The 109,137-nt window shown below is 59.2% G+C and carries 101 protein-coding genes, 1 other RNA gene and 1 pseudogene (1 of these 103 running past the window's edge); 37 read left to right on the top strand and 66 right to left on the bottom strand.

Annotated features, from left to right (window positions below; all coding sequences use genetic code 11):
- The 4 genes from ACPF7Z_RS02380 to ACPF7Z_RS02365 form a co-directional block, all read right to left on the bottom strand.
- A partial coding sequence (locus ACPF7Z_RS02380) for a retention module-containing protein (RefSeq protein ID WP_425191551.1) occupies window positions 1-2,585 on the bottom strand: 2,585 nt, incomplete at its 3' end.
- Between the two features lie 85 nt (window positions 2,586-2,670).
- Window positions 2,671-4,128, bottom strand: coding sequence for an HlyD family type I secretion periplasmic adaptor subunit (locus ACPF7Z_RS02375; RefSeq protein WP_425191550.1), 1,458 nt, complete (start codon window positions 4,126-4,128; stop codon window positions 2,671-2,673).
- Entirely contained in the window at window positions 4,125-6,284 is a 2,160-nt protein-coding gene (locus ACPF7Z_RS02370; protein ID WP_425191549.1) for a type I secretion system permease/ATPase, read from the bottom strand. The genes ACPF7Z_RS02375 and ACPF7Z_RS02370 overlap by 4 nt, the downstream gene beginning before the upstream one ends.
- A gap of 69 nt (window positions 6,285-6,353) precedes the next feature.
- Window positions 6,354-7,784, bottom strand: a complete 1,431-nt coding sequence (locus tag ACPF7Z_RS02365; RefSeq protein WP_425191548.1) for a TolC family outer membrane protein — start codon at window positions 7,782-7,784, stop codon at window positions 6,354-6,356.
- Between the two features lie 462 nt (window positions 7,785-8,246).
- On the opposite strand from ACPF7Z_RS02365, the gene ACPF7Z_RS02360 reads away from it, so the two are divergent.
- A complete protein-coding gene (locus tag ACPF7Z_RS02360) occupies window positions 8,247-8,546 on the top strand; it encodes a hypothetical protein (protein WP_425191547.1) in 300 nt (99 codons plus the stop codon).
- A 38-nt stretch (window positions 8,547-8,584) separates the two neighbouring features.
- Here ACPF7Z_RS02360 and ACPF7Z_RS02355 read toward each other — a convergent pair whose 3' ends face one another.
- From ACPF7Z_RS02355 to ACPF7Z_RS02340, 4 genes are all read right to left on the bottom strand, one after another.
- Window positions 8,585-9,913, bottom strand: a complete 1,329-nt coding sequence (locus ACPF7Z_RS02355) for a type II toxin-antitoxin system HipA family toxin (protein ID WP_425191546.1) — start codon at window positions 9,911-9,913, stop codon at window positions 8,585-8,587.
- Window positions 9,914-9,916: 3 nt separating this feature from the next.
- Complete coding sequence (locus ACPF7Z_RS02350; RefSeq protein WP_425191545.1) at window positions 9,917-10,165, bottom strand: helix-turn-helix domain-containing protein; 249 nt, start codon at window positions 10,163-10,165, stop codon at window positions 9,917-9,919.
- A gap of 215 nt (window positions 10,166-10,380) precedes the next feature.
- On the bottom strand, window positions 10,381-10,650 hold the full coding sequence (locus ACPF7Z_RS02345) for a hypothetical protein (protein ID WP_425191544.1): 270 nt from the start codon (window positions 10,648-10,650) through the stop codon (window positions 10,381-10,383).
- Between the two features lie 193 nt (window positions 10,651-10,843).
- On the bottom strand, window positions 10,844-11,320 hold the full coding sequence (locus tag ACPF7Z_RS02340; protein WP_425191543.1) for a pilin: 477 nt from the start codon (window positions 11,318-11,320) through the stop codon (window positions 10,844-10,846).
- Between the two features lie 514 nt (window positions 11,321-11,834).
- On the opposite strand from ACPF7Z_RS02340, the gene pilB reads away from it, so the two are divergent.
- The 7 genes and pseudogenes from pilB (at window position 11,835) to yacG (ending at window position 17,350) form a co-directional block, all read left to right on the top strand.
- Window positions 11,835-13,541 carry a type IV-A pilus assembly ATPase PilB gene (gene pilB, locus ACPF7Z_RS02335; protein ID WP_425191559.1) on the top strand — a complete coding sequence of 569 codons (1,707 nt, stop codon included), beginning with the start codon at window positions 11,835-11,837 and terminating at the stop codon, window positions 13,539-13,541.
- A gap of 84 nt (window positions 13,542-13,625) precedes the next feature.
- Window positions 13,626-14,873 (top strand): type II secretion system F family protein, encoded by a 1,248-nt coding sequence (locus ACPF7Z_RS02330; RefSeq protein ID WP_425191542.1) that lies wholly within the window; start codon window positions 13,626-13,628, stop codon window positions 14,871-14,873.
- A gap of 9 nt (window positions 14,874-14,882) precedes the next feature.
- On the top strand, window positions 14,883-15,749 hold the full coding sequence (locus ACPF7Z_RS02325; protein WP_425191541.1) for a prepilin peptidase: 867 nt from the start codon (window positions 14,883-14,885) through the stop codon (window positions 15,747-15,749).
- Window positions 15,750-15,792: 43 nt separating this feature from the next.
- The gene (locus ACPF7Z_RS02320) at window positions 15,793-16,083 is read left to right on the top strand and encodes a nucleotidyltransferase family protein (RefSeq protein WP_425191540.1); all 291 of its coding nucleotides are present in this window, start codon (window positions 15,793-15,795) and stop codon (window positions 16,081-16,083) included.
- A pseudogene (locus ACPF7Z_RS02315) lies at window positions 16,080-16,474 on the top strand (DUF86 domain-containing protein). The gene ACPF7Z_RS02320 and the pseudogene ACPF7Z_RS02315 overlap by 4 nt, the downstream one beginning before the upstream one ends.
- On the top strand, window positions 16,461-17,108 hold the full coding sequence (coaE, locus tag ACPF7Z_RS02310; protein ID WP_425191539.1) for a dephospho-CoA kinase: 648 nt from the start codon (window positions 16,461-16,463) through the stop codon (window positions 17,106-17,108). The pseudogene ACPF7Z_RS02315 and the gene coaE overlap by 14 nt, the downstream one beginning before the upstream one ends.
- Window positions 17,105-17,350 carry a DNA gyrase inhibitor YacG gene (yacG, locus tag ACPF7Z_RS02305; RefSeq protein WP_425191538.1) on the top strand — a complete coding sequence of 82 codons (246 nt, stop codon included), beginning with the start codon at window positions 17,105-17,107 and terminating at the stop codon, window positions 17,348-17,350. Before coaE ends, yacG begins: the two co-directional genes overlap by 4 nt.
- Before the next feature lie 70 nt (window positions 17,351-17,420).
- On the opposite strand, the gene ACPF7Z_RS02300 is transcribed toward yacG, so the two are convergent.
- The 4 genes from ACPF7Z_RS02300 to ACPF7Z_RS02285 form a co-directional block, all read right to left on the bottom strand.
- The gene (locus ACPF7Z_RS02300; protein ID WP_425191537.1) at window positions 17,421-18,368 is read right to left on the bottom strand and encodes a Nudix family hydrolase; all 948 of its coding nucleotides are present in this window, start codon (window positions 18,366-18,368) and stop codon (window positions 17,421-17,423) included.
- A gap of 28 nt (window positions 18,369-18,396) precedes the next feature.
- Complete coding sequence (gene argJ / locus ACPF7Z_RS02295) at window positions 18,397-19,611, bottom strand: bifunctional glutamate N-acetyltransferase/amino-acid acetyltransferase ArgJ (protein WP_425191536.1); 1,215 nt, start codon at window positions 19,609-19,611, stop codon at window positions 18,397-18,399.
- 27 nt (window positions 19,612-19,638) lie between these two features.
- Window positions 19,639-22,377: a preprotein translocase subunit SecA gene (gene secA, locus ACPF7Z_RS02290; RefSeq protein WP_425191535.1), complete on the bottom strand. Its 2,739-nt coding sequence runs from the start codon at window positions 22,375-22,377 to the stop codon at window positions 19,639-19,641.
- A gap of 126 nt (window positions 22,378-22,503) precedes the next feature.
- Window positions 22,504-22,914 carry a hypothetical protein gene (locus ACPF7Z_RS02285; protein WP_425191534.1) on the bottom strand — a complete coding sequence of 137 codons (411 nt, stop codon included), beginning with the start codon at window positions 22,912-22,914 and terminating at the stop codon, window positions 22,504-22,506.
- Here ACPF7Z_RS02285 and ACPF7Z_RS02280 point away from each other — a divergent pair.
- Window positions 22,913-23,407 carry a DUF721 domain-containing protein gene (locus ACPF7Z_RS02280; RefSeq protein WP_425191533.1) on the top strand — a complete coding sequence of 165 codons (495 nt, stop codon included), beginning with the start codon at window positions 22,913-22,915 and terminating at the stop codon, window positions 23,405-23,407. The genes ACPF7Z_RS02285 and ACPF7Z_RS02280 overlap by 2 nt on opposite strands.
- A gap of 115 nt (window positions 23,408-23,522) precedes the next feature.
- Here the strand turns inward: ACPF7Z_RS02280 and lpxC are convergent, their stop codons facing one another.
- The 17 genes from lpxC to rsmI all read right to left on the bottom strand — a co-directional run bounded on the left by lpxC (window position 23,523) and on the right by rsmI (window position 42,505).
- Window positions 23,523-24,437: a UDP-3-O-acyl-N-acetylglucosamine deacetylase gene (lpxC, locus tag ACPF7Z_RS02275; protein WP_425191532.1), complete on the bottom strand. Its 915-nt coding sequence runs from the start codon at window positions 24,435-24,437 to the stop codon at window positions 23,523-23,525.
- A gap of 114 nt (window positions 24,438-24,551) precedes the next feature.
- Window positions 24,552-25,718 carry a cell division protein FtsZ gene (ftsZ, locus tag ACPF7Z_RS02270; protein WP_425191531.1) on the bottom strand — a complete coding sequence of 389 codons (1,167 nt, stop codon included), beginning with the start codon at window positions 25,716-25,718 and terminating at the stop codon, window positions 24,552-24,554.
- Window positions 25,719-25,754: 36 nt separating this feature from the next.
- Window positions 25,755-27,029 carry a cell division protein FtsA gene (gene ftsA / locus ACPF7Z_RS02265; protein WP_425191530.1) on the bottom strand — a complete coding sequence of 425 codons (1,275 nt, stop codon included), beginning with the start codon at window positions 27,027-27,029 and terminating at the stop codon, window positions 25,755-25,757.
- 204 nt (window positions 27,030-27,233) lie between these two features.
- Window positions 27,234-27,956 (bottom strand): cell division protein FtsQ/DivIB, encoded by a 723-nt coding sequence (locus tag ACPF7Z_RS02260; RefSeq protein ID WP_425191529.1) that lies wholly within the window; start codon window positions 27,954-27,956, stop codon window positions 27,234-27,236.
- 5 nt (window positions 27,957-27,961) lie between these two features.
- The gene (locus tag ACPF7Z_RS02255; protein ID WP_425191528.1) at window positions 27,962-28,903 is read right to left on the bottom strand and encodes a D-alanine--D-alanine ligase; all 942 of its coding nucleotides are present in this window, start codon (window positions 28,901-28,903) and stop codon (window positions 27,962-27,964) included.
- Entirely contained in the window at window positions 28,900-30,354 is a 1,455-nt protein-coding gene (murC, locus tag ACPF7Z_RS02250; protein WP_425191558.1) for a UDP-N-acetylmuramate--L-alanine ligase, read from the bottom strand. The genes ACPF7Z_RS02255 and murC overlap by 4 nt, the downstream gene beginning before the upstream one ends.
- A 61-nt stretch (window positions 30,355-30,415) precedes the next feature.
- On the bottom strand, window positions 30,416-31,513 hold the full coding sequence (murG, locus tag ACPF7Z_RS02245; protein ID WP_425191557.1) for an undecaprenyldiphospho-muramoylpentapeptide beta-N-acetylglucosaminyltransferase: 1,098 nt from the start codon (window positions 31,511-31,513) through the stop codon (window positions 30,416-30,418).
- A 59-nt stretch (window positions 31,514-31,572) separates the two neighbouring features.
- The gene (gene ftsW, locus ACPF7Z_RS02240; protein WP_425191527.1) at window positions 31,573-32,748 is read right to left on the bottom strand and encodes a putative lipid II flippase FtsW; all 1,176 of its coding nucleotides are present in this window, start codon (window positions 32,746-32,748) and stop codon (window positions 31,573-31,575) included.
- Entirely contained in the window at window positions 32,745-34,178 is a 1,434-nt protein-coding gene (gene murD, locus ACPF7Z_RS02235; RefSeq protein ID WP_425191526.1) for a UDP-N-acetylmuramoyl-L-alanine--D-glutamate ligase, read from the bottom strand. The genes ftsW and murD overlap by 4 nt, the downstream gene beginning before the upstream one ends.
- 40 nt (window positions 34,179-34,218) lie before the next feature.
- Window positions 34,219-35,301, bottom strand: coding sequence for a phospho-N-acetylmuramoyl-pentapeptide-transferase (gene mraY / locus ACPF7Z_RS02230; RefSeq protein WP_425191525.1), 1,083 nt, complete (start codon window positions 35,299-35,301; stop codon window positions 34,219-34,221).
- Between the two features lie 9 nt (window positions 35,302-35,310).
- A complete protein-coding gene (locus ACPF7Z_RS02225; protein WP_425191524.1) occupies window positions 35,311-36,678 on the bottom strand; it encodes a UDP-N-acetylmuramoyl-tripeptide--D-alanyl-D-alanine ligase in 1,368 nt (455 codons plus the stop codon).
- The gene (locus ACPF7Z_RS02220) at window positions 36,675-38,234 is read right to left on the bottom strand and encodes a UDP-N-acetylmuramoyl-L-alanyl-D-glutamate--2,6-diaminopimelate ligase (protein WP_425191523.1); all 1,560 of its coding nucleotides are present in this window, start codon (window positions 38,232-38,234) and stop codon (window positions 36,675-36,677) included. Before ACPF7Z_RS02220 ends, ACPF7Z_RS02225 begins: the two co-directional genes overlap by 4 nt.
- Window positions 38,234-39,940, bottom strand: coding sequence for a peptidoglycan D,D-transpeptidase FtsI family protein (locus ACPF7Z_RS02215; RefSeq protein WP_425191522.1), 1,707 nt, complete (start codon window positions 39,938-39,940; stop codon window positions 38,234-38,236). The genes ACPF7Z_RS02220 and ACPF7Z_RS02215 overlap by 1 nt, the downstream gene beginning before the upstream one ends.
- The gene (ftsL, locus tag ACPF7Z_RS02210) at window positions 39,937-40,221 is read right to left on the bottom strand and encodes a cell division protein FtsL (RefSeq protein ID WP_425191521.1); all 285 of its coding nucleotides are present in this window, start codon (window positions 40,219-40,221) and stop codon (window positions 39,937-39,939) included. The genes ACPF7Z_RS02215 and ftsL overlap by 4 nt, the downstream gene beginning before the upstream one ends.
- A 38-nt stretch (window positions 40,222-40,259) precedes the next feature.
- Window positions 40,260-41,219, bottom strand: coding sequence for a 16S rRNA (cytosine(1402)-N(4))-methyltransferase RsmH (gene rsmH, locus ACPF7Z_RS02205; RefSeq protein WP_425191520.1), 960 nt, complete (start codon window positions 41,217-41,219; stop codon window positions 40,260-40,262).
- A gap of 30 nt (window positions 41,220-41,249) precedes the next feature.
- Window positions 41,250-41,601: RNase P RNA component class A (gene rnpB, locus ACPF7Z_RS02200), an RNA gene on the bottom strand.
- Window positions 41,602-41,650: 49 nt separating this feature from the next.
- On the bottom strand, window positions 41,651-42,505 hold the full coding sequence (gene rsmI / locus ACPF7Z_RS02195; protein WP_425191519.1) for a 16S rRNA (cytidine(1402)-2'-O)-methyltransferase: 855 nt from the start codon (window positions 42,503-42,505) through the stop codon (window positions 41,651-41,653).
- 114 nt (window positions 42,506-42,619) lie between these two features.
- On the opposite strand from rsmI, the gene ACPF7Z_RS02190 reads away from it, so the two are divergent.
- From ACPF7Z_RS02190 to ACPF7Z_RS02175, 4 genes are read left to right on the top strand one after another with little or no spacing between them, the layout of a single operon-like run.
- Entirely contained in the window at window positions 42,620-44,410 is a 1,791-nt protein-coding gene (locus tag ACPF7Z_RS02190; protein ID WP_425191518.1) for a penicillin-binding protein activator, read from the top strand.
- Window positions 44,397-44,765: a YraN family protein gene (locus tag ACPF7Z_RS02185; protein WP_425191517.1), complete on the top strand. Its 369-nt coding sequence runs from the start codon at window positions 44,397-44,399 to the stop codon at window positions 44,763-44,765. Before ACPF7Z_RS02190 ends, ACPF7Z_RS02185 begins: the two co-directional genes overlap by 14 nt.
- Window positions 44,766-44,788: 23 nt before the next feature.
- Window positions 44,789-45,382 (top strand): phosphoheptose isomerase, encoded by a 594-nt coding sequence (locus tag ACPF7Z_RS02180; protein ID WP_425191516.1) that lies wholly within the window; start codon window positions 44,789-44,791, stop codon window positions 45,380-45,382.
- Between the two features lie 5 nt (window positions 45,383-45,387).
- A complete protein-coding gene (locus tag ACPF7Z_RS02175; protein WP_425191515.1) occupies window positions 45,388-45,963 on the top strand; it encodes a BON domain-containing protein in 576 nt (191 codons plus the stop codon).
- Between the two features lie 103 nt (window positions 45,964-46,066).
- Here ACPF7Z_RS02175 and ACPF7Z_RS02170 read toward each other — a convergent pair whose 3' ends face one another.
- From ACPF7Z_RS02170 to zapE, 8 genes are all read right to left on the bottom strand, one after another.
- The gene (locus ACPF7Z_RS02170; RefSeq protein ID WP_425191514.1) at window positions 46,067-46,582 is read right to left on the bottom strand and encodes a ClpXP protease specificity-enhancing factor; all 516 of its coding nucleotides are present in this window, start codon (window positions 46,580-46,582) and stop codon (window positions 46,067-46,069) included.
- 65 nt (window positions 46,583-46,647) lie between these two features.
- Window positions 46,648-47,274 carry a stringent starvation protein SspA gene (gene sspA, locus ACPF7Z_RS02165; protein ID WP_425191513.1) on the bottom strand — a complete coding sequence of 209 codons (627 nt, stop codon included), beginning with the start codon at window positions 47,272-47,274 and terminating at the stop codon, window positions 46,648-46,650.
- Window positions 47,275-47,455: 181 nt separating this feature from the next.
- Window positions 47,456-48,229, bottom strand: a complete 774-nt coding sequence (locus ACPF7Z_RS02160) for a cytochrome c1 (protein WP_425191512.1) — start codon at window positions 48,227-48,229, stop codon at window positions 47,456-47,458.
- Entirely contained in the window at window positions 48,229-49,488 is a 1,260-nt protein-coding gene (locus tag ACPF7Z_RS02155; protein WP_425191511.1) for a cytochrome b, read from the bottom strand. The genes ACPF7Z_RS02160 and ACPF7Z_RS02155 overlap by 1 nt, the downstream gene beginning before the upstream one ends.
- Entirely contained in the window at window positions 49,488-50,084 is a 597-nt protein-coding gene (petA, locus tag ACPF7Z_RS02150) for a ubiquinol-cytochrome c reductase iron-sulfur subunit (RefSeq protein WP_425191510.1), read from the bottom strand. Before petA ends, ACPF7Z_RS02155 begins: the two co-directional genes overlap by 1 nt.
- A 219-nt stretch (window positions 50,085-50,303) precedes the next feature.
- Window positions 50,304-50,693 carry a 30S ribosomal protein S9 gene (rpsI, locus tag ACPF7Z_RS02145; RefSeq protein ID WP_425191509.1) on the bottom strand — a complete coding sequence of 130 codons (390 nt, stop codon included), beginning with the start codon at window positions 50,691-50,693 and terminating at the stop codon, window positions 50,304-50,306.
- A 13-nt stretch (window positions 50,694-50,706) separates the two neighbouring features.
- Window positions 50,707-51,135 carry a 50S ribosomal protein L13 gene (rplM, locus tag ACPF7Z_RS02140; protein ID WP_425191556.1) on the bottom strand — a complete coding sequence of 143 codons (429 nt, stop codon included), beginning with the start codon at window positions 51,133-51,135 and terminating at the stop codon, window positions 50,707-50,709.
- A gap of 164 nt (window positions 51,136-51,299) precedes the next feature.
- Window positions 51,300-52,478 (bottom strand): cell division protein ZapE, encoded by a 1,179-nt coding sequence (zapE, locus tag ACPF7Z_RS02135; RefSeq protein WP_425191508.1) that lies wholly within the window; start codon window positions 52,476-52,478, stop codon window positions 51,300-51,302.
- Between the two features lie 347 nt (window positions 52,479-52,825).
- Here zapE and ACPF7Z_RS02130 point away from each other — a divergent pair, with 347 nt between their 5' ends.
- Window positions 52,826-53,293 carry a YhcB family protein gene (locus tag ACPF7Z_RS02130; protein WP_425191507.1) on the top strand — a complete coding sequence of 156 codons (468 nt, stop codon included), beginning with the start codon at window positions 52,826-52,828 and terminating at the stop codon, window positions 53,291-53,293.
- A gap of 51 nt (window positions 53,294-53,344) precedes the next feature.
- Here the strand turns inward: ACPF7Z_RS02130 and ACPF7Z_RS02125 are convergent, their stop codons facing one another.
- Window positions 53,345-54,121 carry a Nif3-like dinuclear metal center hexameric protein gene (locus ACPF7Z_RS02125; RefSeq protein ID WP_425191506.1) on the bottom strand — a complete coding sequence of 259 codons (777 nt, stop codon included), beginning with the start codon at window positions 54,119-54,121 and terminating at the stop codon, window positions 53,345-53,347.
- A 117-nt stretch (window positions 54,122-54,238) separates the two neighbouring features.
- On the opposite strand from ACPF7Z_RS02125, the gene ACPF7Z_RS02120 reads away from it, so the two are divergent.
- Window positions 54,239-55,492 carry a Do family serine endopeptidase gene (locus ACPF7Z_RS02120; protein WP_425191505.1) on the top strand — a complete coding sequence of 418 codons (1,254 nt, stop codon included), beginning with the start codon at window positions 54,239-54,241 and terminating at the stop codon, window positions 55,490-55,492.
- A 33-nt stretch (window positions 55,493-55,525) separates the two neighbouring features.
- Here ACPF7Z_RS02120 and hisD read toward each other — a convergent pair whose 3' ends face one another.
- The 9 genes from hisD to ACPF7Z_RS02075 all read right to left on the bottom strand — a co-directional run bounded on the left by hisD (window position 55,526) and on the right by ACPF7Z_RS02075 (window position 62,302).
- Window positions 55,526-56,848: a histidinol dehydrogenase gene (gene hisD, locus ACPF7Z_RS02115; protein WP_425191504.1), complete on the bottom strand. Its 1,323-nt coding sequence runs from the start codon at window positions 56,846-56,848 to the stop codon at window positions 55,526-55,528.
- Window positions 56,849-56,915: 67 nt separating this feature from the next.
- Window positions 56,916-57,560 carry an ATP phosphoribosyltransferase gene (hisG, locus tag ACPF7Z_RS02110; RefSeq protein WP_425191503.1) on the bottom strand — a complete coding sequence of 215 codons (645 nt, stop codon included), beginning with the start codon at window positions 57,558-57,560 and terminating at the stop codon, window positions 56,916-56,918.
- 20 nt (window positions 57,561-57,580) lie between these two features.
- A complete protein-coding gene (gene murA, locus ACPF7Z_RS02105) occupies window positions 57,581-58,843 on the bottom strand; it encodes a UDP-N-acetylglucosamine 1-carboxyvinyltransferase (protein WP_425191502.1) in 1,263 nt (420 codons plus the stop codon).
- A gap of 14 nt (window positions 58,844-58,857) precedes the next feature.
- Window positions 58,858-59,112 (bottom strand): BolA family protein, encoded by a 255-nt coding sequence (locus tag ACPF7Z_RS02100; protein ID WP_425191501.1) that lies wholly within the window; start codon window positions 59,110-59,112, stop codon window positions 58,858-58,860.
- Window positions 59,113-59,214: 102 nt separating this feature from the next.
- The gene (locus ACPF7Z_RS02095; protein ID WP_425191500.1) at window positions 59,215-59,553 is read right to left on the bottom strand and encodes an STAS domain-containing protein; all 339 of its coding nucleotides are present in this window, start codon (window positions 59,551-59,553) and stop codon (window positions 59,215-59,217) included.
- Window positions 59,550-60,197, bottom strand: a complete 648-nt coding sequence (locus ACPF7Z_RS02090) for an MlaC/ttg2D family ABC transporter substrate-binding protein (protein WP_425191499.1) — start codon at window positions 60,195-60,197, stop codon at window positions 59,550-59,552. Before ACPF7Z_RS02090 ends, ACPF7Z_RS02095 begins: the two co-directional genes overlap by 4 nt.
- A gap of 31 nt (window positions 60,198-60,228) precedes the next feature.
- Window positions 60,229-60,693: an outer membrane lipid asymmetry maintenance protein MlaD gene (gene mlaD / locus ACPF7Z_RS02085; protein ID WP_425191498.1), complete on the bottom strand. Its 465-nt coding sequence runs from the start codon at window positions 60,691-60,693 to the stop codon at window positions 60,229-60,231.
- Window positions 60,693-61,475, bottom strand: a complete 783-nt coding sequence (mlaE, locus tag ACPF7Z_RS02080; RefSeq protein WP_425191497.1) for a lipid asymmetry maintenance ABC transporter permease subunit MlaE — start codon at window positions 61,473-61,475, stop codon at window positions 60,693-60,695. The genes mlaD and mlaE overlap by 1 nt, the downstream gene beginning before the upstream one ends.
- On the bottom strand, window positions 61,472-62,302 hold the full coding sequence (locus tag ACPF7Z_RS02075; protein ID WP_425191496.1) for an ABC transporter ATP-binding protein: 831 nt from the start codon (window positions 62,300-62,302) through the stop codon (window positions 61,472-61,474). The genes mlaE and ACPF7Z_RS02075 overlap by 4 nt, the downstream gene beginning before the upstream one ends.
- Window positions 62,303-62,454: 152 nt before the next feature.
- Here ACPF7Z_RS02075 and ACPF7Z_RS02070 point away from each other — a divergent pair, with 152 nt between their 5' ends.
- From ACPF7Z_RS02070 to mgtE, 11 genes are all read left to right on the top strand, one after another.
- Window positions 62,455-63,435, top strand: a complete 981-nt coding sequence (locus ACPF7Z_RS02070; protein ID WP_425191495.1) for a KpsF/GutQ family sugar-phosphate isomerase — start codon at window positions 62,455-62,457, stop codon at window positions 63,433-63,435.
- A gap of 11 nt (window positions 63,436-63,446) precedes the next feature.
- A complete protein-coding gene (locus ACPF7Z_RS02065; protein ID WP_425191494.1) occupies window positions 63,447-64,004 on the top strand; it encodes a KdsC family phosphatase in 558 nt (185 codons plus the stop codon).
- 2 nt (window positions 64,005-64,006) lie between these two features.
- The gene (lptC, locus tag ACPF7Z_RS02060; protein WP_425191493.1) at window positions 64,007-64,594 is read left to right on the top strand and encodes an LPS export ABC transporter periplasmic protein LptC; all 588 of its coding nucleotides are present in this window, start codon (window positions 64,007-64,009) and stop codon (window positions 64,592-64,594) included.
- Entirely contained in the window at window positions 64,591-65,136 is a 546-nt protein-coding gene (gene lptA / locus ACPF7Z_RS02055) for a lipopolysaccharide transport periplasmic protein LptA (protein ID WP_425191492.1), read from the top strand. Before lptC ends, lptA begins: the two co-directional genes overlap by 4 nt.
- Before the next feature lie 25 nt (window positions 65,137-65,161).
- Window positions 65,162-65,887, top strand: a complete 726-nt coding sequence (gene lptB / locus ACPF7Z_RS02050) for an LPS export ABC transporter ATP-binding protein (protein WP_425191491.1) — start codon at window positions 65,162-65,164, stop codon at window positions 65,885-65,887.
- A 173-nt stretch (window positions 65,888-66,060) separates the two neighbouring features.
- A complete protein-coding gene (locus ACPF7Z_RS02045) occupies window positions 66,061-67,482 on the top strand; it encodes an RNA polymerase factor sigma-54 (protein ID WP_425191490.1) in 1,422 nt (473 codons plus the stop codon).
- A 134-nt stretch (window positions 67,483-67,616) separates the two neighbouring features.
- Complete coding sequence (gene hpf, locus ACPF7Z_RS02040; RefSeq protein ID WP_425191489.1) at window positions 67,617-67,925, top strand: ribosome hibernation-promoting factor, HPF/YfiA family; 309 nt, start codon at window positions 67,617-67,619, stop codon at window positions 67,923-67,925.
- Between the two features lie 9 nt (window positions 67,926-67,934).
- The gene (locus tag ACPF7Z_RS02035; protein ID WP_425191488.1) at window positions 67,935-68,399 is read left to right on the top strand and encodes a PTS sugar transporter subunit IIA; all 465 of its coding nucleotides are present in this window, start codon (window positions 67,935-67,937) and stop codon (window positions 68,397-68,399) included.
- Window positions 68,400-68,494: 95 nt separating this feature from the next.
- Complete coding sequence (rapZ, locus tag ACPF7Z_RS02030) at window positions 68,495-69,388, top strand: RNase adapter RapZ (protein WP_425191487.1); 894 nt, start codon at window positions 68,495-68,497, stop codon at window positions 69,386-69,388.
- A complete protein-coding gene (locus ACPF7Z_RS02025) occupies window positions 69,375-69,644 on the top strand; it encodes an HPr family phosphocarrier protein (RefSeq protein ID WP_425191486.1) in 270 nt (89 codons plus the stop codon). Before rapZ ends, ACPF7Z_RS02025 begins: the two co-directional genes overlap by 14 nt.
- A 131-nt stretch (window positions 69,645-69,775) precedes the next feature.
- Window positions 69,776-71,131, top strand: coding sequence for a magnesium transporter (gene mgtE, locus ACPF7Z_RS02020; RefSeq protein WP_425191485.1), 1,356 nt, complete (start codon window positions 69,776-69,778; stop codon window positions 71,129-71,131).
- Between the two features lie 68 nt (window positions 71,132-71,199).
- On the opposite strand, the gene pmbA is transcribed toward mgtE, so the two are convergent.
- On the bottom strand, window positions 71,200-72,540 hold the full coding sequence (pmbA, locus tag ACPF7Z_RS02015; RefSeq protein WP_425191484.1) for a metalloprotease PmbA: 1,341 nt from the start codon (window positions 72,538-72,540) through the stop codon (window positions 71,200-71,202).
- Between the two features lie 66 nt (window positions 72,541-72,606).
- Here pmbA and yjgA point away from each other — a divergent pair, with 66 nt between their 5' ends.
- On the top strand, window positions 72,607-73,116 hold the full coding sequence (gene yjgA / locus ACPF7Z_RS02010; protein ID WP_425191483.1) for a ribosome biogenesis factor YjgA: 510 nt from the start codon (window positions 72,607-72,609) through the stop codon (window positions 73,114-73,116).
- 227 nt (window positions 73,117-73,343) lie between these two features.
- Here yjgA and tldD read toward each other — a convergent pair whose 3' ends face one another.
- From tldD to ACPF7Z_RS01975, 7 genes are all read right to left on the bottom strand, one after another.
- Window positions 73,344-74,798, bottom strand: a complete 1,455-nt coding sequence (gene tldD, locus ACPF7Z_RS02005) for a metalloprotease TldD (protein ID WP_425191482.1) — start codon at window positions 74,796-74,798, stop codon at window positions 73,344-73,346.
- Window positions 74,795-78,658 carry a YhdP family protein gene (locus tag ACPF7Z_RS02000; protein WP_425191481.1) on the bottom strand — a complete coding sequence of 1,288 codons (3,864 nt, stop codon included), beginning with the start codon at window positions 78,656-78,658 and terminating at the stop codon, window positions 74,795-74,797. The genes tldD and ACPF7Z_RS02000 overlap by 4 nt, the downstream gene beginning before the upstream one ends.
- A gap of 4 nt (window positions 78,659-78,662) precedes the next feature.
- Window positions 78,663-80,126, bottom strand: coding sequence for a ribonuclease G (rng, locus tag ACPF7Z_RS01995; RefSeq protein ID WP_425191480.1), 1,464 nt, complete (start codon window positions 80,124-80,126; stop codon window positions 78,663-78,665).
- Window positions 80,127-80,208: 82 nt separating this feature from the next.
- Complete coding sequence (locus ACPF7Z_RS01990) at window positions 80,209-80,793, bottom strand: Maf family protein (RefSeq protein WP_425191479.1); 585 nt, start codon at window positions 80,791-80,793, stop codon at window positions 80,209-80,211.
- On the bottom strand, window positions 80,793-81,281 hold the full coding sequence (mreD, locus tag ACPF7Z_RS01985) for a rod shape-determining protein MreD (RefSeq protein ID WP_425191478.1): 489 nt from the start codon (window positions 81,279-81,281) through the stop codon (window positions 80,793-80,795). The genes ACPF7Z_RS01990 and mreD overlap by 1 nt, the downstream gene beginning before the upstream one ends.
- Window positions 81,278-82,189 carry a rod shape-determining protein MreC gene (mreC, locus tag ACPF7Z_RS01980; RefSeq protein WP_425191555.1) on the bottom strand — a complete coding sequence of 304 codons (912 nt, stop codon included), beginning with the start codon at window positions 82,187-82,189 and terminating at the stop codon, window positions 81,278-81,280. The genes mreD and mreC overlap by 4 nt, the downstream gene beginning before the upstream one ends.
- Before the next feature lie 58 nt (window positions 82,190-82,247).
- Window positions 82,248-83,285, bottom strand: coding sequence for a rod shape-determining protein (locus ACPF7Z_RS01975; protein ID WP_425191477.1), 1,038 nt, complete (start codon window positions 83,283-83,285; stop codon window positions 82,248-82,250).
- Between the two features lie 166 nt (window positions 83,286-83,451).
- On the opposite strand from ACPF7Z_RS01975, the gene gatC reads away from it, so the two are divergent.
- The 7 genes from gatC (at window position 83,452) to ACPF7Z_RS01940 (ending at window position 90,848) form a co-directional block, all read left to right on the top strand.
- Entirely contained in the window at window positions 83,452-83,739 is a 288-nt protein-coding gene (gene gatC / locus ACPF7Z_RS01970; protein ID WP_425191476.1) for an Asp-tRNA(Asn)/Glu-tRNA(Gln) amidotransferase subunit GatC, read from the top strand.
- A 75-nt stretch (window positions 83,740-83,814) separates the two neighbouring features.
- A complete protein-coding gene (gene gatA, locus ACPF7Z_RS01965; protein WP_425191475.1) occupies window positions 83,815-85,275 on the top strand; it encodes an Asp-tRNA(Asn)/Glu-tRNA(Gln) amidotransferase subunit GatA in 1,461 nt (486 codons plus the stop codon).
- Entirely contained in the window at window positions 85,275-86,726 is a 1,452-nt protein-coding gene (gatB, locus tag ACPF7Z_RS01960) for an Asp-tRNA(Asn)/Glu-tRNA(Gln) amidotransferase subunit GatB (protein ID WP_425191474.1), read from the top strand. Before gatA ends, gatB begins: the two co-directional genes overlap by 1 nt.
- Window positions 86,727-86,747: 21 nt before the next feature.
- On the top strand, window positions 86,748-87,299 hold the full coding sequence (locus tag ACPF7Z_RS01955) for a cupin domain-containing protein (RefSeq protein WP_425191473.1): 552 nt from the start codon (window positions 86,748-86,750) through the stop codon (window positions 87,297-87,299).
- A gap of 148 nt (window positions 87,300-87,447) precedes the next feature.
- A complete protein-coding gene (locus ACPF7Z_RS01950) occupies window positions 87,448-88,902 on the top strand; it encodes a Na+/H+ antiporter NhaC family protein (RefSeq protein WP_425191472.1) in 1,455 nt (484 codons plus the stop codon).
- Between the two features lie 10 nt (window positions 88,903-88,912).
- On the top strand, window positions 88,913-90,016 hold the full coding sequence (locus tag ACPF7Z_RS01945) for a class II histone deacetylase (RefSeq protein WP_425191471.1): 1,104 nt from the start codon (window positions 88,913-88,915) through the stop codon (window positions 90,014-90,016).
- Between the two features lie 40 nt (window positions 90,017-90,056).
- Window positions 90,057-90,848, top strand: coding sequence for a helix-turn-helix transcriptional regulator (locus tag ACPF7Z_RS01940; protein ID WP_425191470.1), 792 nt, complete (start codon window positions 90,057-90,059; stop codon window positions 90,846-90,848).
- Between the two features lie 57 nt (window positions 90,849-90,905).
- Here the strand turns inward: ACPF7Z_RS01940 and ACPF7Z_RS01935 are convergent, their stop codons facing one another.
- The 3 genes from ACPF7Z_RS01935 to ACPF7Z_RS01925 form a co-directional block, all read right to left on the bottom strand.
- Window positions 90,906-92,627: an endo-1,4-beta-xylanase gene (locus tag ACPF7Z_RS01935; protein WP_425191469.1), complete on the bottom strand. Its 1,722-nt coding sequence runs from the start codon at window positions 92,625-92,627 to the stop codon at window positions 90,906-90,908.
- Between the two features lie 224 nt (window positions 92,628-92,851).
- Window positions 92,852-94,351 (bottom strand): aldehyde dehydrogenase, encoded by a 1,500-nt coding sequence (locus ACPF7Z_RS01930; RefSeq protein WP_425191468.1) that lies wholly within the window; start codon window positions 94,349-94,351, stop codon window positions 92,852-92,854.
- Window positions 94,348-95,736: an aspartate aminotransferase family protein gene (locus ACPF7Z_RS01925; protein WP_425191467.1), complete on the bottom strand. Its 1,389-nt coding sequence runs from the start codon at window positions 95,734-95,736 to the stop codon at window positions 94,348-94,350. The genes ACPF7Z_RS01930 and ACPF7Z_RS01925 overlap by 4 nt, the downstream gene beginning before the upstream one ends.
- A gap of 282 nt (window positions 95,737-96,018) precedes the next feature.
- On the opposite strand from ACPF7Z_RS01925, the gene ACPF7Z_RS01920 reads away from it, so the two are divergent.
- Window positions 96,019-97,971, top strand: coding sequence for a Na+/H+ antiporter NhaC family protein (locus tag ACPF7Z_RS01920; protein WP_425191466.1), 1,953 nt, complete (start codon window positions 96,019-96,021; stop codon window positions 97,969-97,971).
- Window positions 97,972-98,055: 84 nt separating this feature from the next.
- Here ACPF7Z_RS01920 and ACPF7Z_RS01915 read toward each other — a convergent pair whose 3' ends face one another.
- Entirely contained in the window at window positions 98,056-98,781 is a 726-nt protein-coding gene (locus tag ACPF7Z_RS01915; protein WP_425191465.1) for a gamma-glutamyl-gamma-aminobutyrate hydrolase family protein, read from the bottom strand.
- A 256-nt stretch (window positions 98,782-99,037) separates the two neighbouring features.
- Here ACPF7Z_RS01915 and ACPF7Z_RS01910 point away from each other — a divergent pair, with 256 nt between their 5' ends.
- Complete coding sequence (locus tag ACPF7Z_RS01910) at window positions 99,038-100,417, top strand: glutamine synthetase family protein (RefSeq protein WP_425191464.1); 1,380 nt, start codon at window positions 99,038-99,040, stop codon at window positions 100,415-100,417.
- A gap of 221 nt (window positions 100,418-100,638) precedes the next feature.
- Window positions 100,639-102,120 (top strand): Na+/H+ antiporter NhaC family protein, encoded by a 1,482-nt coding sequence (locus tag ACPF7Z_RS01905; protein ID WP_425191463.1) that lies wholly within the window; start codon window positions 100,639-100,641, stop codon window positions 102,118-102,120.
- Window positions 102,121-102,195: 75 nt separating this feature from the next.
- Here ACPF7Z_RS01905 and ACPF7Z_RS01900 read toward each other — a convergent pair whose 3' ends face one another.
- The 7 genes from ACPF7Z_RS01900 to ACPF7Z_RS01870 form a co-directional block, all read right to left on the bottom strand.
- Window positions 102,196-102,759 carry a glycine zipper 2TM domain-containing protein gene (locus ACPF7Z_RS01900; RefSeq protein ID WP_425191462.1) on the bottom strand — a complete coding sequence of 188 codons (564 nt, stop codon included), beginning with the start codon at window positions 102,757-102,759 and terminating at the stop codon, window positions 102,196-102,198.
- A gap of 135 nt (window positions 102,760-102,894) precedes the next feature.
- Window positions 102,895-104,184 carry an NAD(P)/FAD-dependent oxidoreductase gene (locus tag ACPF7Z_RS01895; protein ID WP_425191461.1) on the bottom strand — a complete coding sequence of 430 codons (1,290 nt, stop codon included), beginning with the start codon at window positions 104,182-104,184 and terminating at the stop codon, window positions 102,895-102,897.
- Between the two features lie 176 nt (window positions 104,185-104,360).
- On the bottom strand, window positions 104,361-105,425 hold the full coding sequence (locus ACPF7Z_RS01890) for a polyamine ABC transporter substrate-binding protein (RefSeq protein WP_425191460.1): 1,065 nt from the start codon (window positions 105,423-105,425) through the stop codon (window positions 104,361-104,363).
- A gap of 230 nt (window positions 105,426-105,655) precedes the next feature.
- Window positions 105,656-107,020, bottom strand: coding sequence for a glutamine synthetase family protein (locus tag ACPF7Z_RS01885; RefSeq protein WP_425191459.1), 1,365 nt, complete (start codon window positions 107,018-107,020; stop codon window positions 105,656-105,658).
- A 128-nt stretch (window positions 107,021-107,148) separates the two neighbouring features.
- Window positions 107,149-108,210, bottom strand: a complete 1,062-nt coding sequence (locus ACPF7Z_RS01880) for an ABC transporter substrate-binding protein (RefSeq protein ID WP_425191458.1) — start codon at window positions 108,208-108,210, stop codon at window positions 107,149-107,151.
- 42 nt (window positions 108,211-108,252) lie between these two features.
- On the bottom strand, window positions 108,253-109,050 hold the full coding sequence (locus ACPF7Z_RS01875) for an ABC transporter permease (protein ID WP_425191457.1): 798 nt from the start codon (window positions 109,048-109,050) through the stop codon (window positions 108,253-108,255).
- On the bottom strand, window positions 109,047-109,137 hold the 3' end of the coding sequence (locus tag ACPF7Z_RS01870) for an ABC transporter permease (protein ID WP_425191456.1). 830 nt of this gene lie beyond the right edge of the window; only the last 91 of its 921 coding nucleotides appear in the window; the start codon falls outside the window, past its right edge — the gene reads right to left on this strand; it ends in the stop codon at window positions 109,047-109,049. Before ACPF7Z_RS01870 ends, ACPF7Z_RS01875 begins: the two co-directional genes overlap by 4 nt.

The following is a 109,137-nucleotide window of genomic DNA, read 5'->3' as shown; positions in this document are numbered from 1 at the left end:
ACGTCATTGTCGTTGGCCAGTACGTTGCCGGTGAGTTGGGTATCTTCTGATCCAGTCGCAGCGTCATCCTCGGCCACCGGCGCATCGTTGACCGCTAACACGGCCAGATTGAGCTTGGCGGTATCCGTCAGTTCGCCGTCGGTCACGGTATAACTCACCGCTGGGACCTGGCCATTCCAATTCTCGATCGGCGTGAAGGTATAGCTACCGTCGCTGGCGATGCTGAGCGAGCCGACACCATCGAGCTGGGCGATTTCGCCTGACTGATACGTCGCGCCATTGACGGTGAAGCCGCTGATGGACAGATTGCTATCAGCGTCGACGTCATTGTCGTTGGCCAGTACGTTGCCGGTGAGTTGGGTATCTTCTGATCCAGTCGCAGCGTCATCCTCGGCCACCGGCGCATCGTTGACCGCTAACACGGCCAGATTGAGCTTGGCAGTATCCGTCAGTTCGCCGTCGGTCACGGTATAGCTGACCGGCGGGACCTGGCCATTCCAATTCTCGATCGGCGTGAAAGTGTAGCTACCGTTGCTGCCAATGCTGAGCGAGCCGATACCGTCGAGCTGGGCGGTCTCGCCGGCTTGGTAGGCGGTGCTGTCGACGGTGAACTCGTTAACCGACAAATTGCTATCAGCGTCAACATCGCGATCGTTGGCCAGCACGTTGCCAGTGACCACAGTGTCTTCGTCACCAGTAACGCTATCGCCTTCGGCGATTGGCGCGTCATTCACCGCGGATACGGCCAGATTGAGCTCTGCGGTATCTGTCAGTTCACCATCGGTGACGGTGTAACTCACCGCCGGCACCTGGTCATTCCAATTCTCGACCGGCGTGAAAGTGTAGCTACCGTTGCTGCCAATGCTGAGCGAGCCGATACCGTCGAGCTGGGCGGTCTCGCCGGCTTGGTAGGCGGTGCCGTCGACGATGAACTCGTTAACCGACAGATTGCTATCAGCATCGACGTCATTGTCGTTGGCCAGTACGTTGCCGGTGAGTTGGGTATCTTCTGATCCAGTCGCAGCGTCATCCTCGGCCACCGGCGCATCGTTGACCGCTAACACGGCCAGATTGAGCTTGGCAGTATCCGTCAGCTCACCGTCGGTGACGGTATAGCTCACCGGCGGGACCTGGCCATTCCAATTCTCGATCGGCGTGAAGGTGTAGCTGCCATCGCTACCAACGGTTAGCGATCCGATGCCGTTAAGCTCGGCGGTCTCGCCGGCTTGGTAGATTGTGTCATCGATAGTGAAACTGCTGACCGCGAGTGTATCGCCTTCGATGTCACTGTCGTTGGCCAGCACATTGCCAGTCAGCGCAGCATCTTCTGATCCAGTCGCAGCGTCATCCTCGGCCACCGGCGCATCATTCACTGCTGATACGGTCAGCTGTAATTCAGCAGTATCCGTCAGTTCCCCATCGGTGACGGTGTAGCTCACCGCCGGGACCTGACCGTTCCAGTTTGCATCGGGCGTGAAGGTGTAGCTGCCGTCGCTGGCGATGCTGAACGAGCCGATACCGTCGAGCTGGGCGGTCTGACCGGCTTCATAGTTATTGCCATTGATCTGGAAGTTGCTGACGTTGAGCGACTCATTATCCAAGTCGCTGTCGTTAGTCAACACATTGCCAGTGATAGTGGTGTCTTCATCCCCGGTAGCGCTATCGACTTGAGCGATGGGGGCGTCATTGGTTGGAACGACCGTCAAATCGAGCGTTGCGCTGTCAGACAGCTCCCCATCGGTCACGGTGTAGCTCACCTCCGGCACCTGGCCGTTCCAGTTCTCGAGCGGCGTGAAGGTGTAGCTGCCATCGCCAGCGATACTGAGCGAGCCGATGCCGTCGAGTTCAGCAGTGTCGCCGGCTTGGTAGGCGGTGCCGTCGACGATGAACTCGTTAACCGACAGATTGCTATCAGCATCGACGTCGCTATCGTTGGTCAGCACATTACCGGTGAGCCGGGAGTCCTCTTGACCGATCATTGCGTCACTTACCGCGCGCGGCGCACTATTGCCGGCAACCGTCCCGCCGGAAGAATCACTGCCCTCTGAATCATTAACGCCGACTTGCGTGTCGTTGGCCAGGGCAAGATCATCAGCGATCGTTTGATCGTCGAAACCGTTGCCTGCACGCCCGCGGGGCGGTTCAAGCGGCTCCAACTGCGCAGCTGACGTATCGAGGCTCAACGACTCTAGATCCTGGTTGATGCGCTCAAGACGAACGAATGAGTGGCCACTTCGTATGCCACCTGGCCCAAAACCGGCGGTCGGGGCCGGCAACACCTCGAGCAGGTCTTCCTCGCCTTGCTCCAGCGCCGATAGTAGCGCTTCGATGTTGTCATTCGATTCGATGGCTTCTCTCGCCCCATCGGTACTCATGTCCGCCAGCATGAAGGCGCTGTCATTAGGACCGACCATGATCGGTTTCGCGTTGGCGAGTTCGAGTTGGGCCCTTCCATTATCGGAGGTCAGTACCTCTTCACCTTCAAGCAATACTTCACCGGGCTTCAGGACACGCAGATTACCCTGAGTATCCCGGGCCCAGGCCTGGCCGGTTATAGCGAGTACGGTTGCGATAGAAGTAGCCATGAATCAGCTCCCTGCGAGCGGATTGAATCGTTATGCCAGTGATGTCGAATCAGCCACTGGCGTTTTTATATAAGTCTCGGCTGCGTCACCGTTCGGTCAACGCGTTGCCCTTGATGCGTAAAATAGGTTTGAGCAGGTAATCGAGTATCGTGCGCTTGCCAGTACGAATATCTACCTGCGCGGTCATTCCCGGGATAATCGTCAAGTCTTCGCCCAACGCCGTGTCCTCGGTGCGCACCCGCACCAGATAAAAGGTATTACCCTCGTCGTCGGTGATGGTGTCGGCGCTGATGTGTTCAAGGGTTGCCTGCATGCCGCCATAGATTGCGAAGTCATAGGCGGTAAACTTGACGAAAGCCGGCTGTCCGGGGCGTAGAAAGGCGATGTCCTGTGGCGCAATGCGTGCCTCGACCAACAATTGATCGTCGCTGGGTACGATTTCCACCACGTCCTGACCAGGTTGCACGACACCACCCAGGGTTGTGACATTCAAGCGCTGCACGGTACCCGCCACCGGGGAGCGAATCTCGGCCATGGAGACCTTGTTCTCCAGGCCAACGTTGCTCTCATCCAGCGCCGCCAGTTGCCCCAGCGTTTCGGAAAGCTCGGCACGCCACTTGTTCTGCATTTCCAGCGTCACCTCGCGTACCTTGCCCTGGGCCTCCTCGATTGCCGCCTTGAGTCTGGCCACTTGAGCACTGGCTTGGTTACGTTCGCCACGGGCGTTGGATACCTCCCGCTCCAGACGCAATACCTCCACCTCGGACACCGCCCCGGACTTGAGCAGTGGTCGCGTCAGGCTCAGCTCTCGCGAAGCCAGATTCAGCGCCCGAGAAGCCTGGTTGAAGCGCGCTTCCGCTTCCTTGAGTTCCTCACGGCGCTGATTCAGCTGTTCTCGGGCGATCGATTGAGCTTCCTGTAGCGCCTGCAGGCTGGTCTCGTACAGCCTGCGTTCCTGAGCGGCCAGGGTCGGTGCTTGTTCAAGCAACTCCGGCGTCGGCACGAAGGGCTGATCGTTGGAAAGCGCCCGCAACCGCTCCGCCTTGGCTTGCAACGCCAGGGACTTGGCTATGCCTTCACGAAACGAGGACACGAAGCGAGTGGGATCGATTCGCATCAGCAGTTGACCTTTTTCGACCATCTGCCCTTCCTCGACGGCCAGTTCCTCGACCACGCCACCATCGAAGGACTGAATGACCTTGAGCTTCGAGGAGGGAATCACCCGTCCGGTCCCCTTGGTCACTTCGTCCACCTCCGCAAGGGCGGCCCAGGCGATCAGCCCCGCCAGGGCGATCACCACCAGATAGAGCAACCCCCGGGCACGCATCGGATCCTGCTGCATGCGCGCCCAGTCCGCATCGCTGGCCCAGTCGCGCTCGAGATGTGCCGACGACACCCAGCGCGCGAATAGCCGGTCGATCAATGGACGAAACGCCTTGCCGCCGCTTTGGGATACACGACCCAAGGATTCGAAACCGCGCTGTTCGGCGCTCTTCTTCTCGTCGGTGGATTTTTTGCTATCGGGAACCAGGGAGACGCTCATTGACTGGCCCTCCCGATCTTGCCACTGCGTAGCGCTTCGATGATCTCATCCCTGGGCCCGTCGGCGACGACTCTGCCGCCATCCATCACCACGATGCGATCCATCAGTGTCAACAAGGCGCTACGATGGGTCATGACGATCAATGTCTTGGATTTTGCGTAAACCGCCAACTTGCGCTTGAAGGCTTCTTCGCCGGCATGATCCATGGCACTGGTGGGCTCATCGAGCAGCAGGATTTGCGGGTCGTTCACCAACGCCCGGGCAATCGCTACGCTCTGGCGTTGCCCGCCGGAGAGTAATTCGCCGCGCTCACCCACGGGCAACTCAACCCCTTGTGGATGAGCGCTGACCATGGACTCGATGCCCCCGATACGTATGGCACGTAGCAGGGCGTCGTCATCGATACCGTCGCTACCGCCGGCAGCCACGATGTTGTCGCGTAGCGAGCCATAGAACAGGCTGACATCCTGAGGCACGTAGCCGATATGCCGGCGCAGCTCGATGGGATCGAGCTGGCGAATATCGACACCATCGACCATCACCGCCCCCGCAGTGGGTTGATAAAGCCCTTGCAGCAGCTTGTTGAGTGTCGATTTGCCGGACCCCATGCGGCCCAGTACTGCCACCTTCTCGCCGGCGCGAATCTTCAGCGACACATCACGCAGTGCGTCCCGTTCCTCGTTCGGATAACGCAGCGTCACCCCGCGCAACTCGAGATGACCACTCACTTGTGCGCGGCTGACGTATTGACGCCCTTCCGTGCGCTCCTCCGGTTTCTTCATCACCTCATTGAGCGAGGACAACGCCGTGGACGCATTGTGATACTGGGCCATCAAGGCCGCCGCCTGACTGACCGGCGCCATGGCGCGGGAAGACAGCAGGTAAGCAGCGATCAACCCGCCCTGGCTCAGATCGCCTTCAATGATCAGGTAAACACCGATGACGATGATGGCCACCGCCACGGTCTGCTGAGTCCACTGGGCGACGCTCCCCACCGAGGTACCGAGCAGCCGCATCTGCGCCGAGGTGCGCGACAGAAATGCCGTAGTCTTTTCCCACACGCCCTGAATCCGGCCTTCGCCCCGCAGCGTCTTGACGGCTTCTAGATTGGCGAGGCTCTCGACCAGGGTTGCGTTGCGTTGCGCCCCGACCCGCCAGGTGGTTTCGGAAAGCTCGTGCATCTTGCTCTGAGCCGCCAGAGCGTAGAGCAAGACGACAACGATGCCGACCACGATCGGAATCACGAGATATGGCGAGATGATCGCGATGATCGCGGCGAACAGCAGCACAAAGGGTAAATCCACCAGACTCACCACCGTCGCCGAGCCAATGAACCCGCGCACCGACTCGAAGGACTGCAGGGTGGAAGCGAAAGAACCGGTAGACGCGGGCCGTGCCTCCATACGCATGCCCAGCACGCGCTGCATCAAACGTGAGGAGAGTTTGACATCGGCGCGGCTGGCGGCCAGATCGACGAACGCATTGCGGGTCAGGCGCAGTGCCAGATCGAAACACAGCACCAGGAAGATACCTATCGAGAGTGCCCATAGCGTTTCCGTGGCCTGGTTCGGCACCACCCGGTCATAGACGTTCATCACGAACAGCGGCATGGCGATGGCGAACAGATTGATCACGATCGAGGCGATCAGCACGTCACGGTAGAGTCGACGGTTCTCGAGAATGACGCCCCAGAACCAGTGGCGCTGTCTCGGCTGTGCGATTTCCGGGCTCCGCGCATCATAACGAAAGCGCGGGCGTGCATAGATGGCGCGACCGCTGTAGCGCGACTGCAATTCATCCAGGGGCAGCTCGACCGCCGCCTCGCCAAGCTCCGGATAGGCGACCCGCGCCTGGCCTTGCGCCACATCGAGACTAAGCAGCACGCAGGCACGCCCGGGCTCTAATAACAGAATGACGGGGAACAGCTGCGGATTGAGCCGCGCGAGAGAGCAACGAGTCTGACGCGCCGTCAGCCCCGCGCGTGCAGCGGCACGTGGGAATATGCTCGGTGTCAGCTCACCTTTTTCCAGCGGCAAACCGGCCAGCGCCGCCTCCCGTGTCATTTCTCGATCATGAACTCTCGCGATCACCCGCAGGCATTCGAGCAAGTCGCCACCCTGTACCGGGCTGGCGTCCAGTGTGAACTGGCTAGTCATATGCCGCCCCTATCCAATAAGACCCTATCTACCAAACCTCTGGTTACCAGGAGTCCTTCCACCAACCCTCTAGTCACCAACGCGTTGGTCGCTGACACCAGAGGGCCATTTGGAGGCTGGCCGAGGTTTATTCGAGGTTCTCAGGTCCGAGGTCAACGCTTCCAGGCTGTAGCTCGAAGGCGCCTGCATCGGACAGATCGACTCGGCGTCGATTGCGACGCCATCGCTACCCAGCTCGGCAAGGGAGGGAACGCCGCGACGCGAAACGTCCAATGTCGGCAACAACTCCCCCATGGCCGCCAGGGTACGAGCACGGGCCAATTCCAGATCGTAGCCGGCATTGATGTAGGCACGGCTGGCCTGAAAATATTCGTTCTCGGAATCGAGCACATCGAGCAGGCTGCGCTGGCCAATATCGAACTGTTGTTGATAGGCGCCCCGCACCCGATCGATCGACAAGCGATGCTGGTTGAGATAGTTGAGCTGCTCGGTGATACGCCGGGCATCGTTATAGGCGATGGTGGTGGTCTGGCGCAGATCGACGCATTCCTTGTCGCGCAGATCCTTGGCACGATTGACCAGGTCGCCAGCGCGTCGATAGGAAGCCAGATCGGAACCACCACGATAGAGATTCATGCTCGCGACGATCTCGACCGCACCTTCGTCGTAGCGCCCATTGATCCCGTCTTCGTTGTTGGTGCCGGTGCGGGCGCGGAAATCGATCTGCGGATGAAACCCGGAGCGGGTGCCCCGAGCCTCGGCGCGGGAGGCCTCGATATTTTCGATTGCCGCATGAAAGCCAGGATTCCCTTCGAAGGCAGCCTGCACCGCCGCACTTACCGACGGCGGCAGGCGCTCATCGAGATCCGGCATCGGCGCCAGCGCATCCGGCGGGAGCGTGCCCACCAGGCGCTGAAAGCGCGCACTGACGTCATGAAGATTGGAGGCCTCGGTCAAGAGGTTCGATTCCGCCAGTGCCAGGCGGCCACTGATCTGCTCGAGATCGACGCGACGTCCAGCGCCGGAGGTGACTCGCTGCTCGATCTGATCGTATACCCTGAGGTGCTTGGCATAGTTGTCCTTGGCCAGGCGCACCAGTTCGCGATAGCGCCGCACATCCTGATAAGCCCGCGCAACGTTCAGCGCGACCTCGTTACTGGTGCGCATCAGCTCGTAGTAGCTGGCCAGCTTGGCGCGATCGAGCCGCTTGACCTCGCTGGCGGTATCGAAACCATCCCATAGCATCTGGGTCAGGGTGATCTCGCTGAAATTCGAGCTATAGCTGCCGCGACCGTCGTTGTCGCGATATTCACGCCCGACACCGGCGCTGATATCGACGCTGGGATAATACCCGCCCCGGGCCACGTCCACTTGGTCCATGGCCGCTTGGAAATCGTTCCAGCTGGCGCGTACCTCCGGGTTTTCCGTGACCGCCCGTTGCACGGCACCCTTAAGGGTATCCACACCCGAGTGAGCTTGGGCCTGGGCATGCGCTTGCATGATAAATGGAGACACGATGACAAGAGAGAAGACGAATCTAGACAGAAATGGCTTGGGACGTGCGATATCGCACCAGGGACGGCTTGTAGAGAAAGGAAACACCCGCATCAATTCAGTTCCTCGTTTGCGCCGGGCCGGCCAGCGCGGGCAACGTCTGAGGCGTTGCTTGAGTTGTCAGGTAAGGGAGCATGCAAAGCATTAGCGTTTTCTGCTTTAACTAGGCAGATCACTATTTTTATGGAGTAAAAAGTATTATCAAATTCTACGCGACATGAGAGGCGAAACAAGAATGCTTTTTCGCACTATTTGTGTCATTGAAGTGAACTGAAAGCAGTAGTTTTTTGATTTCGGGCGCATCGATACCCTGCTGCGTCAGATTGTCGCAGTAGAACGGCGACTGACGACCAAGACCCTGGCATGCTATCGTCATGACAGATCATCCAGCCGCGGGAGAGACCCACCATGGCCAGTTCCGAAATGCAGAAAGTGCGTGTGATCAACGAACTGCGGCACTTCATCAAGAAGCTGCTGCAGGACCCACAGATTCTCGAACAGTCGCTTGAGATCGCACGACGTGCCTACCGCGAGCGGGGCGAGAACGGCTATGTCAGTGAGCAGGAGTTGTTGGCAAGGATCGCCAATGAGATTTCAGATACCACCAGCACGCACATCCCGGAAGACCCGAGCGAGCACTCCGAGGCGGACAAGTTGTATCTGGATGTTTTGAAGGAAGTGGTGACCGAGGAGCAGGCGCTTTATTGAGAGGCGCTATGGGGGTGGGTTGGATAGCGCTAATATCCTCAAGGCGTTGAGCCACAAGCAACACTCTCCATCCACCCCCCCAACCTCTTCAGCTGTTGGTCCACCCCATCAATAATCGAACCGCTGACAGCTTCCGGGAAACTAGCTGGTAGGCGAGATTCCACCTGGCGCATTGCCGTGTCGGCTTGGTCGAGTATTTCTTGGATGATGGCGATCGCTCGCTGTCGAGAAAACCCGATGTCCTGAGCCGTGCTGATGAAGTGACGGGGCTGGATACGGGACCAACGATAGTGGCGATTCTTCCCCTTGAGCGACATCGCCATCTTGGCTCTTGCCGAGGGCAGGCTCCCCTTGGCCATGAGGGGGTAGGCCGAGATGATGTCATAGAGCGGAGTCATCCTATAAGCCGACCCAGGCTCAATGAATAGGCTGAAATTCTTGGCATGCCCATCAATAGCCGCCAGTAACCAGAACATGACCTGCGCCTTGAAGAAGGCATCTCGGTCCTGCAGCGCCTGCTGAGATCCGACCAGCAGGTTCATGCCCGCCTTGATACCTGGCCCACCATCGCTTTCATACTTTAGCGCTGGCGCAATTCCTAGCGCCTGGCAGAAATCTTCCTGAGGGAGGCGCATCAGCCAGCTACCATCTCGAGACCAGCGCCGGTCGAATCTTTTCACCACCAACACTGTCTGTTTCCCAAACCAGGCTAACTCTGCTTGCGCAACCGGAAGACCAAACGCCTGGAGTATCTTCAGGCACAGCCATTCGTTTTCACCGCTTTCGCGAAGATCGATGTTGCTGTGGCTTAGAAAGCCGATCGGCAGCTTGAAAATATGGCTGGTTGGCGTGGCTGATAGAGGTCGATGCCAGCCTTCCCGATACCAAAGCAAGGCCATCTTTTCCTGGGCACCCGCCAAGGAGATTCTGAAATCACTGTCTCGGCTCATACCAAGTGGCAAATCCTGGTAACCCCTTAGCAGCCTCTCGATGGCATCGTCATCCATCGGTTTTGCGGTTACCCGATTCACATCGGGTATCGTCCCTCCTTCCGGGTATAGCTGTATGGCGCCAACACAATCACGGCCGATGGCGGCCAGAAGGTCAAAGGGGTGACGAGTTGCTACCTGAAACTTCGCCTGCATCCTGGCGCGAACCGCCTCCGAATCAGGCAAGAGGTTGTCGAAGAAGTTGTAGACGACCTCCCCTCGATAATTTGATGTCGTAAGCGGCAACGACAGCGAGATTGCCCGCGCGCCGGGGCGATTCACCCACTCGGGAAGATAGCGGAACATTATGGCGCCGGAAGGCTCAAGGCTAAGTCCTCCAACCTCGATGCCATTGAGCGCCACCTTCAAGCTAGCCATCGGCTACCACTCCTGATCCCAGCCCTGGTCGTGATGGGCCTGATCTCGCTCGACCACATACAGTTCTAGGTCGAGGGCAGCCAATAGCTTGAAGAGCGTCTCGATACGGCTTTTCTCTGGATAATTCTCGAACCCAGAGACCGTCGCCTGCTTGATCCCCGCCTGTTCGGCGGCAACCTGCTGGGTCAGCCCGCAGTGCTTGCGGGCTTCTTTCAACGACTGCGCCAACGTGTCCGGCGATGTAATCTTCATTTCTACCCTCTATAGCGGATTAGAATGATTTTATACCCTATAGAGGATCATGCCAAATTATCCGCATTAAAGGATTACAGTAAGTAACTGCTACCTCTCGATGGCGTAACGGCTATCGTGGCCTAGGCGATCGGCGACAAAGGTGACCAGATCACGGCAATGGACCAGATCAGATCGCTCGCTGAAGCGAGCCCCCACAAGGTCGCTTTCAATGATCAAGCATACTGCTTGGCGCGCTGATCCAGCCACTGGCCGCACTGTGTTCCTGCCCCCGCCCAGTCGTCACTGACGCGATTGACGAACAGCGCATCACCACCCGCTAGGTACGGCATCAGCGCGTCGCGTATTTCACCTGCTTCTGCGTCAGCCTCGATCAGCCAGCAGGAATCCATCGCGTGAATATGCGGATAGGCCTCCAGGGCATCGTAGAATTCCGCGTACTCCTTAGGGAGACGAAGGTCGTAGTTGATGGAAAAAATGGCCATGTGCGTACCTCTACGTTTAATTCATTTTCTTTATACGTGCTCGATGTCAAGCATCATATTCACGGTAGCTGATAGATAAAGATGGGGGCAAGGTGAATAGAGGGTGGTTTAAGGTGCTGTTTGGTTTTTTAAAAGAAAAGCCCAGGCTGGCCTTGCCAGCCTGGGAAGAATTAAAGTTATCTATTCAATTCTTTTATGAGCCTGCACCACCTGCACCACCTGCACCACCTGCACCACCACCTGCTGCTGCACAACCAGTAGGCCTGAACTTAGAATCAACATCCGTGGTACATGACCAAGAACCATCTGTAGAGCGCGTCCAAGTTAACTGATTACTCGCAATAGCGGCGGATGCATTAGTACCAAAATTTCCTACTATTGTTGCTTGTGCTGTTAAAGGAAAAGTGATTGCCACTGCATTACCATCTAGCAGGTTTGATGCGGTCGCCCCGGTATCACAATCGGTTGCCGCAAGTCTGCCTTCCAGAATACAGGTTTCAACTGAGGTACGAAGCTGCCCAGTCTCAGACATAACTCGGCTAACTTGCGACTTAGCAACATAATTCTGATACTGCGGAATGGCGATCGCCGCCAGCACGCCAATGATCGCGACCACGATCATCAGTTCGATCAGCGTAAAGCCGCCTTGCTTGTTCATTGTCTTGCTCATATTCATTCCCCGTGTCGACACTTGAGGAAAACGCCGAACAAACGTCTGCGCTTCCCCTTGCTTTTATTGCTGGCGTACCAGCGCTCTTCGATTGATCGAACCCAGCGGGTTCACACTCCTGTTATCGGCGACGCTTTTCTAAGCTTTAAGATTTTTTCACGGCCCTTTTCATAGCACGTGCCTCCCGCCATCTCTCCCACCTCTTCACTTGTTACATTCCTTGACAAAACAGTCGTTTCAAAACGCTAAGGTCATGACACCGGAATGCCGATAGACCCTAGTACTGACAAAACGCCGCGTTCGTCTATTCGCCTTCATCAAACCGGTGCGCAGCGCACCGAACTTTCGACGTCACTATCGCTGCATTGCTATTACCGGTCACGAACACATGCATCACCAACAAGAGCCCTGTGCCATGTCCGCTTTTCCACCCTCGCCTCATTCACCCGCTACCGATCGCCACCCCTCTTCGGCGTCCAACCTGCCTGCTGCTTCAAATGCACCCGCGGCGCAAATGGAAACAGGACTGCAGGGGTTGTCGCGGCGGCTGGTGATGGAAGGGCTGCTCGACGAGGAGGCTGCCCAGAAAGCGGAGCAGGAATCCGCGGAACATGATGCATGCCTGCTCGAATACCTCATTGAGCATGCGAAACTCGATCCACGCAGCGCGACCACGGCCGCCGCCTGGGAATATGGGCTGCCGTTGATCGATCTAGCAGCGTTGAGCCGGGACACGCTGCCCCCGGCCAAGGAGATGCCGGAAAAGATCTTGCGCCAGCATCGCATCATGCCGTTGCGGCTTACCCAGCACCGGCTGACCGTGGCGGTGCCCTTCCCTTCAACGCTTGCACAGCTGGACGAATTGCAGTTCGCGATCGGGTTGAATGTCGAGGCAGTGCTGGCTTGTGTCGATCAACTCGTCCCCACTCTGGAACACTACCTGGCGCAAAACGATGCCGGCACAGTGCTGGACGCCTTGGCCGGAGACGAGGCCATCGATGACCTGGATTACGACGACGGCGCTGACCAGGACGATACGGCCATTACGGCCTCGGAAGACGATGCGCCGGTGGTCAAGTTCGTCAATCGCATCCTGCTCGATGCGATCAAGCGGGGGGCCTCGGATATCCATGTCGAGTCCTATGAAAGTAGTTTCCGCGTACGCTTTCGCATCGACGGTGTGCTGCATGAGGTGGTCCGCCCTCCTTTCACCATGCGCACTCGTATTGCGGCACGACTCAAGGTCATGGCGCGCCTGGATATTTCCGAACGGCGTTTGCCTCAGGATGGTGCCATCAAGCTCAAACTGGCCAAGAACCGTTCGATCGATTTCCGCGTCAACACGCTACCCACGGTCTATGGCGAGAAGATCGTGCTGCGTATTCTCGACCCCGCCTCAGCCCGACTGGGCATCGATGCGCTCGGCTTCACCCCGGAGCAGAAGGCGATGTACGAACGTGCCTTGGCCCAACCGCAAGGCATGATCCTGGTCACCGGCCCCACCGGTAGCGGCAAGACCGTAAGCCTATATACCGGCTTGAACATTCTGAATACCGAGGAACGCAATATTTCCACCGCCGAAGATCCGGTCGAGATCAAGGTGGCCGGGGTCAATCAGGTCAACGTGCTGCCCAAGATCGGGCTGGATTTCGCCAGCGCCCTGCGTGCCTTTCTGCGTCAGGATCCGGATGTGGTCATGGTGGGCGAGATCCGGGATCTGGAAACCGCGGAAATTGCGGTCAAGGCGTCCCAGACCGGTCACCTGGTGCTTTCGACCCTGCACACCAACTCCGCCGCCGAGACCCTGACGCGATTGCAGAACATGGGGGTGGCGCCGTTCAACATCGCCAGCTCCGTGTCGCTGATCATCGCCCAGCGATTGGCGCGCAAGCTTTGCCCTGAATGCAAGACGCCGGCGTCCATACCCGCCGAGGTACTGATCAAGGAAGGATGCACCCAGGAAGAAATCGACCAGGGAACCATTTATCAGGCCGTCGGGTGCGATAAATGTACGCTAGGCTATAAAGGGCGTGTAGGTATCTACGAAGTCGTGCCGATCAGTGAGGCGATGAGCCAATTGATCATGCAACAAGGCAATTCATTGCAGCTCGACGCCAAGGCCCGGGCGGAAGGCCATCCAGATCTGCGACGAAGCGGTCTACTCAAGGTGTTGGACGGCGCGACCAGTCTGGAGGAGATAAACCGCGTCACGAAAGATTAAGCAGTAATGAAAGAAATGTATGTTCGGGCGATTTTACACGACCCAGAACGACACAAAAAAATACGCATACACAGGGAAATCATCATGGCTACTACCGTACGCGCGCCACGGCGCTACAAACCACACGAACAACCCAAGCTTCATCGCTGGCAATGGACCGGCAAGAACAATCAAGGCAAATCGATCAAGGGGGAGCAGGTCGCGGCCCAGAAAGGCGAGGTGGAGCAGGAGCTCGCCAAACAAGGCATCTTGATCAAGAACGTGCGGCGCAAGAGCAGCCTGTTTGGCGGCAAGGGGCGCGTCAAACCTCGCGACGTGATGCTGTTCGCGCGCCAGATGGCCACCATGATTCGCGCCGGCGTACCGGTTTTGCAGGCATTCAACGTGGTGGCGGAGAGCTTGAGCAACCCGGCGATGCGCAACCTGGTCCAGCGTCTTGCCGAGGATGTAGCTGCGGGCGCCAGTTTTTCCGAAGCGCTGCGCAAGCATCCACGCCATTTCGATCGACTGTTCACCAATATGGTTCAGGCCGGTGAACAGGCCGGCGCGCTGGATCGTATGCTGGAACGGGTGGCCTCCTACAAGGAGAAGATCGAATCCCTCAAGGCCCGAGTGCGCAAGGCCATGTACTACCCGGTAGCGGTGATCGGGGTGGGCATCGGTGTCACCGCCCTGCTGCTGATCAAGGTGGTACCGCAGTTCGAAACGCTGTTCTCCGGGTTCGGTGCCGAACTGCCGGCGATGACGCGCATGACCATCTCGCTGTCCGAGGCAGCTCAGAGCTACTGGTATTTCGCCCTGGGCGCGGTAGTGCTGTTCGTGCTGGGCATGCGTCAGGCCATGCAGCGCTCCGAGGCGTTTGCCTACAAGATGCATCAACTGATGCTACGTTTGCCGGTTCTCGGCGATATCATCGACAAATCCTCGGTGGCGCGCTTTGCACGTACTCTGGCGACCACCTTCAATGCCGGCGTCCCCTTGGTCGAAGCGCTGGATACTGCTTCCGGCGCCGTCGACAGCAAGGTGTACGAGCGCGCTATCCGTCAGATCCAAGAGGATGTTTCCAACGGTCAGCGGCTCAATTTTGCCATGCGCAGTACCAATCTGTTTCCTGTACTGGCGACCCAGATGGTCAGCATCGGTGAAGAAGCCGGCTCGCTGGATGCGATGCTCAACAAGGTGGCGGATTTTTATGAGGAGGTCGTCGATAACAAGGTCGATGCCCTGACCTCGTTGCTCGAGCCCTTTATCATCGTGGTGTTGGGAACGATGGTGGGTGGATTGGTGGTATCCATGTATCTGCCGATCTTCGAAATGGGCAACGCAATTTAAGAGGTTATTTTGTACAGCGACCTTCCTTCTATCATTGCGTGGCCCCTGGCGGCCACGCTCGGCCTGGTGATCGGGTCTTTCATCAATGTGGTGGTGGCGCGACTGCCGGGCATGCTGATGATGCAATGGCGTGCCGAGGCCCGGGAGGCGCTGGCGCTCCCCGAGGAAATCGACAATCCCGAGCTGCCCAGAATCACCCTGACCACCCCCCGTTCGCATTGCCCCAATTGCGCAACACCCATCGCCTGGCATGACAATATTCCCCTGCTGGGCTATCTCAAGCGCCGTGGGCACTGCGCCTATTGCCGTCAGTCCATCAGCCTTCAATACCCGTTGATCGAATTGGCCAGTGGTGCACTGATGCTGGCGGTGGTGATCATCGATGGCTTGAATGGGGCGAGTCTGATGCTCGGCGCCGCCTGCCTGCTGCTGCTGACCCTGGCATTGATCGACCTGCGCACTCAGTTGCTGCCGGATATTCTGACTCTGCCACTATTGTGGCTGGGTCTGCTCTATCAGCTCCTGTTCCAGCCCTGGCTATTGGAGAGCGCTGTGCTCGGGGCGATTGCGGGCTATCTGGTGCTGTGGTGTTTCTACTGGCTGTTCAAGCTGGCCACCGGCAAGGAAGGCATGGGTTATGGGGATTTCAAACTCTTGGCCGCACTGGGCGCCTGGACGGGATGGGAAATGCTGCCGCTGCTACTGATTCTTTCCGCAGGGGTGGGCGCGGTGATAGGTATCATCGTGCAGGTGGCGATTCCGCGATTGCGCGGTCAAGCACTTCCCTTCGGTCCATTTCTGGCCATGGCCGGGTGGATCACGCTACTCTTTGGCGGGTATCTGATGGGGTTGTACCAAGCCGCTCTGCTTGGCTGACAATGCGCTACTTCTCTTGAGGCGACGAAATTCGGGTATCCGTATGAAGCCATCCATTGCATACCAACAGCACCGAGAGGCCATCCGGCGGATTGTCGAGCGGCATCATGCCAAGAATCCACGCATCTTCGGCTCTGTCCTTCACGGACAGGACACGGATGATAGCGATCTGGATATTCTCATCGACATTACCGAGGACACTTCTCTTTTTGACATTGGTGCCATGCGCGCCGAGTTGATGGAACTTCTTGGCGTGGAGGTAGATGTACTGCCCCCTGGGTCGCTGCCGGACAGGTGGAAAAAGGACGTGCTGAATGAGGCGCGGAGAGTATGAGCAAGCGGGACGAACTTGCTTTGAGAGACTACCTGGGACACATCCAGCAGGCTATCGAACGTATTCGACGATATCTCGTAGAGATCAACCACACCGCGTTCCTCGTCAACGAAGAGAAGCAGGATGCAGTCATTCGCAATCTGGAGCTCATCGGTGAAGCCGCGGGAAATATCCAGCGCCACTTTCCTGAGTTTTCTACGCAAACCCCGAGTTCCCCCTTAAAGCCGCTTATGGTGCACGTAATGCCTTGGCACACGGGTACTTTAAAATTGACCTGGATGTGGTCTGGAAAACCATTGGGAGGGGTTTGCCCATGCTAGAGGTTCAAGTCAGTGAGGTAATTCAATCCCTTGATCAGGGTGGAGCGTCGCCAACCGATGAGCAACAATGATCAACACCCTCTGACCGTTGGCGTCACCGGTGGTATCGCCTCGGGCAAGAGCTCCGTGGCCCGAGCATTCGAGGCTCACGGCATTCCCTGGGTGGATGCGGACGATGTCGCGCGGGAGATCGTGATGCCCGGCGAGCCGGCCTTGGCGGAGATCGCTGAGCATTTCGGCCCCGAAGTGCTCGATGCCAAGGGTATGCTGAATCGTCGCGCCCTGCGTGCCATTGTCTTTGCCGATGAAGCCGAGCGGCGCTGGCTGGAATCCGTCACCCATCCCCGCGTTCGTCAGCGTCTGCTCGAGTATCTCGACGCCATGCGTGCCAGCGGCTCCCCTTACCATCTGCTGGTCTCTCCCCTATTGTTCGAGTCGGGGCAGCACGAATTGGTCGATCGTTGTCTGGTCGTCGACGTGCCGGAAAGCGTGCAGATCGCGCGTACCATGGCGCGAGATGAGAGTGACGAGGCCCAGGTCCGAGCGATCCTTCGTGCTCAGATGCCCCGCGATGAGCGACTGGCAAAGGCGGATGAGGTCATCGATAATCAAAACGATCATGCCGCCCTGGTTCGACAGGTAGCACAGCTCGATGTGCGCTATCGCGATCTGGCAACATCCACACCCGACGGTAGAGGCTCATGACTCTCGACGACAAGCACGACGATGCCACGCAACCACCCCTGCAAGTCGCCTGCCCCGAGTGCCGCGCCAAGGTAGTCTGGACGACGAACAACCCCTATCGACCTTTCTGCTCCAAGCGCTGCCGGTTGCTCGACCTGGGCGCCTGGGCGGATGAATCCCACCGCATCGCCGGTGAACCCGCCATGGATGAAGCCGATCTGGATGTCTTGATCGACCGATTGGAACGCGGTGGGCAGCAGTGATTCGGTTCCCAGAATGCACAAAGGCCATGCGATTGCATGGCCTTTGTGCATTGACGGTTTGAGATCGGTGCTATTTCCAGAAACACCGAATCGACGCAATCCCCTGCGCTCCCACCGCCCGCGCTCGATTGGCGTCCTCGCGACTCATGCCACCGAGCGCATAGACCGGCATGCCGGCGTATTCGACGAGTTGCTGGAAGTCGTGCCAACCCAGTGGTGCGGCTTCCGGGTGTGTCGGAGTGGTCCGCAGCGGCGACAGCGTAACGAAATCGCAGCCAATGCGATTGGCCTGTTCGAGTTGCAGACGATCATGGGTCGAGGCACATAACCACTTGCCTTGGGCGATGGGACGGCGCTCCAGGCTCATCAGACGCTCGCTGGTCAGGTGCACACCATCCGCGTCGACCTTGTCCAGCAACTCCGGATCACCATTGAGCAGTAGCCGGGCAGCGTACTCCCGGCACAGCGCCAGGCTCGCCTCAGCGCGTTTGAGGTAGGCCGGCTCATCCAGTGTCTTGGCGCGCAGTTGCACCAAGCGGGCCCCGTCTTCCTTGAGCGCCCGCTCAAGACGCGAATGAAAGACCGCTTCGTCGTCTTCCTCGGCGGTGATCAGGTACTCCGGCGTCAGCATGACCGCCCGTAGTATGGGCAGGTTGGCTGCCGGGAACGCATAGCTGTAGAGATCTTCTAATCGTACCCAGCGCACCGCTTGCCCTTCACGACCGTAGGGCTCGCCCTCGAAGGTATGCACCTGCCACACATCAAGCAATACGTGCTTGTCGGGGTATTCGTGAGGCACACGAATCAAGGGCTGGGCTCGCTTGATGGTGATGCCAAGTTCCTCGTGCAACTCACGCTTGAGCGCCTCGAGCCCCGTCTCGAAAGGTGCAAGCTTACCCCCGGGAAACTCCCATAAACCGCCCTGATCGACGATGGAGGGCCGGCGTGCCAACAGTACTTCCCGGCCATCGTCGCTAAAAATGGCGGCGGCCGCGACATGTACCCTGCGCTTGATCATGTTGCTCACTGTCCTCGTCTGACTGGCTTCAGCTTCGGTAATCTGCATTGATCGTCACATAGTCGTGGGAAAGATCCGAGGTCCATACCGTCGCTGTGGCATCGCCGCGCCCCAGCGCGATGCGAATGACGATCTCTTCCCGGGCCATGATGGCGCTACCCGCCTCTTCGGTATAACCGGCGGCGCGTCCGCCCTGCTCGACAATCCGCACGTCGTCGAGATCGATGGTGATCCGATCGACATCGAAGTCGTTCACCGGCGCACGCCCGACCGCCGCCAGGATACGCCCCCAGTTGGCATCCGAGGCATAGAGCGCAGTCTTGACCAGCGGTGAATGAGCCACGGTGAAGGCAACGTCCAGGGCTTCCTGACGCGAGTTCGCCTGGCTCACTTCGAGGGTAACGAACTTGGTTGCCCCTTCGCCATCACGAATGATCTGCTGGGCAAGGTCGATCAACACCTCGTCCAGCGCCTGGCGAAAAATGCCAATCGCCTCGTCATTCGCCACCGTAGCGCCACGACCGGTTGCAATGAGCATGCAGGCATCGTTGGTCGAGGTATCGCTGTCGACGGTGATGCAATTGAAGGAACGTGCAACGCCTTCGCGCAGCAGCGACTCGAGCAACGATCGTTCGATCGTCGCATCCGTGGCGACGAATGCCAGCATGGTAGCCATGTCGGGCTTGATCATGCCCGAACCCTTGGCGATACCGTTGAGGGTGACCGTCTGACCCTCGATCTCACAGGTTGTCGTGGCGCCCTTCTCCCGCGTATCCGTGGTCAGGATGCCCTGTGCCGCCTGCTGCCAGGCCAGGCTGTCGTCGTCCAGGCTCGCCAGGGCATCCGGCAGCCCGAAACAGATAGGCTCGAGGGGTAACGGCTCACCGATCACTCCGGTCGAAAACGGCAGCACCGCGGTATGCGCCACCCGGGTCAGATCCGTGAACGCCATGCAACAAGCTCGAGCGTCGCGCAGACCTTGCTCACCGGTACCGGCGTTGGCATTACCGGTATTGATCAGCAAATAGCGTGGCGTTTGCTCTGCCAAGTGCTCCCGGGCGACCTGAACCGGTGCCGCACAGAAGGCATTGCGTGTGAACATGCCGACAACGCTGGCTCCTTCAGACACCTCGATGACCACGAGATCGCGGCGATCGGGTTTCTTGATGCCTGCCTTGGTCGACCCCAGTCGTATGCCCTCGATTATCGGCATATCGGGAAAGCTTGTCTGCCCTACCGCCATCGACTTTCTCCCTCTAACCCAAGGTGTTCAATTCAGTTTGCCGTGACACTGCTTGTATTTTTTGCCGGAACCACAGGGACAGGGGTCGTTGCGACCCACCTTGGGCCCTTCGCGGCGTACGGTCTGCTGCGGTTCCTGCTGGGAGGCTTGGGCTCCCCGGTCGACCTCGCTGGCGGCCTCTTCCCGAGCGGTATCCTCTCGAGTCTGTTGAGCCGAGGCCTTCTCACGCTCCAGCGTCTCACGACGCTGACGCTCCAGCTCGTCGACCTCCTCCTGACGCCGCACCTGAACATGACTCAAAATACGCGTCACATCGTGCTTGATATTGCCGAGCAGCGACTGGAACAGTTCGAAGGCTTCGCGCTTGTATTCCTGCTTGGGATTCTTCTGCGCATAGCCGCGTAGATGAATGCCGCGACGCAGATGATCCATGGACTGCAAGTGCTCCTTCCAGCGAGTATCGAGCACCTGAAGCATGACCTGTTTCTCGAAGCGACGCATCAAATCCTCGCCGATGGCCTCGATCTTGGCGGCATAGATGTCGCGATGACTGGTTTGCAGACGCTCGCGCAGCAGTTCCTCGTGAAAGTGCTCGTCCTCTTGCGCCCACTGAGTCAGCGGCACATCGAGATTGAACTCGGTCTTCAGATGCTGTTGCAGTCCTTCCAGATCCCACTGTTCGGGCAGACTTTGTGGCGGCACGAATTCACTGATCGCGCTGTCGAGCATCTCATCGCGAATACCGGCAACGTTGTCGGATACATCCTCTGCCCCCAGGATTTCGTCGCGCTGCTCATAGATGACACGGCGCTGGTCGTTGGCCACGTCATCGTATTCGAGCAGCTGCTTGCGAATGTCGAAGTTGCGTCCTTCGACTTTCTTCTGGGCACGCTCGACCGCATTGGAGACCATTTTATGTTCGATCGCCTCGCCACGTTCGAGCCCAAGGGCCTGCATCAGGCGCTGAACCCGATCAGAGCCGAACAGGCGCATCAGATTGTCTTCCAAGGAGAGGAAGAAGCGCGTCGACCCGGGATCGCCTTGACGGCCGGAACGTCCACGCAACTGATTGTCGATGCGCCGGGACTCATGACGTTCGGAGCCGATCACATGCAAGCCACCGGCCTCGAGTACCGCGTCGTGGCGTGCCTGCCATTCCACGCGAGCCGCCTCGATCTGCTCCTGGGTCGGGTTGTCGAGCTTGGCAACCTCCGCCTCCCAGTTGCCGCCCAATACGATGTCGGTGCCGCGCCCGGCCATGTTGGTCGCAATGGTAATGGCACCCGGACGCCCCGCCTGGGCGATGATCTCGGCTTCGCTCTGGTGCTGCTTGGCATTGAGCACGTTATGAGGGATCTGGCCTTGCTTCATCAGCCCCGACAGCAACTCGGAGGTCTCGATCGACGCCGTGCCCACCAGGATCGGGCGTCCGGCATCCCGTTGAGTCTTGACGTCTTCAATGATCGCCTCGAACTTCTCCTCGGCGGACAGATAGACCAGATCGTTGAAGTCCTTACGCACGATCGGCTTATTGGTGGGGATCACCATCACATCGAGACCGTAGATCTGCCGAAACTCGAAGGCTTCGGTATCCGCGGTTCCGGTCATCCCGGCAAGCTTTTCGTACAGACGGAAATAGTTCTGGAAGGTGGTCGAGGCCAAGGTCTGGCTCTCGCGCTGGATCGTCACGCCCTCTTTGGCTTCCACCGCCTGATGCAGCCCTTCGGACCAGCGACGTCCCGGCATGCTGCGCCCGGTGTGCTCATCGACGATGACGACTTCGTCACCGTTGACGATGTAATCGACATCGCGATGGAACAGATGACGCGCCCGCAGGGCGGAGTGCATGTGGTGTAGAAGACCCAGATTCTGCGCCGCGTAAAGCGAGTCGTCTTCACTGAGCAGCCCTTGACGGCGCATCAGCTCTTCTACCTGATGGTGACCTTCCTCGGTCAACTCGACCTGCTTTTGCTTTTCGTCAAGGGTGAAATCGCCACTGGCCGGGTCCTCCTCGTCTTCGCACTGCTTGAGTTCCGTGGCCAGACGATCGACAACCTTGTAGAGCTCGGTATTCTCCTCGACGGGACCGGAAATGATCAGCGGCGTGCGGGCCTCGTCGATGAGGATCGAGTCGACCTCGTCGACGATCGCGTAATGCAGTTTGCGCTGGACCTTGTCCTCCAGCGAGAAGGCCATGTTGTCACGCAGGTAATCGAAACCATATTCGTTGTTGGTGCCATAGGTGATATCGCAGGCATAGGCCTCGCGCTTTTGCTGCGTGGTCTGGCCGGAGTAGATCACGCCGACATTCATACCCAGGAACTCATAGAGCGGGCGCATCCAGTCCGCGTCGCGCTTGGCCAGATAATCATTGACGGTGACCACATGGACACCCTGGGCGGGCAACGCGTTGAGATAGACCGCGAGAGTGGCCACCAGGGTCTTGCCCTCACCGGTTTTCATCTCGGAGATGCGCCCACGGTGCAGTGTGATCCCGCCGATCAGCTGAACGTCGAAATGGCGCATTCCCATGATGCGCTGACTGGCCTCCCGCACCGTGGCGAAGGCTTCGGGCAACAGTTTATCCAGGCTTTCGCCCGCCCGCAGGCGCTCACGGAAATGTTCGGTGCGCGCCTTTAGTTCGGCGTCGGCAAGGGCCTGGGTCTGCTCTTCGAGGGCGTTGATCTCATTGACCAACTTACCCATGCGCTTGACCTCACGGTCGTTCTTCGAGCCAACCAGTTTGCGTAATACGGTATTTAACATGCGATGTCCTGAGTTCTTGGTGCGCGTCGGACGAAGTGAATCAGTCGTCTTCACGTTGTCACGAGTTGGCATGCCGCTCGCTGCGAATCAAGGAAAAGACGAGCGACAAACGGTCATGGAACGGGCTCAGGCAGGTGGGCCGCGGCGGTTCAGGACATCATGATCGGCACAGGGGCGCCAGGAAACAGGACGACGCAAAAACGATGTCGGAACATGACACTTTCGATGACGGGCGCGCGGCACATGCCAGACGATGCGCTTGGCTATCCGCCGCGAATGGGCGCGAACGGCTCTGGAGGCAATCAGGCAATGCTGTGTCAGACGTTCGACCAGACGCAGGCTCTCGTTCTGCGCCAGGGCGCCGGGCAACAGGCAGCCCACCAGCAATCCTGCCAACCACCAACGCGCGGTCACGCGGCGGCGGGGAGACGGCGACGTTGCAATAACGGGGGTGCCGGGGGGGGTCATGCTATCGAGGGGCTCCTGGCCGTGGTAGATTGCCCGTAATATCGTCAGGGAGTTCGTGAGCAAGCGCATGAGTATAAAGCCTAAGCGTTTCCGAGCCCAGCCCATGACCCGGCTATTGGCGGAGAACTCGTCCAACGCCGGAGAGCTGGGCGGATTGATGCGAATGGCTCACGTCATCGACCGGGCACAGCAGCATCTGCGTCATCATCTGCCGGAAGATGTACGTGAACATATTTTCGTCGGCGGGTATCGGCAGGGCAAACTGACTCTGATTACCGATCGTGCGGTGTGGATGACCTGGTTACGTTACGAGCAGTCCCGGCTGCTGCAATTGCTGCATCAATTGCCCGAATTCGAAACCGTGACCGGCTTGACCTTCAAGGTACGCCCCATCAGCCCACTCAAGACCCCTCCACGCATGGTGCGCGGGCTTTCTTCCCGGGCAGCAGACGAGATTTCCAGTTGCGCCGCAGATATCGATGACCCGGCGCTCAAACGCTCTCTGGAAAGATTGGCGACTCATGCGGAAACCAACGATGACCCCAGGAATCCGCCAACCTAACACCTTCATAAAAAAACGCCGGCCCTCAAGGAGAGGACCGACGTCAAATATTGATATCCCTGAACCTGCTGGCACTATCCTGGCGTATGAGAGCGCTCCTCTCATACATGGCCGCTCACATGGCCATCGCCGGTGCAGAATAGGAGATCGGCGCCTTCTGCCTGGCGTCCTCGAAGGTGACGATCTCCCAGGCATCGGGGTTGTCCAGTACGGCACGGCATAGCTGATTATTCAGCGCATGGCCGGATTTCACGCCACGGAACTCACCAATCAAGCTATGACCGAGCTGGTAGAGATCACCGATGGCGTCGAGCACCTTGTGCTTGACGAACTCGTCTTCGTAACGCAATCCGCCCTCATTGAGGATGCGGTAATCGTCGACCACGATCGCATTGTCCAGACTTCCCCCCAGCGCTAGATTCTGAGAGCGCAGGAATTCGATATCCCGCATAAAGCCAAAGGTACGCGCCCGGGACACTTCCTTGACGAAGGAGGTCGTCGAAAAATCCACGGTCGCGGTCTGCTTCTGCTGATCGAAGGCCGGGTGATCGAAATCAATGGAGAATGAGACCTTGAAGCCATCGTGAGGAGTGAACACGGCTTCTTTACCGTCATCATTCACCACGATCTCACGCTTGATACGAATGAACTTCTTCGGTGCTTCTTGCTCCTCGATACCCGCAGACTGGATGAGGAAAACGAAGGGGCCGGCACTGCCATCCATGATCGGCACTTCGGGGGCATTGAGCTCGACAAAAACATTATCGATACCCAGACCCGCGAAGGCCGACATGAGATGTTCCACCGTCGCCACCTTGACACCATCACTGGACAGGGCAGTACAGAGCGTGGTGTCGGTGACGTTTTCGGCGCGAGCCGGAATGCGCACTACAGGGTCAAGATCGGTACGCACGAAGACGATACCGGTATTGACGGGTGCCGGACGTAATGTCAGGCGGACCTTTTCACCGGAGTGCAAACCGACTCCGGTGGCGCGCATGGTGTTTTTGAGAGTGCGTTGTTTGATCATGGGCAAGGGCCAGGGTGTAGTAAGAATTGTCGAACAGCGTTCACTATACCAGCGAACAGGCGTTTTAACAAAAAAATATTACCCGGCTCCTACCTATGCCTCCAATAGCACTACTCAATCAGCCTGGCGACGCAGAAAAGCCGGAATGTCGAGGTAATCGTCCAGTTCCTGAGACTTACGCTTTTCCTGGCGGGCTTTTGCAGCCGCATTATCCTGCTCGGCCTTTGCCGCCTGCTGACGCATGACCGTCGGCTGTTGCAGCTTGCGATAGTCGTTGGATTCGGGACGCGCCATATTTTCGCGTACCGCGGGTTTTTCCTTCTGCCCATCGAGGCCGGCTGCGACGACGGTCACACGCAACTCATCGGACATTTCCATATCGATGGATGTACCGACGACGATGGTGGCGTCTTGAGAGGCGAACTCCTGAACCGTGGCACCGACATCATTGAACTCACCGATCGACAGATCCGGCCCGGCGGTAATATTGACCAGAATGCCACGGGCACCGTGTAGATCGATGTCCTCGAGCAACGGGCTGCGAATCGCCTTCTCGGCAGCTTCGCGAGCACGGTTCTCGCCCACGGCCCCGCCGGTGCCCATCATCGCCATGCCCATTTCAGACATGACCGTACGCACGTCGGCGAAGTCGACGTTGATGATGCCGGGGCTGGTGATCAGCTCAGCGATACCTTGAACGGCCCCCAGCAATACATCGTTGGCGGCGCTGAAGGCGGTCAAAAGACTTGCGCTCTTGCCAAGCACTGCCAGCAGCTTTTCGTTGGGAATGGTGATCAACGAGTCGACGTGCTCGGACAGCTCCCGCATGCCTTCTTCGGCGGCACGCATACGCTTGGGCCCCTCGAAGGGGAACGGGCGCGTCACTACGGCCACGGTGAGAATACCCAGTTCCTTGGCCACCTGAGCGACCACGGGAGCGCCGCCGGTGCCCGTACCACCGCCCATACCGGCAGTGATGAACACCATATCGGCGCCCTGCAGGAGCTCGGCGAGACGTTCGCGATCTTCCATCGCCGCCTGGCGCCCCACCTCAGGACTGGCACCGGCACCGAGCCCTTTGGTAATTTCGGAACCGAGTTGAATGACGGTCTTCGCAGTAACGCGCTTGAGCGCCTGCGCATCGGTATTGGCGCAGATGAACTCGACGCCTTCGATGTTGCTTTCGACCATGTGGTTGACGGCATTGCCGCCGCCTCCGCCAACGCCGATCACCTTGATGACCGCGCTGCTTGAAGGTGCGTTATCTACTAGTTCGAACATTTGCCCCGTCTCCTGTGGCCGTTTTTACGACCCCTGTCAGAAATTACCTTTAAACCAGCTTTTGACCCGTTTCAGCGTTGAGGCTTCATCCGCGATGGCACGCCGTGAGCCCTCTTCCCTCCGGGGCTGGGCCGCTACGGTCGAAGACCGTCCATGCTTGGCCTCGCGCATACCGTAGAGTAGCAAACCCACCCCGGTCGAATAAATCGGATTGCGTACCACATCCGCCAGACCGCGAACATTCTGCGGACAGGCAATACGCACCGGCATATGAAAGATTTCTTCTGCCAGCTCCACCACACCTTCCATGCGCGACGTTCCGCCGGTCAGCACGACGCCCGCGGCGACGAGATCCTCGAAACCACTCCGTCGCAGTTCCTCGCGTATCAGGGTGAACAGCTCCTCATAACGCGGCTCGACCACCTCAGCAAGGGCCTGGCGCGACAAATCCCGAGCCGGACGATCCCCCACGCTGGGAACCTTTATCATTTCATCGCTCGAGGCCAGTTGGGTCAGCGCACAGGCGTACTTGACCTTGATGTCCTCGGCATATTGTGTCGGCGTACGTAACGCCATGGCGATATCGTTGGTCACCTGATCGCCGGCAATGGGGATCACCGCCGTATGGCGAATGGCCCCTTCGGTGAAGACGGCAATATCGGTAGTACCACCACCGATATCGACCATACAGACACCCAGTTCACGCTCGTCCTCGGTCAATACCGCATGGCTCGAGGCTAGCTGTTCAAGAATGATGTCATCGACTTCCAGGCCACAACGACGCACACATTTTTCAATGTTCTGGACGGCGTTGAGCGCCGCGGTCACAAGATGCACCCGCGCCTCGAGTCGAACGCCAGACATCCCCAAGGGTTCGCGAATACCCTCCTGGGTATCGATGGCAAACTCCTGGGGGAGCACGTGAAGAATGCGTTGTCCTTCCGAAATAGCTCGGGCACGGGCCGAGTCGATGACGCGATCGATATCGGAAGGCGTCACTTCGCGTTCCTTGATCGCCACCACGCCATCGGAGTTCATCGAGCTAATATGACTGCCCGCGACCCCCACATAAACCGAATGAATATCGCAGCCGGCCATCAGTTCGGCTTCTTCCACGGCACGCTGAATGGACAGCACGGTGGATTCGATATTGATGACCACGCCTTTCTTCATGCCACGAGAGGGATGCGAGCCAATTCCAGCAATTTCGAGCCCCCCATCGTCCGTGGGTTGACCGACAATCGCTACGACCTTGGACGTCCCGATATCCAGCCCAACCACCATATTGGAAGCATTGGATTGTCCTGCCATGGGTCGGGATCACTCCTCACTCTTTGCTATAGTTGGAAAACTATTAATACACGATTAAAAAACAAGGCTCGATTATAAAATCAACGATTATTATTTATCCAGCCCGTATACAAATCCAGCGTTAGAATACGGGTATTTTTTACCGAAAGAAATACCCTATACCTTTGATTATCGGCGGCTGGCGCTAAAAAGTTATAGTGCGTATTAACGTTGTGGTACTTCCACTTCTGTTTCGCCATGCCAGGCAACAACGATTCCATTAGGATAACGAAGATCGATGTAGCGAATCTGCGACGCTTTAGATACAAGTTGTCGTTTCCAGGCCGCCATGAATCTTGCCAGGCGTGAATCGTGTTGATTGCGCCCCAACATGACCCAAATATTATCGTCGACCTGAAAACGCCAGGCACCGCGATCTTCGAGTCTCAACTGAGTCACTTCGAACTTCAATGGCGCAAAACGACGTTTCAATTGATCGAGTAGCGCTAATACTTCCGCGCCGCTGCCAATAGGCCCTGCCAAATCAGGGAGATCGTCCGGCACCGTTACATCTCCGCGCTGAAACGGCACGCCACGCGAGTTGATGAGCAATTCATCGTTCCAGCGCGCCACCGGTTCCTGCTCATAGAGTTCGAACATCAAGGCATCCGGCCAGTGGCGCGATACCCGCACCTCGGATAACCAGTCGATTTCCCGCGCTCGTCGGCGCAACTCAGCAAGATTCACCGACAGCCAGCTTTGTCCTTGAACCAACGGTGCCAGCTGCTCGCGTAAATAGTTGGCGCTGACATAACTCAAATCACCACTGATCGACACCCGCTCGATGGGGCGATCGAGCCACAACCACAACGCCCGCCCGCCCGCACCCAGCAGAACGATCAAAAGGAGCAGACCCAGAGTCTTGCCACGCGATCCAGCAGATGCCATTGAACTCACTTATTCAGTGTCGTAGCAAGGATACGTAATACCAAAGCGTCGAAATCCAGCCCGGCATGGGCCGCCGCCTGAGGAACCAGACTATGATCGGTCATTCCCGGCACGGTATTGACCTCGAGCAGCCAAAATTGCCCCTGGGCATCTCGCATGACGTCGACGCGTCCCCAGCCGCGACATCCCAGTGCCTCGAACGCCTGGCGACATAGCTGCCCCAGTTCGCGCTCCTGCTCGTCACTCAATCCGCAGGGGATATGATAAAGCGTCTCGTTGGAATGATATTTGGCCTCGTAGTCATAGAAACCGCTGGGCACCTCGACACGGATTGCCGGCAGCACCTTGTTGCCCAGCAGCGACACGGTATATTCCTCACCCGCAATGAAGCGTTCGGCCATTACCGCAGCATCGAAACGTGCTGCTTCTTGATAAGCCGATTTCAAGGCATCGAGACTATCGACGATACTGATTCCCAGGGTCGAGCCTTCATGCACCGGCTTGACCACCAGCGGCAGCCCCAAGCACTCCACCACCTGCTCCCACTCGGCGTCGGGGGTGAGCGTGATGCTTTGCGGCGTTGGCAGTTCCAGCGAGTGCCAAAGCTGCTTGGTACGTTGCTTATCCATGCCGAGTGCCGAGGCCAGAACGCCACTACCGGTATAGGGGATCTTCAGCAGTTCGAGGGCCCCTTGCAGAGTGCCATCCTCGCCACCACGGCCATGCAAGGCGATGAACACGCGATCCGGCGCCAGCGCTTCTAGCCCGGTCAGACCTCCGGCGGCCAGATCGTAACCACGCACATCGAGACCGCTGCGTTTCAGGGCCGCCAGAACCGCCTTGCCGCTGAGTAGAGAGACTTCTCGTTCTGCAGAATCGCCGCCATAAAGCACGACCACCCGACCAAAATCGTTGGGATTCGACGGCTCCCATTTCTCATCGTTCATAGCTTTACCTTGTCAAACTGCAACTGGCTGGCCGCCAGCGCGAGGGAAATGCCCCCGATATCGCCGGCCCCCTGGGTGATCAGAATATCGCCGTCGCGCAATATACGAGAAAGCAGCCGCGGCAGCTCTCCCTTGTGCTCGACGAACAGCGGATCGACGTCACCCCGCTGACGTATCGACCCCGCCAGAGTGCGCCCTTCCGCCCCCGGGATGAGCGCCTCGCCGGCGCTATAGACATCGAGCAGCAGCAATGTATCGACCCCGGAGAGCACGCGGACGAAATCCTCGTAAAGATCATGGGTCCGCGAGTAACGATGCGGCTGATAGACCATCACTAGGCGGCGCCTGGGCCAACCGGCGCGTACCGCCCGAATGACCATCTCGACCTCGCGCGGATGATGCCCATAGTCGTCGACCAGCATGACCTCGCCCTGGCTTTGTTCCTGGGCCTGTTTCTGGCCTTGCTCGAGGTCTTGCTGCACGCCCAAGGCGAAGTTACCGTGCACCTGAAAGCGCCGACCAACCCCGGCAAAGCCGGCCAGCCCCCGCAGAATGGCGGCATCGTCCACCCCGGCATCGGTGGCTACTGCAATCGCTGCCAAGGCATTCTGAGCGTTGTGCTCTCCCGGCATCGCCAGGCGCACCGTGAGCGGGGCATGCCCTTCCGGACGCAGTGCGGTGAAGTGGATCTCACCACTCTCCTGCACGAAATCGACGATACGATAATCCGCATCGGCGCTAAAACCGTAAGTCACGAACTGACGCTGCACGCGGCTCATCAACCCACGCAGGTTGTCATCGTCGAGACACAGGATCGCCAGACCATAGAAAGGCAGGTTGTGCAGGAATTCGATGAAGGTGTCCTTGAGGCGCGAAAAGTCGCCGGCATAGGTCGCCATGTGATCTGCATCGACATTGGTGACGATGGCGACCATCGGCTGCAGATGAAGAAACGACGCATCGGATTCGTCGGCTTCGGCCACCAGGTACTCCCCTTCGCCTAATCGCGCATTGGTGCCGGCGCTGGTCAGCTTGCCGCCGATCACGAAGGTTGGATCGAGCCCACCCTCCGCCAACAGTGTGGCAGTGAGACTGGTGGTAGTGGTCTTGCCGTGCGTCCCGGCTACCGCGATGCCGTGACGAAAGCGCATCAGCTCCGCCAGCATCTCGGCCCGGCGCACCACGGGAACGCGATGTTCATGCGCCCAAACGATCTCGGGATTATCCTGATCCACCGCGGTGGATACCACGATCACGTCGGCACCCTCGGCATGGCTAGCGGCATGACCGATAGCGATGCGTATGCCGCCGTCACGCAGGTGACGGGTAACCGGCGACTCCTTGAGGTCGGTGCCGCTGACCTGGTAGCCCTGATTGGCCAGTACCTCGGCGATGCCGCACATGCCGGCCCCCCCGATACCGATGAAGTGGATGCGTCGGATACGCCGCATGCCTAGGCCACTGGCAACCCGCGCGGAGCCGGTTTGCTGATACGAGATAGAAGAACTGTTGTCACTCAAAGCCGATCTCCATGCAGCCTGCCACCAAGCGCTCGACAGCATCGAGATGGGCGCAGCCGCGTGCGGCAACCGCCATGGTGGCAAGACGTTCGGGGTCGAGTACGGTCGCCAGCCTATCAGCGAGCGAAGCCGCATTCAGCGTATTCTGAGGCATCAATATGGCAGCACCGGCAACGACCAGATGCCGAGCGTTCTCGGTCTGATGATCGTCCACCGCATGCGGGTAAGGCACCAACAAGGAAGGTTTGGCAGCCGCGGCGAGTTCGGCAATGGTCAAGGCACCGGCACGGCAGATGACCAGATCGGCCCACTCGTAGGCATCGGCCATGGCGTCGATGAAGTCACTGACCTGAGCCTCGACGCCGACCGCGGAGTAGCCTTCCTGAGTAACTTCTTCTTTGTCGCGCCCGGCCTGATGGCGAATCTCGGGCATTGCGCCCTCGACTTCCTTCTCCTGTTCTTGCTGTTTTTCTTGAAGCCGAGCGAGCGCCTGGGGCACACACTCGTTGAGTGCCTGGGCCCCGAGGGAGCCGCCCACCACCAGAATACGCAATGGCCGTCCCATCATCTCGCCGGCAGAGCGTGGTCGCTCGCCCAGAGCAGCGATCTCGCTGCGTACGGGATTGCCGATGACGACTTCCTGATGGGCCTTGCCGGCCTTGCGAAAAGCTCCGGGGAACGCGGCATAGACCCGCGCCGCCAACCGCGACAAGGCCTGATTGGTCATGCCGGCCACGGCATTCTGCTCATGAACGATCAATGCGCGGCGCGATAGCCAGGCCGCCAGGCCGCCGGGACCGCTGGCAAAACCGCCCATGCCCACCACCAGGTGTGGATCATAGGTCTGCAAGATTCGCCAGGCCTGGGCTACGGCCCGAGTGAGACGCCAGGGCACCGCCAGCCAGCCAACCAGGCCATTGCCCCGCAATCCGGCGATATCGATACGATGAAGAGGAATATCCGCCGCCGGCACCAGACGATTCTCGATGCCACGCGGACTACCCAGCCATTCGACACGAACCCCCTGGGCAATGAGGGCATGGGCCAGCGATAGCGCTGGAATCACATGGCCTCCGGTACCACCGGCCATGATCAGCACTCTGCGCGCGGGGACGCCCTGCACCGATGAGTGTGATGAAGACAGTGATGTCACTGGGCGGGCACTCCTTTGACCTGTTGCCGGGCATTCGCATAGCGAGTCAGGCGGCGTGTCTCGATATCCACGCGCAACAACAGGGCAACCATGATGCAACTGATCACCAGACTCGATCCACCGTAACTCAGCAAGGGCAATGTCAGCCCCTTGGTCGGCAGCATGCCGGTACTCACCCCGATATTGATGAACGCCTGAGCGCCGAACACCAGGGCGATACCGTAGCTGAGGTAGGCCGCGAACGGCAATCGAGTCAGTTCGGCCCGCCGGCCGATAGCGAGTGCGCGATACACCAGCAGCGCGAAAAATCCAATCACCGTGACTGCTCCTACCAGCCCAAGCTCCTCGGCGATCACGGCGAAAACGAAGTCGGTGTGCGCTTCCGGCAGATAGAACAGCTTTTGAACGCTATCTCCCAATCCCAGCCCGAACCAGTGGCCACGACCATAGGCGATCAGCGCCTGGGTCAACTGATAGCCCGAATCGTACATGTCGGCCCAAGGATCGGCGAAACTGGTGATGCGCTCCAGTCGATAGGGTTCGGCAATGGCGACGTAGCCCCCGAGCAACAGCACCACTGTCATCAATAGAATAAAGCGTAACAACGGCGCCCCGGCCAATAGCAGCATACCCATGACACTGCTGGTCATGACCACCAAGGCCCCATAATCGGGCTCGAAAATGAGCAGTACGGCTATCGGCAGAAGCACCATCAGCGGCTTGGTAAACTCCCATAGATGGCGTCGGACACCTGGCAGGAAGCGCTCCAGATACCCTGCGACGTAGACGATCAAGAACAGCTTGGCCAGCTCCGAGGCCTGAACATTGATCGGGCCCAATGGGATCCAACGCTTGCTGCCGTTGACTTCGGTTCCCACCAGCAGCACCAGAATCAATAGCCCGATACCGGCCAGCAATAACCAGGGGCCATTATCTTGCCACCAGGTCAGCGGAATCAGCAGTACCGCCGATGCCAGCGCTACGGCGAAAAGCACGAAGACACCATGACGAATGCCGTAATAGAACGGGTTGCCGGTCAGTCCCGTGGCCACCTCTGTCGAGGCGGAAGTGACCATGACCAGGCCGATCAACAGCAGGGTCGAGACCGACAACATCAACCAGCCGTCGAAGGGCTGCCCGGCGGTCGAAAAACGCGCTACCCAACGCTTCATGAAGGCTCCTGGTCAGCAAGAACGGCGATATGACGGACGACCCAGGCACGAAAGGCCTCGCCTCGAGCCAGGTAATCCACGAATTGATCGAGACTGGCGCAGGCCGGCGACAACAGCACGCAGTCGCCTGGACGGGCGATGGTCGCTGCGCGTTCCAGTGCTTGTTGCATATCCTGGGTGCGGGTTACCGGCATCGAACCCTCAAGGACGGACGCCAGACGCGGCGCATCGGCACCGAACACGATGGCCTCCCGGGCATACTGCTGTAACGGCACCTTCAACGGGGAGAAATCCGCACCCTTGCCCTGCCCCCCTCCAAGCCAGATCAGTTTGCCTTCCAGCGTCGCACCGAGGCCCGCAATCGCCGCCAGCGTAGCCCCCACATTGGTCCCCTTGGAATCATTGATCCAGCGCACTCCTTGCGCATCCCCGACCAGCTCACCGCGATGCGGCAGACCGGAAAAGCGCATCAGAACACGTCGCATGGCGGCCAGCGGCACTCCCAATCGATGCCCCATGGCCATCGCCGCCAAGGCATTGGCCTGGTTGTGGCGCCCCGGCAGACGCATTTCAGACACGGCCATCAGCGGCTCTGCGCCACGCATCAACCAGGGGCGCGCTCCCGCCCCGTCGTCATGCTCGGCAATACCCCATTCCCCTGCGCGCGGGGGCTGAGTGGTAAACCTCTCACACCTCAAGCCAGCGTCCTGGGGCCAGGTCAATGGATCTTCCCCATTCACCAGGGCGTGGGCCGCCCCCCGAAAGATGCCCAGCTTGGCGGCGCGGTAGCTCGACATGTCGCCGTGGCGATCGAGATGATCCTCGGAAAGATTGAGAAAGGCTGCCGTGGTTGCGCCCAGTCGCGGCGTCGTCTCGAGTTGAAAGCTCGAGAGCTCGAGCACGAACAGCTCCGCATCCGGGTGATCGTGCAGCAGATCAAGAGCCGGCGTACCCAGGTTGCCACCCACGGCAACCCGCAGGCCGGCTTCGCTTGCCATTTCTCCAAGCAAGGTGGTCATCGTGGACTTGGCATTGGAGCCGGTGATGGCGGCAATCGGTGCCTTGCACTGACGTACGAACAAGGCAATCTCGCCCAGAATGTTCGGCGCCCTTCTTTTCAACCCCTGGTCTTTCGACCCGTCGGCAGCGACTCGCGAACGCTCCCAGAGCGTCTTTAGCCCGGGTGTGCAAGGATCGACACCGGGGCTGAGCACCACCTCCGATGCCTGGCAGAGATCGAGATCGGTCAACGGACCGCAATGGACGGGCACCTTCGGATGGTCGGCACGAAATGCCTCCAGTCCCGGTGGCGCCGACCGCGTATCCGCCACCATGAAGGGCGACCCCAGACGCGTCAGATGGCGGGCAATGGCGCGTCCGGAGAGGCCAAGCCCGACGATCAGTGTATGTCCCTGGGGTACCCGTGACATCGATATTCCAACGTTACAAAGTGACGAGCGCGTTTCGCTGTCAACGGATCTTGAGTGTCGCCAGCCCCATCAAGACCAACACGACGGTGATGATCCAGAAGCGCACGATCACCCGTGGCTCGGGCCAGCCCTTGAGCTCGAAGTGATGATGCAAGGGCGCCATGCGAAAGATACGCCGTCCCGTGAGCTTATAGGAACCCACCTGCAGAATCACCGACACGGTTTCCATGACGAAGACACCGCCCATCACGAACAGTACGATTTCCTGACGCACTACCACTGCCACGATCCCGAGGGCCGCGCCCAGCGCCAGGGCGCCGACGTCTCCCATGAAAACCTGGGCCGGATAGGTATTGAACCAGAGAAAACCCAATCCCGCGCCGGCGATGGTGCCACAGAATACCGCCAATTCGCCGGCTCCCGGAACGCTGGGAATGTGCAAATACTCAGCGAATACGGCATTACCGCTGGCATAGGCAAACACCGCCAGCCCCATCGCCACCATGACCGTCGGCATGATGGCCAGGCCATCGAGACCATCGGTGAGATTGACCGCGTTGGAACTGCCGACGATGACCAGATAGGTCAGCAGGATGTAGAAGAATCCGAGCTGGATCACGACCTCCTTGAACAACGGCACGATCAGACTGGTTTCTACCGGTCCCGCCGCGCTCACGTAAAGGAATACGGCTGCACCAAGCCCCAGCACCGACTGCCAGAAATATTTCCAGCGTGCCGGCAAGCCGCGGGGGTTCTTCTCCACTACCTTGCGGTAATCATCGACCCAGCCGATCGCACCAAAACCCAGCGTGACGATCAATGCCAGCCACACATAGTGATTGCCAAGATCGCCCCACAACAGCGTACTGATCGCCATCGCCACAAGAATCATGGCGCCGCCCATGGTCGGCGTACCGGCCTTGGAAAGATGCGACTGAGGCCCGTCGTCGCGCACCGCCTGACCAATCTGTCGCTCCACCAGACGCCGAATCATCATGGGCCCGAACCATAGACATAACAGAAGAGCGGTGAGCGTACCGAGAACGGCGCGTAATGTCAGATATTCAAAAACCGTAAAAGCGCTTTGATAGGCGCTTAGAACCTGTGCTAAATAAAGCAACATGTCGTGCGTTCACCTTGATTGATCTACACGTAGCGCGGCAATCAGCCTTTCCATGCCGGCGCTACGCGACCCCTTGACCAGCACGCTGGCCCCGGAGGGTAGATGGTCCTGGGCATGACGCAGAAGCGTCTCCCAATTCGAGAAATGACATCCTCCGCTGCCAAAGGCGAGCGCTGCAGGCTCCGCCTCGGCTCCCAGGGTGCCGAGAAAATCGATACCCAACCGGCGAGCATGCTGACCTACCTCGGCGTGCAACGCAGCGGACGCCGTGCCCAATTCCCCCATGGCCCCGAGAAAACACCAACGAGGCGCCGGCATTTGCGCCAGTACATCGAGGGCGGCCTTCATCGCGCCGGGATTGGCGTTGTAGGTATCATCAAGCAAACGAGACCCGCGCATGCCTTCCACGGGCGTCATCCGGCCGGGAAGCGCCTCGAGCTCACCCAGGCCTGCGACGACCTCCTCACCGGCCACCCCCATGACAAGAGCCGCGGCGGCGGCGGCCAGCGCATTACGTACGCTATGCACACCAAGCAGGGCCAGACTCACCCGTCCCAGAATGACGCCATCATACATAAGTGTGAAAGAATAACGCCCGTTTTTATCACAAGCCAGCTCAATCCCCTGCACCCGCGCCGACTCGGAAAGACCGAAATCGAGGACCGTTCGCGTGCCGGCCAATTGTCGCCAGAACGGATAGAAGACATCGTCGCGATTGAGTACCGCCACGCCATCCTCGTTCAAACCGGTCAGAATCTCGGCCTTGGCCTGGGCAATCTGGCCCATACCGCCGAACTCACCCACATGCGCCCCGGTGACATTGGTGATCACCACGACTTGCGGCTGTGCCAGCGTCGTGGTCCAGGCGATCTCGCCCAGATGGTTGGCTCCCAGCTCTACCACCGCCTGATGATGGTCGCGAGTGAGGTTCAAGAGCGTCAGCGGCGCACCGATGTCGTTATTGAGATTGCCGCGGGTGGCCAGCGTAGCGCCATGCCGACGCAGTAGCGCCGCGAGCATCTCCTTGACGGTTGTCTTGCCACTATTACCGGTGATGGCGACCAAGGGGCCGCCCCAGCAGCGGCGACGGGCCTGACCTAGAAGCCCCAGGGCCAATCGTGTATCGACGACCTGCAACTGCGGCAAGGCATCGTCGACCGGGCGGGAAACGATAGCAGCTACAGCGCCCTTCTCACGGGCCTCGGCGAGAAAATCGTGAGCGTCGAAGCGCTCCCCGACCAGCGCCAGAAAAACATCACCGGGCTGCAAGGCCCGAGTATCGGTAACGATGGCGTTGACCTGAGCATCGTCGCCGGGCCAATGCCGCTCCAGCGCAGCGGCGATCATCTTGAGGGTTTCCAGGCCACAGGCCTTCATGTTGGCACTCCACGTTTGGCCAGCGCCGCTTCGGCCCACTCCTGATCGGAAAAAGGCGTGCGCTGGCCCTGAATCTCCTGATAGTTCTCATGCCCCTTACCGGCAATCAGGATGACATCATTATTGCCCGCCTCCTTGATTGTCCGGTCGATGGCATTGCCGCGTCCATCAATGCACCAGGCTCTTTCCCGATCCGCCGGAGACAAGCCCCGCAGAATCTGCTCACGAATCGTTGCCGGATTCTCGCCGCGGGGATTGTCGTCGGTGATCACCACTCGGTCTGCCAGGGGCTGCACCGCCTCTGCCATCAGCGGCCGCTTGCCGCTGTCGCGATCGCCGCCACAGCCGAACACACACCATAGCTTGGCGCTATCACTGACCTCGGCATGCGTATCGTCATGGCCATCGCCCGGCAAATGCGCACGCAGGGCGCTCAGGGCATTGCTCAGCGCATCCGGCGTATGGGCATAATCCACTACCACCGTGGGCATGCCGTGGCGACTGACGGTCTGCATGCGCCCGGGAACCGGCAAGAGTTCGCAGGCAGCCTCACACAAACCGTCAAGATCCTCGCCCAAGCCGTAGAGTACCGCCATGGCCAGCAGGACATTATCAAGATTAAAGCGCCCCATGAGGGCCATTTCCAAGGCTCGTTCACCGTCAGGCGTCGCGATCAGCACGCGCTGGCCACTGGCATGAGGATGCCAGTCGAGCACCCGAAACGTGGTCGCCTCCTGTTCGCCACAGGCCAGCACGCGCACGCCCTGAGGCAATCCGGCGAGCATCAATCGTGTCAGGGAGTCGTCGGCATTGACGACGGCGAGCCTGAGTTCGCGCCGTTTGAATAGACGCGCCTTGGCGGCGGCGTAGGCCGCCATGCTGGCGTGATAATCGAGATGATCCCGAGACAGGTTGGTGAATACCGCCGCCGTGACACGACAGCCCAGCAGACGCTCTTGCTCCAGCGCGTGGGAGGAGACCTCCGCGGCCACGCGCTTGACACCATCCCCGGCCATGCTGCCCAGTGCCGCTTGCAGCTCCAAAGGGCCCGGTGTGGTCTGGCCACTGTCGATCAACTGCCCTGCCCGTCCCCATCCAAGGGTACCGATTACGCCCGCAGGACACCCCAATCTTTCCGAGAGCGCTGCGATGTAGTGGGTCACGGAACTCTTGCCATTGGTGCCGGTGACTCCGATCAGTTCGAGGTTTTCCGGCACATCGAACAGTAAGCGCCCCAGCTCGCCCAGGGCGTGGCTCAAGCCCGGCAGCGACAGCACTCGCTCCTGGGCTGCATGACGCTCTTCAAACGCAGCGCCGGCCTCGGCCAGCACCAGTACTGCCCCCCCCTCGAGCGCTTGATCAATGAATCGGCGTCCATCGACCTGCACACCGGGGACGGCGATGAATACCGCAGGACCGGTATTCGTGGCGAGAGCACGACTGTCCCGGGACAGTGTGAGTGTCTGTGTAGCGTCCAGGTCCAACGATGCCGGCAAACGAATCTCCGGCCAGAGGACCGCCAAGGTTGCTGCCAGCCGTTCATGGGTGACCTGCATTACTCCAACGCCTCCTGCTTGTCGGGAAGAACATCGAGCAAACGTAACGCCTTGCCCACCACACGACTGAATACCGGTGCCGCGACCAGGCCACCGTAATAGTCGCCCTTCTTGGGATTATCCACCATCACCACGGTCACGATACGCGGATCGGAGACCGGGGCGATACCGGCGAACAGCGAACGATAGGCGGTCTTTTGATAACCGCTCGAGGTGACCTTGCGCACCGTGCCGGTCTTGCCAGCGATACGATAACCGGGTACCGCTGCCCGAGATCCACCGGCGTTGGGCTGAACGATGGCCTCGAGCATGTGCAACAGATCATTGGCGACCCCTGGCGATATCACCTGCTCACCTTCCGGCGGTGAAGGCTGCTTGAGCAGAGACGGTGACAATCGCTTGCCGTCATTGGCGATCGCCGTATAGGCGCTGGCCAGTTGCATCGCGGAAACGGAGACGCCGTAGCCATAGGCCATGGAGGCACGCTTGCTATCCGACCAGCCAAACGGCGTGGGCAGGCTGCCCGTCGTTTCCCCCGGAAACCCGGTGCCCGGCGCCTGACCGAAACCAAGCGCGTGATAACGATTCCAGATGGCATCATCGGGCAATTGCAGGGCGACCCGGGACATACCCACGTTGGAGGAGTGCAACAGGATTCCCGCCATGGACAAATCCTTGTAGTTGCGAAAATCACGAATGGTGTAATTATCCAGGCGCATATACCCCGGCGCCGTATCGATCACCGTCTGCGGTGAAAAGCGTTGGGTTTCCAGTGCGGCGGACATCGCCAAGGGTTTCATCACCGACCCCGGCTCGAAGGCATCGGTGACCGCCTGATTGCGTAAGCCGTTGGCATCGATCTCGACACGATTGTTGGGATTGTAGGAAGGCAGATTGGTCATCGCCAGCACCTCGCCGGTGCGTGCATCCATCATCACCAGAGTACCGCCATCGGCGTCGTTTTCATCCACGGCGGCTTTCAGCTCGCGATAGGCCATGTACTGGAGGCGCAGGTCCACCGCCAGGGTGAGATTGCCCCCAGGCTTGGCCTCCTTGAGCAAATGCAGATCGCGCACCAAGCGTCCCTTGCGATCCTTGATCACCCGGCGCTTGCCCGGCTCGCCGGCGAGAAAGCCGTTGTAGGCAAGCTCCACCCCCTCCTGGCCACGGTCATCGACGTTGGTCACACCGACCAGTTGCGCCGCCACTTCACCGGACGGGTAGTAGCGTTTGTATTCGTGCTGGGGATAGACACCCGGAATTTTCAAATCGAGTATCGGTTGAGCCTTGGCCGGCGTCATGCGGCGACGCAGGTACATGAACTCGCGGTCGGAATATTGTTCGATGCGCTCATCGAGTTGACCCGGACTCATGTTCAGCGCCGTGGCCAGCAGGGTGCGCTGCACACCATCCTCAGGCAGCTCCTCCGGATTGGCCCAGAGGCTGACCACCGGTGTCGAGATCGCCAGAGGATCGCCGTGCCGACCGGTGATCATGCCGCGGTGCGCATCGATGGTCTCGACACGCAGGGTGCGAGCATCGCCCTGACCCTGCAAAAACAGACGGTCGATCACATGCAGATCGACGATACGCCCCACCAGGGCCGCCAAGGCCAGCAAGACCAGAAATACCATGAAGCGATAGCGGGCACTGCCCATTGGCGCCGTCTGCGCACGAGACGAACCCTCGCTTGACGACTTACTCATCGGCGAATCACCCTGATCTCCGTCAGTTCCGGCACGTGCATGCCGAGGCGTTCACTGGCCAGGCGCTCGATGCGGGAAGGTGCCGACCAGGTGCTTTCTTCCAGCAGCAGTTGTCCCCATTCAGTTTGCAACTGATCCTGTTTCCGCTCGAGCTGCTGCAGGCGCGCATACTCCACGCGGGTGAAGTGGGCACAGGTAATCACCGCTAGAGCGCTGGCCAACACCACCCCCACCAACAACAGCACCAGTAGTTGTCGCCAGCCTAAAAGTTGTTTCGTCACACTCGTCGACGCTTTTACTCGTTTTTGCACCATGGCCTTCAGTTGATTTTGCGAGCCGCTCGCATCACAGCACTACGAGCCCTTGGATTGTCCTCGACTTCCTCTCGCCCCGGACGACGGGCCTTGCCCAGGGGTTCGAGGCGACGCGCCAGTTGATCGTCGCGTACCGGCATGCCTCGGGGAAGATGTGTGTCACCGCGCACATGATGACGGATGAAGCGTTTGACCCGACGGTCCTCGAGAGAGTGAAAGCTGATCACCACCAGATGCCCCCCCGGCGCCAGAGCCGCCAGGGCCGCCTCCAGCGCGACATCCAACTCCTCGAGTTCACGATTGACATGGATGCGCAGCGCCTGAAAGGCGCGGGTCGCCGGATGCTTGCCTTTCTCCCATGCAGGATGAGCCGCCTTGAGCAGCTCTGCCAGATCACCGGTACGGGTAATGGGCGCCTGACGCCGCCGTTCGACGATGGCGCGGGCCATGCGCTTGGCAAAGCGCTCTTCCCCATAGGTCTTGAACACCCAGGCGATGTCGCTTTCGCTGGCATGGCTCAACCACTGCGCGGCACTTTCACCACTGTCCGGGTCCATACGCATGTCGAGCGGGCCATCACGCAAAAAACTGAAGCCACGCTCGGGATCGTCGAGTTGCGGTGAGGACACGCCCACATCCAGCAGTATGCCTGCAAGTTGTCCGTGCACACCTTGCTCCCGGGCGATATCGCCCAGACGACTGAAGATATCGGCATGCATCGAAAAACGTTGATCTTTGATGCGGCGGGCCTCGGCCAAGGCCTGCGGATCGCGGTCAATGGCCAGAAGACGCCCACCGCCGCCCAGACGCGCAAGGATGGCCCGCGCATGCCCGCCACGGCCGAAGGTGCCGTCCAGATACACCCCATCGGCATCGTGGATCAGGGTATCGACGGCCCCTTCGAGTAGCACGCTGGCATGACGATAGTCGGTAGGTGAAGATGAGCCATTTACGCTATGCGGCATGCGGTTCTCGAACGAGCGTTGAAATGTCAGGATGGAAGCTGGCCGATAAGCCGGGTTCTGTCGTGGACAGTCATTCATCTAGGCCCAGCGTCACCACTGGGCTCAAGCAACCTACCCGCCCCCGCTGCGGGCCACAGCGCTGGGGGCCTATTCGGTCTTGCTCCGGGTGGGGTTTACCTTGCCACGCACTGTTACCAGGCGCGCGGTGCGCTCTTACCGCACCCTTTCACCCTTGCCGGCAGCTTGCGCTGCTTGGGCGGTCTACTCTCTGCTGCACTTTCCGTCGGCTCGCGCCGCCCAGGCGTTACCTGGCACCCTGCCCTATGGAGCCCGGACTTTCCTCCCCCGATCAATGACCGGCGGCGACTGTCTGGCCAGCTTCCAAGCGCGCAAGAATAGCAGCGCCCAGGATGCCTTAACAATAGCATCCCTTAATTGCCTCCCTTGAGGGCCAGCGCCTGTTCGTACCAGTCCCTCTTGCGTCCTCCCATGAGTCGGGCAACCACCGCAGCAGCCTGCTTGACGCCGACGCCTTCTTCAAGCAACGCACTCAGTAGCGCCTGGGCATCCAGGGTCGTCGTCTCACTGATCTGCGCCGGCGCGCCCGCCACCATGATGACGAACTCCCCCCGGGACTGATTCGGATCTTCCGCCATGCGCCCCAGCAACTGAGCGGCAGTGCCTTCGAGAAACGTCTCGAAGGTCTTGGTCAGCTCCCTGGCCAGCACCAGCCGGCGCTCTCCCAACAGCGCATCAAACGAGGCCAGAGAGGCATGGATGCGGTGCGGGGACTCATAAAATACCAGCGTTTCTTCATGCTCGCTCAGCGCCTGGATCCGGGTTCGCCGGGCGCCCTCCTTGGCGGGCAAGAAGCCGGCAAAGAGAAAGCGATCCGTGGGCAGGCCAGCAGCGGAAAGCGCGGCAATCAAAGCACAGGGGCCGGGAATCGGCACGACCCGGGCTCCGCGCTGCCGCAGTTCACGCACCAGCACAAAGCCGGGGTCACAGATCAGTGGTGTCCCCGCATCGCTGATCAAGGCCAGATCGTCACCTTGTGCAAGGCGGTCGAAAAGCTGATCGACCCGTCCGGCCTCGTTGTGTTCGTGCAATGACAGCAGCGGGATATGGAGTCCAAGATGCTGTAGCAGTCGCGCCGAATGCCGGGTATCTTCAGCGGCAACCAGGGCAACGCTTTCCAATGTTCGCACGGCTCGCGGCGAGAGATCATCGAGGTTACCAATCGGCGTGGCCACCACGTACAATGTGCCACTGGCAGATGCGGTCATGGTTCAATCTCGAAGTAGAACGTTGTCGTTGGCGCTCGTCGAAGGCGTGTTTCCCTACCGGTTGAACTCATCGTTATCGAATCGAACTCCGTGAAGGACAAGGAAACGGACACCATGCACAAATCACTGCGACGGCTACTTAGCGCAGGCTTGGTAGCGCTTTTGATGGTCGGCTGTGCCGCTCAGCAACAGATGATGGAACCCGCCCAGGTGAGCAAGGAACCTGCCGAGTTGCTGCGCCAGGCACAAGGCCAGAGCGCTCGAGAAGCGGCGCTGACACGGCTCGAGGCCGCCGACATCCTAGCACGTCGCGGTGACAAGGCGCAGGCCCTGCAGATCGCCGGCGATATCGATTCGATACAACTTCAAAACGCGGCCCGCCTGCGCTGGGCACTGCTGCTGTCGTATCTTGGTCTGGATCAGGAAGATGGCCAGAGCGTCCTGCAGGCAACGTCCATTCTGGATTACAACCTGACGATACCTGACGACGACGCCCAGACGCTCAAGTATCGCCGTGGCCTGGCACTGGGATTGACCGGACAACCGGCCGACGCTGCCGAACAGTTGATCGACCTGCAACGGCAACAGGCGCCCTTCGATCTCAATGATGACATCTGGCGCCAAATGACCCGCCTGCGTGGCCCTTCTCTTGACCAGTTGGCGCGCTCCGGTGATGACATCGCTCGAGGCTGGGTGGCCCTGATCAAGGTGCAGCGCCGCAACGGTGGTGACGTGGATCGCCTGTTCACACGCATTGAGCAGTGGCGGCAGCGCTTCCCCGAGCACCCCGCCGCCAGACGCCTGCCCGACAATCTCCGAGCCCTGCGCGAGTTGCGTGGGCAGGATGTACGTCATATCGCGGTCTTTCTTCCCGAATCCGGCCCCCTGGCCAATGTGGCCGAGGCCATTCGGCAGGGCATGCAGGTACGCCACATGAATGCGCTGGACCAAGGAGAGCAGACACCGCGACTGAGCTTTTACGACACCCGGGACGCAGACATGGAGACACTTTATGCCCGCGCCTCCATGGCCGGCGCTCAGGTAGTGATCGGCCCCCTCGACAAGGACACGGTGTCACGGCTGGAGCTTGGCAACAACGTCCCCTTGCCCACCCTGGCACTCAATTACGGTACTGCAGAAGAAAACCACGCCGAGGATCTTTTCCAGTTCGGCTTGTCCGCCGAGGACGAGGCGCGCCAGGTCGCCAGGCGTGCCCGGCTGGATGGCCATCGCCTCGCCGGCATGCTGATACCCAATAACCCCTGGGGTCGTCGTGTCGGCGAAGCATTCCGGCAAACCTGGCAGGAGCAGGGTGGCGAAATAGCCAGCGCCATCGATTACGACCCCGAAGGAATGGTGGCAAACGCAGTACGCCCACTCCTCGATGTCCGTGGCAAGCGCGCTCGGCGCGACCTGGACATGCTGTTCCTGCTTGCCTTGCCTGATTATGCCCGTCAGGTACCACCGACACTGAAGTTCTTCTACGCCGGCGACCTGCCCATTTACGCTACTTCGCACCTGTTCGAAGGACGCCCACAGCCGCAGGCCGATCACGATCTCAATGGCGTGTCGTTCATCGATATCCCCTGGCTGATTCCCGATGCCGCCGTTGGCGGAACCGATGCTCTGCCCTTTGCCGAAAGCTACCAGGAATTGCGCGACAACAACGAACCCGCCCTGTTCAAGCTCAATGCCATGGGCGTCGATGCCTATGAGCTGGGTCGCAGACTGCCCTTGTTCAAGCTGTTACCCAGCAATGAATTGTATGGCGCCACCGGCGCTTTGAGTGCCGGTCCCGACCGACGCATACGCCGCGACTTGCCCTGGGCACGTTTCGTCAGCGGCGTACCTCAACCTCCTCTCTACAACATCCCAAGCCTGGAGCCCGTCGATGAGGCGCCGTAACGATGCGCGCTCCCGAGGCGAAGCGATCGAAGGCGTCACGGCAGACTGGCTCGAGGCCCGTGGCCTCAGCCTCGTCGCCCGCAACCAGCATGCCAAGGGCGGGGAAATTGATTTGATCATGCGCGATGGCGATACCCTCGTATTCGTCGAGGTGCGTCATCGCGCCGACACCCGCCATGGTCATCCGCTGGAGACCGTCAATCTCGCCAAGCAGCGCCGCTTGATTCGCGCCGCTCGTTTTTATCTGCTGCGCAACCGGCTATCATGTGCATGCCGCTTCGATGTAGTGGGTGTCATCGGCACCGCACCACAATTGGAGTTCACCTGGGTACGCGCCGCCTTCGACGCGTTCTGACTGTCACTGGACCTTGGCTCACTATGGATTTTCAAGCGCGCATTCTTGACCACTTCAACGCCAGCATCGATACCAAGACCTATGCCAGCGAAGTGCTACCCCCCTTCATCGAAGTCGCCAGCCAGATGATGGTTCAGTGCCTGGTCAGCGAAGGCAAGATCTTGACCTGCGGTAACGGCGGCAGCGCCGGGGACAGCCAGCACTTCTCCTCGGAGCTGCTCAATCGCTTCGAACGCGAACGCCCGAGCCTTCCCGCCCTGGCCTTGACTACCGACACCTCGACATTGACATCGATCGCCAATGACTATAGCTACAACGAGGTGTTTTCCAAACAGGTGCGAGCCCTGGGACAACCTGGAGACATCCTTCTGGCGATCTCCACCAGCGGCAATTCACCCAATGTGGTTCAGGCGATTCAGGCAGCCCATGATCGGGATATGACCGTCATCGCCTTGACCGGACGCGACGGGGGCGATATGGCTTCATTATTGGGCCGCGACGATTGCGAGATTCGCGTGCCGGCCACTTCCACCGCGCGCATCCAGGAGGTCCACCTGCTGGTGATACACTGCCTGTGCGACCTTATCGACGAACAGCTTTTTGGCAGCAACGAGTGATGACGATGAAAAAACCACTGTTTACCCCCGTTCTACTCGCCCTTGCATTGGGGCTCGGCGGATGCTCGGTTATCAATAACGCCACCACACCGTCTCCGGAAGGAGAGGATTACGGCGCGCGTACCGCAGGCATGCGCGTCGAGGATGGAAGCATCGAGAGCAAGATCCAGGATGCCATGGAGAAAAACGATGCCCGCCTGGGTGATGCACGGGTCGGCGTCAACAGCTACAATGGCGTGGTGTTGTTGTACGGTCAGGTGCCCAGCCAGGAACTCAAGGACAAGGCCGGAGAGATCGCGCGCAATACCCGTCAGGTACGCCAGGTACACAACGAACTGATGGTGGCGGCCAATCTACCGCTTAGCCAGCGCATGACCGACAACTGGCTGGAAACCAACATCGAAACCCGCCTGGCGGCCAGCGAAGATATCGATTCCCGCCATGTGGAAGTCATCAGCGAGAATGCCACCGTTTACCTGATGGGGATGGTGACTCGCCAGGAGGCTCAGCGTGTGGTCGATGTCGTTTCGAAGGTAGGCGGCGTACAGCGCGTCATCAAGATTTTCGACTATCTCGACTGAGTTCTCTCCGAGCATGAAAAAAAGCGGATGACCGAGATCATCCGCTTTTTTTCTTCATGGCGTAAGGCTGAGTCACATGCACCAGATCAGACATGGAATGTGGTCATTTGATGACGCGTAGCGATGGCCGTTCCTTGTCCGTCTTTTTCTTGCCGGGCCCTTTCTTATCGGGTTCTTTCTTACCGGCCTCTTTCTCGTCGGCATTCTGCCGGGTAGCGCCCTGTTCGCCGACATCCACACTCTCGAGTGCAGGACGCTCCTCCGCCTGCTTCGCTTCTTGCGTCGCCGCCTCGTCATGCCCGGGCATTACCGGCTCATGACCGAACACCATGCCCACTCCGTTCTCCCGCGCATAGATTGCAATCAAGGCATCAAAGGGCACGACAACCTCCATTGGATGTCCGCCAAAGCGCGCGTCGAAGGTGAGGAAATCGTTCGCCATATTCAATTCGCGTACCGCGGTGGGCGCAATATTGAGCACGATCTGGCCATTCTGTATGAACTGCTGGGGCACCCTCACTGCCTCGCGCTCAGCATCGACGACGATGTACGGTGTTAACTCATTATCCAGAAGCCATTCATAAAGGCCTCTAACAAGATAGGGACGACTGGACAGCATGGCTTGCCCCCTTGGAATTGATGTGTGATCGATGATCGTTTTTCAACGGCACGTTGATGCGCTTGTCAGGGCCGCATTTCGCGCTCGGCCTCGGACAGCGACGCCTTGAAGGCATCCCGATTGAACAAGCGCTCCATGTAACCGATCAGCGGTGTGACCTGCTTCTCGGGTAGCTCGATGCCCAGAATGGGTAAACGCCAGAGGATCGGTGCAATGCAACAATCGACCAGCGAGAAATCTTCGCTCATGAAGAAGTCCATATCGTCGAAGATCGGGGTGATCCCTATCAGGCTTTCGCGCAATTCTTTGCGGGCTCGCTCCGCATCCTTCTTGCCTGAGTGGAGAACCTCTTCCACCAATGGGCACCACTCTCGCTCGATACGGTGCATCCATAAGCGACTCTGGGCCCGAGCGACGGGATAAACGGGCAGCAAGGGCGGATGAGGAAAGCGCTCGTCCAGGTACTCCATCATCACTTTGGACTCATAAAGCACCAGATCACGATCCAGCAAGGTGGGGACGCTGTTGTACGGATTGAGATCCGCCAGTTCGGCGGGCCGGTTATCCTCATCGACATCGACGATATCCACCGCGACCCCTTTTTCCGCCAGCACGATTCTCACGCGATGGCTGTAATGGTCGTGACTACCGGAATAGAAGGTCATCGATGACCGTTTAGCCACTACACCCATGAAACACTTCCTCGCTTGAATTCAAAGCCAGAATGATAACACGTCAGCCCGAACCGCGTGTCGTACACAGTCGAAATCGACAGGCTTCGGTTCAGCAAGGTTGATCCACACCGACATCCGATACAAAAAGAGCGCATGACGGATGAGCCATGCGCCCTTTTACCCTCCCTGACACAATTTTCTAGTGAATATCGCGCCAGTATTCACGCTTGAGGAAGTACGCGATCACGCCGAAGATGAAGATGAAGATCAGCACCTTGGGCCCGAGTGACTGAGCCTGCAGCTTTGACGGCTCACCGACATAGGCCAGGAAGTTGGTCAGGTCCCACATGGCCTGATCGAACTCCGCTGGCTCCATCTCGCCGGGCTCGGTTACCTGCAACACGTGACAGGATTTATAGAGTCCCGACAGCGGATCGAGCTCGGCATCCGGTGCCGTCGCCTTTTCAGTCTGCGCACAGACCATTTCCTGAGTACCCTGCAAGGGCTCCAGCACATTGGGCATACCCACCAAAGGGAATACCGTGTTGTTGACGCCCCAAGGACGCTCAGGATCCTTGTAGAAGCTACGCAGGTAGGTATAGATCCAATCCGTGCCACGCAGACGCGCGGTGAGGCTCAGGTCGGGCGGCGCGGCACCGAACCAGCCTTCCGCATCGTTTCCGTCCATGGCGACGCGCATCTGGTCGTTGAAGGCCAGATCCTCATCGAAAATGAGATTCTCCTCGACCAGTTCCTGGGGAATGTCCAGATCCTCTGCCGCCCGGCTGTAGCGCTGGTACTCGAGAGAATGGCAGCCCATGCAGTAGTTGGTGAAGAGCTTCATGCCGTTTTGCAATGACGCCTTGTCATGCAGGTCAGGATTCATCTCGTCGAGATGGACATTTTCTTCACCGGCCCCCAGCACGGTAAGGGGTACCAGCGCGAAGAGCAGTGCACATAGTTGCTTTTTCATTAGCCAGTCACCCTTTCCGGTAGCGGTTTGGTTTTCTCGAACCGGGTATAGATCGGCATCAGCACGAAGTAGGCGAAGTAGACGACCGTGCAGACCTGGGCGAGCAACGTGCGCCCGGGAGACACCGCTTGTGTGCCCAGATACCCCAGTATGATGAAACTGATCACGAACAGCCCCAGCATGATGCGAGAAATCCAGCCCTTGTAACGCATCGAACGAACCGGGCTGCGATCGAGCCAGGGCAGCACGAACAGAATGGCAATGGACGCGCCCATCATGATCACCCCCCAGAACTTCGAGTCGAGGCCGAACAGCGAGAAGGTGATGGCGCGCAAAATGGCGTAGAACGGCGTGAAGTACCAGACCGGCGCGATATGCGCGGGTGTCACGAGCGGATCAGAAGGCTGGAAATTGGGTTTCTCCAGCAAATATCCACCCCCTTCCGGGAAGTAGAAGATCACCGCAGCGAACACGAACAGGAAAACGGCAACGCCAACGATATCCTTGACGGTGTAATAAGGATGGAACGGGATGCCATCGAGGGGCTTGCCGGTCTCATCCTTCTTGTCCTTGATCTCGATACCGTCGGGGTTATTGGACCCTACCTCGTGCAAGGCAATGATGTGAAGGACCACCAGTCCCAAGATGACGATCGGCAATGCCACCACATGCAGGGCAAAGAAGCGGTTCAGCGTAATACCGGAAATCAGGTAGTCGCCGCGAATCCACTGAGTCAGATCGTCACCGATCACCGGGATCGCCGAGAACAGCGAGATGATCACCTGGGCGCCCCAATAGGACATCTGACCCCAGGGCAGCAGATAGCCCATGAAGGCTTCGGCCATCAGTGCAAGGTAGATGCACATGCCGAACACCCATATCAATTCCCGAGGTGCCTTGTAGGAGCCATACATCATGCCGCGGAACATGTGCAGATAGACCACCACGAAGAAGGCCGTGGCCCCAGTGGAGTGCAAATAGCGTATGAGCCAGCCGTATTCCACATCACGCATGATGTACTCAATGGAGGCAAAAGCCCCCTCGGCAGTCGGGTTGTAGCTCATGGTCAGCCACACACCGGTGAGGATCTGATTGACCAGCACCAGCATCGCTAGGGAACCGAAGAAATACCAGAAATTGAAGTTCTTGGGCGCATAATACTCGGCGAGATGCTCTTTCCACATCTGAGTGGCCGGAAAACGATCATCCACCCAGCGCATGAAACCGCTATCGGCCTTGGCCTTGTTCGGATTAGCCATCAGCTCGCCTCCTGATCTTCACCGACCACGATGGTCGTGTCGGTCTCAAAACGATAGGGCGGCACCAGAAGATTCAAGGGCGCCGGCACACCGGTGAACACCCGCCCAGCCAGATCGAAACGCGAGCCATGGCACGGACAGAAGTAACCACCAGGCCAGTCGCCGCCGAGATCCGCGGCCCCAGGCTCGGGACGATAGGAGGGCACGCAGCCAAGATGCGTACAAATACCGATCAGCACGATGTATTCAGGTTTGATCGAACGCAGTACCGGATCCACGTAATCGGGTTGCTGCGGTGCCTGGGACTCGGGATCGCGGAGCTGCGAAGGATTGATTTCCTTGATGCGTTCGATAGCGGCGTCATCGCGGCGTGCCAACCACACCGGTTTGCCGCGCCACTCGACGGTCATCTGCTGGCCGGGTTCCAGCTTGGACACATCGGCCTCGACCGGGGCACCTGCCGCTCTTGCCTTGGCACTGGGCTGCCAAGACGCCAAAAAGGGAACCGCTACCCCGACTGCACCGACCGCTCCCACCACTGCGGTCGCGCCGACGAGGAAACGGCGTCTCCCCTTGTTTACGCCGCTATCTGCCATCTTATGGTTTCTCCCATCAACACACCTGCCACTCACCACGAAAAAAGAAACCTCGCGGCGTATTAGTATGAAATGCCGCCATGTTAAGAAAAGGCTCTCTTCAACACAAGCTAGCACTGCTCAACCTGACACCGTCGCTTGCGCTAAATCAATGAAAGGCATAAAAAAACGCTCAACCTTTTGCGGTTGAGCGTTTTTGTCGCACCTGTGTAAACGCCGTTAGCGCTTGGAGAACTGAGGACGCCGGCGCGCTTTACGCAGCCCGACCTTCTTACGTTCGACCTCACGTGCATCCCGGGTTACATACCCGGCTTCACGCAGAGGCTTGCGGAACTCCTCGTTGTAATTGATCAGCGCGCGAGTGATACCGTGACGAATGGCGCCGGCCTGCGCTGAACCACCACCACCACACACGGTAATGTAGGCATCGAACTGCTCCCCGGTCTGGGTCAGTTCCATCGGCTGACGTACCACCATTTGAGCGGTGACACGACCAAAGTAGTCGGCCACTTCGCGATTGTTGACGGTGATCTTGCCGGTGCCCGGCTTGAGGAACACACGGGCCGTGGAAGTTTTGCGGCGCCCGGTACCGTAGTACTGCTGTGACATGGCGTAATATCCCTTAAAGGTTCAGTTCTTGAGGCTGCTGAGCGGCATGAGGATGCTGAGTGCCTGCGTAGACCTTGAGCTTGGTATACATGGCGCGGCCCAGCGGCCCCTTAGGCAGCATGCCCTTGACGGCAAACTCGATGACGCGCTCCGGCGCATGCCCGATCATCTTCTCGAAGGACATCGAGCGCAGGCCGCCCGGATAACCAGTATGACGATAATAGGTCTTGGCCTGGGCCTTGTTGCCGGTCACACGAACCTTTTCGGCATTGATCACGACAATGTAATCGCCGGTATCGACGTGGGGAGTGTATTCCGGCTTGTGCTTGCCGCGCAGGCGGCGAGCGATTTCGGTAGCCAGACGACCGAGCGTCTTGTCCGCAGCATCGACGACGTACCAGTCACGCTGGACGGACTGCGGCTTAGCAGTGAACGTCTTCATGGATTCAATCACCAATTGATTCATTGGGTCTCGTGCCTTGCGACAACGGACCATCCCTATTTTTCTTGGTTGCCACCGTCTTGAAAATGGCAACTGTCGAGCGAGGGCGCATTATACATGACGTCAGCGCCGAGGTTAAGAAGTATTGACGCTTTGGACCTGGATCAAGGCTGGTGCGGGAGCGCCAAATACTCCCGCGACTGCATCTCCTGAAGCCTGGATAGAGTACGCTCGAATTCAAAGGCTAATTTGTCACCGTGGTACAACTGTTCGATGGGTGCTGCAGCGGACATCAGCAGCTTGACGCCACGATCGTAAAACTCATCGACCATGCTGATGAAACGCCTGGCCTGGTCTTCGCTTGAGGGCCCCATGCGTGGCACATCCGAGACCAGCACGGTATGAAAGTCGCGCGCGAGTTCGATGTAGTCGTTCTGGCTGCGCGGGCCATCGCACAACATGGCAAAGTCGAACCAGACGACGTCCTCATGTTCGCGACGAGCAGTCAACAGGCGATGATTGATTTCGATCGCCGTTTCTCTCTCTCCTTCTGCACCGGCGATGGCACGGAAACTCTGCTCAAGCAGACGGGTGGCTTCGGCACTCAAAGGCACATGGAACAGCTCGACACGTTCGAGCGCCCGCAGGCGGTAATCGATACCCGAATCCACATTGACCACGTTGCAATGCCGTTTGAGAAGTTCGATCGCCGGCAAGAAGCGCGAACGCTGCAAGCCGTCCCGATAAAGATCGTCCGGCACGATGTTGGACGTCGTCACCAGCACGACGCCATTGGCGAACAGCGCCTCGAGCAGATTAGCCAGGATCATGGCATCGGTAATGTCCTTGACGAAGAACTCATCGAAACAGATCACCCGCGCCTCTCGGGCGAACTTGCCGGCAATCAGATCGAGAGGGTTCTTTTGCCCTTTGTAGTGGCCGAGTTCGTTATGCACCCGCTGCATGAAACGGTGAAAGTGCGTTCGCATCTTGTCCGGGAAAGGCAAGGCATCGTAGAAGGTATCGACCAGGTAGGTCTTGCCCCGGCCTACGCCACCCCAGAAATACAACCCCTTGACCTCGGGCAACGCTGGCGTTGCCGGTGATGAACGACGCCTGCCCAAGAAACCCTTGACCCGTGACTTCACCCCCTTGTCAGCGGTGCTTGCCACCAGGGTCTGGCGCGGTGTCGCCAGCAACTCATCGTATAGACGCTGCAGGTGCTGGACGGCTTTTTCCTGGGCAGGGTCGTATTCGAAGCCATCACGTTCGAGATCATCACGATAGCGTGCCATGGGAGGACGAGAAGATGCCGCCTCGGAAGAGGTCATTGTCGCGCGCATGAACCCTGCTTTAATCCTGGAATTGAGTGGAAGCAGAATTATACGCTGCCCGAAGAGGCCTGTGTAAGCAGGAGAAGCGTTGTCCCGGACGCATTGACCCTCCTTGCGTCTTACCCCGTATAATACGCTGGCGCCTGGGCCGACGGTTCTTGAGTTGGCGTAAAACAGAAAATAAAGGAAGCGCTGAAGAAATCGACGAGCGTTTCAAGCACAAGGCGCCCCGAGCACAGGAACCGCAACATATGGGGTATATGTGAGGATTCCGACCGGGTTGGCGCCCTATCACCGCGTAACGCAGTGATCGAGACGCGCAGACATTTATTCAGTGTTTACTAAAGGGGAAGGACGTGTACGAAGGTAACATCAATTGGATCCTGGCCATTGCCAGCTTGCTGGCAGGCATCGGCATTGGCGCCATAGGCTATCATCTGCTCAACGCCAATGTGGCGCGCAATCAAAAGGTGCGCCAACGCTTGGCCGAGACCGAGCTGGAACTCAGCCAGGTGAGAGACACTCTCAACGATCATTTCATCAGTGTCACTCAACTGGTCAAGGGAATTCAGCGCCAGAGCCAAGAGCTCGAGCAGCAAGTGGTCCAGGGTGCCGAGCGTCTGAGCGACGATCCCCGACTCAAGCGGCAATTGACCGATCAGGGTGACGCTGCTTCGGATGAATCGGCCCAAGAAGATACCGCTGAGACGCTGGAAACCCCGCGCGACTATGCCGATGGCAATCGGGGCACGCTATCTGAAGATTTCGGTTTGCATCAGTCCAACGAAGCCGAACAGCAACCCGCGCCACCTGCTCGTTACTAATCGCCGCGAAACTGATGATCGCCGGGGTGAGACACCCATCCCGGCAAGACGTCATGCCGGATTATCGATATCCACGAAGCGATGCTCGATGCCGTGGTGGCTGGCCAGCCATTCACCCAAAGCCTGAACGCCGTAGCGCTCGGTGGCGTGGTGGCCAGCGGCGTAATAACTGATGCCCATCTCCCTCGCCAGATGCGTGGTGCGTTCGGAGATTTCACCGGAAATGAAAGCGTCGGCACCGGCATCGTAAGCCAAACCAATCATTTCCTGCGCCCCGCCGGTGCACCAGGCGACCCGCTCGATCCTGCGCTCATGACCCACCACTACCATTGGCTCGCGACCCAGTTGCCGGGACAAATGCCGACCCAGAGCACGGCTATCAATGGCGACTCCTCGAGCCATCGCTTCTCCCGGTGTACCCAGCCACACCAGCCCCGTGCCTAGCTCCCCATCGGCGCAGCCTAGCACCTGAAATCCCAGTTTCGCCGCCAACTGAGCGTTATTGCCCACTTCCTGATGAGCGTCCAGGGGTAAATGATACGCCAGCAGATTGATGTCGCTACCAAGCAATGTAGCCAGACGACGGCGCTTCATACCCGTGATGGTGACCGGCTCATTCTTCCAGAAGTAGCCGTGATGAACGAGCACGAGATCGGCTTCCCAGCGTACAGCCTCGTCCAGCAAGGCCTGACAGGCAGTGACACCGCTCATGACCCTACCGATCCGCTCGCGCCCGGCCACCTGTAACCCATTGACGGTATAATCCTTGAAGCCCTCCGGGCACAATAACTCGTCGCACACATTCACCAGTCGATCACGCGCTATCATCGGTTTCCTCCGGGCAGTCAACGCCCTGTAGTGATACACTTTCGACCATTGTAACGGGCGCTCCCTCTCGCTTCGAGCCGACGAGCCGCCGACTCTTTTTTCAATCAAGGACCTTGCATGCGTCGCTTTATCAAGCCACTCATCTGGCCCGTGATCAGCGGTGTACTCCTGGCCCTGGTACTACTCAACCAGTTTCCCCGCTTGCTTGATCGGTCATCCTCCCCTGAACCGGCCCTGCCAATACCCGAGACGCCTCCCTTGTCATTGCCCTCCCAGGCAAGTGGTGAAGGTGATGCGATCGCACCGACATTGAAGCTGGCACCTATCTCACGCCCCGCACCAGAACTGCTCGAGGCCGCGCCTTTGTCACGGCGCACCGGCCCCGCGAGCTATGCCAGTGCCGTCGAGAAGGCGGCGCCGGCGGTGGTCAACATCTACTCCTCCCGTGTCGTCGAACGTGAACAGCACCCTTTGATGTCGGACCCGTTCTTTCGCCAGTTCTTCGGCGAAGAGATGCCTAGCCGTCAGCGTATGCTATCCAGCCTGGGATCGGGCGTCATTGTCAGTGATGAGGGCTATGTGCTGACCAATCATCATGTGATTCGTGGTGCCGACCAGATTCAGGTAGCGCTGCGCGATGGCCGCGAGACACTGGCCAAGGTGATCGGCACCGATCCGGAAAGCGACCTGGCCGTGCTCAAGATCGATCTTGACGATCTACCGGTCATCAGCCTGGTGGATTCGGAAAGTGCCGCAGTAGGTGATGTCAGCCTGGCGATCGGCAACCCTTTCGGGGTCGGCCAGACCGTGACCATGGGGATCATCAGCGCCACCGGCCGCAATCAGTTGGGGCTATCGGCCTATGAGGACTTCATTCAGACCGACGCGGCCATCAATCCGGGTAATTCCGGGGGCGCCTTGATCAATGCCGAAGGATCCTTGGTCGGGATCAATACCGCCATCTTCTCGCGCTCCGGCGGTTCTCAAGGCATTGGCTTCGCCATTCCGACCAATGTGGCCCGCGAGATTCTCGACGAGCTGGTGCGTAAGGGACGTGTGATTCGCGGCTGGCTAGGCTTGGAAGTCCAGGAGATCACCTCGGACCTGGCCGCCTCGTTCGGCTTGAATGCCGCCCAGGGCGTGGTGGTGGCCAATGTGGTGCCGGCAAGCCCTGCGCAACGCGCCGGCTTGCAGCAAGGTGACATACTGCTTTCCATCAATGGCAAGCCGATCCTCGACCCACGGGTTGCCATGGCGGACATCGCCGATGTCGAACCCAACACCACCGTACCCGCCACCCTGATGCGCAACGGCGAGATACAGAAAGTCGAGATCGAGGTCGGCGAACGCCCTACCCCCAGTGAACGCTGATTCAGCCGCTCAAGCCACCTTGGCCAGAGCGGCTCACGAGATGATGCGGTTCTCCGCTGAGCGGGCATGGGCCGTCAACGACTCGCCTCGAGCCAATACCGATGCGGTGCGCCCCAGGGTAGAGGCCCCTTGTGCCGAACATTGGATTATGGACGAGCGCTTCTGGAAGTCGTAGACCCCCAGCGGCGATGAGAAGCGCGCGGTACCCGAGGTCGGCAGCACATGATTGGGACCGGCACAATAATCGCCAAGCGCCTCGGCGGTATGGCGCCCCAGGAAGATGGCTCCCGCGTGCCGAATGTCTACAAGCCACCTCTCGGGCTCGGCCACCGATAATTCAAGATGCTCTGGCGCGATGCGGTTGATCAGTTCAACCGCTTCTGCACGATCCTGGCACAGGATCAAGGCACCTCGTGAAGCCAGCGACTGGCGAATGATCGCTTCACGCTCCATGCCGGGCAGCAAGCGGTTGATCGCCTCCTCGACCGCGTCGATATGGGCCTGCTCCCACCCCACCAGAATCGCCTGGGCGTCCTCATCGTGCTCTGCCTGGGAAAACAGGTCCATGGCCAGCCAATCCGGCTCGGTGCCGCCATCGGTGATGACCAGGATCTCCGAGGGCCCGGCGATCATGTCGATACCCACCTGCCCAAACACCGCACGCTTGGCGGTCGCCACATAGATATTGCCCGGACCCACGATCTTATCGACCCGGGGCACCGTTTGCGTACCATAGGCCAGCGCAGCTACCGCCTGGGCGCCACCGACGGTAAATACCTGATCGACGCCGGCCAGGTGCGCAGCGGCAAGCACCAGTTCATTGAGCATCCCATCCGGGGTCGGCACCACCATGACGATTTCGCGCACACCGGCGACCTGCGCCGGGATCGCGTTCATCAATACCGAGGACGGATAGGCCGCCTTGCCTCCGGGCACATAGATACCGGCACGATCGAGGGGGATGATCTGCTGCCCCAACACGGTGCCGTCAGACTCGGTATAGTGCCAGGATTGAGGCTTCTGATACTCATGATAAGTACGGATGCGCTCGGCGGCATGGGCCAAGGCGTCGCGCTGCTCCTGAGGCAGCCCGTCGAACGCCTGGCGCAGACGCTCCTTGCTCAGGGTCAGTTCGCCCATGTGCGTGACCGCGAGGCGATCGAAACGATTCGTCGTCTCGATCAGGGCCTCATCCCCCCGGGTGCGCACAGCGTTGATGATATCGTCCACCCGACGCTGTACCTCGGCTCCGGAGACGCCTTCCCAGGCCAACAGCCGATTCAGCGATGCCTCGAAATTGGCATCGGCTGTGGACAAATGGGTCAGCGCGACATCGACACTCGCCTTGTCGGCCATGGGTCACCTCGCAATGTGGCTCGATTGACAGGTTATTCGAGAATTTCGGTGGGTTCGAATTCGGTATTCAAGCAACGCGGCGCGCAACGACGGCTTGCTCCAGGCGCTCGATCAGAGGCTTCAATTGCTGATGCTTCATGGTCATCGCTGCCTTGTTGACCACCAGTCGCGTGCTGATCTCATCGATCATCTCCCTTGGCTCCATGCCGTTGGCACGCAGGGTGTTGCCGGTATCGACGATGTCGACGATCTCATCGGCAAGGTTCATCAACGGGGCAAGCTCCATGGCACCGTAGAGCTTGACCACCTCCGCCTGAATGCCCTGTTCGGCATAATAACGCCGCGCCACATTGACGAACTTGGTCGCCACCCTGCGCCGGGCGTGGGTCGGCCGGGCGCCGACAGGTCCGGCCGTCATCAGACGACAGCGAGCGATCTCCAGATCCAGCGGTTCATAAAAGCCCGCGGCACCGTGTTCGAGCAGCACGTCCTTACCGGCGATACCGAGATCGGCGGCCCCCATCTGCACATAGGTGGGCACGTCCACAGCGCGAATGACCACCAGTTTGACCTGGGCCAGGTTGGTATCGAAGATCAACTTGCGGCTGCTGCCCAGATCTTCGGCGGGCTCGACGCCCGCCTGGGCCAGCAAGGGCAGAGTTTCCTGCAATATACGCCCCTTGGAGAGGGCCAGTATCAGCTGCTTGCTCATGGATCACTCTCACAGGGAGACTAGCCGGGTACGCGGCGAATCTTCGCCCCCAATAATTGCAATTTCTCTTCGATACACTCATAACCACGATCGATGTGGTAAATGCGATCGACCATCGTCTCACCCTCCGCCAATATACCTGCCACGACCAGGCTCGCCGAAGCCCGCAGATCGGTAGCCATGACCGGCGCGCCGGACAGTCGTTCGACGCCACTGACGACGGCAGTATTGCCTTCCAGAGCGATGTCCGCCCCCATGCGGTTGAGCTCCTGGACATGCATGAATCGATTCTCGAAGATCGTCTCGACGACGCGGCCAGTCCCTTTCGCTACCGCATTGAGCGCAACGAACTGAGCCTGCATGTCGGTGGGAAAGGCGGGATAAGGCGCGGTGCGTATATTGACGGCCTTGGGTCGCCTACCCCGCATATCCAGCTCGATCCAGCCTTCGCCGGCAGTGATCTCGGCGCCTGCTTCTTCTAGCTTGGCCAGTACCGCCTCGAGTATGTCCGCACGAGTACGCCGTACGCGCACGCGCCCCCCGGTAGCGGCGGCGGCGACCAGAAAGGTACCGGTCTCGATGCGATCCGGCATGACATCATGATGGCAGCCATGCAGTCGCTTGACCCCTTCGATGACGATGGTATCGCTGCCATGGCCCGTGATCTTCGCCCCCATGGCGATCAGGCACTCGGCCAGATCGACGATTTCCGGTTCTCGCGCCGCATTTTCCAACACGCTGGTACCGTCCGCCAGCGTCGCCGCCATCAACAGATTCTCGGTGCCGGTGACGGTCACGGTATCGAAGAAGATGGTCGCCCCCTTCAGGCGACCATCGACCCGGGCCCGAATATAACCGCCTTCGACGGCGATCTTGGCGCCCATCGCCTCGAGACCGTGAATATGCAGATCGACCGGTCGCGAGCCGATGGCACAGCCCCCCGGCAGCGACACATCCGCGGTCCCGAAATGCGCCAGCAAGGGCCCGAGCACGAGAATAGAAGCCCGCATCTTCTTGACCAGTTCATAGGGCGCATGACAATCACGCACCTGGGAGCCATCGAGCTGGATGGACATCTTGTCTCCCATGACCGGCTCGACACCCATGCGTGCAAGCAATTCCAGGGTGGTGGTGATGTCTTGTAAATGCGGCAGATTACCGATGACCACGGGCTCATCGGAAAGCAGCGTGGCCGCCAGGATCGGCAATGCGGAATTCTTGGCGCCACTGGCCCACACCTCGCCTTCGAGGGGGCCACCGCCGGTGATGATCAGCTTGTCCATGGGTATCGTTCGCTTCAGGCCTGGGTGTTTTCGGGCGCCTGATGCCACTGCGCAGGGGTATACGTCTTGATACTGATGGCGTGCAATGCGCCGCTGGCGATTTCCTCGGACAAGGCACCATAGATCAACTGTTGACGCTTGACCGGTGACAGATTCTCGAAGACATCTCCAACGGCGACGACCTGAAAATTACAGCCTTCGCCCTGGATATGAAAATCACAACCATCGATACGAGATTCGAGCAAGGCCTTGACGTCACTGGGTTGCATGGGTCGGGGTGGCTCCTGTAGCTGATATAGCGCTTAATGATAGGGTTCTCGAAAGAGCCACCATGGTAATGAAAAGTGCCATCGATGGCGATGATGTATGCGTCAGTCGACGTTCTCCACGGCTTCATGAGGCAGCAGATGATCGAGCCCCGCCATGGCCGTCACTCGTGACAAGGGGGGAGACAAGCGTACCGACTCCACCACTAACGCTTTGTCTCGGGCACAGCGCAACCATTCCAGCATGACGCTGAGAACGGCGCTGCTGGCCTGATCGACCTGTCGGAGATCGAATGCCACGGCACTGCCTTCGGCTTGCTGATTCAACCACTCACAGCCGCTGGCCGCCAGGGCCGTGGCGACATCGAAATTGGCCTCGCCACTGGCGGTCAATACCGCATTCGTCACCTCGAGCCGCGCATCGCTATCGAGCAATAGCGTCACGCGTTGCCCCCTTGTTCCAGTTCATCGGTGCCCACTTCTGGCGACCAGCCGTTGATGACTGCATCATAATCCCGGTTGTTGTCGCGCATGGCCTGATCGAATTGGTTGCGGAAAGTCAGTCCGAGATTGATGCCATTGACGATGACGTTGACCACCTTCCACTGCTCGTCGTTCTGACGCAGGCTGTAACTGACCGGATAGACCTCGCCATTGTTGCCTACGACCTCCATGTCGACACTCGCCTGGTCGCCGGAGCTTACCCCTTGGCTATCGAGCACGCGTATGTCGCGATAATCGAAGGTCACCAGCCCCTTGGCATAGGTATCGATCAGGGTCTGACGGAACGTGTCCGCAAAGCGTGAACGCTGCTCGGGTGTCGCATTGCGAAAGTAACGCCCCATCACACTGGCGCCGATGTAACGAAAGTCGGCGATATCCTCAAGGCTGTCGTCGACCAGGGCCTCCAACTCGTCGGGATGCTGCTGGAAATAATCCCGGCGCCCTTCGATCTTGCTCATGAGCGCGTCCGTGCTGTCGCGAATGGTCTGTACCGGCGACGATTGCGCCTGAGCTTGATTGGCCACCAGAATAAGGGCCAACAGCGACAGGGCAAGATGCTTGAAAAACGAGGTGAACTTGTTCATAGCTTCTCCATGGAGCTTCTAGTGATTTCTATCAGTTGTTGACCATGTTTGACACGAATTGCTGGATGAGTTCTTCCAGTACCAATGCCTTCTGGGTGTCGTGAATGGTATCGCCATCCTTGAGCGTTTCAGGTGCCCCCCCCACGGTCAGACCGACATATTGTTCGCCAAGCAATCCCGAGGTCAGGATCGCAGCGGTGGTATCCTCGGATAGCTGACCCTCCAAGTCGCCGTTCAACTGCATGGTGACCCGTGCATCGAACCACTCCTTGTCAAGATCCACCGAGGTGACCCGACCAATCTGGACACCGGACATGGTGACCCGAGACCCCTTCTTCAAGCCGCCCACATTGGCGAAATCAGCCTTGAGGCTGAAGCTATCACTGGACAGATTGTTGCCCACCCCACTGACACTCAATCCAAGAAACACCAATCCCAGAATGCCGGCCAGCACGAACAGGCCAACGCCCAACTCCATTGTCTTGCTACGCTTCATCAGAGTTCTCCAAACATCAGCGTGGTCAGCACGAAATCCAGGCCCAGAACGGCCAGCGAAGAATAGACCACGGTGCGTGTTGTGGCCCGAGAAATGCCTTCCGACGTCGGCATAAGATCATAACCCTGGAATACGGCTATCCAGGTGACCACCAATGCAAACACCAGACTCTTGATTATTCCGTTACCAATGTCGTCGATAAAGCCGACGCTGGCTTGCATGTTGCTCCAGTAGGAACCTTCGAACACGCCTAGCCATTCCACACCGACCAGATAGCCGCCCCAGATACCCACGACGCTGAAGCCTATCGTCAGTAACGGTAAGGAGACGAAGCCGGCCCAGAGGCGTGGCGCCACCACCCGGCGCAGGGGATCGACGCCGATCATCTCCATACTGGTCAGTTGCTCGGTGGCCTTCATCAAGCCTATCTCGGCGGTCAGGGCCGAGCCGGCCCGACCGGCAAACAGCAGTGCCGCGACCACCGGCGCCAGTTCGCGCAGCAGTGACAAGGCAACCATCTGCCCCAACGCATCCTCGGCACCGAAATCGACCAGGATGGTATAGCCTTGAAGCCCCAGCACCATCCCGATGAACAGCCCCGACACCAGCACGATCGCAAGCGACATCACACCGATGAAGTGCATCTGCCGAAGCCATAGATGCATTCCCTCCCGGGTCGGCAACGCCACGCTCGCTTGAAACAGGAATATCGCGGCGCGACCCAGCGCCTCGACCATGTTCAGGGTAGCGCTTCCCAGGGTCGTGATTCGTTGCTTGATCATCGCCCAGCCCTTTTGTCCATCGTGTCGTCGTTCAGGATGTCGCTGTAATAGTCCGGCGCCGGATAGTGAAATGGCACCGGGCCATCCGGCTCGCCATGCATGAACTGACTGACGCGCGGATCGCGATCCACATTCAAATTGGCCGGCGTGCCATGGGCCATCACTCGACCATCGGAGATCACATACACATAATCCGCGATGGACAAGGTTTCCTTGATATCATGTGACACCACCACGGCCGTCAGACCTAGTGCCTGGTTGACCCTCTTGATCAGTTCCACCAGCACCCCCATCGAGATGGGGTCCTGACCGACGAAGGGTTCGTCATAGAGGACCAATTCCGGGTCCAGTGCAATCGCCCGCGCCAGCGCGACCCGGCGCAGCATGCCACCGGAGAGTTCTGCGGGCATCAAAGAGCGTGCACCTCGCAAGCCGACCGCTTCGAGCTTCATCAGCACGACATCGCGAATCATTGCTTCGGGCAGATCGGTATGAACCCGCAAGGGAAAGGCAACATTCTCGAAGACACTGAGATCAGAAAACAGCGCGCCGCTTTGAAACAGCATGCCCATGCGTCGGCGCAAGCGAAAAAGTTCGCGCCGCGGCAGACGATGAACGTCTTGACCGTCGATTTCCACACGACCGGCGTCCGGATACAACTGGCCCCCGAGCAACTTGAGCAGGGTGGACTTGCCCGAACCGCTGGGCCCCATGATCGCAGTAATCTTGCCACGGGGTATGCGCAGATCGACCCCGCGAAATATCTCCTTGTCACCGCGAGAAAAATGGACACCCTCGACCTCGACGAACAGCGGGTCATTGCTCATAAAGCTCTACCAGGGAAATTATCGAACATCGTATATTAACTCATCTGTACACTACCCGCACGCGATTGGGAGGACAAACTTGCAAGCCATCGGAGCAATGCGTCTAATGGCGCCCATTCGGGTCCGATTGACAACGGGGCACTTTATTTACCATGCACAACCATGACAACTTCGCCTTTCGAGCCAGCGCACGCCGCACCCTCGACCTGGAGCTGCAGGCGATCGCCGCCCTGGACGCCAAACTCTCCGAGGACTTCGATCAGGCTTGCCGACTGATGCTGGCCTGTCAGGGCCGTATCGTCGTCACCGGAATGGGCAAGTCGGGACACATTGGACGCAAGATCGCCGCCACTCTGGCCAGTACCGGTACACCGGCCTTTTTCGTGCACCCGGGCGAGGCTAGCCATGGCGACCTGGGCATGGTCACCTCCAAGGATGTCGTGCTGGCGTTGTCCAATTCCGGGGAAACCGCCGAGATCACCGCGCTACTACCACTACTCAAACGCATGGGCGCTCCCTTGATCAGTATCACCGGACGCCCCGAGTCGACGCTTGCCTGCCATGCCCAGGCGCATCTCGATGCCGGGGTCGAGCGCGAGGCCTGCCCCCTGGGGCTGGCCCCCACCTCTTCCACTACCGCGGCCCTGGCAATGGGAGATGCGCTGGCGGTTGCGCTACTCGAGGCCCGGGGCTTTACCGCCGAAGAGTTTGCCTTGTCCCACCCCGGCGGTAATCTGGGGCGGCGTTTGTTGCTCAAGGTCGAGGACCTGATGCATGTCGACGAACGCGTCCCCAGGGTAAGACTCGGCAGCCCGCTGCGGGACGCCTTGCTTGAGATCACTCACAAGGGATTGGGATTTACTTGCGTCGTGGATGAACAGGATCACCTGATCGGCGTCTATACCGATGGTGACCTGCGTCGCACCCTCGATCAGCATAGCGATCTACGCGCACTTCGCGTCGACGATGTCATGACCCGCGGCGGCAAGCGCATCCCCCCCGGCATGCTGGCCGCGGAAGCGGTCAAGATCATGGAAGACAATCGTATCACCGCGCTGGCCGTGGTCGATGAGCAGGAGCGTCCCGTGGGGGCCCTGCACATGCACGACCTACTCGCCAGCGGCGTCATCTGAAGGAGCCCTGCATGGCATTCGAGTCTCGTCTCGACCTCCCCGTACTGATCGAGCGCGTGCGTCATATTCGTCTGCTCGCCCTCGATGTGGATGGCGTCATGACCGACGGCCGTCTTTATTTCCAGGCCGACGGCCAGGAAACCAAATCGTTCAGCACCCAGGATGGACTCGGCATAAAATTGTTGCGCCAGGCGGGCATCGACGTTGCCATCATCACCGGGCGCAGGTCTCCAATGGTCGACCAACGTGCCGAAGCACTCGGAATCGAACACGTCATGCAGGGGCGTGACGACAAGCTCGAGGCATTGCAATCATTGCTGTCGGAGCTGAACATGGACCTGCGTCAAACCGCTTATTGCGGCGATGACCTGCCGGATCTTTCAGCGATCAAGCGCGCAGGACTGGGCATCAGCGTACCCAATGCACCACTTTATATTCGTGAATGCGCTGACTGGGTCACCGAGCACGCGGGAGGGCATGGTGCCGTGCGTGAAATCTGTGACAATCTCCTGGCATGGCAAGGCCACTGGCCGGCAGTGCTCGATACCTACTCGCATGGGAAAGGCTGAGCATGGCGTTGCGCCTACCCAATATCCCCGCAAAATTCTGGCTGGCACTGCTCGTGCTGGCCTTGGGTGGACTGCTGACAGTCATCGAACAACGTGATGTATCCCTGCCCGGGCCGGTACCCAGCGATGCCGCCGGCGAGCCCGACTTTTATCTTGAAGGTGCCCGAATGACACGCTTCGATGCCCGGGGCGCCCCCTACCAACGTCTCGAGACGCCACGCCTGGTGCATACGCCCGCCGATGATGTCATTCGCACGAAGACGCCCGATATACGTCTGTACGACGATGAGGGCCGCACTTGGTTCGCTGGCGGCGATAGCGGTAGGCTTGGGCCAAACGGCAACCCTCTCACCTTGACAGGCAATGCCTGGCTCGAAGCCCCCGAGGAAGGCTGGCGGCTCGAGACTGATACCCTGGTCTACGATAATCAGGAGCGTCACGCCTGGAGTGAGAGTGAGGCTCGCCTCAGCCAATATCAGCAACGTGTACGCGGCGAGCGCTTCGATGCCTGGATCGACACGGCCCGCATGCGCCTGACAGACAATGTACGCGGTGTGCATCCGCCCATCAGCGAGGAGCAAGGATCATGAGGCGACAGACCCTATCTCAACATTTGTCCCGGACCTTATCCATCATGGCCGGTCTGATGCTTTATGGCTCGATCGCAGCGACGGCTCACGCCCTCGACAGCGATGCGAGTGCGCCCATCGAGATTGCCGCGGATCGACTCGATGTCGATGACAAGGCCGGCACGGCGGTTTACACCGGCGATGTCGATATGCAGCAAGGCAGCATGAAACTCACCGCCGATCGGGTCGAAATCGAACGCAACGCCCAAGGTGAAGTTTCCCGCGTTACCGCCTCTAACGAGGCCGGTCGTGCCTATCTCGAACAAAAACCCGCCCCTCAGGATCCGATCGTCAAGGGCTGGGGCGAAACCATCATCTATCATGCCGCTGAACGGCGCGTGGAGCTGATGCGTCAGGCGGAGCTTCATCAAGGCGGTGACACCTTTAATGGCGCCTATGTGGAGTACTTTCTCGATCGTCGGCAGGTCCAGGCCCGTTCGCAGTCGGAAAGTGGCGCCAAGGAACGCGTGCGCATGACGCTGACGCCTCAAACCACCGAGTAAGAAGCAACGAGCAGGAAGCCCCTGAATGAAGACGCTTTTCGCCCGCCATCTGGCCAAGAGCTACAAGCAACGCCGGGTGGTACAGGATATCAGCCTGTCCATTGCCCAAGGCAGCATCGTCGGCTTGCTGGGCCCCAACGGTGCAGGCAAGACGACGTCGTTCTACATGATCGTCGGCCTGGTCAAGGCCGATGCCGGCGAGGTCGGCATCGACGATCAGGATTTGACCTCGGCGCCGATGCACCATCGCGCTCGGGCCGGGATCGGCTACTTGCCTCAGGAAGCCTCGGTATTTCGTAAGTTGTCGGTAGCGGACAACATCCTGGCAATCCTCGAAACACGCAAGGACCTCGACAAGCAGCAGCGCCATGCCCAACTCGAGCATCTGCTCGAAGAATTTCATATCGACCACATCCGCGACAACATGGGCATGAGCCTCTCCGGCGGCGAGCGGCGCCGAGTCGAGATCGCCCGCTCCCTGGCGACCGAGCCTGCTTTCATTCTGCTTGACGAGCCCTTTGCTGGCGTCGATCCCATCTCGGTAGGCGAAATCAAGAGTATCATTCGCCAACTGCGCGAACGTGGCATCGGCATCCTGATCACCGATCACAACGTGCGAGAGACGCTGGATATCTGCGACAACGCCTATATCGTCGGCGACGGCAAGATCATCGCCGAGGGTAATGCGGAGGCCATTCTTTCCAGTCAAAAAGTACGCGAGGTCTACCTGGGCAACGAATTTCGCCTCTAGCGCCACCTCGACAAGACGTCGGTTTCACCCTTTTGCGCAGCCTCCAGATCAAGCCAGCCCTCAAGCAAAAAAGCATTAACTTACTAATGGCATGATTATTGCTTTTTGAGCTTGCATGCTACTCCGCACGGCGCTAACGTAATCTCAAATCATGACGGCGACTCAGGTTCATTATGGTAATGAAGCCAACGCTGCAACTGAGGGTCGGCACTCAACTGACCATGACGCCTCAGCTGCAACAAGCGATTCAGCTGTTGCAGCTATCGACCCTCGATCTGCGTCAGGAAATCCAGCAGGCGCTGGAGTCCAACCCCATGCTGGAACTCGATGACGCCTATGGTGAACAAGCCGTGGCGGAAAGCATCGAGGAACAGTGGTCCGATGATATTCCCACAGAACTGGTGACCGACAGCGAATGGTCGGATACCTATCAGGACGTTCCCAGTAGCAAGGCAAGCAGCACGGATGGGAGCGATATCGAGCGCAACGTCGTGGGGTTGAGCCTTCAGGATCATCTTCGCTGGCAAGTGACGATGGACGATATGTCACCGCGTTCTCGGCAGATCGCCGACAGCCTTATCGACTCGATTACCCCGGCGGGCTACCTTGACGCCAGCCTCGACGAGTTGGTGGACGGCTTGCGCGGTCAAGGACTTGACGACCTCAAGAGCAATGAGGTGGAGCAGGTACTACTGCGGATACAACAATACGAACCGACCGGTGTCGGCGCCCGCAATCTGCGCGAATGTCTGCTTCTGCAACTCGCTGCTTGCGATGAGGCAACTTCGCTTCTGCCCCAGGCCAAGCGTCTAGTGCGCCAGTTTCTAGAGGCCCTCGCCGGCAACGATCGCAAGATGCTCAAGCGCCGCCTAGGACTCGACGATGCTCAACTGGATAGCGTCATCGCCTTGATTCGGACCCTCGATCCGCGTCCCGGCCAAGCCTTCGATCACCATAGCGATAGCTACGTCACACCGGATCTGATCGCTCGTCACAGCCCTCAGGGCTGGCGCATCGAGCTCAACCCCGAGGCACTGCCGCGTCTTCGCATTCAGCCGGATTATGCCGCGCTCGTGCGACGCGCGGACAAGAGCGACGACAATGCCTTCATGAAGCAGCATCTGCAGGAAGCGCGCTGGCTGATGAAGAGTCTGTCGAGTCGCAACGACACCTTGCTCAAGGTAGGCCGCGAAATCATGAGCCACCAGTTCGATTTTCTCGAGCGTGGCGAAGAAGCCATGAAGCCGCTGATTCTTGCCAATATCGCTCAACTCGTGGAAATGCACGAATCGACCATTTCTCGGGTCACCACCCAGAAGTTCATCCACACCCCTCGTGGCGTCTTCGAACTCAAGTACTTTTTTTCGAGTCACGTTGGCGGTGGCGAGAGCGACGGCGATGCCTACTCCAGCACGGCAATCCGTGCACGCCTGAAGAAGATGGTCAGCGAAGAATCGCCACGTAAACCCTTGTCCGACAGCAAACTGGTGGACCTGCTGGCCGAAGACGGCATCAAGGTAGCCCGGCGCACCATTGCCAAGTATCGCGAGGCACTGGGCATCCCCTCTTCCAGCGATCGCAAGCGCCTTGCTTGATGCCTTCGCAGCCCCATGCATGAAGGCTTGAAAAAATCACCTATCGCAGTGTTCCGCTTAGAGGGCCATAGGGGTTTGCTAAACGGCAAAAAGGGTTACAATCCTTGGACCATTCGCAGCAATAGGAGCGTGCCATGCAAGTCAACATCACTGGCCATCATGTCGAGCTGACCGATGCATTGCGTGATTATGTGAACGAGAAACTTGCACGTCTGGAGCGTCATTACGACAACATCACGCGCGTTCAGGTGACCCTGTCGGTCGAAAAGGAACGTCACCAGGCCGCCTGTACACTCCATGTAGCAGGCGCCGATCTGCATGGCGAGGCCGAAAACGGCGACATGTATGCTGCCATTGATGCATTGACCGACAAGCTTGATCGTCAACTTGTCAAACACAAGGAAAAAAGCCAAGCCCGCGCCCAAGGCGCCGGGGCACGCTGATTGCGATCCATGTCTCTGGAATCCATCCTGCCTCCGGAGCGCGCACTATTCGCGGTGCCCGGGGGCAGCAAGAAACGGGTGCTGGAATTTTTCAGCACCTTCATTGCTCAGAACATTCCCAGTCTGGATAGCCAGGAAGTATTTGGACGTCTGGTTGGTCGGGAAAAGCTCGGCAGCACAGGCATCGGCAACGGTGTCGCCATTCCGCATGCGCGGGACCCGCACTGCAAGACACCGATTGCCGGTTTTCTCAAGCTTCAGGAAGCCATCAATTTCGACGCCATCGATGGCGAACCGGTGGATTTGATCTTCATCCTGCTGGTTCCCGAGGCGGCGGATGACACGCATTTGGCACTTCTTGCCCAGGTCGCCAGCTTGATGAACGATGCTGACACCCGGGCACGCCTACGCAAGAGTGAAAGCCAGAGCCAACTCTACGAGACGCTGATCCACGCTATTCAAAACCTCGAGTAGACGAATAACGAGAGCAACGAGTGATATCCTGACGTAGTGCACCACGTTGTTTTCGTTTCAGGCAAGGCCTTAGCCACAGTCATAAGGGCGCTATCATGCAACTCGTGATCATCAGCGGACGATCGGGGTCCGGAAAATCCATCGCGCTTCAGGCGCTTGAGGATCTCGGCTTCTATGCCATCGATAATCTGCCGGCCATGCTGCTCGATCATCTCATTCATGAGTTGCAACAGGATGAGGCGCGTCGCTCGAATATCGCGGTGAGCATCGATGCGCGCAACCTGCCGACGGCACTCAAGCGCTTTCCGGTGTTGCTCGAAGAGATTCGCATGCGTCAAATCGATTGCCATGTGGTCTATCTCACTGCGGAAAACAAGATCTTGCTCGAGCGCTATTCCGCGACACGCCGCAGTCACCCTTTGACCCGGGAAAGCAACATGACCCTGGCCGAGGCCATCGAGTCTGAAGAACACACCCTGGCGCGTATACGCGATCTCGCCGACCTGGTGATCGATACCTCGCAACTCTCGATCCATGATCTGCGCGGGCGCATCGCTACTCAGGTAGCGCATCACTCCAGTGATCAGTTGACGCTGACCTTCGAATCCTTCGGCTTCAAGCGTGGTGTACCCCTGGATGCCGATACCGTGTTCGATGTCCGCTGTTTGCCCAATCCTTACTGGGACCCTCAATTGCGTCAGTACGATGGGCGCGATAATGAAATCATCAAGTTTCTCGAGAGTTACGATGATGTGACTGCCATGGGTAACGATATCCGGGACTGGCTTGAACGCTGGCTGCCGGCCTATATCGCCAGCAATCGCAGCTATCTGACGGTAGCCATCGGCTGTACCGGCGGCCAGCATCGCTCGGTCTATCTGAGTGAGCGACTCGCTCATCATTTTGCCGAACAGCATCGCGTGCGCCTTCGACACCGTGAGCTTGGCGTTCTCACCGTCGTAGGAGAGGCGGTGAATGATTCAGCGTGAACTGACGCTGACCAATCGACGTGGACTGCATGCGCGCGCAGCCACCAAGCTGGTCAAATGCTGTCAGCCCTATGACGCTGAAGTCACACTTCATTATCGAGAACAAAGTGCTCAGGCTAACAACATCATGTCACTTCTGATGCTTGCCGCCCCTTGCGGTAGCGTGCTCCAGGTCGACGTGGAAGGCCCCCAGGCCGAGGAAGCCTTCGCTGAAATAGAGGCACTTTTCGCCGCGCGTTTCGACGAAGACAGCTGATCGCTGGTCGATTTTTCTTCTGATCGAACTTCTCAAACATTCCTCGAACAGCGTTTTCTTTTATTCGCGCCGTCTCCCGTCGGTGCTAGAATGGCGCGACGATTGCGGTACGACACAGGACACCGACGACCATGAGCAAGAATCCCGAGAAGCTCCAGCCCAGACTGGCCAGGCTCAACGATGCCCTGGAAAGCGGTGCCTTGGAACAAGCTCGGCGCATGCTCAATCGTGGTCTAGCCCCGGTCGACGTGGCTCATTTACTGGAGTCGACCCCGCCCAAGGAGCGTAACGTCCTTTGGGAGCTGATCGAACCCGAGCTGCAAGGGGATGTGCTGCAGTATCTGGGTGAGGATATTCAGACCGAATTCCTCAACCGTATGGATGCTCAGCAGTTGATGTCGGCCACCGAGGGTCTTGATGTCGACGACCTGGCCGATCTTTTGCAGCGGCTGCCCAACACTGTCACGCTCGAAGTGCTCGACTCGATGGAGGCCCAGGAGCGCCAGCGCCTGGAAACCGTGCTGTCCTATCCCGAGGACACCGCCGGCGGGTTGATGAACACGGATACGCTGACGATCCGCCCCGAGATCACGCTGGATGTGGTGCTGCGCTATCTACGTCGTCACGAGCGTCTGCCGGATGCCACCGACAGTCTGCTGGTGGTCACCCGTAGCGACAAGTTGATCGGCAGTCTGCCGATCAATCGCTTGCTCGTCTCCGACCCTTCAATGCTGGTACGGGAGGTCATGGATACCGACATGGTGACGATCCCTGCCACCATGGAAGAAAGCGACGTCGCCAGCCTGTTCGAACGCTTCGACCTGATTTCGGCACCGGTGGTCGGCGGCGATCGTCACCTGCTCGGGCGTATCACCATCGATGACGTGGTCGACGTCATCCGCGGCGATGCGGAGCATCAGGTGATGAGCATGGCGGGGCTAGATGAAGATGAGGATACTTTCGCCCCGGCCTGGCGCACCAGTCGACGTCGTGCGGTATGGCTGGGCATCAATTTGATTACCGCCTTCATGGCCGCCGCGGTGATCGGCATGTTCGAAGGCACCATCCAGAAGGTGACCGCGCTTGCCGTATTAATGCCCATCGTGGCCAGCATGGGCGGTATCGCCGGCTCCCAGGCATTGACCGTATTGATTCGGGGCATCGCCCTGGGTCATGTCTCGGGAGGCAATGTCCGCTGGCTGCTCAATCGAGAACTGATCGTCGGCGCCCTCAATGGACTGCTCTGGGCATTGGTCGTTGCCGCGATTGCGGTGCTCTGGTTCGGTGACATGACGCTGGGTGTCATCATCGCCGCCGCTATCGTCATCAACCTGCTGTTCGCCGCCTTCTGCGGCACCCTGCTGCCAGTCCTGTTGAAGAAGCTCAAGATCGACCCAGCCCTGTCCGGCAGCGTCATCCTGACCACCGTCACTGACGTGATCGGTTTCATGGCCTTTCTTGGCCTGGCCACCTACTTTTATCTCTGACGCTCGCTGCAACTCAATCAAATGGCCGCCTCGAGGGCGGCCATGACAATGCTCCCCCGCTGGAGCGATCAGCCGCCCGCCACGGTCATATCGTCGATCAACCAGCTGCCGGTGTGGATGCTGCCCCGGGTATCGATATCGTCACCCACGCCCATCAGGTTGGCGAACATGTCATTGAGATTGCCGGCGATGGTGAACTCCTCGATCGGATGCTGGATCTTGCCATTTTCGATCCAGAAGCCTGCCGCCCCCCGGGAGTAATCGCCGGTCACGCCGTTGACCCCTTGACCCATCAGTTCGGTGACCAGCACACCGCGATCCATCCGCGCCAGTAGATCAGCTTGTGCCGTAAGGGGTGCGTCGATACGCAGATTGCGCGCACCACCCGCATTACCGGTGCTGGTCATGTTCAAGCGTCTGGCACTGTAGGCGGAAAGCATGTAACTGGCGATACGACCACCGTCGACGAAGACGTTGTCGCGGGTATAGACGCCGTCGTTGTCGAAGGGGGAGCTGGCCATACCGCCCATTTCCTGGGGTTTCTCCATGAGCGTGAACCATTTCGGGAACAGCGGCTTGCCCAGGCTATCGCACAGAAACGATGCCTCGCGGTAAAGCGCACCGCCCGCGATGGCATTGAGAAAGTGTCCGACCAAGCCGCTAGCCAGTTCCGGTGCGAACAGCACCGGCAGGCGGCCGGTCTCGGGGCGGCGTGCCCCCAGGCGACGCAACGTGCGCTCGGCGGCGCTTCGCCCGATGGCTTCCGGCGAACTTAGTCGCTTCGGATCGCGCACGCTACTGTAGTCGTAGTCGCGCTGCATGCCCTGCTCATCCCCGGCAATCAGCATGCAGGACAAGGAATGCCGGCTGCCCCGCTGCCCCGCCAGAAAACCATGACTGTTGCCGTAGACTCGCACGCCCTCACCGCTGGAAAGCCCGGCGCCATCAGAATTGGCGATACCCTCCACGGCGCGCCCCGCATGCTCGCAGGCCAAGGCCAACTCGACCGCCTCATCCGTCGTCAGTTGCCAGGGGTGGTGCACGTTCAAGTCAGGAAATTGGGTGGCCATCAACTCCGCATCCGCCAACCCCGCATAGGGGTCGTCCCCGGTATGTCGGGCGATGGCGATGGCCTTTTCCACGACCGCACGAATAGAAGCCTCACCCGCATCGGAAGAGGAGGCACTGCCCTTGCGCTGGCCGACATAGGCCGTCACGGCAATACCCTGATCCCGAGACAGCTCGACGCTTTCCACTTCCCCCATGCGCACGTTGACGCCGGTGCCTTGATCGACGCTGGCACCGACTTCACAGGCATCGGCGCCCAGTGCACGTGCTTGCTCTAATGCCTCTGCGACACGTGATTCCAGCAGCGCCTGTTGCGCTGCGGCATCGAAGGCTTGTGTCATGTTGATCTCCTTGTCGTGAGACTGGCTGTTATACTGCGCCAACCTCCTAATGCTGATGGTAATGGCATGTCATTCGAATCACCCGCCGATTCCCAGAATCGGCCAAGCAAGACCCAACGCAAGCAGGAAATGCAGGCTCTGCAGGCCCTGGGCGAACAGATCATCGCCTTGTCCGAAGCGCAGCGGGCACGCTTACCGCTGTCCGACGACCTTTTGGCGGCCGTCGAGGAAACCTCACGTATTCGCTCTCATGAAGGGCGGCGCCGGCATATGCAATACATCGGCAAGCTCATGCGCCGTGAGGATATCGACGGCATCCAGGACGCCTTCGACGAGTTCGAACGTGAAAAACTGCGTCGTGACCATGCGTTTCACCGTCTGGAAAAATGGCGCGATGGACTCATCGATGATGACACCAACGAGACCCTCGAGACCTTTATCGCCGAGTACCCCGATGTCGACCGCCAGACGCTGCGTCAGCTGATCCGCAATGCTCGCAGTGAACGTCAGCGCGGCAAGCCGCCGACCAATTCGCGCAAGCTGTTCAAGCTGATCCGCGACACCGCCGGCATGTAAGGACCATCCACGATCTGCTGCGCGTCGGCCATACATCGTTAAATTCGGTCTCGTGCGCGAGTCCGATCAAAATGCTCATTTACTAAAGCACTTATCCCACCTCAAGGAAGCGTTGCGAGCGACGACGAGGCTAGGCGGCGGCGAAGGAGCAAGCGCAGTTGACTGGTGTCAATGAGCATTGCGAGTTCGACGCCAACAACGCCTCGTCGAGCGCAGCCGCTTCATACTCAAGACTGGGTGCCGCCGACAGTCAGCTCATCCAACTTCAAGGTCGGCTGACCGACCCCCACCGGCACGCCCTGTCCTTCCTTGCCGCACACCCCGATGCCGGTATCCAGCGCCATGTCGTGACCAATCATCGAGACGCGCCCCATCGCCTCCGGGCCGTTACCGATCAGGGTGGCGCCCTTGACCGGCGCGGTGATGCGTCCGTCCTCGATCATGTACGCTTCGCTGGCCGAGAACACGAACTTGCCGGAGGTGATGTCGACCTGACCGCCACCGAAACTCACCGCATAGAGCCCACGCTTGACGCTCTTGACGATGTCCTCCGGCTCGTCCTGCCCCGCCAGCATGTAGGTATTGGTCATGCGCGGCATCGGCATGTGCGCATAGGATTCGCGCCGCGCATTGCCCGTCGGCGCCATGCTCATCAAGCGTGCGTTCAGCTTGTCCTGCATGTAGCCGACCAGGATGCCGTCCTCGATCAAGGGGGTATACGCCCCGGGGGTGCCTTCGTCGTCGATGGTCATTGAACCGCGGCGGTCCGCCAGGGTGGCGTCATCGACCACGGTCACCCCGGGGGAGGCCACGCGCTGTCCCATGCGCCCGGCGAACGCGGAACTCTGCTTACGGTTGAAGTCACCTTCGAGGCCGTGCCCGACCGCTTCATGCAGCAGAATGCCCGGCCAGCCCGATCCCAGCACCACCGGCATCTGGCCAGCCGGCGCATCCACGGCTTCGAGATTCACCAGCGCCTGACGTACCGCCTCCTTGGCGAAGCGTTCGGCGACATTCTCATCGCGTAGGCGTGCCATGGCGTAACGCCCACCACCACCGGCACTGCCGCGCTCACGCCGCCCGTTCTTGGCCGCGATCACACTGACGTTGAAGCGCACCAAGGGGCGAATGTCCGCCGCCAGAGTACCGTCACTGGCGCGCACCAGCACGACTTCATGAACCCCGGTGAGCGAGGCGGTGACCTGGGAAACGGCAGGATCTGCCGCCCGAGCGACACGATCCGCCTGCTTGAGTAGCGCGATCTTGTCTTCTGCGCTTAGCCCAGACAGCGGATCGACGCCTGCATAGCGCAGCGGCGCACCACGACTATGCACCGGCTGATTGGTCAGGCGAGCACCGCTGCGCGCGATGCCCGAGGCAGTGCGCCCGGTCTCGGCCAGGGCTTCGGCGGTAATCTGATTGGAATAGGCAAAGCCGGTCTTCTCGCCTGCCAGGGCACGCACCCCGACGCCACCGTCGATATTGTAGCTGGCGTCCTTGACTTCACCATCCTCGAGCACCCAGCTCTCGTGCCAACTACGTTGAAAGTAGAGGTCCGCGTAGTCGATGCCCGCCCCTAATGCGTGATCCAGACCGGGATCGAGCGATGCGGCATCAAGCCCGCCCGGCGACAACAGTATGGCAATGGCCTCGTCGAGAGGCGCTTGAGTCGATTGCGTCATTCGGCATTTTCCACGGTGATTCGCGGCGAGGCCCAAGGCCCCTGCACGCGGTAATAGATTCGCGTGACCCTATCGAGCCAGCCGCCAAAGAGCTTGTCGGCCAGAAACAGAGCACCGCCGATATAGGGAGCCCCCACCAGTACCGCCGCCAGGGGCAGGTTCTGGCTGATCGGAACGGTCACACCCAGCGACAGATCCAACTGGCGCTGCATGAGGTTCACGCTACCATCGAGACTGAATTGGGTGGAGGGGCCATCGATTTCAACGGGCCCTCGGGTTTCCAAGCGTCCATCGTACAGGGTCGCCCCCCCTTGCACACTGTCAAAGGCGGTGCCACGCCCGGTCACATCGCTGAAATCCAGGCGCAAACGGCGCAACAGGTTATCGACATTGAGAAGGCCAATGAGCTTCGCCGAGGAAGAATCCAGCGTCAGGAAGCGGCCATCCCGCAGTGTGGAATCGATGCTCCCGCGAGAGCGCTCCAGAGCGAACTGCCAGGGCGCACCCGGCCAGGCCAGCTGCGTCTGAACGTCGGTTTCTGTGCTACGCAGCGCTACCGGTTGATCGAGCGCCTCGAACAGGGTGCCAATATCGCCGCCACTCAAGGCAATGCGTGAACGCGTGAGACTTGCCTGGGGGCCTGCGGCTTCCCAGGTAACGTCACCATCCACTTGCACCTCACCTAGCGTTGAGGTCAGCGGCGCCACACGCAAGCGCTGCGACGATGCCTCCCAACTGGCAGCCAGAGAGCCTAATCGGCGCCCCTCATGCAGGATATTGTCTATAGAGACCTTACCATCGGGCAACAGGTTCAATCCGCTCGGAAATGTCTCGGTCTCGGGCGTCGTGACAATCTCGCTGGACAGGTCGGCGGGCTCGGCGGCAGGCGCGTTTTCATCGATCAGGCCGTCCAGGGTCAGGCGCGACAAGGAGAGAGATAGCGGCTGTGATTGGCCCGGCTGGAAGTCACCGCGACCCTCGACCAGGCTACCGCCTAAATCGAATCGCCAACCTTGCTGACGCGGCTCGAGCGCTGCCTGTAGAGAGCCCAGGCAGCGTTGTTCCAGACGCAGGCATTGGGTGTCGATGCGCACACTGCTCAGCGAGGGCATGTCCGCACCCGACGCTCTTTCCGTCGTATCACCGAAGGAGCCCAGACCAGACAGTGCTTCTTGCCACTGCGTGATAGCGATACGCGGTGTCTGCCAGACAAATTCCCAGCCGTTGCCGTTAGGCCATCGAGGGGCCTCGGGCCAGCGCTCGAGCCAGACCTGACCCTGGCCTTGCCTCTGGTCTCCTTGTTGTCCGAGACGGCGCCAGCGTAGACGCAGCCGCTCGGCCAGATCCACACTGAAGCGCTGAGTCGGAATCGACTCGATGTTCAAGGGCACGCGCTCGTCCAAATTCTTGCCGAAGGGCGCGGGCAAATGAATCCCCAGCCCTACGAGTTCGCTGTCCAGCGTAAGCCTTGGTTGTTCACCCTCCAGATTCAACTGCGCGGAATACGGAAAGTAGCCGCTCATCAAGCTTTCCAGCTCGCTCAAGTCAGCCCAGGCCAATAGGCCCCGCGCCAGGGCACGTCCTTCGAGCGTAACCCCCTCGCCCCCCACATCGAAGTCGGCCAGCAAAGGCCCATCGAAGGCACGAGCACCGAGCGTTCCTGTGAGGAAATCTTCATCGGCGACATGGCGGTAATGCAGATCACCATTGAGGTTATACAGGGGAAGGTCGATCTCGGAGAAAATCAGCCTCGGCACATCGGCCCGAGCCGTGACATCCAACCTCAGGGCATCGGTATCTTCCAGGGGTACGGCAAGATCCAATTGACCGCTGACCGTGCCGTCACTGCGCCAACTGGCGAAGGCCTCGGCCCCTTCGATCGGGCTGGCCCCCAGAAAATCGAGCAGTGCCTGGGACGATCCATTGATTGGGGCTTGCACGCTCAATTGCTCATTTTCAAGGGCAACCTCGGCGCCTTCACTGACCAGACCATGGGTTTCGGCGTGAGCAACCGATGCCTGGAGATTCTCGTTGTGCAGCGTCAGCTCACCGCTGACATTCTCCAGCGCCGGCCATTCGGGATCGTAAGGCAGCCGTCCCTGCTCGATTTGCAGCGCAAGACGCAATTCGCCATCGAAGGGTTCGTCGTCATCGGGCGTCTGCCGATTCATATCTTCCAGATCGCCGTCCAGGGTCTGCTTGAGATAGAAGCTGCCGGTGGGCACGCGTCCGGCAATACCCCCGGATAGCCATTCGCGCAGCTCCGGGTCGAGCACCTTGACCGGCAGCCATGCCATCAAGGGCGTGTCGATCGCGTTCACATTCTGCAGGTCGAGACTCAGTTCCAGCTCGGGCGGTGCCTGACGAGGTGAAACGAAACGAAAACCCCCTTTCACTTTGGCATCACGCCAGGTCAATGTCAGGTCTTCGCCACCCAGGCTCAGCGTGCCGTCGTCGAATGCCAAGTCGACCTCGCCTCGCGCCTCTGAAAGCTCGAGCGGAGCGGCAAACACCTCCGGAAAGGCCAGGGTCATGCCGGTTTGTCCCGCGAAACGCACGCTACCGCGACCATCGCTTACTTGCACCCAGGCATCGAGAGGGCCACCCCCGGGGGCGCCTTGCCAGGGTGACAACGCCACATCCTGTAGCGCTGCCCGTGCCTGCCAGTTGCCTTCGCGTCGTGCCAGTTCCAGCCCGGCGACCTGGCCGCTGGGCTCAAGGGTGGCAAGGGTCTGGCCGAGTGATTTGGAAAGTGGCAGCCGTTCCAGCCAGCGTGCCAGGAGACCGAGATCGAAAGGCGCACTGCGCAACTGCCAACTGCCATTGTCACCCTCAACATGCAAACGCTCGGGTAACGGAGAAGCCCCCCCCTGATCATCGGTCATGGACAAGGCGTTGATCCAGGCTTGCCAACTGTCTCGTTCACCCCGTAGCCACTGGGCCCTGGCAGAGATATCGTTGAGCACCAGCGTCTGGGTATCACCGTTGAGCGCCAACCGATCGATGTTCAGGCTGGCGCGTGCATCTTCCAGACGCCCCTCATGCCAGCGCCCCCAGGCCGTCGCCTGACCATCGATCTGACCCAGGTGGGCGTCTTGTTGTCGTGTCAGCAATGCCCCCAGACGCGACATCACGCCAAGATCGGCTCGGGCCTGCAGGGCAGCGTTGAAATCCGCCCACTCGGTCTGCCCCGGCAGCACCTCCAGCACCGCCTCGATGGCATTTTTCTTCTCACCTTCGACGAACAGCTTCCCCTCCACATGGGCGCGTTTGCCATCCCCGGTCATGAGCAGACGCGGCGCCGTCAACGTCAGGGTGTCATCGATACCATGCAGCACTAATCGGAGATTCTCCACGATCGCTTGCTGGCGCAACATAATACCGACGACCTCGTCCAGGGTCCGAATATCAAAGCCGGGCTCTGGCACGAGTTCTTCGGGAAGTTCGGCAGGATCAGGCCATTTCCAGCGACCGTTTGCATCTTGATAAAGGTGCACCGTCGCCGTCTCGATGCGGGCGCCATCGAGAACTGGATACCCGGCGCGCAGCGTGGCCAGCGTATCAAGGCGCGCTCTAATATGCTCGATTTCCATCAGCGGCAGCGGTTCCGCACGCCGGAAGGATGTCAGCTGCAGATCGTCGATCGCCAGCAGTGGGTCGATTCCTTGAAACGCGCCCTGAAGCTCCCGAGTCTCCAGCCTGGCATTGAACTGATTCGTGAGTTGCTCATTCAACTCGTCGCGCAGCACATCGATCTGATCGATCGCCAGGCGCAGCCCAGTCAGCAACAAGGCCAGCACAAGCAATCCCAGAGCGATCAGGGTCAATGCCCAGCGCAAGGCGATGCGGTACGGGCTCATAACACTACATCAGCACGATGTCGTACTGCTCCTGGGAATAATGGGTCTCGACCTGAAAGCGGATGGTCTTGCCGATGAAGATTTCCAGATCCGCCACGGCGGAAGATTCCTCGTCGACCAGACGATCGACAACGGCCTGGGAGGCCAGCACCATATAGGTATCCGGACTGTAGGCGCGTTCCTCGCGCATGATCTCGCGGAAAATCTCGTAGCACACGGTTTCCGGGGTCTTCAGGGTGCCGCGTCCCTGACAGGTCGGGCAGGGTTCGCACAGGGTCTGCTCGAGGCTCTCCCGGGTGCGCTTGCGCGTCAACTGAACCAGTCCCAGTTCGGTGACACCGGTCAGCTTGTTCTTGGCGTGATCACGCTCGAGGGATTTCTCGAGCACCCGCAACACCTGGCGCTGGTGCTCGAGGTCTTCCATATCGATGAAATCGATAATGATGATGCCGCCCAGATTGCGCAGCCTGAGCTGGCGCGCAATGGCGGTAGCGGCCTCGAGATTGGTCTTGAAGATGGTCTCTTCGAGATTACGGTGCCCGACATAGCCGCCGGTATTCACATCGATGGTGGTCATCGCCTCCGTGGGATCGATCACCAGGTAGCCCCCGGACTTGAGCTGCACCTTGCGCCCCAGGGCCTTGAGTATCTCATCCTCGACACTGAACAGATCGAAGATCGGTCGCTCACCCGGATAGTACTCGATACGCTCGGCCATGCCGGGCATGAACTCGTCGGCAAACTCCTTGAGCTTATGGAAGTTCTCCCGAGAGTCGATGCGTATCTTCTCGATATCGTCACGCATCAGATCGCGCAGGGTGCGAATGAACAAGGGGAGATCATCGTAGATGCAGCTAGGCGCAGGGGCCTCGAGACGGCGCTCACAGACCTTGCGCCACAAGCGCAACAGAAACTGCATATCCATATGGAGCTCATCCCGGCTCACCCCTTCGGCGGCGGTACGGATGATGAATCCCCCCGGCGCCTGGGTATCGAGTTCAGCAAGACACTCTTCGACCAGCGTACGCAGTCGTTCGCGCTCGCCTTCGTCTTCGATACGCTGGGAGACGCCGGTATGCGATGCCTCGGACATGTAGACAAGATAGCGGGACGGTACCGACAGATGGGTCGTCAAGCGCGCGCCCTTGGAAGCGATGGGATCCTTGGTCACCTGAACCACCAGAGGCTGGCCTTCCTGCAGCAATTGGCTGATCGAGACCTGTTCATCGCTGGGGGTATGGGGAGGCAGGACTTCCTGGACATGAATGAACGCCGCCCGGTCCAGACCGATATCGATGAACGCCGCTTGCATGCCCGGCAGCACCCTGGCCACTTTGCCCTTGTAAATATTGCCGACGATGCCCCGGCGTCGGCTACGCTCGATGAACGCTTCTTGCAGTACGCCATTCTCGACCACTGCCACGCGCGTTTCCATCGGCGTCAGGTTGATCAGTACTTCACCACTCATGCGCGGATCCTTATCGCTGAGGCATGAAACGATTATGACATAGCCCCGGCGCTTTAGAATGACGAATCGGGCCAGGTAGGCATCACCAGCAGGTAACGCCCTGACGCTGCAACAGTTGCGCCGTTTCGAACAAGGGCAATCCGACCACCGCCGAATAGCTGCCCTCGAGATGGGAGACAAAGATGGCGGCACGCCCTTGAATGGCGTAACCCCCTGCCTTGTCGAGGGGCTCACCGGTGGCCCAATACGCATCGATTTCATCTGGCGTGATGCTGCGCAGGCTCACCCGGGTTCTCACGCAGACGTCGAGTAGGCCCTGCTCGCCGCTGACCGCTACCGCCGTCATCACCTCATGAGACCGCCCCGATAACGCCGCCAGCATTTCCCGAGCATGGTCACGATCATGGGGTTTACCCAGAATTCGACCATCGAACACGACAGCAGTGTCCGATCCCAATGTCGGCAGGCGAGTACCGGCGGCGCCCGCCTGCGCCTTGGCCCGGGCCAGGCGCAGGACATAATCGACGGCGGGCTCGTCCGGCAACGGCGTCTCATCGATATCCACTGGCATCGCGTCGGCCACCAGGCCGATCGAGGCCAGCAATTCACGCCGGCGCGGTGACGCAGAGGCCAGGCGAAGCCTGGGCGCCTGATCCAGAATGGCCATCAAAGGCCTCCTAATCGACGCCGCAACGCCTGTAACATGGTAAACAGCCAAGGCCACAACACGGCGCCGATCAGGGCCGATAGTAAAAAGGCCAGGTTGATGGAAAACGGCCCGAACATGGTGCGTAGCCATTGTTCGACCAGCTGCGCGATGCCCAGCAGCACCAGTACCAGCACCGCCTGCTGAACCAACGAGTAGGCGCGCATGCGCTGATAGACCAGCAGGGCGAGGTAGGCCAGGAGCGCTAACACCAGTGCATTTTGCCCCAAAGGTGAGCCCTCGATCAGATCCAGCAACAATCCGAGTATGAAGCCATGGATAATCCCTACCCGCTGGGGGGCCGCCACACACCAGTAGATCAACATCAACCCAAGCCATTCAGGACGCCAAACCAGCCAGGCATCGGGTAGCGGCATGACCTGCAGGCATAGCGCCAGCAACAGCGTCAGCCAGATCAGTAACATTGTGCGTAGCGACCCCTTGATCATGGGGCCTCCGAAGAAGGGATATCGAACCAGGCTTCACCACCGCCGACGAGGATGGCAGCTTCGAGAGCACTTTGTGACACTTCGGTCGGCGGCGGCGGAAACAGCAACAGAAAATGACGTGAACGCTCAGGCTGGGAAATGGGCTTGGCCGACACCTGAGCGAAGGGTTCGCCTGGATCGTGAATCACCTCGGTGACGCGGGCCACCGGGTACCCTTCGGGAAAGCGCCCCGCGAGCCCTGACGTCACCAGTAGATCGCCTTCACGAATATCCGCGGTATCAGGGACGTGTATCACCAGGAGGTGATCGTAGCTCCCTGTCCCCTGAACGATGAAGCGCAAGCCGTTACGGTTGATCTGAACCGGGACTGCATGACTGGCATCCGCCAGCATCAGTACCCGGCTAGTATAGGCGGAGACCGACATGACCTGGCCGATCAACCCCGAGGCGTCCATGACCGGCTGTCCCCGATAGGCCCCATCGACACGACCGCGATCGATGACCATCTGGTGGGTGAAAGGATCGGAATCCAGTGACAACAGTTGAGCCGTGACATAGGGAATGTCATCGCGTTGGGCGGCATCGAGCAATTCACGCAGCCTGACGTTTTCCGCCGCAAGACTCGCCATGCGTTGAACTCGACGGGAAAGTTTGAGCAGTTGCTCGCGTAACTGACGATTTTCATCGATCAGATTGCGCTGATCGGAAAGCACCAACGAGCCCCAGGACAAGGCATCGCTCGGCAGGCTGACCGCCCACTGCACCGGTGCCACGATTGTCGTCAGGTGCGCGCGCAATTCTGTCATTCGCGGCAAACGCTGCTCGGCGAACATCAGTGCAAAGGCCAGGACGGCGCACAGCAGCATGCGGTAACCCGATGCAGGTCCCTGCGAGAATAGCGGTTTGATAGACCTTCCTCCCGCCGGCCGACAGGCACGGAACGACGCGCGTCCGTGCCTGCGGAAATCAGTCGCTGGATACCAGTTCGAAGGTCTCGCGATCGATCATCTCGAGCGCCTTGCCACCGCCACGAGCCACACAGGTCAAGGGGTCTTCGGCAACGATGACCGGCAACCCGGTTTCCTCGGCGATGAGCTTGTCGATATCGCGCAGCAACGCCCCGCCCCCTGTCAGTACCAGACCACGCTCGGCGATATCCGACGCCAGCTCCGGTGGTGACTGCTCCAGAGCACTCTTGATGGCGGAGACAATCGATGCCAGTGGGTCCTGAAGGGCATCGAGAATCTCGTGGGAATTGAGAGTGAAGCTACGCGGAATGCCCTCGGCCAGGTTGCGACCGCGCACATCGATCTCGCGCAGCTCACCACCGGGATAGGCACAACCGATCTCCTCCTTGATGCGTTCTGCCGTGGCTTCACCGATCAGGCTGCCATAGTGGCGGCGTACGTAGGCGGTGATCGCTTCGTCGAAGCGGTCGCCACCGATACGAATCGATTCGGAGTAGACTACGCCATTAAGAGAAATGATCGCGATCTCTGAGGTCCCCCCACCGATGTCGACGACCATGGAACCCTGGGCTTCTTCGACGGGCAAACCTGCGCCGATCGCTGCCGCCATGGGCTCCTCGATCAAGAACACCTCGCGCGCACCGGCCCCTTCAGCAGACTCCTTGATGGCGCGACGCTCCACTTGGGTCGACATGCAGGGTACACAGACCAGTACGCGGGGGCTCGGCGTCAAGAAGGTGCTTTGATGAACCTTGCGAATGAAGTGCTGCAGCATCTGCTCGGTCACGGTAAAATCAGCAATCACGCCATCCTTCATGGGGCGAATCGCAGTGATGTTACCCGGCGTACGGCCCAGCATCCGCTTGGCATCCATACCCACGGCGGCCACTGCACGCGTACTGCCTGATTGGCGAATGGCCACCACCGACGGTTCATCCAGAACGATGCCGCGGCCGCGTACGTAAATCAACGTGTTGGCGGTTCCTAGATCGATCGATAGATCGCTCGAGAACAGCCCCCTTAAGCGTTTAAACATGAAAGTGTTTCACCTAGTCAACCGGAGCCCCTGTGCTGGCGCAAACGTTATCATCGCGGGGGGAGCGCGGCAAGCAAGGAGTTATGGTACCTTTTGCCCCTATTTCATTATATTAGTCATCTTACCCGGTGGGTGTAGATGCTCATGAATTCAACAGGAAACTGATATGGCACTTGAACTCGAAGACGTGAAGCGTGCGGCCCATCTCGCTCGTCTCGGCCTCGACGACGCAGAGGCCGCCAGCTACGTGGATGATCTGAGCCGCATTTTGGACATGGCCGATCGCTTGCAGGTCATCGATACCCAGCATGTCGCGCCGATGGCTCACTCTCTGGATACGACCCAGCGTCTTCGTGCCGACGAAGTGACCGAGCCCAATCAGCGAGAGCTTTTCCAGCGCTGCGCCCCTGCTACCGAGGATGGACTCTACCTCGTTCCCCGGGTCGTCGAGTGAACCCACACTGATATCTGTGTCAGCGACATCGCCCAGTCGTAGGCTATTTACAGCGCTAAAAGAGCTATTCATTACATGCATGACAAGACGCTTACCGAGCTTGCCTCGGGATTGTCCACCGGCGACTTCTCCAGTCGCGAATTGACCGAACACTTCCTCGCGCGCATTCAGCGCCTGGATGGTGAACTCAACAGCTTCATCACCGTGACCACCGAGCAGGCCCTGGCCAGCGCCGACGCTGCCGATGCGGCCCGCCATCAGGGCAGTGTCGGCCCCTTGAGCGGGTTGCCCCTGGCCTTGAAGGATCTGTTCTGTACCCGAGGCGTACGTACCAGCTGCGGTTCGCGGATGCTGGATAATTTCATATCGCCCTACGATGCCACCCTGGTTGAAAAACTTGCCGCCGCCGGTACCGTGAGCCTGGGCAAGACCAACATGGATGAGTTCGCCATGGGCTCGTCCAACGAGAATAGCTACTACGGACCGGTAAAGAACCCCTGGGATCTGAGTGCGGTGCCCGGCGGCAGTTCCGGCGGTAGTGCCGCCGCGGTCGCCGCAGGACTGGTGCCGGCGGCACTGGGCACCGACACCGGCGGCTCGATTCGCCAGCCCGCCGCCTTCTGCGGCATTACCGGTCTCAAACCCACCTATGGGCGGGTCTCCCGTTATGGCATGGTGGCCTATGCCTCGAGTCTCGATCAGGCCGGCCCGATGGCACGCAGTGCCGAGGATTGCGCCCTGCTTCTTGGGACTATCGCCGGACATGACCCCCGGGATTCCACCAGCGTGGTTCGCGGTGTGCCGGATTATCGAGCCGAACTGAATGCCTCGCTGTCGGGATTACGCATCGGCCTGCCCAAGGAGTACTTCGGCGAGGGTCTCGATCCGGAGGTGGAAACCGCGGTACGCGAAGCGATCAAGGTTTACGAGTCCTTGGGCGCCAGCGTGCAAGAGGTCAGCCTGCCGCATACCAATCTGGCCATTCCCGCCTATTACGTCATCGCCCCGGCGGAAGCGTCATCGAACCTGGCACGCTTCGACGGCGTGCGTTTCGGTCATCGTTGCGAGAACCCCTCAGATCTCATCGATCTTTACAAACGCTCCCGGGCCGAGGGCTTCGGTACCGAGGTCAAGCGGCGTATCCTCATGGGCACTCATACATTATCCGAAGGCTTTTTCGACGCCTATTACAAGAAGGCGCAGCAGGTCCGCCGTTTGATTCGTCAGGATTTCCTCGATGTCTTCGAAGAGGTCGATGTACTGATGGGACCGGCGGCACCTACCCCCGCCTTCGATCTGGGCGCCAACAAGGACCCGCTCTCGATGTACCTGCAGGATATCTACACCATCGCCATCAATCTGGCCGGCATCCCTGGCATCAGCGTACCTGCTGGCTTCGTCGACCAGCGCCCTACCGGACTGCAGATTCTAGGTCCACATTTTTCCGAGCAGCACCTGCTCAACGTGGCCCACCAGTTCCAGCAGGCCACCGACTGGCATTGCCGCCGTCCGGCCTTTGGCGAGGAGAACCGCTGATGCAATGGGAAACCGTGATCGGGCTGGAAGTCCACGTGCAGCTTTCCACCCAGTCGAAGATCTTTTCCGGGGCCTCTACCGCCTTCGGTGCCGACCCCAATACCCAGGCCTGCGCCGTCGATCTGGGCCTGCCCGGCGTCTTGCCGGTACTCAACGAAAGCGCGGTGGCCATGGCGATTCAATTCGGCCTGGGCATCAACGCCGAGATCCCTGAAGTTTCCATCTTCGATCGCAAGAACTACTTCTATCCCGACCTGCCCAAAGGCTATCAGACCAGTCAGATGTATCACCCCATCGTCGGGCCGGGCGAGGTCGAGATTGCACTGGACGACGGCAGCACCAAGCGTATTCGCGTGCACCATGCGCACCTGGAAGAGGATGCCGGCAAGTCGTTGCACGAGGACTACCACGGCATGACCGGCGTCGATCTCAATCGGGCCGGCACTCCTTTGCTGGAAATCGTCTCCGAGCCGGACATGCGCTCGGCGAAGGAGGCGGTGGCCTATCTCCGAGCCATTCATGCCATCGTGACTTACCTGAGAATATCCGATGGAAACATGGCCGAAGGCTCGATGCGCTGCGACGTCAACGTCTCGGTGCGACCTCAGGGTCAGGCCGCCTTTGGTACCCGTGCCGAGATCAAGAACGTCAACTCGTTCCGCTTTGTCGAACGCGCCATCGCCTTCGAGGTGGAGCGTCAGATCGAGCTGATCGAAGATGGGGGCCAGGTGGTACAGGAGACCCGGCTTTACGATCCCGACGAGGACGAGACCCGGAGCATGCGCACCAAGGAAGAAGCCAACGACTATCGTTACTTCCCGTGCCCGGATCTGTTACCGGTGATGCTCGACAAGGCCTACATCGATCATCTGCGCAGCACCCTGCCGGAACTTCCCGCGAATAAACGCGCCCGTTTCGAGAACGAGCTGGGATTATCGACCTACGATGCCGGCGTGCTGTCCTCGAGTCGCCCCATGGCCGAGTATTTCGAAGCGGTCAAGGCAGTGTGCGGCGACGCCAAGCTGGCCGCCAACTGGGTGCAAGGCGAACTCTCGGGTCAACTCAATCGGGAAAACCTGGGCATCACCGACAGCCCGGTCAGTGCCGAGCAGCTTGGCGGCCTGGTACTTCGCGTCCGGGACGAGACCATCAACGGCAAGGCGGCCAAGCAGGTCTTCGCTGCCCTGTGGAATGGCGAAGGTGATAATGCCGATGCGGTCATCGAGGCCAAGGGGCTCAAGCAAGTCACGGACACCGGCGCCATCGAGGCGATGATCGATCAGGTGATTGCCGACAGCCCGGTACAGGTCGCCCAGTACCGTGAAGCCGAACAGGACAAACGTGGCAAGATGATCAGTTATTTCGTCGGCCAGGTCATGAAGGCCTCGCGAGGCACCGCCAATCCGCAACAGGTCAATACGCTACTCAAGCAAAAGCTCGACCAAGCCTAAGGATTACAACAAGGAGCATTGATGTCGGACAACGTCGGCGCCCGCCTGCGCGCTCTGCGCACATTGCGAGGCATTTCTCAGCGCGAACTGGCCAAGCGTTGCGGTGTTACGCATTCCAGCCTGTCGTTGATCGAGCAGAACAAGGTCAGCCCCTCGGTCAGCTCGTTAAAGAAGATTCTCGACGCCATCCCCATTGGCGTCGGTGATTTCTTCACCATGGAGCTGGAGAATACCGACCAGGTGTTTTATCGCACCGACGAACTGCCGAACATCGGCAGCGGCGACGTGATCTATCATCTGGTCGGCGCCAATCGGGAAAATCGCGCGCTCTCCTTCATGATCGAGACCTATGCCGCCGGCGCGGATACCGGCCGCGAGATGATCGCCCATCGCGGCGAGGAAGCCGGTGCGGTGCTGGAAGGTGAGATCGAAATCACCATCGGTGCCGACACCCGGGTGCTCGGCCCGGGCGAGGCCTACTACTTCAACACCAACATACCGCACCGTTTCCGCAACGTCGGCAAGGTACCCTGTCGGCTGGTCAGTTGCACGACGCCAGCCCGAACATTCTGAGAATCCCGACCCCGGCTGGTACCGTCGCGCTTATGCGGTGCATTCCGGAGAAGGGATCTCGAGTGCGCCGGCCTATCCCCTTGGGGACAATGCGCTCACTGATTGAAGGGTGATACCAATACCTCCACAACTATAAAGGAGGTATCCCATGCCCCGTTATGTCCAGACACTTGCGAGTCAGGCTCCCTTCCATCGTACAACGCAGTTTGGCCTTCTATACCTCGGGCTGGTGCTGGTCGCCAGCCTCAGCGGCTACATGCTGATCGACGACGATCAGTATGGCCTTTTCAGCCTGCTGCCGACCACGGTGGTGATCAGCATGGCGCTGTTGACCCATCGCACACTCGAGGCCTTGCTGGCCGGAGCCCTGAGCGGCTTCATCATGGTCTCGCCCGCCACCGCGGTGCAGGACATGGCGGCCAGCGGCATGGCCGTGATGCAGGACCCTACCATGGGCTGGATCATCCTGGTCTGCGGCCTGCTCGGCAGTCTGATCGGCCTGTTGCAATTCGCTCGCGGCACCGAAGCCTTCAGCAACGCCTCGGGCCGCTATCTGAAGACACGACGCAGCGCCCTGCTGGGCAGCGTCGGCCTGGGAATCCTGATCTTCATCGACGACTATCTCAATGCCATGACGGTCTCCGCAGCCATGAAGCGTCTGATCGACAAACTCAAGATCTCACGCTCTATGCTGGCCTATATCGTCGATTCCACCGCGGCCCCGATCTGTCTGCTGATTCCCTTCTCGACCTGGGCCATCTATCTGTCGGGGCTTCTAGAGAGCCACGAGGTCGCCGAGACGGGGCAGGGTTTCAGCTACTATCTCACACTGATTCCCTATCTCTTCTATCCCTGGGTGGCGCTGGCCATGGTAACCCTGGTGGCTGCCGGCCTGATCCCGCTCCTGGGCAAGATGAAGCAGGCCGAACGAGGCAGCGAGGAACGTACTCCTGAAAGCAACGAAGAGGACAATCCCGAACAGTTCACTCAGCGCCCGGCCCGGCTGATCAACTTTCTGCTGCCGGTAGCGACCCTCATTCTGGCCACCTGGATCTTCGACATCGACGCCCTGATCGGTGTCGCCTTCGCCCTGCTATTGACGCTGGCGCTATTCGTGGCTCAGGACATGGCGCCGCTCAACCGCCTGTTCGACGAGATCATCACCGGGCTGCAATTCATGCTGGTGCCCCTGGGTATCGTTTTCTCCGCGTTCATCCTTCAGGACATCAACGAACAACTCAGCCTTGCCGATACCCTGATCGAGTGGGTGATGCCCGTCATGTCCGGCAAGTGGCTACCGGCCGTGACCTTCCTGGTACTGGCTGGCCTCGCTTTTGCCACCGGTTCCTTCTGGGGCATCTATGCCATCGCCTTTCCCATCGTGGTACCCCTGGCGCTCGCCACGGACGCCTCCTTGCCCCTGGCGCTGGGCGCCATGATTTCCGCCGGCGCCTTCGGTTCTCATGCCTGCTTCTTCGGCGACTCCACGGTACTCAGTGCCCGCGGTTGCAACATAACCCCGCTGCAGCACGCCTTGACCCAGCTGCCCTATGTACTGATCGCCGCCGTCATCAGCACCTTGCTGTTCATCGTCCTAGCCTGAGGATACCGTCATGCGCCATACTGGATTCGCCTTTCATGAGCACTGCCTCTGGCACGATACCGGCCCCTGCTCCGTGTTCGACAGACCCGGTGCATTCGTTCAGCCGGCACCGGCTGCGGAGCATCCGGAAACCAAGCGTCGTTTGCGCAACCTGTTGGAAATGAGCGGCCTCATCGACGAGCTGATTCCTCTTAAAGGAGCACCGGCGAGTGAACGCGATCTGCTGCGTTTTCATACCGCCGACTACCTGGAAAAGCTGGCCGAGATGAGCGAACGGGGCCATGGTGACGCTGGAGAACACGCGCCCCTGCGCAAGGACAGCTATCCTATCGCCCGGCGTTCTACCGGCCAGGCCATTGCCGCCATGGAGGCGGTACTCAGCGGTCACTGCGACAATGCCTACGCTCTCTGTCGACCACCGGGTCATCATGCCGAACGCGACCGCGGCCGGGGCTTCTGCCTGCTGGGAAACATTCCGGTGGCCATCATGACCATGATGAAGCGGCACCCGCTACGCCGGGTGGCCGTCATTGATTGGGATGTCCATCACGGCAACGGCACCCAGCAAGCCTTCTGGGATCGCGACGACGTCCTGACAATCTCCATTCATCACGACAACAACTACCCCCAGGACAGTGGCAACCACGACGAACGCGGCGTTGATGCCGGCTTCGGCTACAACCTGAATATCCCGCTGCCCGCCGGCAGCGGCATCGGCGCCTATCAGGCCACCCTTGAGAACGTGGTGATTCCAGCGCTTGAGCGATACCGCCCCGAATTGATCGTCGTGGCCTGCGGTTTCGATGCCAGCGCATTGGACCCGCTGGGCTGCATGCTGCTCAACAGCCGCAGCTATGCCCAAATGACCCAGGCGCTGATGCAGGCCGCTGAACGGCTTTGCAACGGTCGACTGGTCATGATCCACGAAGGGGGCTATTCAGAAGGCTATGTGCCTTTCTGTGGGCATGCCGTGATCCAGACCCTTTGCGGAAGCCAGATCGAGGCCGTCGATCCCATGAACAACGAGATCGCCCGCTGGGGACAACAATCCCTGCAGGATCACCAACGCCTTTGGATCGAACAGGCGGCGGCGTTGGTAAGATCGATTCGTTGAGTTAAGGTCGAGACTTCTCTGCCTCACCAGCGAATCATGAATGAGCGATCCACAGCGTCCTGCCATCCCTCCCGACAGTCTAGCGCCGGTCGCCAGGCTGGCAGGCCAGATTCGCTCTCCGGACTTTCTTGCCGGCCTGGGGCAAATGCTCGAGGCCTATTTTCCTGACATCAGTCATGCCGCCTTTCATTTTTCTGCCTACGGTCGACCCACGCTGCTCGAGCACAACCTGGATGACACCCTCTTCCAGCGGACGCTGAGACCCTATCTTGATGGAATGTATCTGCTCGATCCGATGTTCCAGCACTGGGAGCAGCGGCGCATGCCGGGCGTCTGGTCGTTGGACGAGCTCGCTCCCAGCGAATTCCGCGCCAGCGACTACTTTGCCACCTATTACCGGGAACTGGGGCTGCATGACGAGGCCAGCGCCTTCTTCACCCTGGGGGATACCGAGTGCCTGTCGCTTTCCTTCGGCTTCTATCAGCGCAACAGGACGCTGGAACCAACCTATCTACTCGCCATCCTGACGTATCTCTTTCCATTGCTCGACGCCTTGATTCGCCAGTTCTGGCTCGTCAGCAGCCTTCACCTATCGGCCCAGGAGGAGGCCCCCTCCCTGCTTCAGGATTTCGGCAAGGACGTACTCAGCGAAAGGGAGCGGGAAGTCGCCTGGCTGATCCTTCGCGGCCATGGCTCACCGGAGATCGCCCAGGAACTCGGCATCACCCAGGGTACCGTGAAGAACCACCGCAAGCGTCTCTATGCCCGGCTCAATATCAGCAGCCAGGCAGAACTGTTTCGGCAATTCATGCTGTTTCAGCAGCGGAAGTAGTCAAGGCAAATTGTTTCAGTAATGTCGTGCGAAGCTCTACCGCTGCTCGCACGAACGTTACTCCTTCAAAGCCTTACGCAGACTGAAATAGGCAGGCTTGGGCTGGTGCTCGGCATCGAAGATCAGGCCGTTGCCGAAGCCATCCGCGTCCCACCACTCCTGCAGCGATGAATAGCGATCGGTGAAGCCCCACATCGAGAAGGCGGTGAAGGCAGGCTTGTCCAGAGCCAGTTCGAGAATCGAGCGGTAGTAGTCCGCCTGCTGCTGCAAACGCTCCTTGGAATCGTCCTCCTGCAAGTTCACGTCCATTTCCGAGATACGCACCTCGAGGCCCAGGTCGATGAAACGCTGCACGTTGTCGCGAAACACCGAGGCCTCGACAGGTTGATAATCATCCGTCATGTCCTCGTGCATCTGAAAGCCGATGCCGTGCAGGGGCACACCTTGAGCGAGCAGCGACTTCGCCAGTGCGTACATGGCGTCGGACTTGGGCCCAGGATACTCCAGAGCATAATCGTTGATGTAGAGCTTGGCCTCGGGGTCGGCCCGGTGCGCCTCTTCCAGCGCGAAAGCAATATAGTCCTCGCCCATGACCTGATACCAGGGCGAACCGGTGCGAAGCTCCGCGCCAAAGGGCTCGAAGGGCTCGTTCACCACATCCCAGGATTGAATGCGCCCCTTGTAGCGCCCCACTACCATGGCGATATGTTCGGCAAGGATGTCACGGATGCGCGCATCGCCATGATCCTGCTCGGTCACCCAACGTGGCAAGGCTTCCTTCCAGGCCAGGGTGTGTCCGTGTATCGCCATATCGTTGGCTTCGGCGAAATCGACGATGGCATCCGCGTCGGCAAAGGCATAGCGATCGGGTCGCGGATGGATGAACTGGAATTTCATGGCGTTTTCCGGGGTCACCATATTGAATTCCCGGGCCAGAATGCGCGCATATTCCTGGTCACTGAGCAGTGGGATTGCGGCTACCGCGGTACCGATGTAAAGCTGCGGATGGTTTTTTTCGGCCAGACGGCGCAAGGATTGCCCACCCGAGTCTTGACGGGAGGAAGCTGAGGCGATGCCGGGTTGCGATACTTCCTCCTCGGCGTTGAACACCGGCATATCATTGTCCGCAACGGTGACCTGGGACCGATTATCGAGCGCCCGGGCCGTCAGCGTCTGCAGCAGGTATTCGCCACCCTCTTCGGCGGAGGCACCGAACCACAGCGATCCCGAGTCAAATAGCCCCGGATCGTCGATGAGGGCGACGGTCTCATCATTGATCTGAACGCTGAACCTTTCGCCGATGCGTGCCAGGCCCAGCTCGATTGCCTGACTCGCTGCGCCAGTAGGCAGGGAATAGACGTGGCGCTCCGGCTCGTCGATACCGTCCTGCAACTCGACGATCAGACTGTCCCCTTCCAGGCCCAGAGTCACCGCGCGCCCTTCCTGACGCCACTCGTCCTGAGTCAGAGGCAATTCACCGTAAACCGTCAGATAGGCCCCACCCGCCGTGGCAGACGGGCGCGAGACTCGGGCGGACAAGGCAAAATCACCCTTGACGCGCAACACCGGCCCACGCAGATTGATGGGCGGATTGGCGACCGGCGTCTGATCCTCCGCATCGTCCGTGGGCACGATGGCACGCCCCAGCCCTTCGATGCGTACACCGTCACCGACCGTCTCGGCGCCCGCCAGATGCGTCCAGTCCTGATCGAGCAACTCGATCTTGTCGCTACCGTTCACGCAGCCGGCACCCAGCAACAGCACGGCGCCAAGGGCCAATCCCCTCCATCCACACGTCGACCCGAGGCCTCTTTCCTCATGCGCTCTTGCTCTCATAATGTCATCCAGCAGTAAAACCTGGGTCGATACTAGCCCTTGACGAGGGATCGCCACGCCTGAGTTCTTCCATTAAAAAGCCGGTCGTGAACCTTTAAGGTTCATGACCGGCAAGAATGAAAAGACTCAACCCTGGTCGGTAGCCTGCCGCCTTGGATGCCACCGCGTCAGGTTGCCAGTGTCATCCACACGGTCTTGAGTTCGGAATACTCCTCCAGGGAGTGATGGGACTTGTCGCGACCGTTGCCGGATTGCTTGACGCCGCCGAACGGCACCGTCTGATCGCCACCGGCCCAGTTATTGACGAACACCTGCCCCGAATGCAGCCGACGGGAAACCCGCATGATGCGATCGATATCCTGGCTCCAGAGCCCGGCGGCCAGACCATAGTCGCTGTCGTTGGCCATCGCCACGGCCTCTTCCTCGCTGTCGAAGCCGAACACCGCCAGTACCGGACCGAAGATCTCTTCCCGGCCGATGGTCATCTGATCCGTCACACCATCGAACACCGTGGGCGCCACGAACAGACCGCCGTCGATGGGGCTCACCGCCTCGCCGCCCGTACGCAGATGCGCGCCTTCTTCCACGCCCTGGCGGATGTAGTCGAGAATGCGCTTGTGCTGAATCTCGTCGACGATCGCCCCCATAAAGCTATCGGGATTCAAGGGATCGCCGGGCTGCATGTTTTCGGCGTGGGCCAGCACGCGCTCGACGAACTCCTCGCGGATCGAATTCTCGACCAGCAGCCGCGAACCGGCGATACACACCTCGCCCTGGTTGTGGAAGATTGCCGCGGCGGCATTGCTGGCCACCGCATCGAGATCCTTGCAGTCGGCGAAGACGATGTTCGGGCTCTTGCCGCCGCACTCCAGATAGACACGCTTCAAGTTTGATTGACCAGCGTACTGCATCAACTGCTTGCCAACGCCGGTCGAGCCGGTAAAGGAGAGACAATTCACGTCCATGGACAGCGCCAGCGCCTTGCCGGCGGTATGACCGAAACCGGGCAAGACCTGGAATACGCCTTCAGGAATGCCGGCCTCATGAACGAGCTGGGCCAGACGCAAAGCGGACAGCGGCGATTTCTCGGAAGGTTTCAGGATGACGCTGTTGCCGGCCGCCAGAGCCGGCCCGATCTTCCAGGCGGTCATCATCAATGGGAAGTTCCAGGGCACGATGGAGCCCACCACGCCTAGCGGCTCGCGCAGAATCAGGCCCAACGCATCTTCGCCGGTGGGGGCCACTTCACCATAGACCTTGTCGATGGATTCGGCGTTGTAGCGAATACAGCCGATGGCGCCGGCCATGTCCCCCAGTGAACTCCCCACTGGCTTGCCCATGTCCAGGGTATCGAGCAGCGCCAGCTCGTTCTTGTGCTGCTCCATGAGATCCGCCAGGCGTAGCATCACCTGCTTGCGCTGACCTGGCGCCATACGCGACCAGTCGCCTCGTTCAAACGCCTTGCGAGCATGGCGCACCGCCACCTCGACATCCGGAGCATCGCAACTGGCTATATTTGCTAGCGTCTCACCTGTAGCCGGATTGATGGTCTCGAAGGTATCGCCGCTCGCGGCATCGACGAACCGATGACCGATAAAGGCCCGGGTCTCGAAGCGCAGCGCTTTAGCCATTTCCTGCCACTGAGCATGATTCAATTGAGCACTCATGCAGTCACCTCCCGAGGGATGTGTTTATTCAGTTGCCGAGCGGTTTCATCGAGCGCTCGACGCGCCAGGGTCACCAGCTCGTCGATCTGTTCACGGGTAATGACAAGGGGTGGCGAAATCACCATGATGTCACCCACGGAACGCATCACCAGACCGCTGTTGAAGCAGATATCGCGACATAGATTGCCGGCGCTCAATGACTTGTCGAAGCGCTCACCGCTGGCTTTATCCGCCACCAGTTCGAGCGCACCGATCAACCCCAGGCTGCGAGTCTCGCCGACGATCGGATGGTCGTTCAACTCGGACCAGCGCAAGGCCAGATAAGGCCCGAGATCGTCGCGCACCCTGTCGACGACGCCTTCCGCTTCCATCAGTTCAATGTTCTTCAAGGCCACGGCAGCACACACCGGGTGCCCGGAATAGGTAAAGCCGTGGAAGAACTCGCCCCCTTCCTCGATCAGGGTTTCGCCGACACGATCCCCCACCAGCACCGCGCCGATGGGCAGATAGCCCGAGGAGAGCCCCTTGGCGATGGGCATCAGATCCGGTTCGAGACCGTAATGCTGGCTTCCGAACCATTCGCCCAGCCGTCCGAAGCCGCAGATCACCTCGTCCGCTACCAACAGAATATCGTACTTGGCGAGCACTTCCTTGACCGCCGGCCAGTAGCTCTCCGGCGGAACGATCGCACCCCCGGCACCCTGCACCGGCTCGGCGATAAAGGCCGCCACATTCTCCTCGCCCAAGGTGAGTATCTTGTCTTCGATGGCCTGGGCGCAGAGACGACCAAACTCTTCCGGCGTGTGGTCGCGCCCTTCGCCAAACCAATAGGGCTGGCGCACGTGCTCGATGCCCGGCACCAGGGGGCCTGTCTGCTCGTGCATCGGTGCCATGCCGCCCAGGCTAAGACCCGCCACGGTGGAGCCGTGGTAGGCATTTTCCCGGGAGATGACGATGTGCTTCTCCGGCTTGCCCTTGAGCGTCCAGTAACGACGCACCATGCGCAGCACCGTATCGTTGGCCTCGGAGCCTGAACCGGTGAAGAACACCCGGTTGATGTGATCAGGCGCCAACTGACACAGCTTCTCCGCCAGCTTGACCGCCGGTGGATGGGTGGTCTTGAAGAAGTTGTTATAGAACGGCAGCTCGCGCATCTGCTGAGTCGCCGCCTCAACCAGCTCCTCACGCCCATATCCTAGATTCACGCACCACAGGCCTGCCATGCCATCGAGAATCCGGTTTCCTTCACTGTCATGAATGTAAACGCCCTCGGCGCGGGTAATGATACGGCTGCCCTCCTCACCCAATGCCTTGAAGTCGGTGAAGGGGTGCATGTGGTGGGCGCTGTCCAGACGCTGTAGATCGGCGGTGACGTGTTGGGTCATGACGAACTCCTGAAAGATAAACGTCTCGTTGTAGGTGTTATTTTTTAATCAACATATATGTCCAACATTCCATTGCCAACCCTTTTTGTTCAAACTCTTTAAAGGTAATACTAACTATTTGAATAAAATGACAAAAAATTAGTCTAATACGAAAGATAAAAACCACATTGGTAAAAAATATTTGACGCTTGCGCAGTAAAAGGCCATTTTTTATCGACGAAGATGATTTCCGTTCTCTTCACACCCAGCCAATCAAGAACAAGATCAGGAGTGGGCACGACTATGACATGGCTAAAACACCCAAAGCAGTCGCTATGGCTGCTGATGGCACTCTGGCTGATGACCACCCTGGTCCTTGCAAAGCCCGATGCTGCCCCCAGTTTCGAGTCGCCGGATGTCATTCTGCAAGGCGTGGCTTTCGACCTTTCCATCAAAGACGTCGACGAAAGCATCACCCCCCGATTGCGACTGGACGGTAGCACCGTCGAACTCAATCAAGACGACGAGGGGCAGTGGCAGGCTCAGGGACTGGTGATCGATCAGGATGTCAGTCGTCTGGAACTGATCGACAGCAATAGCCAGATACTTGTCTCTACGGAGCTCTCAGCAATTCCGGCCTGGCTGTCACTGCTGCCCGCCCTGATTGCCATCACCCTGGCGCTGGTCTTCCGTCAGGTCATCCTGGCACTGTTCGTCGGCATCCTGATGGGAGGGTGGATCCTGCATGGCATGGATATCGGAGCGCTGGCCGGCGCCTTCGGCGACTCCATCAACGTGCATGTCCTCGAAGCCGCCAGCGACCCTTCCCACATGTCCATCGTGCTGTTCTGTTTGCTCATCGGCGGTATGGTCGGGATCATTTCTCGCAATGGCGGCACCCAAGGTATCGCACAGCGCATTTCCCGGGTAATTCGCGGACGCCGTCACGCCCAAACTTCCACCGCACTACTGGGAATGGCGATCTTCTTCGACGATTACGCCAATGCATTGATCGTCGGCAACACCATGCGCACCATCACCGATAAGGTGGCGGTTTCTCGCGCCAAGTTGGCTTACATCATCGACAGCACCGCGGCGCCGGTCTCCGCTATTGCCCTGATCAGCACCTGGATCGGCTTCCAGGTGGGGCTGATCAGTGAGGCCATGACAAACATCCAGGACTGGAACGAGTCCGCCTATTCAGTGTTCGTCAATGCCCTGCCCTATAACGCTTACCCCATCCTGGCGCTGGCTTTCGTGTTCATGGTCACCTGGAGCGGTCGCGACTTCGGTCCCATGCTCAAGGCGGAGCGCCGTATGCTGAGCGAGGGGCTACAGCGTACAAAGCTAAGCAGCCGCGAAGCCATCGTAGAGGAAGCCGAGATCACCACCAAAGCCGGCATCCCCATTCGCGCCCTGAACGCGGTCCTGCCAATGCTGGTGCTGGCCGGTGTCACCTTGGGCGGCATCTATGCCACCGGGCTCGACGCCCTGGGACCGGGTGAGCATGCGTTACGCGACATCTTCGGTGAAGGAGACTCCTTCAGTGCCATGATGTGGGGGTCGCTGGCCTCCTGCGTGGTGGCAGTCATCATGACCCTGGGTCAGCGCCTGATGGGCATGACCGAAACCGGTCATTACTGGTTCGAAGGCGTCAAGTCGATGCTGTTGCCGATCACCATTTTGATGATGGCCTGGGCCTTGGCCAACGTGAACGAAGCCCTGCAGACCAGCGAGTTTCTGGTCGCCGCGCTAGGCGAAAGCCTTAACCCTGCCTGGCTGCCTGCCGTCGTGTTCGTGCTGGCGGCCTTCACCGCCTTCGCCACCGGCTCCTCCTGGGGCGTCATGGGTATCATGATGCCGTTGGTCGTGCCGCTGGCATGGGCAGTGTTGGAGATGCACGGAATGGCCGGCACTGCCGAAGGCATGCCGATTCTGTATGCCTCGGTGGCCTCGGTACTTGCCGGTGCGGTGTGGGGCGACCACTGCTCGCCGCTGGCGGACACGACACTGCTTTCCGCTCTGGCCAGCGGCTGTAATCTGGTGGACCATGTCCGCACCCAGATGCCTTACGCACTGCTCGTCGGAATCGTTGCACTGATCTCCAGCACTCTGCCGGTCGGCTATGGGATCAGCTGGTGGGTAGGCCTGGTGGTCGGCGCGGTGATACTGTTCGGCATACTGATGACCGTCGGCAAGCGTGCCCAGCCCCTCCAGCCCCAGAAAGACACGGGGGCGGCAGAGGCTGCAGACTGACTGCCTTTCTACCTTGATCCAATCAAGCAAAAACCCCGCCGTTCAGATCGAACAGCGGGGTTTCATATCCCATCATTGGGTCGCTTACCGGCACGCCTCGGCAAAGCCGCGAAACAGGGCGTCATTGATCGGACTCTCTTGTGGACGCCATTCGGGATGCCACTGCACCGCCAATGTGAAGCCCTTGGCATTTTCGACCGAGAACGCTTCGACCAGGCCATCCGGCGCCCGCCCTTCTACTCGCAACCCCTTGCCCAACTGCTCGACACCCTGCTGATGCAGCGAGTTGACCTTCGCCGTCTGCTGGTCATATAACCCTGCCAGCACGCCACCCGGCTCGATGAGTAGCTCGTGGGCCGGCGCGTAGTAGTTTGCTTTGTCGCCTTCTGGCTCTCGATGATCGAGCATACCCGGCACCTTCTGCACCGCCTGGTAAAGAGTGCCACCCATGGCGACGTTGATCTCCTGAAATCCGCGACAGATACCCAACAGCGGCAAGCCGCGCTCGATGACGGCAGGAATCAGTGCCATGGCCAAGGCATCACGATCTCGATCGTCTCGAGTGTTCTCGGGGATTCGCTCGGCGCCATAGCGTTGTGGCTCGACGTTGGTGTAACTGCCGGTCAGCATCAGGCCGTCAAGGCGGTCCAGCACGGAAGTATCCACCCCATCTTCCCAGACCGGCAACATGACCGGCATGACGCCATAGTCATGCAAGGCACGCAGGTACTTATCGGTAACGATATGAGACGGATGACCCTCGACCTGCCGGCGGCAGGCGATCACTCCTACCATTGGACGACTCTTCATGGAGGCTCCTTACTAGGCAATCGATAACGGTTGGTATTGTTTAATCAACATAACGCCGTTCAAAGCCTTTGCCAAGTCGCGCGAAAAATTCTGTCGAATAATAAAAATATATTTATAAAAATCAATATATTAAAATATAAATGCCGAGGATGTAGCAAAAGTAGCAAGCAATTTTGTCGTAAAAAATTTGACAACAATCCTAACCGGGTGAAAATAAGGCCATGAACAACCATTATCGGCACAAAGGGACATCCTCATGACGCCTGCTCCCGGTTTGAACGAAGCCAGCACTTTTCTTGAACAGCACCCGGATATTGAGAGCTTCGACCTGCTAATCAGCGATCTAAACGGCGTACTGCGCGGCAAACGCATCCCGCGGGACAATCTACTCAAAGCTTACCAGGACGGTATCAATCTACCCGCCTCACTGTTCGCCCTCGACATCAATGGCAATACCATCGAAGAGACCGGTCTTGGGCTTGCCACCGGCGATAGTGACCGGGTCTGCCGGCCGATCCCTGAATCACTGATGCCCACGCCCTGGCTGCGCGAAGGCCGCCAAGCCCAGCTGTTGATGACCATGGAGGAAGTCGACGGCCAACCCTTCTTTGCCGATCCTCGCCAGGTGCTGCGCCGAGTGCTGTCGAATTTTACAGCGCGCGGCCTTACCCCGGTGGTGGCATTGGAGCTGGAATTCTATCTCGTCGATCGCCGTCGGGATGCGCGCGGCCAGGCCCAGCCGCCCTGCTCGCCTGGCACTGGCGAGCGCGCCACTCAGAGTCAGCTTTACTCGATCAGCGAACTCGACGAATACGCCGACTTCCTTGAAGATATCCAACAGGCCGCCATCGCACAATCCTTACCGCTGGATACCGCTCTCAAAGAGTGCGCTCCAGGACAGTTTGAGATCAACCTGATCCATTGCGACGATGTGCTGCGCGCCGCCGATAGCGCGGTACTGCTCAAGAGATTGATCAAGGGTGTGGCGCTCAATCACGATTTCGAAGCCACCTTCATGGCCAAACCCTATGGCAACGAAGCAGGTAGCGGTGCTCATGTACACATCAGCCTGATCGATGACCACGGCCGCAACGTCTTTGCCAGCGACGATGGGGACCTGCTCGGCACACCGGTATTGAAGCAGGCAATCGCCGGCGTGCTAGAGCTGATGCCGGACTCGATGGCCATATTCGCGCCCAACATCAACTCCTTCCGGCGCTTTCAACCGAGCCTCTATGTACCCATGACCCCCTCCTGGGGTTACGACAACCGCTCGGTAGCGGTGCGTATTCCCTCCGGCGCCAATGCCGCACGCCGCATCGAACACCGGGTGGCGGGCGCGGACGTCAACCCCTATCTGCTGCTGGCAACGCTGCTGGCCTCGATACTGCATGGATTGAATCACGAGCTGACGCCACCATCGCCCATCGAAGGCAATGCCTATGAGCAAGTTGAGCCGACATTGACCAATAGCTGGCTGAAAGCCTTGGATCTATTTGCCGCTAGTGACGTACTGGCCGAAGCACTGGGACGTGACTTCCATCATGTGTATCACATCAATCGGCGAGAGGAACGCGCCCAGGCCATGCAAGCGGTAAGCATCATGGAATACGACTGGTATCTGCGTAATGTCTGAGTTCTACGCATATCGGATGCCATCGCACACAAGCATCTGAGTTTAGCCAGATCCATTTAGCCATAAGACCCCAAGGCCGAGCACGGCATGATGCTCGGCCTCAGGAAGCTTGCGCCCAAAATATATCCGCCCATCCAAGGGAGTGACTTAATGACAACCACAAGACCACTGCCAACGTTTCCGCCAATTCCTGTTCACCCTCTTCGTTCAGGAGGTGACGAATGAGCGCGTCGCATCCCTTCTCACCCTCTCTCCCCCTCGAGCGCGGCCAGCTCAAGCCTCTCGCCCTGCTGGCAGCCATCATCGGTATCACAGTCGGGCTAACGCTCTATCACGAACCCGGCAGTGACTTTGGCTGGTTCAGTCTGGTTCCTTCCGGATTGGTCTTGCTCGTCGCTCTGGTGACTCACCGCACCCTCGAGGCGTTGGTCGCAGGAGCGCTTGCCGGACTCTTCATGTTGCAGCCGGACAACTATATCGGCGAGCTGGCGGACATATCGCTGAATGTCATGATGGACGAGACCATCGCCTGGCTGATCTTGGTGGTTGGCTTGATGGGAGGCTTCATCGGCATGCTCGAGAAGGCTGGCTGCACGCTGAGCTTCAGTCACTTCATGCAGCGTCTGGTCAGGAGCCGGCGCCAATCACTGCTGTGGACCTCGGTGCTGGGCATGCTGATCTTCATCGATGACTATCTCAACGCCCTGGCGATCTCCTCATCGATGAAGCGACTCACCGACAACTTCAAGGTGTCACGGGAAAAGCTGGCCTACATCGTGGATTCTACCGCGGCGCCGGTCTGTATCCTCGTGCCGATATCGACCTGGGCGGTCTATTTCGCCGAGCTGCTCGAGAGCAATGGCGCCACCGATGGCAATGGCATGTGGCTGTATATCGAGTCGATTCCCTACATGATCTACGGCTGGGTGGCCCTGGTGCTTGTTCTGCTGGTCGCGGGCGGACTGATACCGGATTTCGGCCCGATGAAAGCAGCCGAAGCTCGGGCTAAAGCCGGGCAGCCAATTCCCGACGGCGCCCCGGACGAACCTCTGGAAGACGAGCAAGCGCCGCAAGTTCATCCCTGGATGGGACTGTTCAACTTTCTTGCGCCGATGGTGGTACTGATCGGTGCCAGTGCCTATTACGACATCGATCTATTGATGGGCACCATCGTCGCCACCCTGTTTACTCTAGTGCTGTTTCTGGTCCAACGCCTGAGCACCTTCGATGCGCTGATGGATTCGATCCTCAACGGCTTTCGCATCATGATGCTGCCCTTGGCCATCGTGGCCGCAGGCTTCGTATTGCGGGAGATCAACCAGCAACTGGGTATGACCGAGTACATGATCGAGACCTTGACGCCCTATTTAACCGTGGCAATCCTGCCCATGGTCGTCTTCGTCTCCATGGCGGTCGTGGTATTCGCCACCGGTTCGTCCTGGGGTGTCTTCGTGATCTCGATTCCCATCGTGATACCCATCGCCCAGCACATGGACGCATCAATGCCATTGATCGTTGGCGCCCTGCTCTCGGCGTCGAGCTTCGGCAGCCATGCCTGCTTCTTCTCCGACTCCTCGGTGCTGTCATCCCAGGGCAGTGGATGCTTGCCGATGCAGCATGCGTTGACCCAGATTCCCTACGCTGTACTGGGAGCCGCAGTAGCCAGCATCATCTTCCTGATACTCGGCTTCGCGATGACCTGAGCAAACCAGTAGCCAGGCACCACGCAAAGGCCCCGCTTCTCAGCGGGGCCTTTGCGTATTATCACTTGTACTGGCTCATGAACTGGATTTGGAGGCTTCGCCGGCTGCCTGCCATTGCGGCTTGCCATCCACCAGCGGCACTCGTTCCCCTTTGGGTGCTTCATCCAGGCGCGCATCGAAGACCTTGCCATCGATACGGTACTCGACATCATACCCCTTGAACTGCTCCTGGGTGTCGGTCACAGTCCTACAGCGCTGCTCGGTGGTGGTATAGGTATCGCCCTGCTGCATGCGCCCCTGCACCTCCCGTCCGGCGAAACCGCCGGCCACGGCGCCGGCTGCGGTAGCGATCTTCTTGCCGCTGCCACCTCCAACCTGATTGCCCAATACACCGCCGACGATGGCGCCTACGGCGGTGCCGGCGATGCGGTTGGGATCCTTGCTTGGGCGCTGGCGCGTCACCGCGACGTTGTCGCACACCTCGTGAGGCGTTTCGACGGTATCAGTAATGCGCTCGACATTGATGATCTCGGCATACTGCGGCGCCGAATTGGTCGCCTGAATCTGATAGGCCCCGAAGGCCAGGCCGCCCAGTCCCAGTACCGCAAGTGTGCTGCCGATGACGATGGATTTACTCATGGGTCGCCTCCTCAATTCTTTTTGATAATGCGAGTAACGTTATGCAACAGTTTACTCACATGGGACGACTAATCCAGTTTTAGAACAGCGTTTCCTTATTCTTTGTCATATTGGCTGTAGCTCTATCAGGCTCGCTTAAACGCCCAGCGCATCCCGGGTCCGATAATACCAACTCCCCAACGCGGTCAGCGGGACGCTCAATAGCCGTCCACCGGGGAAGGGTAAATGCGGCAGTCCGGCGAACACATCGAAGCGTTCGCTTTGCCCCTGCATGATTTCAGCAATCAAGCGCCCGGCCAAGTGCGTACAGGTCACCCCATGGCCCGAGTAGCCCTGGGCATAATAGACATTGTCATTGATGCGCCCAAATTGGGGTAAACGATTGAGGGTCAGCAGGAAGTTACCACTCCAGGCATAGTCGATCTTCACCCCCTTGAGCTGGGGAAACGTGGTTTCCAGCTTGGGCCGAATGACGCTTTCGATGCTGACAGGGTCCTGGCCGCCATAACTGACGCCGCCGCCATAGATCAGCCGACGATCGCCGGACAGGCGATAGTAATCGAGCAGATAGTTGCAGTCCTCGACCGCACGATCATTGGGCAATATCTCCCGAGCCTGCTCGTCGCTGAGAGGTGCCGTGGTAACCACTTGCGTGCTGGCCGGCATCGATTTGCTTTCCAGTGACGGCATCAACCCCTTCATATAGGCGTTGCCCGCCAACACCACGCGCTCGGCGATGATCTTGCCCTGGGGCGTCTCCAGGCTCACCGGTTCGCCTTGGGTGATAGTTGTCACCGGAGTCTGTTCGTAGATCACGCCACCCAAGGATTCGAACGCCGCCGCTTGGCCCAGCACTAGATTGAGCGGATGCAGATGTCCACCGGAATGATCGAGTAAGGCGCCGGCGTAACGCTCGCTACCGATCTCGCGCCGGTAGGTCTGGCCTTCCAACAGCTCAAGTTGATCGTTACCGAAGCGTTCCCATAAGGCCTTGTGCTCGACCAGCCCCTTCATCTGCTTGTCGTTGCAAGCCGCGAACAGGTTGCCTTCTTTCAGATCGCACTGAATATTGTAACGATCGATACGTTCGCGGATGATGCGATTGCCCTCGAAGGCCATGCTCCCCAGCGCACGCGCTGTCTCGGCGCCGTACTTGTCTTCGATGACATCCATGTCACGGCTGTAGCTGTTGACGATCTGTCCGCCGTTGCGTCCGGAAGCGCCAAAGCCGACACGCGCCGCTTCCAGCACTACGACCTGATGGCCTTTTTCGGCCAGATGCAAGGCGGCGGAGATTCCCGTGAAACCCGCGCCCACGACACAGATATCGCAGCGCACCTCTCCCCTTAATGCTACACGTTCAGGACTGGGGTTGGCCGAGGCGGCGTAGTAGGATGCCACATGCGGCATATCGGTCGAAGGCATCGAAACTCTCCTGGCAGATGTTTATTTTTTTTAACGAATAAGCACGATTTTAAGCCACTTGACTCCTTACGCTCAACTTATTGGTGTCTTATTTAAAACATTATTTAAAAATAACGACCGGGCAACGCCCGGCCGTTAGATCCTGGACTCAAACATTGAGCGCAGAAAATCACGCCTCAGCGACTTCTCACCTCGTTCCACAACTGCTGCAGCAGTTGCAGTTGATCTCCTTCGATGAGCGGTGTCGTCACCAGGGTCTCCCGCTGAGACGCCTTCAACCTCGATGATTCTTTGAGCGAGGGATCGACCAGTTCGAGAGCGGCCTCGTTGGGGGTGCGGTAGAAGGCATAATTCGCCGACTTGGCGGCATTCTCCGGACGCAACATGAACTCGATGAACTGATTGGCGAGTTCGGGATGTGGCGCACGCGCCGGAATGACCAGCGTATCGACCCCCAACTGCGACCCCTCCTCGGGGATGAAGAACTCCAGATCGCCATAGGTTTCCGGCGAGTCCGCCTTGCGATAGTCGAGATCGCCGCTATAGGTCACCGCCACCTCGGTAACGCCCCGGGCGATCTGATCGATGGCGGCGGTGCTGTCGACGAAGCCGGTGAAGTTGTCGCGATCGAGTGTCTTGCTCATCAACTTGGCCGCCTCGACCCAAGGCTCTTGGCCGACACAATCGAAGCCGTTGCCCTGGTAGGCGCAGGCCATGCCCAGGCTGACCTGGGGATCGCCACCCAGCAGTGCGAAGGGTTGATCCGGATTGACCTCGGGCTCGAAGAGAAGGCTCCAGGAATGCGCTGGGTCCTCGAAAGTGGTGGTGTCGTAGACGATGCCGGTTGCGCCCCACAGATAAGGCACGCTGAAACGTTCCTCGGGATCGTAATCCGGGTGGCGAAAGGCGTTCATCAGGTTGTCGCGATTGGTGACGATCTCCGGATTCAACGCTTGAACCAGGTTCGCGTTGATCAGTCTCGGCACAAAATAATCCGTCGGCACCACCACGTCGTATTGCGCGTCGCCCCCGGCGGCCAGCTTGGAGAACATCTCCGCGTTCGAGGTGAAATAACTCTGCACCACCTCGACGTCGTATTCCTCCTCAAAGGCGGTCACGACCTCAGGGTCCATGTACTCGGTCCAGTTGAACAGGTACAGCTTTTCCGCGGCACCTGCCGGCAGCCCCAGGGCCAGCAGGCAGACGCCCGCCAAGGGGGGTAACGAGAGAGAAATGCGCATGTCGGGAATCCTTATGAGCCAAGCCAAATCGTGAAAATCCATGATAGCCGGAATGGCGCTTGCGGTTAACCGGCCTTCATCAAGCCCTGATCACGTGCCTGCGGCGCGATAGCCCCGCAGGTGCTACTACATGCCAACAAAAGCGGCGTACCCGTCACCGGATACGCCGCTCAAGATGCTAAACAAGAATGACGAAAAGCTTTATTTAAACGGGTTAATAAAAAGACCGTTTACACCCGCAATAACAAGTGCTCTCGCTCCCAGGAACTGATGACGCCAAAGTAGGCGGTATGTTCCGCGCGCTTGACCGCCAGATAACTATTGACGAAGCGCTCACCGAGCAAATCCGCAAGCGCAGTACACTCCTGCAATCCATCCAAGGCCGGGCTGATATCATCCGGCAGCTTGTTGCCCGCAGCCCAGGCCGAACCGACCATGGGCGGGCGCGGGTCGAGCTGGCCAATCATGCCCAGATAGCCACAGGCCAACGAGGCTGCAATCGCCAGGTAGGGGTTGGCATCGGCGCCGGCCAGACGATTCTCGACCCGGGTTGCTTCGGGCGGGCCTACCGGCACGCGGAGTCCCACGGTACGATTGTCGAATCCCCACTCGGTATTGACCGGAGCCGAGCCACTGGTTTCAGTACGCATCAGGCGACGGTAGGAATTGACGTTGGGGGCAAAGAACGGCATGGCCGCCGGCAAATATTGCTGTAGGCCACCGATATAGTGATGAAACAGCTTGCTGGGCTGGTCATCGTCGCCGGCGAATAGATTTCGTCCGCTGTCGATGTCCACCAGACTCTGATGCACATGCATGGAACTGCCCGGCTCATTGGCCATGGGCTTGGCCATGAAGGTGCCGTACATGCCGTGGCGAAGCGCCGTCTCGCGCAGCATGCGCTTGAACATGATCACCTGGTCGGCCAGCATCAAGGCATCGCCGTGCTGGAAATTGACCTCCATCTGCCCCGCGCCTTCTTCGTGCACCAGGGTATCGAGATCCAGATCCATGGCCTCGCAGTAGTCGTACATCTCCTCGAAAAGCGGGTCGAACTCGTTGACCGCGTCGATGGAAAAAGACTGGCGGCTGCTTTCCTGGCGTCCTGTGCGCCCGATCGGTGGCTCTAACGGGTAGTCGGAGTCGGTATTGGTCTTGACCAGGTAGAACTCCACTTCAGGCGCGACTACCGGCTTCCAGCCTCGATCATCGTAGAGCTTGAGTACGCGCTTGAGCACACCGCGAGGGGAAAGCTCCACCGGCTCGCCGGTCAGGTAGTAGCAATCATGAATGATCTGCGCAGTGGGATCTTCGGCCCAGGGCACCAAATAGGCTGCATTGGGATCCGGCACCAGCTGCATATCGAGTTCGGCGGCATTCCAGAAACGAATATCCTCGTCTTCGGGATAGCCACCGGTAACCGTCTGGATGAAGATCGAGTCCGGCAGGCGCGCCCTTCCCGCGTTGAGATATTTCTTGGCGGGCATGATCTTGCCCTTGAGAATACCGGTCAGATCGGTGACCAGACACTCCACCTCGGTGATGCCGTGGGTCTGAAACCACTCGCTCAGCTCGTGGTGCTGACTGCTACTCATACAATGTTCCTTTCATGGCGGGTTGCGCGACTTGCCGGCAACCTCATACCGGCATCACAAATGCAGAGGGGCAACCACGATGACCCCTGCTCTACTATCGGATGGGGCCTTGCGGCCCCACCGCTCAATCAGCGAGATTGAACCTCGTTCCACAGCTGCGTGAACGTTTGTAGCTTGTCGCCCTTGAGGCTGGGCGTGAACTCGAGCCGCTCCATGTCGTCTTCACTGGGCTGCACCGGCGGTTTGGTCAGCACCTCATCCAGGTGGGGCTTGGCCGCCTCGTTGGGGCTGGCGTAGTAGTTGTAGTTGGAGAGCTTGGCACCGATCTCGGCGTCGAGAATGAAATTGATGAAGTTGTGGGCCATCTCCGGGTTGGGCGCCTGGGAAGGGATCATCATCACATCCACCCACTTTTCGGCGCCTTCATCGGGAATCATGAACTTGATGCTCTCGAAGGAGTCCGGGTTCTCGTCCTTGTAGAACAGATAGTCGCCGTTGTAGGTGATCGCCGCGTGGGTCACGCCTCGGGCAAGCTGCTGAAGCGCCGGCGTGCCATCGGTGAAGCCGCTGAAGCGCTCGCGGTTCTTGGTATCGAGCAACAGTCGGGCACTCTCCTTCCAGGCATCCACATCGGTGCAGTCGTAGCCGTGGCCGAGATAGGCACAGGCAGCGCCCATATTCACTTGCCCATCCCCCATCAGAGCGAAGGGATGGTTGGGATTGACCTCGGGATCGAACATCAGCGACCAGCTCTTGGGCGCATCCGGAAAGGTCTCGGCATTGTACACCAGCCCGGAGACCCCCCACTGATAAGGCGCGGAGTAGACTGCCCCCTCGTCGTAACTGGGATTGGCAAATTGCTCCATGACATTGTCCAGATTGGGGATCTTGGACTTGTCGAGCTTTTGCACCAGACCGGTCTCGATCAGGCGTGGCACATAGTAATTGGAAGGCACGATGATGTCGTACTGGGAGACACCACCGGTATTGAGCTTGGCGAACATCTCCGGCAAGGAATTGTAATAGTTCTGAACCACATCGACGTCGTATTTCTCCTCGAAGGCCGTGATGATCTCCGGGTCCATGTACTGGGTCCAGTTGAACAGATAGAGCTTGTTCTCCTGGGCCTGGGCACCGCTGATCAGAAGAAGGCCCCCCAGCGCGGTGGCAATCGTGGTCATTGTTTTCATTGTGTCACTCTCCTTCGGTTTGCATTGCATACGATGAGGCAGTCAGCGCTGCCCCTGACGGTTGAACAACAGACTCATTAGTGCGGCCAGGGCCACGGCACCGATCATCAAGGCCGCGATGGCATTGATCTCTGGTGTCACCCCCTTCTTGATGGCGCCCCAGATGTAGATGGGCAGCGTTGCGCTTTCTGGCCCGGAGGTAAAAAAGCTGATCACGAAGTCGTCGATGGATAGCGTGAACGACAGGAAGAACGCAGAAATCAGCGCCGGTTTGATGGTCGGCAACAAAAAGTGCCAGGCGCGCTTGATCGGCGTGGCATAGAGATCCTTGGCCGCCTCGAACAGCGTCGGATCGAGCCCCACCAGGCGTGAATAGACGATCAGCGCGACAAACGGGATCTGGAACGTTATATGAGAAATGATCATGGTCAGCAGTCCGGGCTGCAGCAAACCAGTATAGCGGTGCACCGAGACAAAGAAGGTCATCTCCGAGATGCCGAAGACGATATCCGGCAGCACGATGGGCAAATAGATCAGCACGATCAGCCAGCCCAGCTTGCGATGACGATGGCGATACATGCCATAGCCGATCAGACAGCCGATCGCCAGCGCCAGCACAGACGAGACGATCGCCAATATCATACTGTTCCAGAAGGCGGAAATGATCTGCTCGTTACCTAATAGGCGCTCATACCAGCGCAGCGAAAAGCCGGTAAAGCGTGCCGCACTGTTAGCGGCATTGAAGGAAAAGAACACCACCACCGCTAGCGGCAGGTACAGGAATATCAGCGTCAGCCACCAGAAACCGCTCAGACCACGCTGCAAGGTGCGCTTTTTCATATCACCACCTCCTCGCCGCCGCCCAGACGCTTGCCGACACGACGCATGGCAAACAAACCGATGAAGGTGGCGATCAGCATCAGGATG

The sequence above is a fragment of the Halomonas sp. GXIMD04776 genome (assembly GCF_049808615.1).
Classification (GTDB): domain Bacteria; phylum Pseudomonadota; class Gammaproteobacteria; order Pseudomonadales; family Halomonadaceae; genus Modicisalibacter.
The sequence above is the reverse complement of the archived record's forward strand: the minus strand, read 5'-3'. Positions and strand labels throughout refer to the sequence as shown.

Coding starts and splice junctions, on each gene's coding strand:
- ACPF7Z_RS02360 (WP_425191547.1), top strand. CDS start 8,247: ATGGCCAGTTCCGAAATGCAGAAAGTGCGTGTGATCAACGAACTGCGG.
- ACPF7Z_RS02365 (WP_425191548.1), bottom strand. CDS start 7,784: ATGCAAGCGCATGCCCAGGCCCAAGCTCACTCGGGTGTGGATACCCTT.
- ACPF7Z_RS01950 (WP_425191472.1), top strand. CDS start 87,448: ATGCCCCGTTATGTCCAGACACTTGCGAGTCAGGCTCCCTTCCATCGT.
- murD (WP_425191526.1), bottom strand. CDS start 34,178: ATGTCACGGGTACCCCAGGGACATACACTGATCGTCGGGCTTGGCCTC.
- hisD (WP_425191504.1), bottom strand. CDS start 56,848: ATGGCCGACAAGGCGAGTGTCGATGTCGCGCTGACCCATTTGTCCACA.
- rplM (WP_425191556.1), bottom strand. CDS start 51,135: ATGAAGACGTTCACTGCTAAGCCGCAGTCCGTCCAGCGTGACTGGTAC.
- ACPF7Z_RS01875 (WP_425191457.1), bottom strand. CDS start 109,050: ATGAAAAAGCGCACCTTGCAGCGTGGTCTGAGCGGTTTCTGGTGGCTG.
- mraY (WP_425191525.1), bottom strand. CDS start 35,301: ATGTTGCTTTATTTAGCACAGGTTCTAAGCGCCTATCAAAGCGCTTTT.
- lptC (WP_425191493.1), top strand. CDS start 64,007: ATGGCGTTGCGCCTACCCAATATCCCCGCAAAATTCTGGCTGGCACTG.
- ACPF7Z_RS02175 (WP_425191515.1), top strand. CDS start 45,388: ATGAAAAAACCACTGTTTACCCCCGTTCTACTCGCCCTTGCATTGGGG.
- ACPF7Z_RS01945 (WP_425191471.1), top strand. CDS start 88,913: ATGCGCCATACTGGATTCGCCTTTCATGAGCACTGCCTCTGGCACGAT.
- ACPF7Z_RS02190 (WP_425191518.1), top strand. CDS start 42,620: ATGCACAAATCACTGCGACGGCTACTTAGCGCAGGCTTGGTAGCGCTT.
- hpf (WP_425191489.1), top strand. CDS start 67,617: ATGCAAGTCAACATCACTGGCCATCATGTCGAGCTGACCGATGCATTG.
- ACPF7Z_RS02260 (WP_425191529.1), bottom strand. CDS start 27,956: ATGGCATCTGCTGGATCGCGTGGCAAGACTCTGGGTCTGCTCCTTTTG.
- ACPF7Z_RS02025 (WP_425191486.1), top strand. CDS start 69,375: ATGATTCAGCGTGAACTGACGCTGACCAATCGACGTGGACTGCATGCG.
- mgtE (WP_425191485.1), top strand. CDS start 69,776: ATGAGCAAGAATCCCGAGAAGCTCCAGCCCAGACTGGCCAGGCTCAAC.
- ACPF7Z_RS02215 (WP_425191522.1), bottom strand. CDS start 39,940: ATGAGTAAGTCGTCAAGCGAGGGTTCGTCTCGTGCGCAGACGGCGCCA.
- tldD (WP_425191482.1), bottom strand. CDS start 74,798: ATGACGCAATCGACTCAAGCGCCTCTCGACGAGGCCATTGCCATACTG.
- ACPF7Z_RS01900 (WP_425191462.1), bottom strand. CDS start 102,759: ATGAGTAAATCCATCGTCATCGGCAGCACACTTGCGGTACTGGGACTG.
- murC (WP_425191558.1), bottom strand. CDS start 30,354: ATGCGGCGTATCCGACGCATCCACTTCATCGGTATCGGGGGGGCCGGC.
- ACPF7Z_RS02370 (WP_425191549.1), bottom strand. CDS start 6,284: ATGACTAGCCAGTTCACACTGGACGCCAGCCCGGTACAGGGTGGCGAC.
- coaE (WP_425191539.1), top strand. CDS start 16,461: ATGAGCAACAATGATCAACACCCTCTGACCGTTGGCGTCACCGGTGGT.
- ACPF7Z_RS02285 (WP_425191534.1), bottom strand. CDS start 22,914: ATGCGCTTGCTCACGAACTCCCTGACGATATTACGGGCAATCTACCAC.
- zapE (WP_425191508.1), bottom strand. CDS start 52,478: ATGCGCGCGACAATGACCTCTTCCGAGGCGGCATCTTCTCGTCCTCCC.
- ACPF7Z_RS02045 (WP_425191490.1), top strand. CDS start 66,061: ATGGTAATGAAGCCAACGCTGCAACTGAGGGTCGGCACTCAACTGACC.
- ACPF7Z_RS02125 (WP_425191506.1), bottom strand. CDS start 54,121: ATGATAGCGCGTGATCGACTGGTGAATGTGTGCGACGAGTTATTGTGC.
- ACPF7Z_RS01990 (WP_425191479.1), bottom strand. CDS start 80,793: ATGGCCATTCTGGATCAGGCGCCCAGGCTTCGCCTGGCCTCTGCGTCA.
- rsmI (WP_425191519.1), bottom strand. CDS start 42,505: ATGACCGCATCTGCCAGTGGCACATTGTACGTGGTGGCCACGCCGATT.
- lptA (WP_425191492.1), top strand. CDS start 64,591: ATGAGGCGACAGACCCTATCTCAACATTTGTCCCGGACCTTATCCATC.
- ACPF7Z_RS02155 (WP_425191511.1), bottom strand. CDS start 49,488: ATGGCTAATCCGAACAAGGCCAAGGCCGATAGCGGTTTCATGCGCTGG.
- ACPF7Z_RS02160 (WP_425191512.1), bottom strand. CDS start 48,229: ATGAAAAAGCAACTATGTGCACTGCTCTTCGCGCTGGTACCCCTTACC.
- ACPF7Z_RS02035 (WP_425191488.1), top strand. CDS start 67,935: ATGTCTCTGGAATCCATCCTGCCTCCGGAGCGCGCACTATTCGCGGTG.
- ACPF7Z_RS01915 (WP_425191465.1), bottom strand. CDS start 98,781: ATGAAGAGTCGTCCAATGGTAGGAGTGATCGCCTGCCGCCGGCAGGTC.
- murA (WP_425191502.1), bottom strand. CDS start 58,843: ATGGACAAGCTGATCATCACCGGCGGTGGCCCCCTCGAAGGCGAGGTG.
- ACPF7Z_RS02320 (WP_425191540.1), top strand. CDS start 15,793: ATGAAGCCATCCATTGCATACCAACAGCACCGAGAGGCCATCCGGCGG.
- ACPF7Z_RS01930 (WP_425191468.1), bottom strand. CDS start 94,351: ATGAGTGCTCAATTGAATCATGCTCAGTGGCAGGAAATGGCTAAAGCG.
- ACPF7Z_RS01920 (WP_425191466.1), top strand. CDS start 96,019: ATGACATGGCTAAAACACCCAAAGCAGTCGCTATGGCTGCTGATGGCA.
- ACPF7Z_RS02350 (WP_425191545.1), bottom strand. CDS start 10,165: ATGAAGATTACATCGCCGGACACGTTGGCGCAGTCGTTGAAAGAAGCC.
- sspA (WP_425191513.1), bottom strand. CDS start 47,274: ATGGGTGTAGTGGCTAAACGGTCATCGATGACCTTCTATTCCGGTAGT.
- ACPF7Z_RS02300 (WP_425191537.1), bottom strand. CDS start 18,368: ATGATCAAGCGCAGGGTACATGTCGCGGCCGCCGCCATTTTTAGCGAC.
- ftsA (WP_425191530.1), bottom strand. CDS start 27,029: ATGGCAGGACAATCCAATGCTTCCAATATGGTGGTTGGGCTGGATATC.
- gatB (WP_425191474.1), top strand. CDS start 85,275: ATGCAATGGGAAACCGTGATCGGGCTGGAAGTCCACGTGCAGCTTTCC.
- rpsI (WP_425191509.1), bottom strand. CDS start 50,693: ATGTCACAGCAGTACTACGGTACCGGGCGCCGCAAAACTTCCACGGCC.
- petA (WP_425191510.1), bottom strand. CDS start 50,084: ATGGCAGATAGCGGCGTAAACAAGGGGAGACGCCGTTTCCTCGTCGGC.
- yjgA (WP_425191483.1), top strand. CDS start 72,607: ATGTCATTCGAATCACCCGCCGATTCCCAGAATCGGCCAAGCAAGACC.
- ACPF7Z_RS01885 (WP_425191459.1), bottom strand. CDS start 107,020: ATGAGTAGCAGTCAGCACCACGAGCTGAGCGAGTGGTTTCAGACCCAC.
- ACPF7Z_RS01975 (WP_425191477.1), bottom strand. CDS start 83,285: ATGTTTAAACGCTTAAGGGGGCTGTTCTCGAGCGATCTATCGATCGAT.
- gatC (WP_425191476.1), top strand. CDS start 83,452: ATGGCACTTGAACTCGAAGACGTGAAGCGTGCGGCCCATCTCGCTCGT.
- ACPF7Z_RS02355 (WP_425191546.1), bottom strand. CDS start 9,913: ATGGCTAGCTTGAAGGTGGCGCTCAATGGCATCGAGGTTGGAGGACTT.
- lpxC (WP_425191532.1), bottom strand. CDS start 24,437: ATGATCAAACAACGCACTCTCAAAAACACCATGCGCGCCACCGGAGTC.
- ACPF7Z_RS02000 (WP_425191481.1), bottom strand. CDS start 78,658: ATGAGCCCGTACCGCATCGCCTTGCGCTGGGCATTGACCCTGATCGCT.
- ACPF7Z_RS02100 (WP_425191501.1), bottom strand. CDS start 59,112: ATGCAACCCAGTGACGTCAAGGCCTTGCTCGAATCTCGTATCGATGGT.
- ACPF7Z_RS02170 (WP_425191514.1), bottom strand. CDS start 46,582: ATGCTGTCCAGTCGTCCCTATCTTGTTAGAGGCCTTTATGAATGGCTT.
- rng (WP_425191480.1), bottom strand. CDS start 80,126: ATGAGTGGTGAAGTACTGATCAACCTGACGCCGATGGAAACGCGCGTG.
- ACPF7Z_RS01880 (WP_425191458.1), bottom strand. CDS start 108,210: ATGAAAACAATGACCACGATTGCCACCGCGCTGGGGGGCCTTCTTCTG.
- ACPF7Z_RS02225 (WP_425191524.1), bottom strand. CDS start 36,678: ATGAAGGCCTGTGGCCTGGAAACCCTCAAGATGATCGCCGCTGCGCTG.
- pilB (WP_425191559.1), top strand. CDS start 11,835: ATGGAAACAGGACTGCAGGGGTTGTCGCGGCGGCTGGTGATGGAAGGG.
- ACPF7Z_RS01955 (WP_425191473.1), top strand. CDS start 86,748: ATGTCGGACAACGTCGGCGCCCGCCTGCGCGCTCTGCGCACATTGCGA.
- ACPF7Z_RS01890 (WP_425191460.1), bottom strand. CDS start 105,425: ATGCGCATTTCTCTCTCGTTACCCCCCTTGGCGGGCGTCTGCCTGCTG.
- yacG (WP_425191538.1), top strand. CDS start 17,105: ATGACTCTCGACGACAAGCACGACGATGCCACGCAACCACCCCTGCAA.
- secA (WP_425191535.1), bottom strand. CDS start 22,377: ATGTTAAATACCGTATTACGCAAACTGGTTGGCTCGAAGAACGACCGT.
- pmbA (WP_425191484.1), bottom strand. CDS start 72,540: ATGACACAAGCCTTCGATGCCGCAGCGCAACAGGCGCTGCTGGAATCA.
- ACPF7Z_RS02120 (WP_425191505.1), top strand. CDS start 54,239: ATGCGTCGCTTTATCAAGCCACTCATCTGGCCCGTGATCAGCGGTGTA.
- mlaE (WP_425191497.1), bottom strand. CDS start 61,475: ATGATCAAGCAACGAATCACGACCCTGGGAAGCGCTACCCTGAACATG.
- ACPF7Z_RS01905 (WP_425191463.1), top strand. CDS start 100,639: ATGAGCGCGTCGCATCCCTTCTCACCCTCTCTCCCCCTCGAGCGCGGC.
- ACPF7Z_RS02255 (WP_425191528.1), bottom strand. CDS start 28,903: ATGAACGATGAGAAATGGGAGCCGTCGAATCCCAACGATTTTGGTCGG.
- ACPF7Z_RS02330 (WP_425191542.1), top strand. CDS start 13,626: ATGGCTACTACCGTACGCGCGCCACGGCGCTACAAACCACACGAACAA.
- argJ (WP_425191536.1), bottom strand. CDS start 19,611: ATGGCGGTAGGGCAGACAAGCTTTCCCGATATGCCGATAATCGAGGGC.
- gatA (WP_425191475.1), top strand. CDS start 83,815: ATGCATGACAAGACGCTTACCGAGCTTGCCTCGGGATTGTCCACCGGC.
- ACPF7Z_RS02090 (WP_425191499.1), bottom strand. CDS start 60,197: ATGAACAAGTTCACCTCGTTTTTCAAGCATCTTGCCCTGTCGCTGTTG.
- ACPF7Z_RS02345 (WP_425191544.1), bottom strand. CDS start 10,650: ATGGCCATTTTTTCCATCAACTACGACCTTCGTCTCCCTAAGGAGTAC.
- rapZ (WP_425191487.1), top strand. CDS start 68,495: ATGCAACTCGTGATCATCAGCGGACGATCGGGGTCCGGAAAATCCATC.
- ACPF7Z_RS02180 (WP_425191516.1), top strand. CDS start 44,789: ATGGATTTTCAAGCGCGCATTCTTGACCACTTCAACGCCAGCATCGAT.
- ACPF7Z_RS02375 (WP_425191550.1), bottom strand. CDS start 4,128: ATGAGCGTCTCCCTGGTTCCCGATAGCAAAAAATCCACCGACGAGAAG.
- murG (WP_425191557.1), bottom strand. CDS start 31,513: ATGGCCGGTGGTACCGGAGGCCATGTGATTCCAGCGCTATCGCTGGCC.
- ftsW (WP_425191527.1), bottom strand. CDS start 32,748: ATGAAGCGTTGGGTAGCGCGTTTTTCGACCGCCGGGCAGCCCTTCGAC.
- ACPF7Z_RS02220 (WP_425191523.1), bottom strand. CDS start 38,234: ATGCAGGTCACCCATGAACGGCTGGCAGCAACCTTGGCGGTCCTCTGG.
- ACPF7Z_RS02070 (WP_425191495.1), top strand. CDS start 62,455: ATGCACAACCATGACAACTTCGCCTTTCGAGCCAGCGCACGCCGCACC.
- ACPF7Z_RS01895 (WP_425191461.1), bottom strand. CDS start 104,184: ATGCCTTCGACCGATATGCCGCATGTGGCATCCTACTACGCCGCCTCG.
- lptB (WP_425191491.1), top strand. CDS start 65,162: ATGAAGACGCTTTTCGCCCGCCATCTGGCCAAGAGCTACAAGCAACGC.
- ACPF7Z_RS01910 (WP_425191464.1), top strand. CDS start 99,038: ATGACGCCTGCTCCCGGTTTGAACGAAGCCAGCACTTTTCTTGAACAG.
- ACPF7Z_RS01925 (WP_425191467.1), bottom strand. CDS start 95,736: ATGACCCAACACGTCACCGCCGATCTACAGCGTCTGGACAGCGCCCAC.
- mlaD (WP_425191498.1), bottom strand. CDS start 60,693: ATGAAGCGTAGCAAGACAATGGAGTTGGGCGTTGGCCTGTTCGTGCTG.
- ftsZ (WP_425191531.1), bottom strand. CDS start 25,718: ATGTTCGAACTAGTAGATAACGCACCTTCAAGCAGCGCGGTCATCAAG.
- ACPF7Z_RS01940 (WP_425191470.1), top strand. CDS start 90,057: ATGAGCGATCCACAGCGTCCTGCCATCCCTCCCGACAGTCTAGCGCCG.
- ACPF7Z_RS02280 (WP_425191533.1), top strand. CDS start 22,913: ATGAGTATAAAGCCTAAGCGTTTCCGAGCCCAGCCCATGACCCGGCTA.
- ACPF7Z_RS02185 (WP_425191517.1), top strand. CDS start 44,397: ATGAGGCGCCGTAACGATGCGCGCTCCCGAGGCGAAGCGATCGAAGGC.
- ACPF7Z_RS02340 (WP_425191543.1), bottom strand. CDS start 11,320: ATGAGCAAGACAATGAACAAGCAAGGCGGCTTTACGCTGATCGAACTG.
- ACPF7Z_RS02075 (WP_425191496.1), bottom strand. CDS start 62,302: ATGAGCAATGACCCGCTGTTCGTCGAGGTCGAGGGTGTCCATTTTTCT.
- rsmH (WP_425191520.1), bottom strand. CDS start 41,219: ATGCCGCATAGCGTAAATGGCTCATCTTCACCTACCGACTATCGTCAT.
- hisG (WP_425191503.1), bottom strand. CDS start 57,560: ATGAGCAAGCAGCTGATACTGGCCCTCTCCAAGGGGCGTATATTGCAG.
- ACPF7Z_RS02065 (WP_425191494.1), top strand. CDS start 63,447: ATGGCATTCGAGTCTCGTCTCGACCTCCCCGTACTGATCGAGCGCGTG.
- mreD (WP_425191478.1), bottom strand. CDS start 81,281: ATGATCAAGGGGTCGCTACGCACAATGTTACTGATCTGGCTGACGCTG.